Genomic DNA, 112,168 nt, shown 5'->3' on the forward strand with positions numbered 1-112,168 from the left:
TGCGCCAGTACCTGCCCAAGGGAGGCGACCTGAGCATTTACAGCCAAGAGCAGCTTGATGCGATTGCTGATGAAATCAACCACCGCCCCAGAAAGGGGCTGGGGGTACGATCGCCGCTGGCCGTGTACCGTGAGTTACTGATCAACAGTCCGCAGCACTCCACCCTCATTCACTGAAATCCTGGGTGTTGCACTTCACTTTTGAATCCGCCGAGTCATGATGGCTATCGAGAGCAATCGGAACAACTCACTGGGGCGAAGCGGGGAGGGCGTCAGCCAATCCACGTCTCGAAAATGGCTGGAAACAGCGCAACAGAAAGATCAAGCTCTGGTCGCCAGTATTTTGGCAGCGGACTGCCTGACAGGCAGGTCTCGGCCAATGGTAGTCTAGTACTACAGCCGTAGATTTTGCTCAGGTGGAATGCACCCCCGACGCCGGTAATGGCACAGCTGTGCCCGGCGCTGATGGCGCCTGCGCCAAGCAGACCAGCGCAGGATATGGGCTGCCCCCTGAGATGTGCACCACAGCAGCCTTGACAGCAGGCGCCTGAGTTCGGGCACGCTCAGCGCTATCAGCTCTGGGGGCGCTTTTTTTTGGCCTGTACCCGCAGCGCCACCAGCACTGCGTGTGCCAGCAGCGAGAGCGTAATGTGTCGGTACCAGCCCTGCCAGCGGCGCACCTCGTAGTGATCGAGCCCGCACTCGCCCTTGGTGGCTTCAAAGCCCACCTCGATCTCCCAGCGCCGTCCTGCAACCGGCGCAAGGTTTGTGGTGCTGGCCTTATCGCGGGGGAGGCATACACGACCTAGTACGCATGCTCGCTCTTCTCGCCCAGGGATCTGCGCACCAGCAGGTAGTGCCCCCAGCGGCGCTCCTGCTCATCAAGCTGCAAGCGCCACAGCGCCACAGCGCCACAGCGGCACCAGCGCCCAGTCATACAGCCGCTCGCCCTTGGCACCCGCGCCTGCCGACAGTCGCTGCCAAGCGCTCGCCGGTTGCGCCTGTGCGATGGCCTGGGCGCTGGTGTAGTGCGGCCCTTGCCACCTGAGCAAAATCTACGGCTGTAGTACTAGGCGCACTACCGCGCGGCAGCCGATGGCTTGGGCATAGCGCTGCACGCTGCGCAGTGACGGCGTGGCCTTGCCGCCTTCCAAACGGGCTACAACACTTTGCGTCGTGCCCATGCGCTGCGCCACTTCACCTTGGGTTAAGCCGGCACGGGCGCGGGCGGACACCAGCTCATGGCCCATCTCGAATTCGTCGGCCAGCGCGTCATATTCAGCGCGTACAGCCGGGTCCGCCAGCAGGTTTTGTTTGAGCGCTTTCAGTGTTTTCATGTCGTGGCCTCCAATCGTTTCAGGGCGGTTGTTATCGCACTTCGGGGCGTGGTCTGCGTCTTTTTGATGAACACATGCAGCACCAGCAAGCGGCGGTCTTGCACGGCGGCATACACGGCGCGGGCGATTCCATCACGGCCCTGCATTCGCATCTCCCACAGCTTGCTCTCCAGCGGGCGGGCGTGCGGCAGTCCAACACGCTGCGGGCCGAACTCCTCCAGCATCTCCGCAATACGCAAAAAATGCGCTTGCATATCGGCTGGCAGCGCCAGCAATTCAGGCTCTGCTAGCGGGTGCTAGTGTCACTGTCCAAGTTTGCATATGATAGCTATTTTGCGATATTCAACGGACTGCATGGCTTGCTGCATTACTGACCACACGGTCAGCAGCGCCAGCAATTGCTACTTATTTAATAGCTGCTAGCGCTTTCATCTAAAGGGCTATAGGCCGATTTGGCTTGTATTTGCGCCACCTTGGTGACCAACGGGATGACCTCCGCACCGACACGCAGGCGGTCGAGGTAGTCGGCCCATGTCTGCATCATGGCGCGGCGCTGCTCCATGTATTCGGCGCGGTCGTAAGCACCACCCAGTGCGCCCTTCTTGCCGTGGCCAAGCTGCGCCTCCACCATATCGGCGTCTATGCCCGTCATTCTTTCGGCAATCATGGTTCTGGCCATTGCCCGAAAACCGTGGCCTACATGGTCATCACTGCCAAAGTCCATACGCTTTAAGGCGGCGTTGATGGTGTTGTCGGACATAGGACGCAAACTGGAGCGAGCACCGGGGAATACATAGCGCCCGCTGCCGGTCAGTGGTTGCAACTCTTTCAAGGCGGCAATCGCTTGCTTGGCCAGCGGAACATGGTGCTGCCTGCCGTTGACCTTCTCATTCAAGGTGCGCTTCATGCTGGCGGGCGGTATGGTCAGCATGGCTTTGTCGAGGTCAATCCATGTCCATTCCATCGCTCGGATATTGCCGGGACGCTGAAAGAAAAGCGCGGCCAGCCGTAGCGCTATCTTGGTGGTCGGACTGCCGTTGTAGCTATCCATGGCACGCAGCAGTGCCGCCACTTTTTCCGGCTCCAGCACAGCAGCAAAGTGTTTCGCTATATGAGGTCTCAATGCCCCTCTCAGGTCGGGCGCAGGGTTCTGTTCTATCCGACCCGTCTGCACGGCATACCGCAATACCTGCCCCGCCATCTGCTGCAAGTCGTGCGCCGTGCTCAATGTGCCCTTGGCTTCCACCTTCTGCAAGGCTGCCAACACGTCCTTTGTCTTGATTTCCTCCAATGGCTTGCGCCTGAGTTCGGGGAACAGATATAGCTCGTTCATGCGCAGCCATTTGCGGGCGTGACCTTCACTCCAGCCAGAGGCTTTGTTCTGATGGAACTCACGCGCCACAGCTTCGTAGGTATTGGTGGATGCCACTTTGGCGGCGTGCTTGTCATCTTGCTTGGCGGTGCTGGGGTCAACGCCTTGGGCCAGTTGCTCTTTGGCGCGCTTGCGGGCTTCGCGGGCCTGCGCCAGCGACACGGCGGGATAGACGCCGATGGATAGCGTCTTCTGCTTGTCGTGCATCCGGTAAGCCATGCGCCAATATTTACCCGCTGCCTTGATGTGCAGATACAGCCCTTGGCCATCGCTGTGCTTGTCGCCAACAGATTTGCCGCTGTGCTTGGCGCTCTTGATAAAGGTGTCGCTCAGTGCCACGGTGCGCCCCTGGGTAGATTTGTTGGTATCTGGTTTGTTGGTATCTGCCAACTACCAACAAAAGTACCAACAAAATGATGGGCTTCCATGAAGCCCCGTGACATTGCGTGAGGCAACAAAAAAGCCCCGCTCCTATGAAAGAGGGGGCTTTTGATGCGGTATGACGCGGCCTGAAATGACGATTTGGAGCGAGTAGTGGGAATCGAACCCACGTTATTTGCTTGGGAAGCAAGAGTCCTACCATTGAACGACACCCGCGAAGCTCCAAATTATAGGGCTGATTACTTCTGAATATCACCCAAGCACAGGTACTTGATCTCGACATAGTCGTCCATGCCGTAGTGCGAGCCTTCGCGGCCTAGGCCGGACTGTTTGACGCCGCCAAAAGGCACATGCTCGGTCGCCAGAATGCCGACGTTGATGCCAACCATGCCGTATTCCAGTGCTTCGCCAACGCGGAAAATACGGCCAACGTCGCGGCTGTAGAAGTAGCTGGCCAAGCCAAACTCAGTGTCGTTGGCGGCGGCGACCACTTCTTGCTCGGTCTTGAACTTGAACACCGGCGCGAACGGGCCGAAAGTTTCTTCGCGCGCGCACAGCATATCGGCGGTGGCATTGGCAATCACCGTGGGCTCAAAGAACTGGCCTGATCCCAAGCTGGACAGGCGTTTGCCGCCGACCAGCACTTGACCGCCTTTGGCGATGGCGTCTTCAACGTGGCGCTGCACTTTGTCCAGCGCAGCCTCTTCGATCAGCGGGCCTTGGTTGACGCCGTCTTCAAAGCCGTTACCGACTTTGGCGGTTTTGACCTTGGCGGCAAACTTGGTGACGAACTCGTCGTACACGCCCTCTTGCACGTAAAAGCGGTTGGTGCAGACGCAGGTTTGGCCGGCGTTGCGGTACTTGCTGGCAAAGGCGCCTTCCACCGCGCTGTCGATGTCGGCATCGTCAAAGACGATAAATGGGGCGTTGCCACCGAGTTCAAGCGACATTTTTTTGATGGATGGCGCCGATTGCGCCATCAGGATGCGACCGACTTCTGTCGAGCCGGTAAAGCTGATGTGGCGCACCACTGGGCTGGTGCACAGCACCTTGCCAATGGCAATCGAGTTGTCAGCATCGGCGCTCAAGATGTTCAGTACACCGGCCGGAATGCCAGCGCGCATCGCCAATTCGCACGCAGCCAAGGCGGTCAGCGGCGTCAGTTCGGCCGGCTTGATGACCACGGTGCAACCTGCCGCCAGCGCTGGCGCCACTTTGCGCGTGATCATCGCTAGTGGGAAATTCCAGGGTGTGATGGCGGCGCAGACGCCAATCGGCTGCTTGAGCACCATCAGGCGGCGGTTGTTGTCGAACTGTGGCAGCGTTTCGCCGTTGACGCGCTTGGCTTCTTCGGCAAACCACTCGACAAAACTGGCACCGTAGGCGACTTCGCCCTTGGCCTCGGCAAACGGCTTGCCCTGCTCGCTGGTCATGATGCGTGCCAAGTCGTCAGCGTTCGCCATCAGCAGCTCGTACCACTGGCGTAGTAGGGTGCTGCGCTCTTTGGCGGTTTTGCTGCGCCAAGCCGGCCAAGCAGCGTTGGCGGCGGCAATCGCGGCTTCTGCGTCTGATCCGCCTAGGTTGGCCACGTCGGCCAAGTGTGCGCCGGTGGCTGGGTCGTTCACGGCAAAGCGGCTGCTGCCGGGCAACCAGGCGCCATTGATCAGGGCGTCGGTCTTGAGCAGACTGGGGTCTTTGAGCTGGGTAAGGGGAGAGGAAGGAGATCTGGTCATATGGGGGAGTCCTCGGGGCGGATGGAACAGAGAAGCCGCTTCAGGCTGCGCCGACGGCTACTAGAGTTTATTGCGGGGCGTACAGCTTCGGATCCAGCTTGTCGGCCCGAGCTGGTGGTGAAGCCGGTGCGGCAGAGGCGGGCGACGGGGGCGTTTTGTGCGCTGGGGACGGCGCTGCGCGCACCTCCTCGGGTGCGGGCCGGGTTGCTGCGCCGGCGGGACCTGCCTTCACGGCGGCGGTGGCCCGTGCCATCAGCCGGGCGCAGTGCGCGTCGTCGTCAGCGGCTGGCACGGTGATGGGCACCAGCGCCAGCGCAGCCGGCGCTACCGCTGCCGCGACCACGGCGGCACCGGCGCGCAGTAGCAGCTGGCCAGGTTCGATACCCACTTGGGGGTTGGCAAAAGATCCGCGCACATACAGCGGCGTGCGCAGTGACAGAAATTTCCACTGCAGCGATTCGGGCTTGATGCGCAGGTCGATGTATTCATGGTGCATGTCGATGGTACCTACTGCTTCGACAATGGTTTCGTTGGTGCTGAGCTTGGCGCTGCGCGTTTGCGCGATACCGTTCTTGACCGACAGGTCAGCCACCGCGCAGCGCAGATGCACTTCGTGGTTTTGACCAAACAGTTTGGCAACGATGACACTGCCCAAGTTGAGTGCTGCCAAGTCCAGCAACTGCTTGCTCAGCGTGCCGTCGCGCACATACAGCCGCGCTTCGCCGGTGGCCGTGCCCAGCATGTCGGCTACCGAAGCGCCTTGGCCGTTCAGGGCTAGGGCGCCGTCCATACGGCCCAAGCTTTTTTTCGTCAATTCCACTTTGGGAAACAGCGCTGAGAGCTTGAGCCCCTCGACCGTGCTGCGCACCTGCGTCTGCAAGGGATCGGTGCGGCTGTCGAGCAGCACCTGCGCATTGATTGCGCCCTGTGCCACGCCAAAACGCAACGGGTCCAGCTTCAGTCTGGCGTTGTCAAGCACGGCATGCATGCTGAGGTTTTCCAGTGGCAGATTGCTGGTGTCAATGATCTTTTCGCCCTTGAAAACGATGTCGAGGTCCATGGCGTTCCAGCGCTCCGTGTCGAACTTTTGGTGGGGCAGCACTTTGCCTGGGGGCGGCGGCGGGGTGTCCTTGGCTGGTGCGCCAGCGGGTGTGCCCAACGTTGGCCCGAGGTCGGCCAGACGCAGGGTGTTGGAGTGCATCTTGCCAGTGAGCTTGGGGCGTGGTTTGCCTGAGGTATAGGTCAACTCCCCGTGTAGATCGCTTTTGCCGAGCGTGCCATGGAAGTCTTGGTAATGCCAAGTGGCATGCTGTGGTGTGAGGTCGCCCACCACTCGGCCTTTGGTGGTGTAGGGCGGAGTATGGGGTAGCACCAGACCGCTGAGCGCATACAGGTCGGCCATGCTGGCCCCCGACAGTGCCACCTGCAAGTCCATGCCTGCCAAGGCCGTGGGGTTGGCCAGTGTGCCTTGCACTTGCACCCGCGTGTCGCCGGCATGTGCATTGAACTGCAGTGGGTAGTCCAGCACCTTGCGGCGCAAGCTCAGCAAGTGGCCGGCCTGCCCTTCTCCGGCCACAGCGGCCTTGACAAAACGCCCCTGGAATTTGAACTGCACCCCATAACGCGGGGCTGTACCTGGGTCCGCTGTGTCCGCTGGGGGGGCGGCGGCAGAGCCAGATTGGGCTGGCGCTGTGTCATCCAGGGTGTCCACCTGGGCGCGCAGCGCCAGATCCTTGATGCCATCGGCATAGGCCGCCTGACCTTCGTGTACTTGCAGCTGATCGACGGTGACGTTCCAAGGATTGGAACTTTCAGGTGCGGCTTGGCGTGGCGTGAAAGTCCAATTGTTGCGGCCATCGGCCAGACGTGCCAGTGCTACGTCCGGGGCGCGCAGCACCACCGTGCCCAAGGACAGCGTGCGCTTGAGCAGGGGCAGCAGATGCAGCGAAACGTTGGCTTCTGCAGCCCTGGCCATCGGTAATGCACTGTCTGTTGGCGTGTCGCTGGGGGCCGGCAGGAGGGCTGCGTTTTGATTGTCTGTTTTTTTCCTCTCGGTGGTAGCTGTGGGTGTGGCAGGAGCCAGAGCGGGCGGTGTGTCGCGTGCATCGGGGTCGTCCAGGGCGCCCTGTGCGCCAAAGTCGGCGCGGTTGCCCAGCACCAGCTGCTGCGCATGCACCGTGACGCCGGGTACCCAGCGCTGCCAGCCGGTCCCCAGGGGCTGGGGCCATTGCCAGTCGGCGCTCAGATTGCCTTCGATGGCAAAGTGGCGGCCGGTGATGTCGCTGACTTTGGCGTTGATCCAGGGGCGCGATCGGTTCCAGTCCCATTGCGACACCACCAGCAGCACCGTGAGCAGCAGTACCAGTACGGTCACCAGCACACCCGCTGCCCACCGTCCTGCGCGATGGGCAGCGGGTGCAGAACCGGTGTTCGGTGGCGCTGGAGTTGTCTGCAGGATGGAAGGCATAAGCAAGGCAGCGGTGACGCAGGTGGGGCAGGATGGGCCATGCTAGTCCGCGACAAGTGCTTGCAACAGGCTTGTGGCCGCAGTTGTGCTGGATTGGCGCGGTTGTCCTACAGTGCCAGCGTGCTGCTCAGGGCTTTTTAGAATCGGTGATCCATGCAGGCCGCCCTGTCTTGGCCTGTTGCAGTCCTGCGCGATGGCGTATCCCAATGGCATGGCCGTTTGTCCTACAAAAGAGCCGTTTTTTTAGCGTCAAGATGGCAAACTTATCGCCATGCGCTGCTGCGTGGCTTGTTCAATGCACCCGAGAAATGACACCTTGCGTATCCTGTACGTCGAAGACAACGAAGAATTGAGAGAAACCATCGCCATGCTGATGGAGGAGGAAGGGCGCTACATCACGAAATGTGCCACGGCCGAGGCTGCTCTGCAGCTGGATGCGCAACAGCCTTTCGATGTGTTGTTCACGGATGTCAGCCTGCCCGGACTCTCAGGCACGGAGCTGGCACGTCGCGTGCTGGCCAAGAACCCGCAGCGCTGGGTGGTGCTGTGCACGGGCTACCAGTTTGGCAGTGCCATTTCTGCCCTGGGACCGCATGTGCGTTGCCTGGTCAAGCCGTTTGAACTGGAAGAGCTGGAGGACTTGCTGGTGGAAATCCAGACTGCCCTAAAAACGTCCCCGGCCCTCTGAGCGTTGCGAAATACGCGGCAGCTCTACACGAAAGGTGGTGCGTGCGTTGTCTGACAGCGCCTCAATCGTTCCCCCGTGCGCCAGTACGATCTGCTGGGCAATATACAGCCCCAGCCCCAGGCCTTGGTGGCGCCCCGGATGGTGGATGCGCTCGCGAAAGGGGTTGAAGAGATGCGTTTTGAGGCCCTCGGCCAGAGCGCCGTTGTTGGAAACACTCAGCACCACCGATGCGGCTGCCGTGCCGTCCACCGTGACCTGCACCGTCCCGCCGGACTCGCCGTGCTGCAATGCATTGCCAATGAGGTTGGAGGCGACCTGCAACAGGCGCTCGCTGTCCCATACGCCGTCCAGATCGCCGTGTTTGCCCACATGGATACAGCGCCCACTGGCACCTTCGCGCAGTTCCTGGGTAGCGCGCTCGACCACTCTTTCCATGGACGCAGTGTCCAAGCTGAGCGGCATGCTGCCGGCTTGGCGTATCCGGGCTACATCCAACAGGTCTTCGATCATCTTGGCCATGCGCCGACCACTGTTCTGGATCTGCTGGGCTAGCACTTGGGCCTTGGCGGGGTCGGTCAGTGGGCGTTGCAGTGCCATAGCACCGGTCAGGATGGCGGTCAAAGGGTTGCGCAGATCATGGCTGAGTACGGCCATGTACATCTCGTTCAGGCGCAGGCTTTCGGTGCGTTCCTGCAGTTCGTGCGCTAGTGCGCGCTTTTGCCGGTGCAGTTCGAAAAAAATGTGGGCCTTGTTGACCAGCGCATGCGTGTCGATGGGCTTGTAGAGAAAATCAACTGCCCCAGTCTCATAGCCCTTGAACTGCCAGTTCTGGTCGCGTGAGCCGGCGGTCATGAAGATCAGCGGCACATGGCGCGTGCGTTCACTGCCACGGATCAGCTCGGCCAATTCAAAGCCGTTCATTTCAGGCATTTGTACATCGAGCAGGGCCAATGCCACGTCGTTGTGCTGCAGCAGCAGCTCCAGTGCTTCGTGTCCCGAGCTGGCTTTGAGGATGTCGATGTCGTCGTGCTGCAGCAGGGCTTCGAGCGCAATCAGGTTTTCTTCGATGTCATCGACCACCAGGCATTTGACGCGGGTGGAAAAAGGCAGAGCGTTGGGCAGACTGCTGTAAGTCACAAAGATCCTTGCGCATGTAAAGAAACCAACAAGGCGGCAATGCCTTGCGGGGACAGCACTTGGCTGTCTGCCGTGCGCTGCAGCGCTGCCTTGGGCATGGTGCTGACGGGTGCGCTGGCAGGGTCCTGCACGATGCTGAGGCCACCGCCCGCATGCATGGCCGCCAAGCCGCTGGCACCGTCCTGGTTGGCGCCCGACAAGACGATGCCGATGAGCTGGGCGCCATAGGCGTCGGCTGCCGACTCGAACAGCACGTCAATACAGGGACGTGAGTAGTGCACCGGGGGGTCCACCGACAGCGCCAACGTCGGACCGGCATCCACCAGCAAGTGGTAATCCGGCGGTGCAAAGTACACCGTGCCGGGCGCAATGGGCTCCTTGTCCTGTGCCTCGCGCAGAGGCAGGGCGCAGCGTTTTTGAAAAATGTGACACAACAGACTGGGTCGGTTGCGCGGCAAGTGCAGCACCACCAGCACCGAGGCGCGCAAACTGGCCGGCAGGGCGGACAGCAGCACGGCCAGTGCATCGATGCTGCCGGCCGAGCCGCCGATGACAATGGTTTGGTAGTGGGGTTTGGGTAGCTGTCGCACCATCACAAGACAGCCTTTTTTTGATAGATACAGTCTTTCAGTACAAAGTCGTCGAAAGATGCCGCATGCGAGGAGAACAAGAGCGATTCCTTGGCGCCCAGGCCCAGAAACCCCTTGCGGCACAGCGCCTCCTTGAACAGGCCCAGCGCACGGTCTTGCAGTTCGCGGTCAAAGTAGATCAGGACATTGCGGCAGGACACCAGTTGCACCTCCGAAAAAACGCTGTCTGTGGCCAGACTGTGGTCGGAAAAAACCATGTGCTTGCGCAGCGACTTGTCAAAGACCACCCGGCCATAGGCAGCGCTGTAATGCTCTGACAGCGAGGAGCGGGCGCCTGATTGCGCATGGTTTTCCGTGCTGGCAGGCATGCGTGCGATGTCATAGACGCCGGCTTCGCCTTTTTTGAGCGCGGCAGGATTGATGTCGGTGGCGTAGATCAGCGAACGCTCGAGCAGGCCTTCTTCGCGCAGCAGGATGGCCAGCGAATACACCTCTTCACCGGCGCTGCAACCGGCCACCCAGATCTTGAGCGAGGGGTAGGTGCGCAACAGTGGCACCACCTGCTCGCGCAGGGCGCGGAAATAACTTGGATCGCGAAACATTTCGCTGACCTGCACTGTGAGGTATTCCAGCAGCGCGGGAAAGGTTTCGCGCTCGTGCAGCACCCGGTCTTGCAGTTGGGAGATGGTCTTGCAACCGAAATGGATCAGCGCCGCCTGCAGGCGCCTCTTGAGCGACGCCTGCGCGTAGCCGCGAAAGTCGAAGTGGTACTTGTAGTAAATCGCATCGATCAGCAGGCGCTGCTCGATGTCCAGGGTGGTATTTTTGCGATTAGGCAACGCAGCGTCCTGTTATTTGGGCATCCACACGCGCACCAGCGACAGCAATTTTTCTACGTCCAGGGGCTTGGCGATGTAGTCGTTGGCACCGGCGGCCAGACATTTTTCCTGGTCGTCCTTCATGGCTTTGGCAGTCAGGGCAATGATCGGCAGCTTGCGCCACTCCGGTTTCTTGCGAATCTCGCGCATGGCGGTAAAACCGTCCATCTCCGGCATCATGATGTCCATCAGCACCAAATCGACCGGGGTGCCCTGCGGCGCCTGCGCGCGCTCCAGTGCGGCCAGTGCCTCAATGCCATTGCGGGCAATCTCCACCCGAATGCCGGTGGGTTCCAATACGCTGGAAAGCGCAAAGACGTTGCGCACATCGTCTTCCACCACCAGCACGGTGCGCCCCTCCAGCGAGGCATCGCGGTCGCGCGCCACCTGCAGCATGCGGCGGTGGTCATCGGGCAGGGTGGCTTCGACCTGGTGCAGGAACAGCGTGACTTCATCCAGCAGGCGCTCGGGCGAACGGGCGTCCTTGATGATGATGGACTTGGAAAAGCGCCGCAGCTGCTGTTCCTGCTCGTGCGTGAGCGAGCGGCCGGTATAGACGATCACTGGTGGGAATGCCACATCCTCCTGCTCGGCCATCTGTTCCAGTAGCTCGTAGCCGCTCATGTCCGGCAAGCTCAGGTCCATCACCATGCAGTCAAAAGTGGTGCTGCGCAGCAGCTCCAGCGCGCGCTGCGCGTTTTCTGCGCCGACGATCTGTACATCGCCATTGCTGAGCAGCTCACGCATGCTCTCGCGCTGGTTTTCATCGTCTTCCACCACCAGCACGCGGCGCAGCACCTGCGTGAACTTGGCTTCTAACCGCTGGAAGGCCTCCACCAGTTCCTCGCGCTTGACCGGCTTGAGGGCGTAGCCCACGGCGCCGCGCCCCAGCGCTTCCTGCGCATAGTCGGCCACCGACACCATGTGCACCGGAATGTGCCGCGTGAGCGGGTTGCGCTTGAGTTGGTCGAGTACGCCCAGGCCGGAAAAATCGGGCAGGTTCACGTCCAGCACCACGGCGTCTGGCAGGTACTGCAGGGCCGCTGCCAAGCCATCGCTGCCGCTGGCCGCCATCAGGCACTGGAAGCCCATCTCCTGCGCCAGCTCGTGCAGGATGCGCGCAAACCGTACATCGTCTTCCACCACCAGAATGGTGCGGGCGCGTGGGTCGGTCGTGTCGCGGTCATCGACCACGCCACTGCCCACGGTCGGCACGGTCGCTGGGGCTGCCAAAGCCGCCGCCAGCGCTACTGCGGCAGCAGGCGCGCGTGCTGTCTGCACGGATATCAATGGGGTATGGGAAGCAGATTCGGACGCTGGAGCCGGTGCCTCTTTTGGCGTGACCAGGGTGGCGGGAATGGTCAGCGTGAAGGTGCTGCCCGCACCGGGCGTGCTGTGCACGGTCAGCTCGCCGCCTAGTAGATGTGCCAAGTCGCGCGAAATCGACAGGCCCAGCCCAGTGCCGCCGTACTTGCGGTGGGTGCTGCCATCGGCTTGGCGGAAGGCGTCGAAGATCAATTGTTGCTGGTGCGCCGGGATGCCGATGCCGGTATCGCTGACGGCAAAAGCCACTTGGCCGCTGGCTGGTGTGCTCACGCGCAGCGTGACATCGCCCTGGCTGGTGAACTTGATGGCGTTGGAAAGCAGGTTTTTCAGCACCTGGCCCAGGCGCTGGGGGTCGGTGTGCAGGTTTTCGGGCACGCCTGGCTCCACTACGCAGTGCAGGGCCAGGTTTTTTTCTTCTGTCAGCGGCCGCATCGGTTCGATCAGCGCCTGCAAGGTGCGCGCCAGTGCCACCGGCTCAGCGATTACGGTGGCTTGGCCGGCCTCGATCTTGGCCAAATCCAGGATGTCGTTGATCAGCCGCAGCAGGTCGTTGCCGGCTGCCGAAATAGTTTGGGCGTACTTCACCTGCTTGTCGGTCAGGTTGCCAGTCTTGTTGTCTGCCAGCAGCTTGGACAGGATCAGACTGGAGTTGAGGGGGGTGCGCAGCTCGTGGCTCATGTTGGCCAAAAACTCGCTTTTGTACTGGCTGGCTGCTTCCAGGTCGCGGGCTTTTTCGGACAGTGCATCCTGTGCCATCAGCAGTTCGGTGGTCTGGCGCTCCAGTTGCCGGGTCTGCTTTTCCAGAAAATGATTGCTTTGCTGTAGTTCTTTTTGCTGTGTCTCCATTTGCGCCTGCGAGTCCTGCAGGATGCGGCTTTGCTGCTCCAGTTCTTCGTTGCTAACGCGCAGCTCTTCCTGCTGCGCCTGCAACTCCTCCGACTGGCGCTGCGTTTCTTCCAGCAGTTCTTCCAGTTTCGAGCGGTCGGACGCTGAACGGATAGACGAGGCCAGCAGCTCGGCTGCACGCAGCATAAATTCCAGATCAGTGGCATCCAGCTTGCGAAAGAAGCCCATCTCCAGCACGGCATGCAATTGGTTGAGTAGCACCGCTGGCACCACCGCCAGTTCGGTGGCTGCGCCGCGCCCGGTGCTCGATGAAACCGCCAGATACCCGGCTGGCACGTCACGCACATGCAGCAAGGTGTGCGACTGTGCCACTTGGCCCGTCATTCCCTGACCGGGTGCAATGCGCGTGGGAGCATCGCCATCGGCCACCGCATAGCGGCCGAAACGCTGCAGTTCCAGCACTTCGTTGGCCGTATAGGCCGTACCCACCTTGGCATCCATGAAACGCGCCAGATAATCCAGCGCCCCTTGGCCCAGATCGCTCAGCCGCAGGTCGCCCTGCAGGCGCGCGCTCAGACCCATCAGGCCGCTCTTGATCCAGCTTTGCTGCATTTTGATGCGGTAGTCGCGTGCATTCATCACTGCCGAAACCAAGATCAGCACCAGCAGTACCAAGGCCCCCAGCCAAGTGGCATTGGTAGAAAAGCTTGAAGCATCTTCCCAGACCTGGCGGCGCCGCTCCCATTCACTGCGCTCACCCGCCAGCATCTCGTGTACCAGTGCGCGGATCGCATTCATGGTCATGCGGCCCACATCCGTATTAATGATCTCCATGGCCTCGCTGCGCTTGCCATCGCGTTGCAGTCCGATGGTTTGAGCCATTTCAGCCATTTTTTGCTGGGACAACGCCTGCAGTTGCTGCAACTGCTCTTTTTGCGCAGGAGGCCATTCGAGTGCTTTCAGGCCGTCAAAAGTCTGCTGCAACTTTGCCTGTGTCGCCATGTAGGGCTCCAGGTAGCGCGTGTCGTTGGTCAGCAGATAGCCGCGCTGCGCTGTTTCTGCGTCGCGCAGCGACAGCAGGACCAACTGCGTCAGGTCGATGGCACTGACCGACATGTTCATCTGCTGCACCGCTTGTGTGCGGTAGTCAGAGGCGCGGTAGGTCACCAATGCCATCAGCACAGTGGCCATCGCTGCCAGCATGAACCAGATCAGCAGGCGGTAGGGAAGGGTATTGCGGTCGCGCCAACTCGGCTCTGCCACAGGAGAAGAAGAATTCATGCAATCAGGAGACAAAGGTGGATCGGATGCCATGGCAAGCGGCCGATTCTGTCAGGGTGCGTGTGCCGCCAAGCCGGGGGTGTCTTGGCATGGAACGCTACTTTTAATGGTATTTTAGGCCTCAAACGCATACTGCATAAGCGCTTGCAGCTATGAAAAATAACTTTTACGCCCTGTGCCTAGGCGGGTGATGGGGCGTCTCTTGGCGCCAGGCGAGCCTCTGGGTGCCGCCCCCGCAGCGCGACCAGCCTGTTTTGGGCGCTGTGCCAGTCAGCGTGGGCAGCGCCACAGGGCAAAACCTATAATTGCCGGTTGCTTCCCGAGGGCCTGGCGCCCGTCTGCCGCCCCCTGCACACACACCTACACACCATGAGCCAACCCACCTTCACCGTCGCTGACATCCGTAAGACCTTTCTGGACTTTTTTGCCTCCAAGGGCCACACCATCGTGCCGTCCAGCCCGCTGGTGCCGGGCAACGACCCGACGCTGATGTTCGTCAACTCGGGCATGGTGCAGTTCAAGGACGTGTTTTTGGGCACCGACAAGCGTCCCTACGTGCGCGCCACCTCGGTGCAAGCCTGCCTGCGTGCTGGCGGCAAGCACAACGACTTGGAAAACGTCGGTTACACCGCGCGCCACCACACCTTTTTTGAAATGCTGGGCAACTGGAGCTTTGGCGACTACTTCAAGCGCGAGTCGCTGCACTGGGCCTGGGAGCTGCTGACCGAAGTCTATAAATTGCCGGCCGACCGCCTGCTGGCCACGGTGTACCAAGAGGATGATGAGGCCTATGACATCTGGACGAAAGAAATCGGCCTGCCACCCGAGCGCGTGATTCGCATTGGCGACAACAAGGGCGGGCGCTACAAATCCGACAACTTTTGGATGATGGCCGACACCGGCCCGTGTGGCCCATGCAGTGAAATTTTCTACGACCATGGCGAGCACATCCCCGGCGGCCCGCCCGGCAGCCCGGATGAAGACGGCGACCGTTTCATCGAAATTTGGAACAACGTGTTCATGCAGTTCGACATGGCCGAAGACGGCTCGGTCACACCGCTGCCGGCGCCCTGCGTCGATACCGGCATGGGCCTGGAGCGCCTGGCTGCCATCTTGCAGCATGTGCACAGCAACTACGAAATCGACATTTTTGACCAGCTGATCCAAGCCGCCGCCCGCGAAACCGGCATGACCGACCTGAACCACAAGAGCCTGCGCGTGATTGCCGACCACATCCGCGCCACCGCTTTCTTGGTCAGCGACGGCGTCATCCCCAGCAATGAAGGCCGCGGCTATGTGCAGCGTCGCATCGTGCGCCGGGCCATCCGCCACGGTTACAAGCTGGGGCAAAAAACGCCGTTTTTCCACAAGCTGGTCGCCGATTTGGTGCGCTTGATGGGCGACGCGTACCCGCAATTGCGCGCGCAAGAGCAACGCATCACCGACATTCTGAAAGCCGAGGAAGAGCGCTTCTTTGAGACGCTGGCCAACGGCATGGAGATTTTGGACAGCGCGCTGGCCGGTGGCGCCAAGCTGCTGCCGGGCGATGTCGCTTTCAAACTGCACGACACCTACGGCTTTCCGCTGGATTTGACCAATGACGTCTGCCGCGAAAACGGCATCGAAGTGGATGAGGCCGGCTTCAGGGTGGCGATGGAAAAGCAGAAGGCCCAGGCGCGTGCGGCGGGCAAGTTCAAGATGGACAAGGCGCTGGATTACAGCGGCGATGGCAACGAATTTGTCGGCTATGAACTGCTTGAATCCACTGCAAAAATCGTAGCTATTTACGCAGATGGTGTCAGCGTTGCAGCCCTGAAACAGGGTCAAAACGGCATCGTGGTGCTGGACAGCACGCCGTTCTATGCCGAAAGCGGCGGCCAGGTCGGCGACGAAGGGACTATCACCAGCGGCTCGGCCCGTTTTGCGGTGGACGACACGCTAAAGATCAAGGCCGACGTGTTTGGCCACCACGGCACGCTGGCCGAGGGCACTTTGAATGTCGGCGACACGGTGCAGGCGCAGGTGAACACGGCTGTGCGCGCTGCCACGGTGCGCAATCACTCGGCCACGCACCTGATGCACAAGGCGCTGCGTGAGGTGCTGGGTGAACATGTGCAGCAAAAGGGCAGCCTAGTCAACGCCGAGCGCACGCGCTTTGACTTTGCGCATGGCGCGCCGGTCAGCGCTACTGAGATCCGCGAGATTGAGCGCCGCGTAAACGAAGAAGTGTTAGCCAACCGCGCCACACAAGCGCGCGTGATGGACATCGAGTCAGCCCAAAAAACTGGCGCCATGATGCTGTTTGGCGAGAAATACGGCGAAACCGTGCGCGTGCTCGACATTGGCAGCAGCCGCGAGCTGTGCGGCGGCACGCACGTACAGCGGACGGGCGACATTGGTTTGTTCAAGGTGGTGGGCGAGGGTGGCGTGGCCGCCGGCGTGCGCCGCATCGAGGCTGTCACTGGCCTGAACGCGCTGGCCTATTTGCAGTCGCTCGAAGGCACCGTGTCGCAAGTTGCGGGTGTGCTGAAAGCACCGGCAGCCGAGATCACTGGCCGCGTCGGCCAAGTGCTGGAGCAAGTCAAAGCGCTGGAAAAAGACGTGGCCGCGCTCAAGGGCAAGCTGGCCTCATCGCAAGGCGATGGGCTGCTGGATCAGGCGGTGGATGTGAACGGCCTGAAGGTGCTGGCGGTGCGCCTGGACGGGGCCGATGCCAAGACTTTGCGCGACACCATGGACAAGCTGAAAGACAAGCTGAAAAGCGCCGCCATCGTGCTGGCCACGGTCGATGGCGATAAGGTGCAAATTGCAGCCGGTGTGACGGCTGACGCGATGGGCAAGATCAAGGCCGGTGAGCTGGTCAACTTTGTCGCGCAACAAGTCGGCGGCAAGGGCGGCGGCAAGGCCGATATGGCGATGGCTGGCGGTACCAATCCGGCAGGCCTGCCGGCCGCGTTGGCTTCGGTTGCTGGCTGGGTCGCGCAGAAAATGTGATGTAGGGCATCGCTGAAGAAACAAAAGGCGCTGGATGCGCCTTTTGTTTTTTCTAGCCTTGTAGGTCGGGTTGGTACAGCTACCCGAGGGCCCCGTCCTAAAACAGCTCGATATCTTCGTTGCTGATGCGTGCCTGCAAGTCGCCGCTGGCGACCAGTTCATCGTAGAAGCGCACTTGATTGCGGCCGTTTTCTTTAGCGAAATACAGCGCTTGGTCGGCCTGGCCGAGGATTTCGACGGGTGTGTTGGAGGCGGAGGAAACAAAGCCCACGCTCACCGTGATGCGGCCGACCTGCGGGAAGCTGTACTCTTCGACCGCCTGGCGAAAACGGTTGAAGACTTTGTGCGCCGTGGCCAACGAGGTGGAGCGCAGCAGCACCACGAATTCTTCGCCACCAAAACGAAAAATCCGGTCGTGGCTGCGAAAGGAGCTGCGCAAGACGTTGGCCATCAGGATCAGCACTTCATCGCCGTAGAGGTGGCCAAAGCGGTCGTTGACCTGTTTGAAGTGGTCGATGTCGATGACGGCCAGCCATTGCTGCAATTCTCCGCCGGGAAGGCGGGCGTCGTTGGGCGCTGTGGCTGCGCGATTTTCAGTGCCTGAGTGGCGGGCAAACTGTTCGTCAAAGGTCTTGCGGTTGAACAAGCCGGTGAGGGCGTCGCGCTCGCTGTAGTCAAGCAGACTTTGGTAGTTCTGGTAGACATTGAAAATGGCGGTGAGCACTTCGAGGCGGTGCACTGAAAACGGGCGCGATTGGGTCACTTCCAGGCAGGTGCTGACTTGGTCGTGCATCCACACCGGTAGCCACAGCGTATGGCGGCCTTTGCCCAGGTTGGCACGGGCATGGCTGCCGCGTTCCTGGATGCAGGTCTGCAACGCGGGCAGTTGATCCAGGGGGCGGCGCTGGGGATCGGTGCCAGCCTCGGACTCGGTCGATGTCCATTGTCCGCTGAGCATCCAAGTACGGGGCCGTATGTAGCGCACGCCGTTGAGTAAAAACACCTCCAGGGCGCGCACTTCCAAAATACCCGAGAGCTGCTGCAGCGTGGACAGTACGGAGACTTCAAGCCGCAAATAATCGCGGTGACCGGTCATTTCGACCAGGTTTTGCAGAAGGGGTTTCATGGCAGTGTGGCTTGGCGTCCGGTGCGGGTGTGCTGCGTGTCAGGCCACGCGTACAAATACGACATCCCAGACGCCGTGGCCCAAACGCAGACCTCGGTTTTCAAACTTGGTCAGGGGGCGGTAGTCGGGCTGCGGGGCATAGCCGCTGGCGCTGTCAGTGCTGTTGCGCAGCAGGGGCTGCTCAGACAGCACTTGCAAAATTTGTTCGGCGTAGGGCTGCCAGTCGGTAGCGCAGTGCAGGTAGCCGCCGGGCTTGAGACGGGTGGCCAGCTTGGCAATCAAAGGCGCCTGGATCAGGCGGCGTTTGTTGTGCTTTTTCTTGTGCCAGGGGTCGGGAAAGAAGATGTGTACGCCATCCAGGCTGGTCGGCGTGAGCATGTGGTCTATCACTTCAACCGCATCGTGGGCCAGGATGCGTACATTGGTCTGGCCTTGTTCGCCCAGGCGCTTGAGCAGGGCGCCAACGCCGGGTTCATGCACTTCGCAGCACAAAAAATTGTCTTCGGGGCGCACGCGCGCAATGTGCGCCGTGGCCTCGCCCATGCCAAAGCCAATTTCCAGCACCAGGGGTGCTGTGCGGCCAAAGGCGGCCGGAGCGTCGAGTCGTTGGCCGGTGTAGGGCAGGATGAAGCGCGGCCCCAGTTCTTCAAAGGCCTTGGCTTGGCCGCTGGTGGTGCGGCCGGTGCGGCGGACAAAGCTTTTGATGGTTTTGGGATAAGCGACGCCAGCCGGCGCCGTGCCGACCACGGGAGCGGCAGGGGATTCGGGGGGGGAAGGGGGGAGGGCGGATTCAGTCACAGTGCGCGATTGTAGAGATGCCTCCAGGCGTTGACCCACAGTGCCAGGGCATCAGACAGCGAATTGTTCGCTATCGATAGTAAAGGTGGCAGGCCCAATGTGGTGGCCGCATCGTTCAAACTGACGAGGGGTTGTTGTAGATCAAGGGCCGGTGCGCCATGCTGTTTGGACAGCTTCTCGCCATCGGTGCCGCGCACCAAAGGGGTGTGCAAATAGTACGGTGGGGCTACGCCCAGTGCGTGCTGCAGCAGGATCTGGCGCGGCGTGTTGTCGGCCAGGTCGGCACCGCGCACTACATGCGTGATGCCCTGCGCGGCGTCGTCCACCACCACGGCCAATTGGTAGGCCCACAGGCCATCGGCGCGGCGCAGCACAAAGTCGCCGACGGTATGCAGTACGTCTTGCTGCTGCGCTCCCAGGCGCCGGTCGTACCAGTGCAGTACCTGCGATGCTCCTTTATTAATAGCTAGTTGCGCTTGCTGCGCAAGCGCTTGAGCCTGTTTTGACTCAAATTGAGGCCAAAAATCAGTGGTGTTGAAACGCCAGGCGCGTGCACTGCGTCCTTGCAGTCCGCTGCGACAGGTGCCGGGGTAGGGTTGCTCGATATGGCGCTGGTGCGCATGGCCCTGCACGGCGTGGGCCGCGGCGATGTCTTTGCGCGAGCAGGCGCAGGGGTAGGCCAGTCCCGCGGCCTGCAATTGCGCTAACGCAGTTTGGTAGGTGGGGCTGCGGGTGGATTGCCACAGCGGTGTGTCGTCGGGCCGCAGGCCGCAACTGGCCAGCTGCGCCAAGATGTGCTCGCCCGCGCCGGGCATGCAACGCGGGGTATCGACATCTTCGATGCGTACCAGCCAGCGACCGCCCTGGCCGCCTGGGTTGCAGGCGCGGGCGTCGAGCCAGCTGGCCAGTGCTGCCACCAGCGAGCCGGCGTGCAGCGGCCCGGTGGGGGAGGGAGCAAAACGGCCGACGTAGCCGGCGCTTGCGCCCTTCACGTTCGTCATGCCACGGCGAGTGCCATTTCCAGTCCGGAGAGGAAGGCGTCTTCCAGTCGGTGACCCAGGCACCAGTCGCCGCAGGCGCCCAGGTTGGCGTCGCCATCCCACAGGTGGCTTTGACCCAGCGGCTGCAAGGTTTGCGCATAGCGCCAGCGGCGCACCTGGGCATAGCTGGGCGTGGCGCGGATGCCGGTGACTTCAGCGAAGGCCTTGAGTAGCTTGTCCTGCACGCGCGTGGGGTTGTCTTCCAGGTGCTCTTCCGACCAGGCGGGGCTAGCTTGCACCGTCCAGCGCTCCAGGCTGTTGCGCTGGGGCTTGGACGACTCGCGTGCCAGCCAGGCAATGCGGTGGTGCGTGCTGCGCGCGGCATTCCACTGTGGGCCCAGCGTCGTCAGGCCCGGGCCGATGGCCTGTGGAAAGGCCAGCATCAGCGACCAGCAGGCCGCCATGGTGGCGCTGGCCATGGTGTCGATGATGGGGGTGTGCAGGTCGGACGACACCAGCAGGGCGCGCGCGGCCGGGCCGGGCAGGGCGAGCAGCACGGCATCAAAGCCGGCGTGTACTTGTTGCTCGCCGTTGGTGTTTTCAATGCTCAGCTGCCAGCCGCTGGGCTGCAACCGGTCGCGCTCGATGCAGACCACGCGGGCGTCGGTGTGCAGTTGCCCCGCTTGTTGCAGCGGCTGTGCCCAAGCTTGGGCCAGGGCGTCCATACCGGGGCAGGCGACCCAGTGCGCTTCATGCGGTGGCTGGCTGGCCGAGGCGACGCGGCCGGCGGCATCGAGCACGCGCACGGCGTTGGCGCTCCAGGGGCGGCACACGCCGGGCACGGTGGCCAGGGCCAGCGCGAAACGGTCGTCGCGCACCGTGAAGTATTGGGTGCCGGCATCAAAGCTGCCGTGCGGGGTGTCGCAAGTGGCAGTGCGGCCGCCGACCTGATCGGCTTTTTCAAAGACGGTGACCTGGTGGCCGGCTTGCACCAGCGTGCGGGCGCAGGCAATGCCGGCCACGCCGGCACCGATGATGGCAAAGTGGCGCGGTGCACGAGAGGTGCTGGAAGTACTGGGAGCGATGGAGGCGCTGGAAGTGCGGGCGCTTCGGGGACGGGGTGCTGGAGCAGGTGAGCGCGGGGGCATGGGAGGCCTTTCGGGGATGTCTCTGTGTAGGAAAGTAAACAGGGCCACTCTACACGCCTGGCGCTGGGCGCCAGGAAGAAATTGCCCCGTTATCTGGCACTGCCTGCCAAGGGGAGCCGTGGTGCTAAAAATGGTGGTTGCTCAGCAGAGCGGCGCGGGTGCTGGGGCTGTGCAACTGTGCCAGCCACCACTGCAGGGCGCGGCCGCCCTGGGCCAGAGGGGTGGCGTTCCAGGCGTAGTGCAGGCGAAAGCTGCGCGTCGGACGGGCCAGTTGGCGACTGACCAAGTGACCCGCTGCAAGGTAAGGACGTGCCATCGGTTCGGGCAGGAAGCCGCAGCCCAGCCCGCGCAACTGCGCCTGCAGCTTGGCCTGCATGGAGCCTACCGTGAAGACATCCTGGCCTGGGAGCAGGCCCATGCTGACGCCTTGTCCTTGGGCGGAATCGGCCACGGCAATGGCGCGGTGCAGCAGCAAGGTGGCGTCGGAGAGAGGTTCGGGCACGTGGGCCAGCGGGTGGTGCGGTGCCACGGCAAAGACAAAAGAGGTCTCGCCGAGCACGTCCTGCTGCAGGCCGGCCACGCGGGAGGTGTTGACCACCACACCGATGGCCAGATCGGCTTGCCCGCTGGTCAGCGCCTCCAGCGTTCCGGTCAAGATTTCGTCGCGCAATTTGAGCTGGGTGGGCGGTGCTTGGCTATAGAACGCTTCCACCAGTTCCAGCATGGTGTGCGGCGAAACGGCGCCATCCACGGCAATGGTGAACTGCGGCTCCCAGCCCGTAGCGACGCGCTGGATGCGGTGCGCCACCGCGCTGATGTCGGTCAGCAATCGCGCGCCCTCGCGCAGCAATTCGGCTCCGGCCTGCGTCGCCCGGGCTTGGCGCGCGCTGCGGTCAAACAGCAGCACATCCAGCGCATCTTCGATCTGGCGCACGCGGTAAGTCAGGGCACTGGGCACCAAGCCCAGGTGGCGTGCCGCGGCGGCAAAACTGCCCTTATCAGCAATGCATTGCAGCAGAGCCAGATTGTCAGGCGTCAGACAGTTGCGCGAATTTTGTATGGTTGTCATTATTTCATTGAAATTATTTGAATTATTCCGTCAAGATGGCTGTATCTTTTTTAAAATTGCCGGACATAAAGTCAAGCCATTACAGGAGATTTTTATGTTGACCCTTCGCAAATCGCAAGACCGAGGCCATGCCGACCATGGCTGGCTGAATTCGTTTCACAGCTTTTCTTTTGCCGGCTATCACGATCCTCTGCACATGGGGTTTGGCAATCTGCGCGTTATTAATGAAGACCGCATTGCCCCGGGTACCGGATTTGGCGCACACCGCCACCAGGACATGGAAATCATCAGTTACGTGCTCTCGGGCGAATTGGCACACCAGGACAGTCTGGGCAACATCAAGGGCATCCCGCCAGGCGATGTGCAGCGCATGAGTGCCGGAAGCGGCGTGGTGCACAGTGAGTTCAACCATGCGGCCGGCCAGACCACGCATTTTCTGCAGATCTGGATCGAGCCCCAGGTGAAGGGCATCGCGCCGAGCTATGAGCAAAAAAGTTTTACACAGGCTGAAAAACGTGGTGTCCTGCGTTTGGTCGCGTCGCCCGACGGCGCACAAGGCTCTGTGCGCGTGCACGCGGATGCGTCCATGTACGCCGGTCTGTTTGACGGCGCCGAGGCCACTGCCCTGGTGCTTCACCCCGCGCGCAAAGCCTATGTGCATCTGATACGTGGAGCACTGGAGGTCAACGGCCAGGCGCTGGTGGGTGGCGATGCCGCGCTGCTGCAGGGTGAGTCCCTTTTGCGCTTGGGCAGTGCCAAAGACGCCGAAGTGCTAGTGTTTGACTTGGCAGCCTGATAGCACCGATTTGAAGGGAAATTGGCCTGAAGCCCTTGCCAGAAAAGCGCTGTTAGCTCATTTATTGATAGTGTTTGACGGGCTGACAGACAAGCTGGGCTCCAGCACCCGGCGCGCATCAAAGACAAAACAGCCGTTGTGGTAGTAGTTGCCGTCGGTCTGCTCGAAGTATTTGAGGATGCCGCCTTCCAGCTGGTAGACGTGCTCGACACCTTCTTCACGCATCAGGAGGGCGGCTTTTTCGCAGCGGATGCCGCCGGTGCAAAAGCTCACTACGGTCTTGCCGGCCAGTTCGGTCTTGTGCGCGCGCAGGGCCGGCGGAAATTCGGTGAACTTGCTGATGCGCCAGTCGATGGCGCCATCAAACGTGCCGGCATCGACCTCGAAGTCGTTGCGCGTGTCCAGCATCGCCACTGCACGGCCGGTATCGTCGTGGCCCTGGGCCAGCCAGCGGCGCAGCGTCGGCGCATCGACCGAGGGCGCGCGCCCTTGGCTGGGCACGATGGCCGGGTGGTCCATGCGGATGATCTCGCGCTTGACCTTGACCAGCATTTTGCGAAATGGCACCTGCGCCGACCAGCTCTCCTTGGGCTGCAGATCGGCAAAGCGTGCGTCTTGCCGCAAGGTGTCGATAAAAGCGCGCACAGGTTCGGCATGTCCGGCGAGAAAGAAGTTGATGCCTTCCTCGGCCAGCAAGATGGTGCCCAGCAGTTGCGCTGCGCTGGCGCGCGCTTGCAGCGTGTTGCGCAGTACTGCCGCATCGGGCAGGGGCACAAACTTGTAGCAGGAAATATTCAGGATGGGGAGCATGGTTGCAATGCTATGCGCAGGCGGTACTGCGCGTCAGGAAGGCACCAAGAAGGCACCAGGAAGGCACCAATGCTCAGGGGGCGCGCACCAGTAGCGATTCTTCGATCTTGTTGGCCAGTTGTGAAATCGCCAGCGCTGCAGGGCAGCCGGGGGTGTGCAGCAGCAGCAGTTGGCGGCGCATGATGGCGTCGCGCACGGCCGGATCGGCAGGGATGTCGCCCATGTGGATCAGGCGCATCGGCCGACCCGATTCGGTGGCGACAAAGCGGTCGAGCACCTGCTGCAACTGGCCAGTGATGGCCCGGCCATCGCCCGGGCGTACCGCCTGGTTGACCACCATGCGCACATGTTGTCGTTTTTGTTGCACCGTGAGCACCTTGATGGCGGCGTAGGCGTCGGTCAGCGAGGTCGGCTCGGGGGTGGCAACGATCAGCACTTCAGAGGCCAGCGAGATGGAGAACAGCACCACATCCGAGATGCCGGCGCCGGTGTCCAGCAAGATGACGTCGTAGCGCGGTGTCAGCAGCTGGATGATGTTCAGGAATTCGTTGCGTACTTCCGGCGTCAGGCGAGAATATTCGACCATGCCCGAGCCGGCCAGTAGTACGGAGAAGCCACCGGGTGCGGCCACGATGGCGTCGTTGAGTTTGGCTTTACCGGTAAAGACATCGTGCAGCGTGATCTTGGGGTGCAAGTTCAGGATCACGTCGAGGTTGGCCAGCCCCAGATCGGCGTCCAGCACCAGTACGCGCTGGCCACGGCGTGTCAATGCGGCTGCCAGATTGGCAGAGATAAAGGTCTTGCCGACGCCGCCTTTGCCGCTGGTGACGGCAATGATGCGGGCGCTGCGGCCTGTGGGGGCAGGCGCTGTCGGGACCACCGGGGCCACCGGGGTCGCCGCAGTAGCTGCCGTAGTGGCAGGGAGGGTAATCGGCAGGGACGACGCGTCGCTCATGTCATCGCTTTCAGTAGGCGCCATCGGGGCTAGGTAAAGGCGGCAAGTCGCCCCAGTCTGAGGGGGAGTAGAGCGGACCAAACAGCAGGCTCTTTTCTTCGGCACTGACGGTGCTGTTGGGCTGCGCCTCAATGCACACACGGTTGCGGCCGGTGGTCTTTGCTTGGTAGAGCTGGTGGTCGGCGCGGTCCGTCCAGAGCGTGGTGGTCGAGCGCACCCATTGCAGCGCAAACGCGCCGCCAATGCTGACAGTGACGCACAATTTTTTGTGGGGGGCCACTTGCACTACGGTGGTTTCGATGGCGCGCCGGATACGTTCCGCCACGGCTTGGCCAAAAGGTCCTTGGCAGGCGGGCAGGACGACGGCAAATTCTTCGCCGCCGTAGCGCGCCAGGGTGTCCATGGGGCGCACGCAGGCGTTCAGGGTTTGTGCCACGGCCTGCAAGACGAGGTCGCCGGCGGGATGGCCGTAGGTGTCGTTGACGTGCTTGAAATGGTCAATGTCCAACATCAATAGCAGTGCTGCTTCGCCGGAGCGTGTGACGCGATCGATTTCGCGTTCCAGCACCGAGCGAAAGTGGCGCCGGTTGGCCAACCCCGTCAGGGGATCACGCAACGACAACTCGCACAAGCCATCGATCAGGCTTTGCAGATAGACCGTGGGTGAAGCCTGCGCAGGAGGGGCAGCAATGCCGTCGGCCTGCTCTACCAACGCGATAGCTGTTTCCAGACGCAAATCGTGCAGATAAAGGGGTTTGGAGGACGCAGAGTTGGACACAGATAAAGCAAAAGAAGTTGGAGTAAGTGTAACCTTGCGGTTGGCTTTTATTTGTCCCTGGGCAGGCTTTACGTCTTCGGTACAACGCCTATTTCACCGCTCTTTTCGGGGGATGGTTGTTGCAGTGCGTGTATAGCTGCAGCGTCAGAGCGATAGATGCGCAAATGCTGATCTGGCCGTAGAACCTGGGCACGCAGCAATACTTCTTCTACAGGCAGCTTCAAGCCGCTGACATGCAGTGTGCTGCCATGGAATCGCACTAGCGCTTCGATGCGGACAAAGCTTTCCACCCCAGTGACGTCAATGCGGTTGATGGACTGGGCAAACAGGCAGACATGGCGTACTTGCGGCTGTGCATCCAGGCGCTCGGCCAGAGCGCGCTCCAGTGCACTGGCCGAGGCAAAGTCCAGTGCTGCGTCCATGCGCAGCGCCAGCACGTCGGGTGCCAGCGCCGGTAGGTGCCACAAGTGGCGATCGCGCAGGCTGCCATCGGGATGCAGCCCGACTTCAATGATGCGCGGATGCAGGCGTTGGTACAAAAAATGGCTCAAGTTGATCAGCAAACCCACCAACACGCCCCAATACAGGCGCGGCGCCGTGGCCAAGGTCACGGCGAAGGTGGTGGCGCTGATGGACGCCTCGATGCGCGAGATGCGCCACAGCTGGGCAAACATGCTGGGTTTGATGAGTCCGGTGATGGCCGTGACCACCACGGCGGCCAGCACCGCCTGCGGTACGTGGTAGAGCGCCGGCATCAGCCACAGCAGCGCCACCAGCACCAGCGCCGTGGCAAAAATGCTGGCCCAGCCGGTGCGTGCACCGGCATACAGGTTGATAGCCGAGCGGGAGAACGAAGCGCTGGTAGCAAAACTGCCGCACAAGCCCGAGCTGATTTTGGCCATACCGTGGGCGATCAAATCCTGGTTTTCATTCCAGCGCGTGCCCCCGCTTTGGTGATCGACCTTGGCGCTGGACGCCGTCTCCAGAAAACTCACCAGCGTGACCACCAGCACCGGCATGATGAGCGCGCTCAGGTGGTCCCAGGACAGAATGCCGGGCCAGTAAAAATGCGGTAAACCGGCTGGCAGGGTGCCCACCACTTTGCCACCTCCCTCGGCATAGCCCAGCGCCCAACTTAAGGCGCCGGCGGCCCCCATGATGACAATCACCGCTGGAAACTGTGGCCACTGGCGCTTGGACAGGACCAGCGCCGCCACGCTGCCCAGGCCAAAGCCGGCGGCGCCCGCATCAAAGTGGGACCATTGCGGTGTGGTGAGTAAGCTTTCCAGCGGCACGTTCAGGCCGGTCAGGGCGGGCAATTGCGATGCCAGGATCAGCCAGGCTGCTGCCTGGGTGAAGCCGCCCAGCACCGGCGAGGTGACCAGCTGCAGCAGCCAGCCAAAGCGCACCACGCCCAGCACGAGTTGCAATGCGCCCGACAGCAGAGCCATCCAAACCGCCAAGGCCACCCACTGCGCACTGCCGGGTTCGGCTAGACCGGTAAGCGAGGTGCCGATGAGCAGACTGGTCAGAGCCGTCGGGCCGACGCCCAGCCGGGTCGAAGAACTCCACAGCACGGCCACGATAGCCGGCAGCAGCGAGGCATAAATGCCGGTCACCAAAGGCATTCCGGCCAGGGCGGCATAAGCCACGCCTTGCGGTACCAGCATCAGCCCCACCGTCATGCCGGCCCAGAATTCGCCACGCAGTAAGGGGCCGTTAGGCCGGGGCCAAATCAGAAAAGGAAACCAGCGTTGAAAATGGGACGGGGTGGACATACAAGGGATGGTCGTATCGGACGCAAAGCGGGCAGGTTGTCGTTACCGTCCTACAAGGGGTTGGGTGGTTTCTGACCCGTCATGGGGGTACCAGCCCCCTAGAGTGCAGTGTATTCACACGTTCAAGGAGCTGCATGATGCTAAAAAAAACCGTTCTCCATCGTCCCAATGTCCGTATCGTCGGTTGGCTGGCCGTCAGCGCCCTGGCTTTGGGGCTGGCCGCTTGCGACAAGATGAAAGAGCCTACGGCAGGCGAAAGGCTTGATTCCGCAGTCGATAAAACGCAACGTGCCGCAGAAAATGCCAAAGTGGATGCGGAAAGAGCCCTGTCGTCGGCACAGACCAAAACCGAGGCAGTAGCGCACGATGCGGCGCAAGCTGCACGCGAGGCCGGCAACTCGAGTATGGAGCTGATGGACGATGTATCGATCACGGCACGCGTCTCGGCTGGACTGGCGCAAGACTCGGCCCTCAGCGCCTTAAGGATTGATGTTGATACCAGCAACGGCGTTGTGACACTGAAAGGTCCCGCTCCTACGCAAGAAGCCAAAGACCGCGCCAGCAGCATTGCCCAAGGCGTCAAGGGCGTCAGTTCGGTCGTCAACCAACTTACCGTGCAAGCGAGCTGAGCGGGCAGTGTGGTGGCTGTTGTCAGTGTCTGCTGACGCTACCATCACGGCATGAAAGATCTTGCCCAGCACCTGTCCACCCGTATCATTCACCACGATTACGTCGCCCCCGAAGGCTTTGTGGCACCGGCCATCGCCGTGCACAAAGCCTCAACGGTGATTTTTCCGAGCATTGCCGCTCTGCGCTCGCGCCAGTGGAAAGACAAAAGCGGCTACACCTACGGCTTGCATGGCACGCCCACCACCTTCACCTTGGAAGAGCGCTTGTGTGCGCTGGAAGGCGGTTTGCAATGCGTGCTGGTACCCAGCGGTCTGGCGGCCATTGCCAATGTGTCGCTGGCGCTGCTCAAAACCGGTGACGAGGTGCTCATCCCCGACAACGCCTACGGCCCGAACAAGTCGATGGCCGAGGCGACCCTGGCGCAGTTTGGCATTCGCCATGTGTTGTACGACGCGCTCGATGTGGCTGATCTGGCTGCCAAAATCACGCCAGCCACGCGCCTGGTGTGGCTTGAATCGCCTGGCTCTGTCACGCTTGAATTCCCTGATCTGCCCGAAATGGTGCGCCTGTGCCGCGCGCGCGGCGTCATTACGGCGCTGGACAACACCTGGGGGGCCGGGCTGGCATTTGCACCCTTTGACCTGAGCGGCGATGGCAGCCACGATCTGGGCGTAGATATTTCCATCCATGCCTTGACCAAATACCCCAGCGGTGGCGGTGATGTGCTGATGGGCAGTGTCATGACGCGCAGCGCTGCACTGCACTGCCGCATTCAGGAGTTGCATATGCATCTGGGCTTGGGAGTAGGCGCCAACGATGCCGAGGCGGTGCTGCGCTCCCTGCCCACCATTGAACTGCGTTACCGCGCCCATGACGCAGCGGCGCGCACGCTGGCGCGTTGGCTGCAGCAGCAAAGACCGGTGGTGCAGGTGCTGCATCCTGCCCTGCTCGGGTCGCCCGGCCATGCCCATTGGCAGGCACTGTGCGGCGCAGCGCAGGGCGGTGAGGGCGCGGCGGCGGGTTTGTTCAGTGTGGTGATCGATACGCGCTACAGCCAGGCGCAGGTCGATGCGTTTTGCGATGCATTGCAACTGTTCAAAATTGGCTACAGCTGGGGTGGGCCCATCAGTCTGGTGGTACCGTACGCGCTTGATTCCATGCGCCAGCGGCCTTCGCCGCAGCTGCAACCGGGCACCGTGGTGCGCTTTTCCATTGGTCTGGAGGCGGTGCAGGATCTGCAGCGTGACTTGACGCAGGCACTCGAACAGGCGTTTGGGCCGCTTTGAACTTTACCCCCGGTTCTGACTGCGCAGCGGGAGGCAGGATAAGGTGGATACGCTTTTTGCGGCGACACCTGCAGACCAAGCTGTTACAGTGCCCGATAACTTTGGAGACCTTACACCTTGGCTACACCTAATTACGGCTACGAAAAGCGCCAGCGCGAGCTGGCCAAAAAGAAGAAAAAAGAAGAAAAAGTGCGGGCTAAAACTGCTCCGCAGCGGCCTGATGGCTATTCTCCCCAGCCACAAGATGGCGATTTCCAGAGCGCGGAAATCGTCCCGTCTGCTCCAGACGGTGAAGGCAGTCAACCCGGCTGATCAGCCCTGGTTTTGCTTAGCGCAATAGCTTGCGCAGCGCTGGCCATACGTTATCCAGCATTTGCGGATGTGCTTGTGCCAAGGGGTGGATCCGGTCGGGCTGAAACAGCGCCATAGCGTCGATCTTGTCCGCAATCCCCTTGAGCAAGAACGGCACTAGTGCCGTTTTGTTTTTTTGCGCGACCGAGTCAAAAATATGCACGAACCGGCTGGCGTAATCGCTGCCGTAGTTGGGAGGCAATTGCATGCCGATCAGCAACACTTTGGCGCCCGTTTTTTGTGCTGCTTGCACCATTGCCGATAAATTTTCTTCTGTATTTTTTAGCGGCAGACCGCGCAAGGCGTCGTTGCCGCCCAGTTCGATGACCACGACGCTTGGCTGGTGCAGCGCCAGTAGGGCGCCCAGGCGCGAACGTCCCCCTGAAGTGGTGTCGCCGCTCACACTGGCGTTGACCACGGTGGCGGCGATTTTTTCTGCCTGCAGGCGTTTTTCCAGCAAAGCCACCCAGCCTGCGCCGCGTGCCAAGCCATATTCGGCGCTCAGCGAATCGCCCAGCACCAAAATGGTTTGCGTAGTGGCCGCTGGCTTGCTGCCTGTCTTGGCCGTGGGGGCCGTCTGCGATTTTTGGGCCCAAGCTGGCATAGGGCACACCACAGCGGCGGCACTGGACAGCCAAACGATAAAGTCACGTCGATATACGTTTTCGGCGCTTTCGGCGCTTTGAGCGTTTTGAGTGTTTTGATTCAAAGTACAAGGCCTTTCATGAGCGAATCCTCTGCGATACCTGCCACGCCCCTGATCGCGGTAGAGCATGTGTACAAATCCGTCACCGATTCCACCGGTACGCTCGATATTTTGCGGGATATCGACTTCCAGCTGGCGCCCAGGGAGACTGTCGCTATTGTGGGCGCGTCCGGCTCGGGCAAAAGCACCTTGCTGTCGATCATTGCCGGGCTGGACACGCCTACGCGCGGCACGGTGCGGTTGGCGGGCCAAGACCTGTTTGTGCTGGACGAAGACGGTCGGGCGGCGCTGCGGGCACAAAAAATCGGTTTTGTGTTTCAGAGCTTCCAGCTCATGGGCAACCTGACAGCGTTAGAGAACGTCATGCTGCCGCTGGAACTGGCCGACCGGCGCGATGCGCGTAAAGCCGCGACTGAGATGCTGACCCATGTTGGTCTCAGTCAGCGCCTGGGCCATTACCCCAAGGTGCTCAGCGGCGGCGAGCAGCAGCGCGTGGCGCTGGCGCGGGCCTTTGTCATGCAGCCGGCGGTACTGCTGGCCGATGAACCTACCGGTAGTTTGGACTTCGCCACCGGTGAAACCATCATGCAGCTGATGTTTGATCTGAACCGCGAGCAGGGCACTACGCTGGTACTGGTGACCCACGACCGCGCCATTGCGCAGCGCTGCGAGCGTGTCATCACTATCGAGGCCGGCCAGGCCACGGGCTGACAAGAGCTGACCGCAGCTCAGCGGCCAGCGTGGCTGTCAGCGCGCCAGTGGGCGCTCTGCCGCGCGGCAGGCCACGGCGGTGAACAGCACATCAGTGGATGAATTGAGCGCCGTCTCGGCTGAATCTTGCAAGATGCCGATGATGAAACCAATTGCCACGACCTGCATGGCGACATCGTTGGAAATGCCAAACAGGCTGCACGCCAAGGGAATCAGCAGCAGCGAGCCACCGGCCACGCCTGATGCGCCGCAGGCGCACACCGCTGCCACCACGCACAGCAGCAGCGCCGTCGGCACATCCACGGCAATGCCCAGGGTGTGCACGGCGGCCAGCGACAGCACGCTGATGGTGATGGCGGCGCCGGCCATATTGATGGTGGCACCCAGCGGAATGGCGATGCTGTAGGTGTCCTCGTTCAGATTTAGGCGCTTGGCCAGTGCCAGGTTGATGGGAATATTGGCGGCCGAACTGCGCGTGAAGAACGCCGTCACGCCGCTCTCGCGCAGGCAGGTGAACACCAGCGGATAGGGGTTGTTGCGCAGCACGGCAAAGACAATCAGGGGATTGACCACCAGGGCGACAAACACCATGCAGCCCATCAGCACACCCAGCAGGTGCGCGTAGCCCCATAGCGCCTGCTCGCCAGCTTCGGAAAAAGTGCTGGCCACCAGACCCAGAATACCCAGCGGGGCAAAGCGGATCACCAATTGAATGATGAGCGTGATGCCAGCCGACAGATCGGCCATGACAGCGCGGGTGCCGGCGCTGGCGTGGCGCAGGGCCATGCCAAACGCTACGGCCCAGGCCAGAATGCCGATGTAGTTGGCATTCATCAGGGCGCGCACCGGGTTGTCCACCACATTCATCAGCAAGGTCAGCATGACGTCTTGGATGCGCGTCGGGCCATTGGCTGCCTCGGCGGCGCCTTGCAGTACCAGCGTGGACGGAAACCACATGCTGGCCGTGACGCCGACGATGGCCGCTGACAGCGTGCCCACCAGATACAGCGCCAGCACCGGCCGCAGATGCGTGGCCTGGCCGGGTCTGTGGTTGCTGATGGCCGCAACCACCAGAATGAACACCAGTACCGGTGCCACTGCCTTGAGTGCCGATATGAACAGCGTGCCCAGAATGGCCACTTTGGGCGTGGCATTTGGAAATAGCACGGCCAGGGCGACGCCGGCCAATAGGGCGATCACAATTTGTGTGACCAGACTGGTGCGCTGGGCCCAGCGCAGCAGAGGATTGGAAGTCATGGGGTGAAAACTCAGGTAAGGCCGGCGTATGGCAGGGCCACGCTGTGCACCCCACCGCCGCCGGCAGCCATGGAAAAAGCCGACGAATCATTCGCCAAGCCCCACAAACCACGCGTCACGGCGCTGTCAGCGGCGCCCCGCAAGGCGCAGCAAAAGGCGTAAAAAAAGGCGTAGGCAAAGCGCCGTGTCAACGCGGGATTCGTGAAAGAGCGCGATTCTAGGCGGTGTTTGCACCCTGCCAAGCGCAAACCCTTGTACCCCCAAGGGCGGGTGTATGGCGGGGACAGTAGGACAATGCCCGGATAATCGCGCCCCATGTCCTCCCCCAAAGTCCTTTTCGGCTTCCATGCCGTGGGCGTGCGTCTCAAGACCGCCCCCAAATCCATCATCGAGATCTACTACGAAGTGACGCGCCGCGATGCGCGGATGCGCCAGTTTCTCGACCGTGCCAACGAAGCCGGTGCCCGCCTGATCGAAGCCGACAGCGTGCGCATTGCCAAACTGGCTGGCAGCCACGGCCACCAGGGTGTGGCGGCACGCGTTGAAGCGGTAGCGCAGGTCACCTCGCTGGACGAACTGCTTGAAGACCTCGAAGCCGCTGGCATTGATCAGCCACTGTTGCTGGTGCTGGATGGCGTGACCGATCCGCACAATCTGGGCGCCTGCCTGCGCGTGGCCGACGGTGCCGGTGCCCATGCTGTGATTGCCCCTAAAGACCACGCCGTGGGCGTCAACGCCACCGTGGCCAAGGTGGCCAGCGGTGCAGCTGAAACCGTGCCGTATTTCATGGTGACCAATTTGGCGCGCACGCTGAAAGAACTCAAGGAGCGCAACATCTGGATCATTGGTACCAGCGACGATGCGCCACAAACCATCTACCAGGCTGACCTGAAAGGCCCGGTGGCGCTGGTGCTGGGTGCCGAAGGCGACGGTATGCGCCAGCTGACGCGCAAAACCTGCGACGCGTTGGTCAGCATCCCGATGAAGGGCGCTGTCGAGAGCCTGAACGTCTCGGTCGCCAGCGGCGTGTGTTTGTATGAAGCACTGCGCCAGCGCGGCGGATAAAGCGCAACCTCAGGGCAGTTGCCCCAAGTAGCTCGTTACGGCCTGGGTTTCCATTTCCGTCAGGCGCGAGGCCACCAGATGCATGGCCTCGTTGTCGTTGGTGCGGGTGCGCTGGTTGAAGTCTTTCAGCTGCGACAGCAGATAGCGCGTGTTTTGCCCAGCCAGACGCGGCAAGGTGGCAGTGCCATAGGCGTTCTCGCCATGGCAACTGGTGCACGCGGGTACGCCAGACCAGGTATTGCCCTTGGTGTAGATGTAACGTCCCACCGCCACCAAGTCGGTGTCTGACACCCGCTGGATTTTGGCCGGCTGGTTGGCAAAAAATGCCGCCAAGCCGGCAATGTTCTTGTCCGACAAGTCTGCCGCCTGGGGTGCCATGGTTTCGCTGACACGCTTTTTCGAGCGGAAGTCTTGCAATTGCTTGACCAGGTATTCCTGGTTCTGCCCGGCCAGCGAGGGAAAGATGGGTGAGGTTGAATGTCCTTTGGCGCCATGGCAGGTGGAGCAGCGCCCGCTGACGAGCGCCTCCACCTCCGCGTCAGCCGCCATGGCTGAGGTGGCAAACAGGGCGCCAAGGAGGGCTACATACAGTTTTGTCATGGGGAAAGCCCAGGTGAGGTGAAATGGAGCAGCAGATTAGCGGATCAGCCAGCGAAGCGCCATTGTCCCGTTTTTACCGTTACACCCAGCCCAGGGCGCCCAACAGGGCGCCCGCGCCCAGCAGCCACAGGATGTGCAGCCGGGTGCGCCACACCAGCAGCATCACGCCGACCGTCAGCAGCCACAGCGGCCAGTCGGTAGTCGGTGCGCCCTGGGCGCGGCCTAGGACCCAGGCGGTGGACAGGACCAGCCCGATGACGATCGGCGCCATGCCTTGCTTGAAGGCGCGTACGCTGCGCCGGTCACGGTGGCGGTGTGCCCAGCGCGTGGCCATCCAGGTCAGGGTAGAACTGGGTAGCATGATGCCGACCATGGTCAGCGCCGCGCCCAGCAACCCATAGGCCCAGCCGCTGACGCCGGGGCCGCCGGCGTTCAGGCCGACGTTCCAGCCCAGCAGTGCGATGAACAGCACATTCGGCCCGGGTGCGGCCTGTGCCAGGGCAATGCTGGCGTTGAACTGCACATCGGTTATCCAGTCTTGTTGGCTGACCAGAAAACGGTGCATATCAGGCGCTGTGGCAATGGCACCGCCGACGGCCAGCAGCGACAGCGACAGATAGTAAAAAAATAGCTGAACCCAGTCCGCCGTGTGCAGTGACAGGTTCATGGCGCGATCTTTCGCCACGTCAGCACGCAGGCCGAGCCGCCCAGCACCAGCAGCATCCATGGCAGCGGCACACGCAGCCAAGCCATGGCGACAAAGGTGGCGAGGGCAAATGCTGCACTGGACAGCCGCCCCAGCGGGTGCTTTTGCAGTGCCATCGCCAGCTTCAGACCGGTGCCACCAATCAAACCCGCCGCCACCGCGCCCATGCCGCGCAGCGCGCCGGCCACGGCGGGGTGCGCCGCCCAATGCGCATACACCAGTGCTAAGCCCAGCACCAGTACCAGCGGCAGCGTCAGCATCCCCGCCAATGCGGCAAAAGCGCCGCGCCAGCCAAAATAGCGATCGCCGATCATGATCGACAGATTGACCACATTCGGCCCCGGCATCACCTGGGCTACAGCCCAGTCCTCGACGAATGCCTCATTTGTCATCCAGCGCTTTTTCTCGACCAGTTCGCGCTGCACCACGGCCAAAACCCCGCCAAAACCCTGCAGTGCCAGCCAGGTGAAAGACCAGAACAGATCTGAAGGATTGGCCGGACGGGGTGCAGCCAGGGTGTCGGTGAGGGAGGCGGACTGGGGGGAAAGCATGGTGAATTTAAATGAAATCGGCTCACAGCCCATATACATCAAGCGCTTTAAGCTATCAAAATTAAAGCAATTCGGTGGACTGCAGCAGGCGGAAAAAGCGCTTGATGGTACGCCTGCATCGGACGATTTTCAGTGCGTCAGCGCAAAATCCAAACCCCAAGCAAAATTCCAAAAAACCCAAGGAGACACCCATGAAACTGGTTCGTTATGGCCCCGCTGGCGCAGAGCGCGCGGGACTGGTGGATACGCAAGGCGTGCTACGTGATCTGTCGATGTTGTTGCCCGATATTGGTCCGGCCCAACTCAGCCCGCGCACCCTGGCCGCGCTGACCACCATCGATGCCAGTCGCCTGCCTGCGGTCGATGGCCAGCCGCGTCTGGGCTGCCCGGTGGGCAGCGTCGGCAAGATCGTTTGCGTCGGCCTGAACTACGCCGACCACGCGCTCGAAGCCGGTTTGCAAGCGCCCACCGAGCCGGTGCTGTTCATGAAGGCGACCACTGCACTGAACGGCCCGAATGACTCGGTGCGCCTTCCCCCCGGCGCACAAAAGACCGACTGGGAGGTGGAATTGGGCATCGTCATTGGCACCCGTGCCAGCCACATCACCGAGGCCGACGCCTTGCAGCATGTCGCTGGCTATGTGCTGGCCAACGATGTTTCCGAGCGCAGCTACCAGACCGAGCGCGGTGGCCAATGGGACAAGGGCAAGGGATGCGACACCTTCGCCCCGATCGGCCCGTGGCTGGTGACAGCCGACGAAGTGCCCGACCCTCACGCCATCGCTCTGTGGTTGGAAGTCAACGGCCAGCGCGTACAGGACGGCCATACGCGCAACTTCATTTTTGGCGTGCCCACGGTGCTGGCCTACATCAGCCAGTTCATGACGCTGGAGCCCGGCGACATCGTGCTGACTGGCACCCCTGCCGGCGTCGGCCTGGGCCAGAAGCCCGTGCCATGGTTCTTGAAGCCTGGTGACGTGGTGCGGCTGGGTGCCAGCGGCCTGGGTGAGCAGGTGCAAACCTGCACCGGCAGTTAGGCGATCCAAGCCCACTAGGGCGCCACGGCCACGAAAAAGCGCACAGGACATCATGTCCTGTGCGCTGTTGGTCTTGAAACGTGCAGCGTTAAAAAACGCCAAAAAGCATCAGCAAAATAATGACGGTAATTGGAACACCGAGAAGCCAGGCAATGACAGGCATGTGAATCTCCTAAAAAAGTTATGTCAGTGCCTTCACTGTAAGAGCGGCACCGACGCGTCTGCGTGAGTACAGGTCACGTCTTGGCGTAGCCCGCTGCCTACACACAAAGGCCGGCCTTAGCGCAGCGCGCCGACAGCAACACAGCTTGCTAGCTGACACCCCACAGCGCCAAGCTGCTGCACCATCGCGCAAAGGTGTATTCCCTATTTTCATGAGGCTCCTATGACCTGTTTGCCTATTTTTTTGCGTTGCAGTGCACTCGCTGCCGCCGTGTTTTCTTTCGGTTGTTCCATGGCAGGCCCGGCACAGGCGCCTGGGGTCCCGGTCGGCGTCGGCCCTGCGCCCGTGCTGCCAGCGCCAGAAAAAAACCTCATTCCCACGGTCAACATTGCCCCGGCGGTGGGCTGGTCCCAAAGCCAGGGTCCGCGCGCCATGGCGGGGCTGACAGTCACCGCCTTTGCCAGCGGCCTGGACCACCCGCGCTGGGTGTATGTGTTGCCCAACGGGGATGTGCTGGTGGCCGAGAGCAACAAACCCGATAAGCAAGGCCAAGACGCCGACAAGGACAACAAAGGCATCAAGGGCTGGGTGATGGGCAAAGTGATGCAGCGCGCTGGTGCTGGTGTGGCCTCGGCGGACCGTATCACGCTGCTGCGCGACACCAACGGCGACGGCGTGGCCGATGTGCGCAGCGTCTTTGTGCAAAACCTGCACTCGCCCTTTGGCATGGTGCTGGTGGGTAATGATTTTTACGTCGCCAACACCGATGGTGTGCTGCGCTTTGCGTACACCGAGGGTCAGACGACCCTCACCGGCGCGCCTACCCCACTGACCGACCTGCCTGCTGGCAACATCAATCACCACTGGACTAAAAGTCTGATCGCCAGCCCCGATGGCAAAAAACTCTATGCCACCGTCGGCTCGAACAGCAACATTGCCGAAAACGGCATCGCCGCCGAAGCAGGGCGCGCCGCCATTTGGGAGATCGACCGCGCCAGCGGGAAAAAACGCCTGTTTGCCAGCGGCCTGCGCAACCCCAACGGCATGGGCTGGGCACCCGGCACCGGCGCCCTGTGGACGGTGGTCAACGAGCGCGATGAGCTGGGCAACGACCTGGTGCCCGACTACCTCACTTCAGTGCAGGACGGCGCCTTTTACGGCTGGCCTTACAGCTATTACGGTCAGCATGTAGATGTACGCGTCCAGCCCCAGCGTCCCGACTTGGTGGCCAAGGCAATAGCACCTGACTACGCTCTGGGTAGCCATGTGGCACCGCTGGGTATGGCGTTTGCACAGGGCCAGGCGCTGGCACCCCAGCTCGCCAATGGTGCCTTTGTGGGCGAGCATGGCTCTTGGAATCGCAAGGAATTGAATGGCTACAAGGTGGTGTTCGTGCCGTTCGACAAGGGTCAGCCCGTCGGCCTGCCGTTGGACGTGCTGACCGGCTTTTTGAGCGAAGACGGCAAAGCCTTTGGCCGTCCAGTGGGCGTGGCCATCGACCCGCGCGGTGCGCTGCTCGTGGCGGATGACGTAGGCAACGGGGTGTGGCGTGTCACGGGGCCAGGTGTCGCTTCCGCCCGGTGAGTTGAAAATCTTCTTTCAGTACCTCAAAAGGCGTTCAAAAGCCCTATGGCTGGAACTGGGGTGCTGTGCGCAATCCTCCTCATGAGCTATCAAAAAAATAGCTTCTACCGCTTAATTGATAAGCGTTTCGGGGTGATTTGACATGAGAAATGAAAGTCTGACCTCTCTTGATTTCAGTGTCCATTTGGTGATTGACGAATAGCTGTTCTGGCCTGTACCCTGACAGCCTTCAAGACGCTGACCCAAACCCGCCATGACCTCTGCCACGCGCCGTCTGCACCAGGAACACCACCGCAGCGCCCGCATCGGCTGGCTGCGCGCCGCCGTGCTGGGTGCCAATGACGGCATTGTCTCCACTGCCAGCTTGGTGGTGGGCGTGGCGGCAGCGCAGGCCACTCCCTCTGCCATCGTCATGACAGCGGTGGCCGGGCTGGTGGCTGGTGCCATGTCGATGGCGGCAGGTGAATATGTGTCAGTGCATTCGCAGGCCGACACTGAAAAAGCCGACCTTGACCGGGAGCGCCGCGAATTGGCCACCGACCCGCAGGCCGAACAGCGTGAGCTGGCCACCATCTACGAGCGCCGGGGTCTGGCCCCTGCGCTGGCGCAGCAGGTGGCCCAGCAGCTCATGGCGCACGACGCGCTGGCTGCGCACGCGCGCGACGAGCTCGAAGTCTCGGAAACCATGGCTGCACGCCCGGTGCAGGCCGCGCTCACATCCGCCGCCAGTTTTGCTGCCGGCGCTGCCTTGCCGCTGCTGGTGGTGGTCGTGGCGCCAGCAGGTGGCCTGCTGGCCTGGGTATCGGGCACGGCACTGGTCTTTCTGGCCCTGTTGGGTGCCCTGGCTGCGCACACCGGCGGTGCGGGCATCTGGCTGGGCGCCGGGCGCGTTACCTTCTGGGGCGCGCTGGCCATGGCCACTACGGCAGGTGTGGGGGCGTTGTTTGGGGCGCCGGTGGGCTGATCTGCCCACTTCAGTTCGCTGGCAGCGTTGTGTTCCCAGCGCCAGATGAGGGCGTGTGCCGCTGGTGCGGTGCGGTCGGTGTCTGCAGTGCTGAGACTGCGGAAAGCGCGGCAGCAACAAGCCCTCTTCTGTGCGGAAGAGGGCTACAGGGCGCAGCGCGTTCAGCGCAAGGAAGGTTTAGGCGGACAGGCCCAGGCTGTCCATGGCCGGGACCGCTGTGCTGTGGTCAGGCTGCACGACCAGCACGGCGTGCAGCTCCATGTCCAGCACGCGGGCCAGTTCCTGCAGGGTAGACAGGCGCGGGTCGAGATTGCCGCCTTCGAGGCGCTGCACCGTCATGCGGCTCAGGCCCGCGCGCTCGGCCAGTTCGGCTTGCGTTAGACGGGCTGTTTTGCGGGCCTGGGTAAGGCGGGCGACGAGATCGTGGCCCATGGTGTCAGGCGAAGGTATTGAGTTTCGTACCCACGCTGCCGGAGCTGGCCAGCGCAGGGGGCTGGGGCAGGGCTTGCAGCAGGGTGGCGGCCGCGTTAGCCTGGATATCGAGGGCTTTTTTCAGCACACGGACGTTGAGGGCGTCGGAATTGGTTTGGCTCGCCATGGCGGTGGCGGTGCTGACGATGCTGTTGGTGAGGGCGATGTCCATGGTGCTTCCTTGGTGGTTATTTTTTTGGGTATGCCAGTGTTATCGGCATTTTGAGGGGGGAGCTGAATGGCTCTGTCGAGTGCGTCAATCCAGGGCTTCGGCGCCAATGGCGTCGCAGGTGGCGAGGTCGGAGGCTTGGACAGAGGTGCGGGCAGGGTCGAGTTGGCGTGCCGCATCACGCAGGGCGGTGCGCAGGCCTTCTTCGAGGACCGGGTGATAGAACGGCATGCCCAGCAGTTGCCCGACGGTGAGTTGTTGGTCGATGGCCAGGGCCAGCAGGTGGGCCAAGTGTTCGCCGGCGGGGGCGCACAGTTCGGCGCCCAGCAGGCGGCCACTGGTCTGGTCGGCGTAGACGTTCAGGCGTCCGTGGTGGTGCTGGCTGGCGCGTGCGCGGCCTTGGCGGGCAAAGTCGATGCTGCCGGTGACCAGCACGAGATCGCTTTGCGCTTGCAGGGCGCGCAGGCTTTGGCCGATGACGGCGGCGTTGGGGTCAGAAAACACGATGGCCAGCGGCGTGCGGCGCTGGTAGCAGCGCGTTGCGGGCGCCAGGGCATTCATGCCGGCAATGTGGCCTTCGTCGGCGGCTTCGTGCAGCAGCGGACGGTGGTTGTGTGCGTCGCCTGCCAAGTACACCGGCAGGTTGGCAATTTGCATGGTTTGCGGGTTGACCGGCGGCATGCCTTTATCGTCCAGCGCTACACCCAGGGTGTCCAGCCCGAGGCAGGCCAGCTGTGGGCGGCGGCCGATGGCGACCAGTACGTGGTCCACCACGCTGCGGTGTTCGCCGCTGCGCACTTCAATGCCGCTGATGCCGCCGCTGCCATCGGGAATGGTGTGCAGCGTGGCAGCAGGTCCGGTGTGCAGGCTGAAATCGCGTGCCAGTGCCTCGTGCAGGCTGGTGTTGACGGCGGGGTCGCTGAGGCCGCCGAGCCATTCGCTGGTGGCGTAGCCGGTGACTTGCAGGCCCAGACGGGCCAGCGCTTGTGCCAGTTCGACGCCGACCGGCCCCAGGCCGATGACGGCGATGCGTGGGCCCAAAGTGGCTTGTTCAAACAGGGTGTCGGTGGTGAGGATGCGATCGCCCAGGGCCCGCCATTCGGGTGGCAGCACCGGCTTGGAGCCGGGAGCCAAGATGATGCTTTTGGCGTGGTAGATGGTGCCGCTGGTACCGTTGACCTGCACTTGCTGCGGCCCGAGCAGGCGCGCGCGCCCGGCGATGCTGCGTGCGCCCAGGGCGTCGGTGATCTGGCGTGCGCCGGCGACAAAGTCGTCACGCAGGCGGCGCAGGCGGCGCAGCACGGCGGGCAGATCGGCCGCCAGGCCGTCGGCGCCGGTGATGCCGAATTCGCCCAGGGTGTGGCGTTGGTGGTAGGCGTTGGCGGCCTCGATCAGCAGTTTGGAGGGCATGCAGCCAACGCGCGCGCAGGTGGTGCCGTAGGGTCCGTCGTTGATGAGGACAAAGCGCTCGGTGCGCTTGCGTACTTCACGCAGCGCGGCGAGACCGGCCGAGCCGGCGCCAATGATCAGGGTGTCAAGAGAAGGGGTGTCCATGGGCGATCTCCAGGTCAAGGTTTTTCAATGGCCGCTCTTGGCACCATAGCATGTCATCCTGGGTTCTTGTTTTTGCATTGAAATGCCTTGTATCGCTGGCTGGTTAAGCGGTATTAGCTATCTTTTGAATAGTAAATTCATCGGCCATGGGGTGGGAAGAGAAGGTCTGCTCGGGGTCGCCTTGTTCGGCGTGGGCACTCAGGTTGTCGCGGAAAAATTGCTCGAACACTTGGGGTAGCAGGGGGCGGCTGAAGTGGTAGCCCTGTATCTGATCGCAACCGCGTGCGCGCAAAAATTCAAGTTGTTCGATGGTTTCGACGCCTTCGGCGATGGTGCTCATGCCCAGGCTGTGTGCCATCTGGACGATGGCCGTGGCGATGGCCTGGTCGTCGTGGTCGGTACTGATGTCGCGCACAAAGGATTGGTCGATTTTGAGCTTGTGGATGTTGAAGCGCTTCAGGTAGCTCAGGGACGAGTAGCCGGTACCAAAGTCGTCAATCGACAGGCGGATGCCTTGCTGGCCCAGCTCCTTCATGGTCTGGGCAGCGATTTCCGGGGCTTTCATGGCAACGGCTTCGGTCAGTTCCAGTTCCAGGCATTCGGGGGCGATGCCGGTGTGTTGCAGCATCTGGCGTACCAGGTCGGCTAGTCCGGCCTGGCTGAATTGCACGGCCGAGATGTTCACTGCCATGGTCATTCTGGGCAGGCCTTGGTCGAGCCAGTTGCGCAGTTGGCGCAGGGCGGTTTCCAGTACCCATTCACCGATCGGCACGATGAGGCCGTTGGCTTCCGCCAGGGGGATGAATTCGCCCGGCGAGATGAAGCCTAGTTGCGGATGGGTCCAGCGCAGGAGCGCTTCGGCGCCGATGATGCGGCCATCGGCCAGCGCCATTTGTGGCTGGTACACCAGGTGCAGTTCGTTGCGGTGCAGGGCTTGCTTGAGGGCGTTGCCCAACTCCAGCGCGCGCGCCGAGTGCGCTTGCATCTCGGCGGTGAAAAAGCGGTAGCTGTTGCGCCCTTCGTCCTTGACGCGGTACATGGCGTTTTCGGCGTTTTTTAGCAGGGTTTCGAGATCGTCGCCGTCGCCGGGGGTGATGGCAATTCCGATGGACGCAGTCAGAAAGACTTCCTGTCCTGCCACCATGATGGGCTGGGCCAGGTTCTCCAGCAGGCTGATGCAGCGCTGCGCGGCTTCGCTTTGGCTGGTATGGGCCAGCAGGGCGACAAAGTCGTCGCCGGAATGGCGTGACAGGGTATCTTCGTCGTGCAGATGCGTGCGCAGGCGCAGCGAGACTTCCAGCAGCAGCAGGTCACCAGCGCTGTGGCCGAGCGAGTCGTTGACGTCCTTGAAGCGGTCCAGGTCGATCCACAGCACGGCCAGGGTCTGGCTCTGGCTGATGGCGTATTGGAAACGCTCGCGCAGCAGAGCGCGGTTAGGCAGGTTGGTGAGTTGGTCGTAGTGCGAGAGCTGGCGGATGTGCGCGGCGGCCTGTTTGCGCTCGGTCATGTCCTCTTTGTGGGCCAAGTAGCTGGTGACCACGCCTTCGGTGTTGCGCACCGGATAGATCAGTACCGATTCGATGTATTCACGGCCGCTTTTGCTGCGGTTGATCAGTTCGCCCTGCCAGGATTTGCCTTGTTGCAGGTGCTCCCACATGTTGCGGTAGGTCGCTGCTGGGGTTTTGCCGGACTGCAGCATGCGCGGGTTTTGTCCCAGCAATTCGGCCAAGGTGTATTCGCTGGCAAGGAGGAAGGCATCGTTGACAAATTCGATGTGTGCCTGCAGATCGGTAATGACCAGGGGATGTGGGCTCTGTGACACGGCCTGGGAGAGTTTGCGCATGGACTCTTCCTGGCGGCGACGCTGGGTGATGTCGCGTGAAATGACGACAAAGCGCTGGCGCTTCCCCGGTGGCGGTGGCGCCTGGCGCGTGATCGACAGTTCAAACCAGTGTTCGTTATGGCGTGTTTTTACCGAGATAGTGTGCCCGCGGGAGAAGCCTTTTTCTTGGGCTTCAGCCAATGCTGCGTAGGCCGTCTGGGCGCTTTGCGGGGAGAGCATCTGGCGCATGGTTTTGCCCAGCAATTTTTCTGGCGGGGCAGCCGGGCTGCCGGAGTGGCCGACGTGGGCTTGCAGATAGCGTCCCTCATCGTCCATTTCCAGCAAGACGTCGGGCAGTGCATCCAGCATCGCCTGCAGTTGCATTTTGGAGGTGCGCAACTGCGCATAGGGCGATTGGACCGTGGCAACGAAGGCGGCGCGGTACAAAAAGCAGTAGGCCAGTATTTTGTAGACATGCCCCGCTAGGTTGTAGGTGTCGGTGACGTTGCCGTAGCGTGTGAAGAAAAATTCACCCAGGCCCATGATGGCGGCGGCTGCAAACAGACCGCTGGCGTTAAAGCTGTGCGGTTGGTACATCTGCCGTAGCAGCAGGACGGCAGCCACCAGGTTGAGCGCGATCAGGATGTATTCAAAGGCGATCTTGAAGGGGGGCAGTCCCTGGCCTGCAATAAAGGTGGTCGGCAGGAACTGTGGATAAAACAGCAGCAGCGCGTACAGGGCTGCCACTGTTGCCAATACCAGTAGCAGCATGGGCAGTGGACGCAGGCGAGCGCTGTCGTTGCTGGTGCTCCAAGGCAGGATGGCGACGGCGAGCAAGGCCAGTGCGCTCAGCAGCCGCGCCGCTAGCCAGAAGTTGATGGCCTTGGACGGGGAGCTGGGGGTGATGAAGTCCGGCATTCCCTGGTAGGAAAGCATGTGGCCAAAATCGAGCAGACTGACGCCCAGAAAGGCACAGGCCAATAGCAGGGCGTTGCGCGGTAACTGCTCATGCCGCGCGCTCCAGACGACGCTAAAAATGAATCCGGCGACAACAATGGCCAGCGTTTCCAGTGCTAAGTGCAGGGGCAAAAAATGCGTTGCGCCCCCGCCCTTCGCAGGCGAGAGCGGCCACCAGAGCAGCAGCAGCACTACCGATAGTGCCCCTACGGTGCGAATGGCTCGACGGGCTTCAGGCTGGTGGCTGGGGTGAATCGGCATGGCAGACTGTTTCGGTATCCGTACCGTGGAAAAGGAAGAATGTACGCAAGTGTAGTGTGTGTAAAGACACGCTACGAGCAGCGATATCAGTCTGCTGGTTCTGTCCAGCCCACACGGCCTTGGCCGTGGTCGTTGATGCGCTGTACAAAGGTACTGGACTGGGTTTCTGGCAGGCGCAGTTGCAGCGTGACCAGGGAACCGTGCTGCACGGCCAGCAGCTGTGCGCCAGCAGCGTCGATTTCGCGGCGCAGCAGGCCTTCGAGGGCATAGGGCACGATGCATTGCAGGGTGGTCATGCGCAGTAACGGCACTTTGATCGCTGTCAGCAAGGCCTGGGCGATGCAGTCGGTGTAGGCGCGCAACAGGCCGCCGGCGCCGAGCTTGACGCCACCAAAATAGCGCACCACGGTGGCCTGCACGCCTTCCAAGGCTTGGTGGCGCAGCACGTCGAGCATCGGTCGCCCAGCGGTGCCGCCGGGCTCGCCATCGTCCACCGCCGCCGATTGGCCACCGGCCAGCAGCGCCCAGCAGATGTGCGCGGCGCCGGGGTGCTGTTGCCACAGCGTATCCACATGTGCCTGTGCGCTGGCGCGGTCAGGCATGGGTTGCACGCAGCCGATAAAACGGCTTTTTTTAATGGTGAGGTCGCTGTGCGCGGGTTCGGACAAGGTGAATGGCATATGGGCGCATGAGCTTACTGCAGGGGGCGGCCACAAAAGATGGCAATGCTTGTGCAGTTCTTACAACCTGCAAAAACCTTGTCAGTGAGGGGGCGCAGTATGTGTAGTTCTTGATTTTTACAAGGAGGTCATGATGACCCAGTATTTGAAACCGCTCGCCCTGGCCCTGGTATTGGTGGCATCGTCGTCCGTCTGGGCAGCAGAGTGCAAGACCGAGATCGACGGCAACGATGCCATGCAGTTCAATAAAGCCACCCTGACGGTGCCTCAGAGCTGCAAGCAATTCACGGTGACGCTCAAGCACGTGGGCAAATTGCCCAAGGCGCAAATGGGGCACAACTGGGTGCTGACCAAGCCGGCTGCCATGGCCGGTGTGGTCACCGATGGAGCAGCTGCGGGTCTAGACAAAAATTATCTGAAAACCGGTGACACCCGTGTGATGGCACATACCAAGGTGGTGGGCGGCGGCGAGTCCGACTCGGTCACCTTTGCCACCAGCGCACTCAAGATGGGAGAGACCTATGACTATTTTTGTTCGTTCCCGGGCCACTCCGCCATCATGAAGGGCACGCTGATGCTGACTAAATAGGCAGCACTGTAGGGCGCTGCCTCTGACTCAGGCGCCCAGGTAGGCCTTGCGCACATCCGGGTTGACCAGCAGGTTGGCGCCACTGTCTTCCAGCACCACGCGGCCGTTTTCTAGCACGTAGCCGCGGTCGGCAATCGCCAGCGCCTTGTTGGCGTTTTGTTCCACCAGAAACACCGTCACGCCGGCGCTGCGGATGGTTTTGATGATCTCAAAAATCTGCGCAATGATCAGCGGTGCCAAGCCCAGCGTGGGTTCGTCCAGCAACAGCAGGCGCGGCTTGCTCATCAGAGCGCGACCAATGGCCAGCATTTGCTGTTCGCCGCCCGACATCAGGCCGGCGCGCTGACTGGCGCGCTCCCGCAGGCGCGGAAACAGGCCAAAGACATGCTCCATGCCGGCCTCGATCTCGGCCTTGTCGAGAAAGAAGCCGCCCATCTTGAGGTTTTCCGCTACCGTGAGATCGGGAAACACGCGCCGCCCTTCGGGCGAGATGGCAATGCCTTTGCGCATGATCAGGTGCGAGGGCAAGTTGGTGATGTTCTCACCCTCAAACCACACCGAGCCGTTGCTGGCGCGCGGGTTGCCGCACACCGTCATCAGCAGGGTGGTCTTGCCGGCGCCGTTGGAGCCGATGAGCGAGACGATTTCGCCAGGGTTGACGTGCAGGCTGACGTCGTTGACGGCGCAGATGGCGCCGTAATTGGTGGTGATTTTGCGCAGTTCCAGCATCGGTTGTGTGGTGGGCATCACTCGTCTCCCAAGTAGGCTTTGATGACGCGTTCGTCGTTGCGGATGGCTTCGGGTGTACCCAGGGCAATCGGTTTGCCGTGTTCCATCACCAGAATGCGCTCGGACACACCCATTACCAGGCTCATGTCGTGCTCGATCAGCAGCACGGTGACCTTGTGTTCTTGGCGCAGGCGCTGAATCAGGCCTTGCAGATCGAGTTTTTCTTGCGGGTTCAGGCCGGCGGCGGGCTCGTCGAGCATCAGCAGGCGCGGGCGCGTGATCATACAGCGGGCGATTTCCAAGCGGCGCTGGTGGCCATAGGCCAGGTTGCCGGCGGCGCGGTTGGCGAACTCGCGCAAGCCCATGTAGTCGAGCCATTGCATGGCAGTGTCGATGGCGTCCTGCTCGGACTTTTGGTAGGCGCGGGTCTTGAACAGACCGGCCAGCAGCGAGGTGCGCAGGTGGCGGTGCTGGGCGACGAGCAGGTTCTCAAGGGCCGTCATGTTCTTGAACAGGCGCACGTTCTGGAAGGTGCGCACCAGCCCGTGCGTGGCCACGGTGTGGCTGCCCAGGCCGGCAATGCTCTGTCCTTCCAGATCAATGCGGCCGCTGCTGGGTCGGTAAAAACCGCTGATGCAGTTGAACACCGTGGTCTTGCCGGCGCCGTTGGGGCCGATGATGGCGAAAATTTCGCCTTCTTGCAGGGTGAAGGCGACGTTATCGACCGCCAGCAGGCCGCCAAAGCGCATGCACAGGGCATCAATGTGAAGCAACGGGGCGCTCATGGCTTGACCTCCACATGGTGGCGCTGCATCGGCAGCAGGCCTTGCGGGCGCCAGACCATCATCAAAATCATCACCAGGCCAAACATCAGCATTCGGTACTCAGAGAATTCGCGCGCCAGCTCGGGCAGCACGGTGATTAAGATGGCGGCGACGATGACGCCGATCTGCGAGCCCATGCCACCGAGCACGACGATGGCCAAAATCAGTGCGGATTCGATGAAAGTGAACGATTCGGGGTTGACGATACCCTGGCGTGCAGCAAAAAACGCTCCGCCTAGCCCGGCGAACATGGCGCCCAGCGTGAACGCCGAGAGCTTGATCTTCATCGGGTTCAGGCCGAGCGAGCGGCAGGCAATTTCATCTTCACGCAGTGCTTCCCAGGCCCGCCCGATGGGCATCCGGATCAGCCGGTTGGAAATGGTGAGGGTGACCACCGCCAGCATCAGCGCCATCAGGTACAGAAAGATCACCAGATGCAGCGAGTTGAACTCGAGGCCCAGCACCTGGTGCAAGGTCTGCGCGCCTTCGACGCTGGCGCTGCGCGTCATCTCAAAACCGAACAGTGTTGGTTTAGGGATGCCCGAGATGCCATCCGGGCCGCCGGTCCAGTCGGTCAGGTTGACCAGCAGCAGGCGGATAATTTCACCAAAACCCAGCGTGACGATAGCCAGATAGTCACCGCGCAGGCGCAGCACCGGGAAGCCCAGCACAAAACCAAACAGCGCGGCAAAGGCCCCCGCCAGCGGCAGCGCTTCCCAGAAGCTCCAGCCCAGCCAGTGGAACAGCAGGCCGTAGGTGTAGGCGCCGACAGCGTAGAAGCCGACAAAACCCAGGTCCAGCAGGCCAGCAAAGCCGACAACGATGTTCAAGCCTAAGCCAAGCATGACGTAAATCATCGCCAGTGTGGCGATATCGACGGCATTGCGTCCGGCAAAGAAGGGCCAGCTGATGGCGACCATCAGGGCGATCAGCATCAGCACATTGCGCTGGCGCCCTGAGGTGGCGGGCAATTGCGGCCAGGGCAGGCGCGGCATCAGCTTGCCCAGCCAGGGGCGCAGCATCTGCACCACAAACACCAGGGCGCAGGCCCACAGCACGGTGGTCCATTGCGGCACGATGACGGTGCGCATGCCGGAGCGCTCCAGGTGCAGGCTGAAAATGGGAATGACCACCAGCGCGGTCAGCACGGTGGAGATCAGAGCATGGCGTATGGTTTGGCGCAGCATCACACCTTCTCCACTTCAGGTTTGCCCAGCAGGCCAGTCGGGCGGAACAGCAAGATCAGCACCAGCAGGCCAAAGGCGACGATGTCCTTGTATTCGGACGAAATATAGGCCGCAGCAAAAGTTTCGGCCACGCCGAGCAGAATGCCGCCGAGCATGGCGCCGGGGATACTGCCAATGCCGCCGAGCACGGCGGCGGTGAAGGCTTTGATACCGACCAGAAAACCAATGAACGGATTGAGCTTGCCCACTGCCACGGCAATCAGCACGCCGCCCACGGCGGCCAGCATGGCGCCCAGGATGAAGGTGAAGGAAATCACGCGGTTGGTGTCGATGCCCAGCAGATTGGCCATGTGCATGTCCTGCGAGCAGGCCCGCGAGGCGCGGCCCATGCGCGAGTGCTTGATGTACAGCGTCAGCGCAATCATCAGCGCCACGGCGACGACGATGATCATCACGCGGGTGTAGGGGATGTAGATTTCAAAGGCGCTGTCGGAGCCAAAGCGCAAGGCACCGGGCATCAGCGAGGGCACGGCCATATCGCGCGCACCTTGGCCCAGAGCGACCCAGTTTTGCAAAAAGATGGACATGCCGATGGCGGAAATCAGGGCTACCAGGCGCGGGCCGTGGCGCACCGGCTTGTAGGCCACCTGTTCCACCACAAAACCATAGACGCCAGTAATGACCACGGCCACCAGCAGCATCAGGCCGATGATGACGTAGACCGGCAGGCCACTTTGCGTGCCGATGGCCGAGAGGGTGATCAGGCCAACGTAAGCACCGATCATGTAGATTTCGCCGTGCGCAAAGTTGATCATGCCGATGATGCCGTAGACCATCGTGTAGCCAATGGCAATCAGCGCATAGATCGCACCCAGCGAGAGGCCGTTGAATAGCTGTTGTATCAGCTGCGGCAAAAATTCAGGCATTGGGTTATCCGAAAAAAGACGAGAGCGGTGCGTGCCGCCGCGCTTTCAGGATCTGACTGGTGCGCGGGCCGGAACGCCCCACCCCCGACGGGGTGAAACGACAAGGCATGGCCACCGCCAGTGCAGTGCCATGCCTTGCAATAAAAAGTGCGAGATTTTATTGGTTTATTTGTTGGCGATAGATTTGGTGCCGTCCTTGTGCCACTGGAAGATCTGGAAGTCGAACGACTTCAGGTCGCCCTTTTTGTCCCAGCCGATATTGCCGATGGCGGTATCAAAGCTGGTCTTGTGCATGTGGTCGGCGACTTTGGCTGGGTTGTCGCCCACGGCCTTGATGCTGTCGAGCAGCACTTGCGTGGCAGCGTACGAGGACAACTGGAAGGCGCCGGAGGGGTCACGCTTGTTGTCCTTGAAGGCCTTGACGATGGCAGCGTTCTTGGGGTTAGAGGCAAAATCGGCTGGCAGCGTCAGCAACATACCTTCGACGGCGGGGCCGGCAATGGCGTTGACTTCAGGATTGCCCACGCCCTCGGGGCCCATGAAGCGGGCCTTGAAGCCTTGCTCGGCTGCCTGGCGCAGCAGCAGACCCATTTCAGGGTGGTAGCCACCGTAATAGACAAAATCGATACCGGCGCTTTTCAGCTTGGTGATAACGGCGGAGTAGTCGCTGTCACCGGCATTGATGCCTTCAAACAGTGCGACGTTGACGTTGGATTTTTTCAGGTCATCGCGCACCGACGAGGCAATGCCCTGGCCATACGACTGCTTGTCGTGCAGCACGGCCACTTTCTTGGGCTTGATTTTTTCGGCGATGAACTTGGCTGCGGCAGGGCCTTGCTGGTCATCACGGCCAATGGTGCGGAAGATGAAATGGTAATTTTTGCCTTCGGTCAGGCCGGGTGAAGTGGCTGATGGCGTCACTACCACCACGCCTTCATTGTTGTAGATGGGGGCAGCGGCAATGGCGGCGCCTGAGCACACTGGGCCGATGACGTAACCGATTTTCGAGTTCACCACCCGATTGGCCGCAACCGGGCCTTGTTTGGGTTCGCAGGCATCATCGACGGCGACCAGTTCGATCTTCTTGCCGTTCACGCCGCCAGCGGCGTTGGCCATTTCGACGGCGGTGGTGGCGCCTTCCTTGACCATGTCACCGTATTGGGTGAGGGCGCCGGTGGTCGGGATCACCATGGCGATCTTGATGTTCTGCGCGTGTGCGGTCGAGAAAAGGAGGGTGCCGGCCAGGCCCAATGCGGTAACCACGGTGTGCATACGAAATGGAGTGTTCACAAGAATTCCTTCAAGGAAAGGGGTCTGTCTGAAAGCCAGGACGCACCCGCAGGCCGCGTGCTGGACGAAGCATTGCAGTTTAGAGCGATTTTTTGTGACTTTTCCCAAGGGATTGCCGGCTGGCGACAAGGCTTGATTTTTGTTAAAGAGGGCATCTGCTAGCGCATAAACCGGGTGTGGCTCTAAGGGCAAGCGAAAAACGTACACTGCAATGTTGCCCCCCGGATAGACCAGACCATGAACGCCCCTGTTGACGTTTCTTTCTTTGCGCGCGCCGCAAAACCCATCACCAGCTACCGCCCTTACTGGGCCAAGCGCTTTGGTACGGCACCGTTTTTGCCGATGAGCCGCGCCGAGATGGAGCAGCTGGGCTGGGACAGTTGCGACATCGTGCTGGTCACCGGCGATGCCTACATTGACCACCCGAGCTTTGGCATGGCCATCATTGGCCGGGTGTTAGAGGCGCAAGGCTTTCGCGTCGGCATCATTGCCCAGCCGGATTGGCAGAGCGCCGAGGCGTTCAAGGCGCTGGGCAAGCCCAATTTGTTTTGGGGCGTGACGGCGGGGAACATGGATTCGATGATCAACCGCTATACGGCAGATCGCAAAATTCGCTCGGACGACGCTTACACCGCCGGTGACATTGCCGGCAAGCGCCCCGACCGCGCGGCCATCGTCTATAGCCAGCGCTGCCGCGAAGCCTACAAAGAGGTGCCGATCATTCTGGGCGGCATCGAAGGCAGCCTGCGCCGCATTGCCCACTACGACTACTGGAGCGACAAAGTGCGCCGCTCCATCGTCGTCGATAGCAAGTGCGATTTGCTGCTGTACGGCAACGCCGAGCGGGCGTTGGTCGAGGTGGCGCACCGCATCGCCGCGCGCGAGCCCTTGGAGAGCATCACCGATGTGCGCGGCACCGCTTTTGTGCGCCGCACCACGCCCGAGGGATGGTTTGAGATTGACTCGTCCAGCGTCGATCAGCCGGGCCGGGTCGAAGACCACATCAATCCCTACCAAACCACCAGCGAGCAAGCGGCGGCGCAGGGCAGCAGTTGCAGTAAAGAAGATGGCGCGGCAGCCGCCGCTGCGGGCACGTCAAATACTACTGATTTAATAGCTGGTAGCGCAGGCGCAGTAAGCGCTACAGGCCAAAAAGACCAAAAAATTGGCGCTACCACGCACGCGCTGAACTTTGTGCCCAATCCGGCCCTGCAAGGCAAGCAAAAAGGCCCACCGCGCGACCGCACGGTGATCCGCCTGCCCAGCTACGAGCAGGTCAAAAGCGACCCAGTGCTGTATGCCCACGCCAGCCGCGTGCTGCACTTGGAGACCAACCCCGGTAACGCCCGCGCACTGGTGCAGGCGCATGGTGAAGGCACCACGGCGCGCGATGTCTGGCTGAATGCGTCGCCGATTCCGCTGACCACGGCGGAGATGGACGCCATCTTTGACCTGCCGTATGCGCGCAATCCGCACCCGCGCTATGCCGATGAGCATGGCCGTTTTGACGGTGCCACCAAGATTCCGGCGTGGGAGGTGATTCGCTTTTCGATCAACATCATGCGCGGCTGTTTTGGCGGCTGCACCTTTTGCTCGATCACCGAGCACGAGGGCCGCATCATCCAGAGCCGCTCTGAAGACTCCATCGTGCGCGAGATGGAAGACGTGCGCGACAAGGTGCAGGGCTTTACCGGCACCATTTCTGACTTGGGTGGCCCGACGGCGAATATGTACCGCCTGGGTTGCCGCACGCCGGAGATTGAAGCCGCTTGCCGCAAACCCAGCTGCGTTTACCCCGGCATTTGCCAAAACCTGACCACCAACCACGACCCGCTGATCAAAATCTATAAGCGCGGCCGGGAGTTGAAAGGCATCAAAAAAATCTTGATCAGCTCGGGCGTGCGCTACGATCTGGCGCTGGAGTCGCCCGAGTACGTCAAAGAGCTGGTGCAGCACCACGTCGGCGGCTACTTGAAGATTGCTCCCGAGCACACCGAGTCCGGCCCGCTGACCAAGATGATGAAGCCGACCATCGGCAACTACGACAAGTTCAAGGCGCTGTTTGAAAAGTACACGCTAGAGGCCGGCAAAAAGCAGTTTTTGATTCCGTACTTCATCGCGGCCCACCCTGGCACCAGCGACGAAGACATGATGAATCTGGCCATCTGGCTGAAGAAAAACGCCTTCCGCGCCGACCAGGTGCAGGCCTTCTACCCCAGCCCGATGGCGACGGCGACGGCGATGTACCACACCGGCAAAAACCCGCTGCGCAAGATCACCCGCGACAGCGAAGAAGTCGCCATCGTGCGCGGCGAGAAACGCCGGCGTCTGCACAAAGCCTTTTTGCGCTACCACGACCCGAACAACTGGCCGCTGCTGCGCGAGGCGCTCAAAGCCATGGGGCGCGCCGATTTGATTGGCAACGGCAAGCACCACCTGATTCCGACCTTCCAGCCGGCAGTGACCGCCTGCGGTGCGCCGCGCAAGCCGATGACGCAGGCCGAGGCTAAAGCCGCCCCGCGCGTGCCACGGGCGCAGCCGCAAAAGGGCAATCTGCAAACCCAGCACACCGGTCTGCCGCCGCGTGTGACGGGCTCAGGCAAACCGCCTGCCGCGCGCAAAGGGCGTTAAACGGTCAATTTGCTATTGAATAAATAGCTGCTAGCGCACGTGTTTAAAGGGCTAGATGCTGTTTTGACTGATATTTAGTTGCTGCATCAGCCAAAAAAGTGGTAGCAGACGGCAATCGCTGCCACCACGCCGGCCAGTTCCGCCAGCAGCGCGCAAGCCACGGCGTGGCGGGCGCGCTGGATGCCCACCGCGCCAAAGTACACCGCCAGCACGTAAAACGTCGTCTCGGTACTGCCCTGCACGGTGGCGGCGACCAGTGCGGCAAAACTGTCTACGCCTTGGGATTGCATGGTTTCAATCAGCATGGCGCGCGCCGCGCTGCCCGAGAACGGTTTGACCAGCGCGGTCGGCAGCGCATCAACAAAGCGCGCGTCCATGCCCGTCCACTCGACGCACCAGCGGATAGCGTCCAGCACATAGCCCAGCGCGCCCGACGCCCGGAACACGCCGACGGCGCACAACATCGCCACCAAATACGGCAGCAGACCCTTGGCGACGTCAAAGCCTTCTTTGGCCCCTTCGACAAACGCCTCGTACACCGGCACGCGCCGCCACGCGCCAACGCTGACAAACAGCAGCACCAGCGCAAATAGCGTCAAATTGCCCAGCAGCGACGACAACTGCGCCAGCGCTGCCGCGCTGAAGGTGGTCAGCAGCGCCATAAAACCGGCCAGCAGCAAGCCGACTGGCAGCAGATAGGCCAGCACCACCGGGCTGAACAGCGGCAGCCGCTGCACCACGGCGACACTCAGCAGCCCGACCAGCGTGGAAGCCGACGTGGCCAGCAGAATCGGCAAAAACACCAGCGTCGGGTCGGGCGCGCCTTGTTGCAGGCGGTACATGAAGATGGTCACCGGCAGCAGCGTCAGCGACGAGGCGTTGAGCACCAGAAACAAAATCTGCGCGTTGCTGGCGCTGTCGGGCTCGGGGTTGAGCGTTTGCAGTGCGCGCATGGCTTTTAGGCCCATCGGCGTGGCGGCGTTGTCCAGCCCCAGCGCGTTGGCGGCAAAGTTCAGCGTCATCAGGCCGAGCGCCGCGTGACCGCGCGGCACGCCGGGCATCAGTTGGGCAAACAGCGGTGCCAGCCAGCGCGCCAGCGTATCGACAATGCCGGCGCGCTCGGCAATGCGCAAAAAGCCCAGCCACAGCGTTAGCGTGCCAAACAGCAGCACCATTACCTCGACCGACAGCCGCGCCATGGCAAACAGCGCTTCGACCATCGCGGCAAACACCTGCGGCTGACCGCCAACGAGCCATTGCGCCAGCGCGGCGACAGCGGCAGACAGGAAAAATCCCAGCCAGAGGGTGTTGAGCATGGAGAGCGATAGCGTAGTGAAGGAGGGACGCGCGCAAAGCCATTGCGGCGGCGGTGAGATTACCGCAGCCGGGCGGTGTATAACCTACACCCCCTTGGATAGAGTCGCGCGCGTTGTTATCGACGTGCGCGCTGTGTCCACACCTCCCCAAACTTCAGGCGCGCCAGTCGCGCCGCAACACCAAGGAAAACTCCCCATGGGCGCGCAGTGGAAAGCAAAAGGCAAGGCACAGGCAGCAGACGCCAGAGGCAAGCTGTTTGGCAAGCTGGCCAAAGAAATCATGGTCGCGGCGCGCGGTGGCGCTGACCCGGCGGGAAATTCCAAGCTGCGGCTGGTGGTGGAGCAGGCGCGCAAAGTCTCGATGCCCAAAGAGACGCTCGACCGCGCCATTAAAAAAGGCGCTGGTATTGGCACCGAGGCCGTGAACTTTGAGCACGTCATCTATGAAGGCTTTGCGCCGCACCAAGTGGCGGTGATGGTCGAGTGCCTGACCGACAACGTCAAACGCACCGCGCCCGAGATGCGCGTGCTGTTTCGCAAAGGCCAGATGGGCACTTCCGGCTCGGTGGCGTGGGACTTTGACCATGTCGGCATGATTGAAGCCGAGCCGGCCGTGGCCGGTGTGGACCCGGAAGAAGCCGCCATCGAAGCCGGCGCGCAAGACTGCGAGCCGGGCGATGAAGACGGTCACACCACTTTTTGGACCGACCCGGCGGAACTCGACTTGGTCAGCCGCGCGTTGCCAGCGCATGGCTTTACGGTGCTGTCGGCCAAGCTGGGCTACAAGCCAAAGAACCCGGTCAATCCTGCCAACTTGACCGCCGAGCAGTTGGAAGAAGTCGAAGCCTTCTTAGCGGCGATTGACGGCAACGACGACGTGCAAAACGTCTACGTCAGCTTGGGCGGCTAAACCGCCACGCGCCGCTGAATGTCTGACCACTACACCGCTCTAGGCCTCGGGGCGCACGCCTCACTGGCCGAGATTAAAAAAGCCTTTCGCCAAAAGGCCGCTTTTTATCACCCCGACCGCAACCCGGCGGCTGACGCTACCGAGCGCTTTCGTGCGGTCCAAAAGGCCTACGAGGTGCTGTCGGACTTTGACGCGCGCCAAGCCTACGACGACAACCGCCGCCGCAATCTGCTGGACGACCCGCTGGAGACAGCGCAGGAAATCTGGCGCGCTTATTTCAAGAATTTGAAGGATGTATCTCTCGCATGAAAATTTCCCGCTACTTCCGTGACCTGCGCAAAGCCTACGAGGCTGAGTTGGACGACCTGACCTCCGACTCAGGCGGCAAAGACGTGCTGCGCAAGCGCTTGGACGCCAAGCGCAAAGAGATGGGCTTTTTGGTGCAGATGATGGAAGCCGCGCCCGAAATGGTCGCCGTGGTGTTTCACCGAGCGTTTCGCTTTGTGAAGCACGCACCGCTGCAAGCGCTGGTTGGCCAAGGCGAAGAGCAGTTGCCCGAATGGGACAGCTTGACCAGCGCCGGCGCCGTCACGCTGGAGCCGTGGGCGGAGAATCTGGTGGACCAAGTGTTGCAAGACCCGTTTGGCGCGCGCTTTTTATCGTTGGCAGCGGGTTTGGAATACCTGCAACACCACGCCAACGCCGCGCCGGTGCAGTCCAGTAGCGCTGATTCGGATGACGAAGAAGTTGAAGATGATTACGGCCATGAGATGAACGATGGCGAGCACCTCAGCGCCGACGACGCACGCGGCCCGGTGACAGACCGCTCGCGCGAAGAAGCCAGCGACCACTGGTTGTCGGACATCGGTTTTGAACCCAAGAAATAAAAGAAAGCACACGCATCCATGACCCAGCACTTGGCCCTGATTACCAAAACCACCGCCCTGATTGAAGCCGGCGACATCGTCGGCGCTGACGCCGCCTTGACCGAATTGGCCGATGCCGAGGGCGATGGCGCGTTGATGGTGGTGCTTGAGCAATTGCAGCCCAAAGACATCTTGGCGGTGATGCGCGAATACGATGATTCCAAAGCTTCGGTGGTGAACTTGCTGGTGACGCCCGAGCAGTTTGCCCGGGCGATGGTGCTGGAGAAAAAATACAAAGACCTGGCCCACACCCACCTGCGCAGCATGGTGAACTCGGTGATTTTTCGCGACGACGGCGACCCGCTGGCGTTTTTGACCGCCATTGGCGACCTCGAAGGCGGCAGCGAAGCGCTGGCCAATTACTTTGAAGAAAAGTGGAGCCGCATCGAGGCCTTTGCCCGCACCGGGCACTTTGACACCTCGGAAGACGACGGTGCGCTGCTGTCGGACGACGCGCTGCTGGCCTCGTTGCACGTACGTCCGCACATCGACCAAGACGAAGTGGCCGACCGCGACTGGATGCAATTAGCGTGGCTGCTGCGCTACGAATGCCGTGATTTGTTTGTTGAAATGCTGCTGGTGCTGCGTGCCAAAGCCCGGGCGCATGACTTGGGTCAGACCGAGAGTGACGAGCTGGACGATGGCGAGAGCGACGAGGACGTGAAGTTTGACCTGCGCGACACCGATCGGGGCAAAGCCACGCCCGTGGCGCGCGACTCGGACGAAGAATCTGCCATTTAAGGGTTGGGACACCATGCCAAAACAGGCTCCAAAGAGCGCAGAGATTGCAGCCACTGCGCTGGCGCTGCACGACACACGGGTATTTTTTGAGAAGGCGCTGGCCTACGGCGTGCAGCACGGCATCATCGACACTGCCACGCTGGATGCCATCCATGCCGAGGCGCCCAAGGGCATGGTGCAAATTGCGCGCTACTTTGGGAACGAGTTTTTGCGCCCCGAGCTAGAAAAAGCGCGCGAGCGCATGGTCAATCTCATCAGCCTGTATTTGCAGGAAAGCTGCGACAACGACTTGCGGGCGGCTGCGCAGTCATTACGCCAAAACTCGCTGCTGTCGCGCTCCAAAGGCGGCTCCGATATGCTGCGCCGTCTGATTGGCCTGCCCGAAAGCAGTCACTTCGGCATGGCCGGCAGCGACGAGGCGCAAACGCCGCTGCTGGCGCTGTGGGCGCTGCGCAGCCACGCTGAATACCGCAGCGAGCTGGCGCGGCGCAGCCATATCGCCGAAGCGATTAAAGCGGCGCTGTGGCTGGTGGCGCCGTACCACCTTGACATCGATGATTTGGAGGAGGCTGGCACCGACGCCGAAGCCGTCATCCGCGCCGCCCTGCTGTGGCGCGCGCTGGTGCCGCGCGCGCGCGCATGGCCGACGACGCCGGCACTACAGAAGGTGCTGACCGAACTGCGCAAAAATCGTGGCACTGGCCCGCTGCCGGCGCTGGAGCTGCACTTGCCCAACAGCCTGCCGACGCACTTGCACGCGGTGGTGCACACTGAATTTGCCGCCGTCCAGGCCGACTGGCCGCGCTGGATGGACAGAGCCCAGCCACTGAGCGCGCTGCTGAGTCCCTTGGGACGAATGCGGGCGCGCTATTTTTTATCGGATGACCCGCTGGCCGAAATGGAAGAGTACGAGCAGCAGCTGTCGGTGCTCACCGTGCTGGACGCCGGCGAGGCCGCGCCGCAACCGGCCAGCAAAACTTGGCTGCGCCTGACGCAAGGCCAGACTGACGAGCACGCGCTGCTGACTTTGTTCTTGTGCGTCGCAGTCGGCACGCCGAAGAAAACACTGCTGACCGAGAAAACCGCCGCCAGTCTGGTGCGCAAAATTCGCAAACACAGCTGGCAGCCAGCGTTGGCCACGGCGTTCATCAGCGAACACGCGCCGGGTGCATTCCAGCAGGACTACGTCGCGCTATGGGACAGTTTTGTGCAGGAGTCGCAGCGCACGCTGTTCGATGACCACGACATCACCCTGAGTGACGCGCTGGCGCTGCTGCGCCGCGAGTGCCATGTGCAAGGCTGACTGAAATGTAGATCGGGTTAGCCCAAAGGGCGTAACCCGACAGGTGTTAGACAGGGGTTAACAAGATGGCAGCGCCAATTAAAAAGTGAGCTGGTAGCGCACGTATTGCTTAAGTTTCAGATGCTTTTATGCCTGAATCTCTTTAGATAAGTGCGCTAGCAGCTATCATTTTTAAATCAATAGGCGCATTAGAAATCTATCACCAGCGACACATGGGCGCTGCGGCCCGGTTTGCGGGTCGCAGACGCCGTAGCGCTTCAAGGCTGGACGCGCGCAGGGACGGCGTTTTTGGCTTGGGTCCGGGCCTCGTCAATGTTGGCTTGGGTGGTTTCGGCATCGGCTGAGCCGGGCTCCAGCACGGTCAACAGCTTTTCCCATTGCTCTGCGGCGCCGGCAAAGTCTGAGCGCTGGTAAGCCTCAACGCCGGACATCATCAGGGCGCTGGGGTGGAGCGGATCGATGGCCAGCGCCTGTTCGATCAGCTGCATCGGCCGGCCGGCCATGCGGTTGTCAGCACGTTGCGCCAGCACTTCGGCAAAGTCGGTCAGCAGATCGGGATTCTGGTTGATCACGTCGCCGGCTTTGTTGAAGGCGTCTGCGGCTTCTTCCAAGCGCCCCATCACGCTGTAGGAGCGCGCCAGCATGGCCCAGCCTTCGCGGTTTTCTGGGTTGGCCTGCAAACGCGCAGCCAGTGCCTTGACCATTTCTTCGACCTTTTGCTGGTTTACGGTCTGGGCCTTGACCGGGTCCAGGGCCGCCGGGTTGCCCAGCGCCCAGTAGGTGGCGGCGGACAGCAGCGGCAGCAGGACGATCAGTGCACCGGCGGTGCGTCGCGGGCTCCACAGAGATGCAGGGCTGGCAGAAACAGCCGCCTGCGGCTCGGCGGTGTCGTCGAGCAGGCGCAGCTGCAATTCGTCGCGCGTCGCTTCATGGTCGGCCGGGCTGATGGCACCGTGCGCCAAGTCTTTGTCCAGGGCCTCGAGTTGTTCGCGGTAAATGGCAGCATTCAGGCGCTGGCTGGAGACACCCTGGCGGGTGTGGCTACGCAACAGCGGACGCACCACCCAGGCGGTGACAAGCAGCGTCAGAAGGGCGGCAAGGGCAATGAAAACGCTCATAAGGGCTCTTCCGGGTCATCAAGAAGGGAGCGCGCCTTGGCGCGCTGGGCGTCGTTCAGCACCGGTGCTGCGGTGTTGCGGCTGTGGCGGGCCATGCGTACTAGCGTCACCAGAGCGCCAATCAGCAAGACGAACGGGCCCAGCCAGAGCAGCCAGGTGACGGGGTTGAAGGGCGGTCGGTAGCGCACATAGTCGCCATAGCGGCTGACCATGAAGTCCATGATTTCGGCGTCGGTCTTGTCGGCTTTGATCAGGGTACGGATTTCGCGGCGCAAGTCCAGTGCCAAGTCGGCGCGCGAGGCGGCCAAAGATTCGTTCTGGCAAACCAGACAACGCAGTTCTTCGGAGATGCCGATCAGGCGTTTTTCAACCACCGGGTCTTCGGCCAGAAGCGGTGCTTCGGCCGCGTAGGCGGTCAGGGCGCATTGCAGCGCCAGCAGCAGTGCCAGCCAGAATTTCATTTTTGCAGCTCTTTGATCAAGGGCAGGATGTGATCGCGCAGGGCTTCTTCGGTAATGGGGCCGATCTGCTTGAAGCGGATCTTTCCTGCCTTGTCGATGAGGAAGGTTTCAGGGACGCCATAGACGCCAAAATCAATGCCGATGCGCCCATCGCGGTCGATAACGGCCAGTTGGTAGGGGTTGCCGTGGCGTGCCAGCCACTTCAGACCGTCTTCGGGGACGTCTTTGTAGTCCAGGCCGATGAGGGGTACGGCGTTGGTCTTGGCCAAGTCCATCAGTACCGGGTGTTCCTGGCGGCAGGCGGTGCACCATGAAGCCCAGACGTTCAGCAGCCAGACTTGGCCCAGCATGTCTTTGCCAGAAAACTGTTTATCGGGTTGGGCCAAAACGGGACCAGAAAAGGTGGGCGCCGGTTTGTCGATCAAGGGCGATGGCACGACACGGGGGTCGCGCGTCAGGCCAATCGCCAAAAACACCACCAGCACCAAAAACAGGCCGAGTGGAATCAGCGCTTTCTTCATGCGGTCACTCCCTCCGCCAACGGTGTCAAGGGTGCTTGGTGGGCAGTCGCGGCAGCGATAGCCGTGCGTTTTTTGCGATAGCGGCGATCCAGTGCCGCCATGCCGCCGCCCAAGGCCATCATCAGCGCGCCGCCCCAAATCCAATTGATAAACGGCTTGTGGTAGACGCGCATCGCCCAGGCCGGGTTGTCGCCACCTTCCAAGCGCTCGCCCAGCGAGACGTAGACGTCGCGCGTCAGGCCGCTGTCGATGGCGGCTTCGGTCATCGGCATGGTCGAGGAGAAGTAGGTGCGCTTTTCGGGGCGCAGCACTTTGAGTACCTTGTCGCCTTGGATCAGCTCGACGTCACCAATATCGGCTTGGTAGTTGGGGCCTGGCGCTTGGCGAATGCCGGTCAGGCGGAAGGTGTAGCCACCGACTTCGACGGTATCGCCGATCACCATGCGCACGTCTTTTTCCGTCTGGTAGCCGGTCACCATGGTGATGCCAACGGCGGTCACGGCAATGCCGATATGCGCCAAGTGCATGCCCCAGAATGACACTGGGGTGGATTGCCAGCGCACGGTGTCACGCACTTGCTGGTATATCTGCAAGAAGGACGAGAGCACGATCCACAAGCCCAAGCTCAGGCCCATGGCGGTCAGGGCCGACCAGCTGCCGGCCAGCAACGGCAGGCAGCAACCCAGCAGCACCGACAAGGCGGCGACAAAACGCAATTTCTTTAGAAGCTCCGGTATGCTGTCGTTCTTCCAGCGGGCAAAAGAGCCCACCACCATGAACACCAGCACCGGCACCATGATGGGCACGAAGACCGCGTTGAAGTAGGGCGGCCCGACGGACAGCTTGCCTAGGTTGAGCGCATCGATCAGCAGCGGATACACCGTACCCAACAGCACGGTGGCCGCAGCAGTGGCCAGCAGGACGTTGTTGGCCAGCAAAAATGATTCACGCGAAACCAGGGCAAAGGCGCCGCTAGAGCGCACTTTGCTGGCGCGCAGGGCAAACAGCGTCAGCGAGCCACCCACCACGGCGAACAAGAACAACAAGATGAAAATGCCGCGCTTGGGATCAACCGCAAAGGCGTGCACCGAGGTCAGGACGCCTGAGCGCACCAGGAAGGTGCCCAGCAGGCTGAGCGAAAACGCGGTGATCGCCAGCACGATGGTCCAGTTGCGAAATAACCCGCGTTTTTCGGTCACCGCCAGCGAGTGGATCAGCGCCGTGCCCACCAGCCAGGGCAGGAAGGACGCATTTTCGACTGGATCCCAAAACCACCAGCCGCCCCAGCCCAGTTCGTAGTAAGCCCACCAGGAGCCCAGGGCAATGCCAAGGGTCAAAAATATCCAGGCGGCGGTCGCCCAGGGACGCGACCAGCGTGCCCACGCGGCATCCAGCCGGCCATTGAGCAAGGCGGCAATGGCAAAGGCAAAAGGCACGGCAAAACCGACATAGCCCATATAGAGCATGGGCGGGTGAAACACCAGCCCCGGATCTTGCAGCAGAGGGTTCAAGTCTTTGCCGTCGGCCGGGATGTCGCCCAGGCGCAGGAACGGGTTGGAGGTAACCAGCATGAACAGCAAAAAGCCGGCGGCGATCAGGCTCAGAATGCCGAGCACGCGCGACACCATGGCGTCGGGCAGCTGGCGCGAGAAGAACGACACGCCCACCATCCAGCAAGTCAGCATGAAATGCCACAGCAACAGCGAGCCTTCGTGTCCGCCCCAGACGCCGGCAATGCGGTAGATACCGGGCAGCTTGGAATTGGAGTGCTGCGCGACGTAAGCGACAGAAAAATCGTTGGTATAGAAAGCGTAGGTCAGGCACCCAAAGGCCAGCGCCGTGAGCAACCACAGCGCCTGGGTGCCAGGCCGGGTGAAGGCCATCCAGTCGCTGCGCCCGGTTTGGCCGCCAATGATGCTCAGGGTGCCCAGCGCCAGCGCGACGAAGAGCGACAGGATCAGGGAGAAATGTCCAATTTCGGGAATCATGGCTACTTCAAGGTTTTGATGGTCTGTTGGGCCTGATCGACCGCATGTTGCGCTTCGGGCGGCATGTAGTTTTCATCGTGTTTGGCCAGCACTTCAGTGGCCATGAAGTGGCCGTCGTCCCCCAGCTTGCCCTGGGCCACCACACCTTTGCCTTCGCGAAACAGGTCGGGCAAGATGCCGGTGTAGCTCACGCGCACGTCTTGCGCGGTATCGGTCACCAGAAAGGTGACGGTCAGGTCCTTGCGCTGCACCGAGCCGTCTTTGACCATGCCGCCAACCCGGAAGGTACGGTTTTTCGGCGCTTCCCCTGAAGTGACCTGGCTTGGGCTAAAGAAAAAAACCAGGTTGCTCTGAAAGGCGTTGAGCACTAGGTAGGCAGACAAGGACACGGCGGCAATGCCACCCAAAATGATGGCGGCGCGTTTGTGGCGGGGTTTCATGTGCAAAGACCTTTAAAGACTGCGCGGGGGAAGTTCGCTGCGCAACTCACTCAGCACTTCCTTGCGGCGGCTGCGGATCAGCAGTGACTCGACCAGCATCACAAGGGCGGTGGCGCCAAAGCTGCCCCAGACATACAGGGCGTAGCCGCCCATGGCAAAAAACTCGGAAGCACTATTCCACTGCATTTTTGACCCACTCGGTATGGCGTTCACGGTCCAGGATGATGTTGCGCACCCGTGCCAGCACGGCAGCGATGGCGTACATCCAGAAAGCGGCCACCATGAGCAACATGCCCCACAACATGGGCGCCGCCATCGAGGGTGCGCTGTTCAAAGAGACAGAGGCGCCTTGGTGCAAAGTGTTCCACCAGATCACAGAAAAATAGATGATGGGGACGTTCACCACACCGACCAGCGCCAGCACGGCACCGGCTTTGTCGGCGCGGCGCGGATCGTCAATGCTCGATTGCAGCGCAAGAAAACCCAGGTAGAGGAACAGCAAGATCAGTTCAGAGGTGAGCCGTGCATCCCACACCCACCAGGTGCCCCACATCGGCTTGCCCCATAAGGCGCCGGTGATCAACGATAAAAAAGCAAACAGGGCGCCGGTTGGCGCCAGTGCCGAGGCCAACATGCCCGACAAGCGGGTATTGAAAGCCAGCCCGATGCCGGCCCAGGCGGCCATCACGATATAGATGAACATCGATATCTGTGATGCCGGAACATGCACAAAAATGATGCGATAGCCTTGGCCCTGCTGCGCATCCACTGGAGCGACAAAGAAGGAAATCCACAATCCGATGGCCATCAGCAAAGCTGCGAGGGCGGCAAACCAGGGCCACAAGCGCCCCGCCAGAAAGTAGAAGTTTTGCGGAGACGAGTATTTGAACCAGTGAACGGCGCGCGTTTTCATTCCAGGGAGATTTTCAAGGCTGCCGTGGTGGCAAAGGGAGCAAAAAACAAGGAGAGTACGAGCAGTGCCGCCAGCAGGGAGAGGTGTCCGCCAGCGCCGAGACCGGCGGCATCGGCTTCCACCGCGCCAGCACCAAAAATGAGTACCGGAATGTAGAGCGGCAATATTAGCAACGATAGCAATACCCCCGCTCCACGCACGCCTAGGGTCAGGGCCGCGCCGATGCCGCCAATCAGGCTCAGTGTCGGCGTGCCCAGAAGCAAGGACAGCATTAAAATGCCGAGCGCGCGAGCATCCAAGCCAAATTGCAATCCTAAAATCGGTGCCATCAGCACCAGCGGCAGACCCGACAAGAGGAAATGGGACAGCGCCTTGGCGGCGGCCAGTATCGGTAACGGCGTGGCAGAAAGCACCATTTGTTCCAGTGAGCCATCGGCATAGTCGGTGGCAAACAGACGCTGCAGCGAGAGCATGGCCGCCAGCAAGGCGCTAACCCACAACACGCCCGGTGCCATCCGTAGCAACAGTGCCGATTCGGGTCCCACCCCCAGCGGAAAAAGGCTGGCGATGACGACGAAAAAAACCAGCGGTGTCAGAACCTCTCCTTTTTGACGCAGCGCCAGCGAAACCTCGCGCCGCAGAACCGCGAGCATGACGGCACCGGCGTTTATCGACTTGACTTGAATCAATTTCACGCTGTCAGCTCCAGGATTTGTGCGGGCACGCCACCGATGTCCACGTCTTGGTGGCTGGTCAAGACAGCCATCCCACCCGTGGACAAATGCTGTGCAATCAGCTCGGCCAAGAACCGAATGCCAGCGTGGTCCATAGCCACAAAGGGTTCATCCAGCACCCACAGCCGGGCAGGGCTCAAGGCCAGCCGCGACAATGCGACACGTCGTTTTTGACCTTGCGAGAGGTAGCGCACCAATTGATGACCACGGCCGCCCACGCCAAACCGCTGCAAAAGTTCGATGACGTGTGCCTCTTGTGGCATGAAGCCTCCCAGCGCCGAGGAGAACGCCAGGTTTTCCTGGATAGTCATGGACTCTTGCAGGGCATTCAGATGCCCCAGATAGCACAAATCACGGCGAAAGGCCTCAGGGGCGCTGTGGATGGATGCGCCATTCCAGAGAATCTCGCCCGACTCGACCGGTGCTAAGCCACAGACCATGCGCAAAAGACTGGTTTTACCAACACCATTAGCACCCACGATGTGGAGCCAGCTTCCGGACTGCACTGTGCAATCAACCCCCTGAAAGAGCGGGCGGCCTCCTTTACTGCAACCGAGATCGTGGAAGGCCAGTGTCGGTTTAACGTTCAATTCTTGGTGTCCTGAGGGAAAGGGGGCCATCTTAAGGCGAGTACCCCTCGCTGGAGGAGATGGAGTGAAAGGTTGTTGTGGTGTTTTATACGTTTGAAAGTGTGTTGTTGTTTTTTATAGTCATATGGAATGATCATTTAACTTGGATCAAGGACTACACGGATCAGCCCCACTGACAATGGGCCTACTCGAAACGATCTGTTGCAGCCGTCGCCGAGTTTGATCTCCGCCGTTGATGGCGGGTTGGTTGCAAAAAACTATGGAGTAAACACGATGACATTTCCCCGCCTTTCCGCCATCGCAGCAGTTGTGATGCTGACGGGTCTTGCCGGCCACGTCGTGGCACAAGAACAGAATTCCCAAGCGCCTGCAATGACGGTGACTGAAAAGGAAGCCGCGAAGAAGATTTATTTTGAGCGTTGTGCCGGTTGCCACGGCGTGTTGCGCAAGGGCGCCACGGGCAAGAATTTGGAACCCCATTGGACGAAGACCGATAAGGACGGCAAGACCACTGAAGGCGGCACGCTCGCTTTAGGTCAGTCGCGCCTGGAAAAAATCATCGGCTACGGTACCGATGGCGGTATGGTCAACTTTGACGACATTTTGACCAAAGAAGAATTGTCCTTAATGGCCAAGTACATCCAGAACACACCGGATGTGCCACCAGAGTTCGGCCTTAAGGATCAGCTGGCTTCCTGGAAGGTCTTGGTTGAGGTGAAGGATCGCCCGACCAAGCAGATGAACAAGTACAACCTGAATAACATGTTCTCGGTCACCCTGCGTGACACCGGTGAAGTCGCCCTGATCGACGGTGATACCAAGGAAATCCGCAGCATCGTCAAGACCGGCTATGCAGTGCATATTTCCCGCATGTCCGCTTCGGGCCGTTACGTTTACGTGATCGGTCGCGATGGTCGGGTGTCGTTGATCGACCTGTGGATGGAAAAGCCAGCCGTCGTGGCTGAAGTCAAGATCGCGTTCGATGCGCGCTCAATTGATACCTCCAAGTTCAAGGGCTTTGAAGACAAGTACGCCATTGCTGGCGGCTACTGGCCACCGCAGTACACCATCATGGAAGGCGATACGCTGAAGCCGCTGAAGGTGGTTTCTACCCGTGGCGTTACCGTTGACGGCGACTACCATCCTGAGCCACGTGTGGCATCCATCGTTTCTTCGTTCATCAAGCCTGAGTGGGTTGTTAACGTGAAGGAAACCGGCCAAATCTTGATGGTCGATTATTCCGACATCGAAAACCTGAAGACGACCACCATCGGATCGGCCAAGTTCCTGCACGACGGCGGCTGGGATGCTTCCAAGCGCTACTTCTTGGTGGCGGCCAACGCTTCCAACAAGATCGCTGCGGTCGATACCAAGACCGGCAAATTGGCCGCGCTGGTAGATGTTGCCAAGCTCCCGCACCCCGGTCGCGGCGCCAACTTCACGCACCCCACTTTTGGTCCCGTCTGGGCAACAGGCCACTTGGGCGCCGACGTGCTGACCCTGATCAGCACGGCATCGGACGAAGCCAAGAACGCGAAGTACAAGAAGTACAACTGGACTGTGGTTCAGGAAGTCAAGCACGTCCCCGGCAACTTGTTCGTCAAGACGCACCCCAAATCGCAGAACTTGTGGGCTGACTCGGCACAGAACCCAGACAAGGACACCGCAGAGTCGGTATCGGTCTGGAAGCTGAGCGATCTGTCCAAGCCATACAAGATTCTCCACGTCGCCAAAGACTCGGGCCTGCCTGAGACCAAGGCAGTGCGCCGCGCAGTACACCCTGAATACAGCGCTGACGGCACCGAAGTGTGGATCTCGCTGTGGGGCGGCAAGACCGACCAGTCCGCTATCGTGGTGTATGACGACAAGACTCTGACACTGAAGAAAGTGATCACCGATCCGAAGATGATTACGCCTACCGGCAAATTCAACGTGTACAACACGCAACACGACATTTATTGATTAGTAGCGTTGAGGTGAGATAAGAGATGAAGAGGCCTTGGCCTCTTCATCTTGTGTATCTCCAATACGGTTTGAATGAAGTTCGGAGAACACGATGGCTGGAAAACTGGCAACTTTGTGGGCAAAATTGAAAAAACCGAGTATTAAATACTCGTTGATCAGTCTTTTGACTATTGGTTTTTTCTCAGGAATATTTTTCTGGGGCGGGTTCAATACCGCCATGGAAGCAACCAATACGATGTCTTTTTGCATTTCTTGTCATGAAATGGAAGACAACGTTTATCAAGAATACAAACAGACAATCCACTACACCAACCGCACCGGTGTTCGGGCTGTTTGCTCAGACTGCCATGTGCCCAAGGACTGGACACACAAAATGATCCGCAAGGTTCAGGCCAGTCGTGAGGTATGGGGCAAAATCACTGGAACCATCGATACCAAAGAAAAATTCGAAGCCAAACGCCTGGTTCTGGCTGAACGCGAGTGGGCACGCATGAAGGCGGCAGATTCACGTGAATGTCGCAATTGCCACAGCTTTGACAGCATGGACCCGGAAAGGCAAAAACTGCGTGGTGCCAAAATGCACAAAATTGCACAGGCAGAAAAGCAGACTTGTATTGATTGCCATAAGGGTATTGCACACCACAAGCCTAAGGGCATGAAAGAAGAAGAAGACGAAGACCTGTAAATTCGCCAGACCTGTCAGAAATGCCTGACAGGTCTTTTTTAAATAGAAATAAGGAGAGCACGATGAAAAAAAATATGATTTCCATGCTGTTCATGGGATCGCTGATGGCACTGGGCACGCAAGTTGCCTTTGCCGCGCCTGACTGGAGCAAAGTTCCCAAACGCGAAGTCAGTGTGTTTCACCCCGGTGTGACACCCATGGAGTGGGTCGGTAAAAAATCGGCGCACAGCGGTACCGCTGGCCTGAAAAAGGGTGAGACCTGCGTCGGTTGCCACGAAGAAAAAGGCGGCTTGAACTTCAACTTCAAGCGATTGGCTGACAAGGAACTCGAACCTAAGGGCGCTCCTGCCACTATGGTGTATCCCGTCGCTGTCCAGGCCGCTTACGACGCCAGCAGCCTCTACATTCGCTTGACGTTCAAAGCCCCTCCTTCGGGCGGTGCTGACCACAGCGACAAAGATAACGAACTCAAGGCCACGGTGATGTTCCCCGATTCCAAGGTGCCATTGGCGTCTCAGGTCGGCTGCTGGGCTTCTTGCCACGGCGATGCACGCACCATGCCCGGAGCGGATGACAAAAAGACCAAGTACGTCAAAGAAGGCAAGTACGAGCTGATGCAGTGGCGCAGCGCCAAGGGCGCCAAGGTGGCTGACGGTACCGTGACTACCGAGCGCAAAATGGAAGGCGGCAGCCTGGGTGCCAAGGCTGAAGGTACGAAGGCGGGTGACACTTACACCATTACCTTCACCCGCAATAACCCCGGTGAAGGCAAAACGATTCCTTTCGGTTTCGCTATCCATGACGACCACGCTAGCGGTCGTTTCCACCATGTGTCGCTCGGCTATACCTTGGGTATTGGCGCTGAGGGCGACATCAAGGCGACCAAGCAATAAGCTGTTAGCCACTGAACGCTGCGCCAGCGCAGTGTTCAGCTACACAGCAAAATGCCGGTCTGCCCAGTGCGTTCAATTGAACGCAATGGGCAGACCGGCATTTTTTGTTCGAAGTGGCTATTTATTTAGTGCCAAAAATACGGTCGCCCGCATCCCCCAGGCCAGGCAAGATATAGCCATGGCTGTCCAAGCCACGGTCGATGGCGGCAGTGTAAATGGGCACGTCAGGGTGTGCTGCTTGCATCGTGGCAATGCCTTCAGGCGCGGCCAGCAGGCAGACGAATTTGATGGATTTGGGATGGGTTTGCTTAAGTCGCGCTACGGCAGCGGCTGCTGAGTTACCGGTGGCCAGCATCGGATCGACAACAATGATGTCGCGTTCGTTCATTTCCGACGGCATCTTGAAGTAGTACTCCACCGGTTGCAGCGTCGCCGGGTCGCGGTACAGACCGATGTGACCAACGCGCGCGCAGGGAATCACGTTCAACATGCCATCTAAAAAACCGTTGCCAGCGCGCAGGATGGATACCAGCACCTGTTTTTTGCCATCGATGACCTGGCCGGTGGTGGTTTCCATCGGCGTTTCGATCTCGATCTGCTGCAACGGCATGTCACGTGTGACCTCGTAGGCCATCAAGGTGCTCAGTTCGCCCAGCAGGCGGCGAAAGCTGTTGGTGCTGGCATCTTTGCAGCGCATCAGGGTGAGTTTGTGCTGCACCAGCGGATGGGTAATGACGTGAACATTGCTCATGGAAGTCAGAATTTTTTGAAGGGTCGAGAACTGTAAATCAGTCGGCCAGAAAGCGCGCATAGCGGGCCAAATCGACATTACCGCCGCTGATGATGATGCCGACGCGGGCGCCGCCTATGTCAATGCCGCCGTGGCGGGCGCCGGCCAACGCCAGTGCGCCGGTGGGCTCGACCACGCTTTTCATGCGCTCGGCAAAAAAGCGCAGCGATTGCATCAGTTGGAGGTCGCTGACGGTGACAATTTTTTGTCCGGGCTGGTTGACGATGTCAAACACCAGCGGTCCCAGGCTTTGTGCTTGCGCGCCGTCGGCAATGGTGTGGGGCAGGGGGATATGCACGATCTGGCCGCTTTGCAGCGATTGCTGGGCGTCGTTGGCCGTTTCGGGTTCGACGCCGATCACGGTGCAGTCGGATGCCAGGGCCTGGGCAGCCAGCAGGCTGCCGGCCAGCAGGCCACCGCCGCCCACGGGCACAAACAGGTAGTCCAGCCGCGGCACTTCTTCGAACAGTTCCAGCGCCGCTGTACCCTGGCCGGCGATGACGTGCGGGTGCTCGGAGGGAGGCACCAGCGTCATGCCGCGCTCTTGGGCAATGCGCTGGCTGATGGCCTCGCGGTCTTCGGTGTAGCGGTTGTAGGTGACGACTTGAGCACCGTATTCGCGCGTGGCGGCCATTTTGGAGGCCAGTGCATCTTCAGGCATGACGATCAGCGCCGGGATGTCAAGCAAGCGTGCAGACAGGGCGATGGCTTGCGCGTGGTTGCCGGCGGAGAAAGCCAGCACACCGTGTTTGCGCTGCTCGTCGGTGAACTGCTCCAGGGTATTGAAGGCGCCGCGCAGCTTGAAGGAGCCGGTGCGTTGGAAGTTCTCGCACTTGAAAAACAATTGCGCCCCCAGCCGCACGTCGGCGGTGCCTGAGCGCAGCACGGGAGTGCGGTGTGTCAGGCCTTTGAGCCGGGCAGCAGCGGCAACCACATCTTGGGCGGTGGGCGGAGTCAGAGGGGGCAAATTCATGGCGGCATTGTCGAACGCTGAGGTGCAGTGGCACGGGTGCCGAATCATACGCCGGGATCGAACAATTTGGCACAAAAAGAGTCGCCAGCGCTTGTGTGGCAAGCGCTGTTAGCTATTGATTTTGATGATTTGCGTCTTCTCACGCGTGCGGCTGGTGCGCTCAGTCCAATGTACTGAACGCTTGCAGCGGTGCCAAAGGAGGAAATTCGCCTGCTCGCCGCTGTTGCATGGCGGTGACCGATTCGCGCACATGCTGGTTGCTCCAGATGGCGCTTTGCAGCCAGCCCATCTGGCGCAGGCTGTCCTCGACCGCATGGTCGCGTGCGTAATGAATGGCCTGTTTGCTGCCCCAGATAGCCACGGGGGGTTTGGCCGCAATCTCTTGTGCGCACTGCAATGCGGCGGCGAGCAGGGCCTCGGGTGTGTCGAACACGGCGTTGATCAGGCCATAGTTCAGCGCTTGCGCCGCCGGCAGGCGCCGACCGGTATAGGCCAACTCTTTGACCACACCCAGTGGTATCAGTTTCGGCAGGCGCTGCAGCGTGCCGACATCGGCCACCATGCCGATGTTGATTTCCTGGATGCAAAAGAACGCATCCTGCGTGGCGTAGCGGATGCACGCCGCTGTCACCATATCCACCGCGCCGCCAATGCAGCCGCCCTGGATAGCGACGATCACGGGCATGCGCAGGTTCTCCAGCCGTGTGAAAGTGGCTTGCATGTCGGTCAGCAGGTCAAAAATGGCAGCACGCCCTTCAGGGCTTTGATCGTCCATGGCGACAGCGCCGGCAAATAATTCCAGTGCCATGCCCGCAGAAAAATGCTTGCCGGTGCTGCTGATGACCAGCGCGCGTGCCTGGCCGCTCTGATGCAGTCGCGTTAGCACTGCGTCCAGTTCGCGCCAGAACGTCGGGTGCATGGTGTTCATGCTCTCGGGGCGGTTGAGCACCAAGTGGACCACATGGTCGGTGGTGGTGAGGGTGAAGCAGGTGAGGGAGGTCATGGCCGCACTGTAGGCGCGCGGCCCCGGTAGCGGAAGTCGCCTAGGCGACGCAGACAAGGTGTCAAAATAAGGGCTGGATAGACCTGAAGCGCTTGCAGAGTAAGCACTTTAAGCTATGTTAAATATAGCAATATTTCTGTGTTGGTAGAGCCGGTAAGCCCAGCGTCACCCGATATCTTGCAGGCCATGCATCGGTACTTCAGCGCTTGCGTCCGCCAAAGATGCTGCCCAGCACACCGCGCAAAATTTCGCGTCCGAGCGAAGTGCCCATGGTGCGTACGGCCGACTTGGCCATGGTTTGTGCCAGCCCGTCGCGCTGCCCGCCGCGCGGACCGGTGCTGCCAAACAGCACGTCGTTCAGGCCGCCCAGCAGGCCACCGTTGTTGTTTTCAGCTGGGGCGCCGTTTTTGCCCGTACTTTTGCCATTGGCCGGTAGGGTGCTGGCGGTCCGGGCCTGCAGAATTTCGTAGGCCGATTCCCGGTCCACGCTTTTTTCGTAAACCCCCGCCACCAACGAATTTTGCAGCAGCGCCTGGCGCTGCGGCGGCGTGATCGGGCCGATCTGGCTGCCGGGCGGCAGTACAAACACGCGCTCGGTCACGCTGGGGCGGCCCTTGGCGTCGAGAAAACTGACCAGCGCCTCACCCACGGCCAGCTCGGTGATGGCCCGTTCAATGTCGAGTCCCGGATTTTGCCGCATGGTGGTGGCCGTCGCTTTGACAGCTTTCTGGTCGCGCGGGGTGAAGGCGCGCAGCGCGTGTTGCACGCGGTTGCCCAGCTGCGCCAGCACGCTATCAGGAATATCCAGCGGATTTTGCGTGACAAAGTACACGCCCACGCCCTTGGAGCGCACCAAGCGCACCACCAGTTCAATGCGCTCGACCAGTACCTTGGGCGCATCGTTGAACAGCAGGTGGGCTTCGTCAAAAAAGAACACCAGTTTGGGCTGATCCGGATCGCCAATCTCGGGCAACTGTTCAAACAGTTCGGATAGCAGCCACAACAGAAAGGTGGCGTACAGGCGCGGCGCATTCATCAACTTGTCTGCGGCCAAGATGTTGACCATGCCGTGACCATTGCCGTCGATCTGCATCAAATCCTGGATGTTGAGCATCGGCTCGCCAAAGAACTGCTCGCCTCCCTGCGTCTGGATTTGCATCAGCGCGCGCTGGATGGCGCCGATGCTGGCGGCGCTGATGTTGCCGTAGGCGGTGGTGAATTGGCTGGCGTTGTCGCCGACATGCGCCAGCATGGCGCGCAGGTCTTTCAGGTCGAGCAGCAGCAGGCCCTGGTCGTCCGCTACTTTGAATACCACGTTCAGCACGCCCATTTGAATCTCGTTCAAATTGAGCATCCGCCCCAGCAGCAGCGGCCCCATGTCGGAGATGGTGGCGCGCACCGGGTGGCCTTGCTCGCCAAACACGTCCCACAGCGTGGTTGGGCAAGCCTGCGCCGTAGGCAGCGCAATGTCGCGCTCTTGCAGCACGGCGGCCATCTTCGGGCCGATCTGGCCGGCTTGGCTGATGCCAGTCAGGTCGCCTTTGACGTCGGCCATGAACACCGGCACGCCCCATCGCGAGAAGCCCTCGGCCAAAGTTTGCAGTGTCACTGTCTTGCCGGTGCCGGTGGCCCCGGTGATCAGGCCGTGGCGATTGGCCAAAGCGGGCAGCAAAAAGCATTGGGTAGCAGCATTCTGGGCAATCAGCAGGGGTTCGGCCATGGCAGTGGGTCCAGAAAAGTAGAATCGAAGCTGTAGATTAAATCAGGATAAAAAGGACTTCCCGTGGCCGGACACAGCAAATGGGCGAACATTCAACACCGCAAGGGTCGCCAAGACGAAAAGCGCGGAAAAATCTGGACGCGCATCATCCGCGAAATCACCGTGGCCGCGCGGGCTGGTGGTGGTGATCTGGGCGCCAATCCGCGTCTGCGCTTGGCCGTGGAGCGGGCCAAGGCGGCTAATTTGCCGGCTGATCGCGTCAAATACAACATCGACAAGGCCACCGGCAACGCCGAAGGTGTCAACTACGAAGAAATTCGCTACGAAGGCTATGGCATTGGCGGCGCAGCCATCATTGTGGACACCATGACCGACAACCACGTGCGCACCGTGGCCGAAGTGCGCCACGCCTTTAGCAAGCACGGCGGGAACATGGGTACCACCGGCTCGGTGTCGTTCCAGTTCAAGCATGTCGGTCAGTTGATTTTTGCTCCGGGCACCAGCGAAGAGCAAGTGATGGAAGTGGCGCTGGAGGCGGGGGCGGAAGATGTCGTCGTGGACGAGGACGGCGCGATTGAGGTGCTGACAGCAGCGACAGAATTTGAAGCCGTCAAAAACGCGCTGGAGGCCGCAGGTCTCTTGCCCGCCGAGGCCGACATCACCATGCGTCCCGACCTGACCATCGAGCTGGCCGGCGAGGATGCTGCGCGGATGCAAAAGCTGCTGGATGTGCTGGAAGACCTGGACGACGTGCAGGCGATTTTTCACAACGCCGCGCTGTAGCCCCGCTCCAGCGCGGTTCGTTTCATATTTTTATTGCCCCATTGGGGTGTCAGTGGCCGCTGCACAGCGGCCTTTTGGAGTGAGTAATGAAGGTTTTGGTCATTGGTGGTGGCGGGCGTGAGCACGCGATGGCGTGGAAACTCAGTCAGTCACCCAAGGTCACGCGCGTGTATGTCGCGCCCGGCAACGGTGGCACGGCGCTGTCGCGCAATATGGACAACATTGCCATTACCGACGTACGTGCCCTGCGCGAGTGGGCGCAGGCAGAAAAAATCGGCTTGACCGTGGTTGGTCCCGAGGCACCGCTGGCAGCGGGCGTGGTCGATGAGTTTCGCGCCCACGGCCTGCGCATTTTTGGTCCGAGCAAAGCGGCTGCGCAGTTGGAGAGTTCCAAGGCCTTTTCCAAGGCCTTCATGCGCCGCCACGGCATCCCTACGGCCGATTACGACACCTTCACCGACCCGGTAGCAGCGCACGCCTTTGTCGAGCGCCTGGGTGCACCCATCGTCATCAAGGCTGATGGCTTGGCGGCGGGCAAGGGCGTGGTCGTGGCCATGACGCTGCAGGAAGCACATGACGCCGTGGACTTCATGCTGATTGACAATAAATACGGCGTAACCCACAACGATGGTGGCGCGCGCGTGGTGATTGAAGAGTTTCTGGAAGGCGAAGAGGCCAGCTTCATCGTGCTGTGCGATGGCAAGAATGTCACCGCTCTGGCGACCAGCCAAGACCACAAGCGCCTCCTTGACGGCGACGAAGGCCCCAATACCGGCGGCATGGGCGCGTATTCGCCCGCCCCGGTGGTCACCGCCGATGTGCACGCCCGCGCCATGCGCGAGATCATCTTGCCGACAGTGCGTGGTATGGAAAAGGACGGCATTCCGTTCACCGGCTTTTTGTATGCCGGCTTGATGATCGACCCCAAGGGCCACATCAAGACGCTCGAATTCAACTGCCGCATGGGCGATCCGGAAACCCAGCCCATCCTGATGCGCCTGAAAAGTGATTTTCTCGATTTGCTGTGCGCTGGTGCCGACGGCAAACTCAGTCAGGTCGAATTGCAGTGGGATCGGCGCACCGCGCTGGGCGTGGTCATGGCGGCGCACGGCTACCCCGACAACCCGCGCAAGGGTGACACCATCAGCGGCCTGCCGGCCGACACCGACGACGCAGTCGTGTTCCATGCCGGCTCGGTGATGGGCGACGACGGCCTGGTACGCACCAGCGGCGGGCGCGTGCTGTGCGTCACGGTGCTGGCTGAAAGCGTCAAGCAGGCGCAACAGCGCGCCTATGACGTGGCGCGTGGCATTTATTTTGACGGTGCGCAATACCGCCGCGACATCGGCCATCGTGCCGTGAAAAACGCATAAAACGCATGAACCAGCATTTCAATACCGAGCACACCGTGGCCCAGGTGCGCGCGTATTTGGTCGGCTTGCAGGCATGCATCATCGGCGCGTTGGAAGCGGTGGAAGCGCAAGCGGCTGCGGCAGAAGATGACGGCCAAGCAGCCGTGCATGCTCTCATTGATCCGTGGCGCAAAGAGCCAGGCACGCCATTACAAGGTGACGGCAGTACACAAATCATCGAGGGTGGGCGCGTGTTCGAGCGCGCCGGCTGTGGCTTCTCGCATGTGCGCGGGCCGCAGCTGCCGCCGTCGGCTACACAGCACCGCCCCGAACTGGCCGGTGCGCCGTTTGAGGCCATGGGCGTATCGCTGGTGTTCCATCCGCGCAACCCGTACGTGCCAACAGTACACATGAACGTGCGCATGATCGCCGCGGGCCACCCTGGCCAAGAGCCGGTGTGCTGGTTTGGTGGCGGTATGGACTTGACGCCGTATTACGGCTTTGACGAGGATGCGCAGCACTTTCACCGCAGCTGCCGTGATGCGCTGGCGCCGTTTGGCGATGACAAGTACCCGCGCTTCAAGCAATGGTGCGACGAGTATTTTTATTTGAAGCACCGCAACGAGCAGCGCGGCGTAGGCGGTATCTTTTTTGACGATTTCTCCGAACGGGGCTTTGCGCACAGCCTGGCCATGACGCAGTCGGTGGGCGATGCCTTTTTGGGCGCTTATTTGCCCATCCTCGAGCGCCGCCAGGGCATGGCGTATGGCGAGCGCGAGCGCGACTTTCAGCTGTACCGGCGTGGCCGCTACGTCGAGTTCAACCTGGTCTGGGATCGGGGCACGCACTTTGGTCTGCAATCGGGCGGGCGTACCGAGTCGATCCTGCTGTCCATGCCGCCGCTGGCCAGTTGGGCCTACCAGCGCGTGCCAGCCGAAGGCACACCAGAAGCAGCGCTGACGCAACACTATCTGCAACGGCACGATTGGGTTTAACACCTATCGTGCGACCTTAAGTCCGCCGACTTCAGAACCGGGATAGATAATTGAAACACCTCGCCACTACCTGGTTCAGCGGCCTGCGGGCCAAGTCCATGCTGGCTTTGGCGCTGGCATGTTTGCTGGCGCTGCTGCCGGCGGTTTTGATCGGCTGGCAGGTGCTCGATGGCGTGCGCAACTACTTTGGCGAGAGTTACGCGCGCAACTACACCCAGCTCAAGCGGCAAAGCATCTTGGCGCCGGTGGCGCGGGAGTTGGCGCTGTCTTTGCGTCTGGCCGATTCGGTCGTGACCCGGCAATGGCTGCTGGACGAGGGCAATCCCGCCAAAAAAGCGCTGTTTTTTGAAGAGGCCGAGGGCTATCGCAAAGACTTTCGTGACCACGCCTATTTTTTGGTCAGCGCTGGCAGTCAGTATTTTTATTTCAATGACAACGCCAAGCCGTTCAGCAGTGAACCCCGCTACACGCTGAACCTGAGCCAGGAAAAAGACGCATGGTTTGCCAGCACCTTGAACCAAACCGAGAGCGACCACAACATCAATGTGAACCATGACGTGGAGCTGCAAACCACCAAGGTCTGGTTCAACGTCATCGTCCGCAGTGGCGAGCGCAAGATCGGCGTGGCCGGTGCCGGGCTAGATTTAAGTGGCTTCCTCAAAGACTTCATCACCACCAGCGACCCGGGTGTCACCCCCCTCATCCTGACCGCTGCCGGGGCCATTCAGGCCCACCCCAATCGCCAACTGATTGCCACCAACACGGCCGTCCAGCGGGCCGACTTGGCGCAAACCCTGGCCGGACAATTGCCGGCGGGCGTGCAGCGCGATGCACTGGCTGCTGCCATGGCACAGGCAGTGGCCCAACCGGGCGAGGTCAGCAGCTTCCAGGCCACGCTGGATGGCAAAGCGCAGTTGCTGGCCCTGTCCTATATCCCGCAACTCCAATGGCACATTGTTACCGCTGTGGACCTGAAAGCAGCCCAAGTGATCGACCAAGGCTGGCTGCGCACCGTCATTGCCGCTTTGGTGGTGGTGCTGGGCGTGCTGCTGCTGGTGTTTGGTTACGCGGTCGAAAAACTAGTGCTCAACCCGGTTCGCAAGCTGCAGCGCTCGGCATCGGCCATGGCGCAAGGGGACTTCAGCGTGTCCTTACCACCCGCCAGTCAGGATGAACTGGGCGACTTGAGTCGGGCTTTTGGCATCATGGCCAGCCAGATCCGCAGCAACACCGAACAGCTGGAGCATAAGGTGCAAGCTCGCACGCTTGACTTGGAAGAGGCCAACCGGGACATGCAGCGCGCGCACCAGCAAATCAACGACTCGATTGACTACGCCAGCCTGATCCAGCAAGCCACCTTACCGAGCCAGCAGCTGATGCAGGTGTTGGGCGCGCAGCAATTTGTGCTGTGGCGGCCACGCGATGTGGTCGGCGGTGATTTTTATGTGTTTCGTACAGAAGGACCGCGCTATCTATTGGGCGTGGTGGACTGCGCTGGGCACGGCGTTCCGGGGGCGCTGATGACGATGCTGGCGCGTTCGGCTTTGGACCATGCTATGGCGCATATCGGCATCACCGCGCCTGCTGCCCTCCTGAGCCACACCGATGCCACCATGCGCGCCATGTTGCAGCACAGCGAGTTGCCGCGCGCCATTGCTACCAGCATGGATGTCGGCTTGGCCTGCGTGGACCGCGAGGCCCGTACCCTGTGCTATGCCGGGGCCAAAATCAGTCTTTATTGGAGCGACGGCCAGACGGTGCACGAGGTCAAAGGTGGCCGCCGTGCGCTGGGTGATCGGCGCCAAGGCAACTACACCGATACGCAAGTGGAGATCCTGTCCGGCGCCACCTATTACCTGACGACCGATGGTTTCTTGGACCAAGCCGGTGGTGAGCAGGGCTACGGCTTTGGTGACACCCGCTTCGCCCAGTTGCTGCTACAGCACGCCCGCTTACCGATGGAGCAACAGGCCAGCGCACTTGACCAAGTGCTAGAAACTTACCGCGGCGACTATCCCCAGCGGGACGACATCACACTGCTATCCTTTCGCATAGCGTAAAAATTGCCGCATCCTCCACAACAGGACTCCCATGCAAGACATCAACTTATTTGAGCTCCGGGCCCACTTCAACCGCAGCAATATCCTGCTGTGTTTTAACGGTCCGATCTCGCGCAGTCTGATTGAGGAAATCGGCAACGCCCTGAAAAATTACCTGCAGGCCGATCAAGCCCAGCCCAACGCGGCGATGGATGTATTTGCCGTGTATATCGAGATGACGCAAAACATCCGCCACTACGCCGTCGCCCATCACTACGACGAGCTCGATAGCTCAGCTACCGTGGTGGTGGCACGTGATGATGAACAGCATTACGTGGTGCAAGCAGGTAATTTGGTCGAACAAGTCGATGGCCAAGCCCTGATAGCACATGTCAACGCCCTCGCCAGCATGGACAAAACAGCGCTCAAAGCCGCCTATAAAACCCAGCTGCGCCAGCCGCGCAGCGAGTCCGCCCTCAGTGGTGCTGGCCTGGGCCTGATTGATATTGCGCGCAAATCGGTGCAACCCCTGAGCGCGACGCTGACCGCTGTGGGCGGTGGCCGCTGTTTTTTCAGTGTGCGCGCCGTAATTCAAAAAATACCTTCCTGAGCCCTCCATGAGCGACACGAACCACACGAACAACCTCACCATCGCGGGCAGCCAGTCCACGCCCAGCATCGCTGGCGACTGGGCGCTGGGCTTGCTGCGCATGCAGGGTGACTCTTACCCCGAGAATTCCTTTGAGTTTTTTGGCCCTATCATCGATTGGCTAGAGCGCTTTTTGCAGAAAACTTCCGCCCCTTTGCGCTTGGAGCTGCGGCTGGTGTATATGAACACCAGCTCCGTCAAGGCCATGATGGATATTTTTGACCTGCTCGAAGAGGCCCATCAACAGCACCGTCAGGTCTGCGTGGATTGGTATTACGACTCGCGCAATGAGCGGGTGATGAGTCTGGCGGACGAGTTCCGGGAGGATTGCAGCTTCTCGTTCCAGATTGCCGCCGATGCTTGAGCGCCCGCGCCTGGCGCAGGATGAGGAAGAGCTGATCGGCCAAATTCAGGCGCTGCTGGCCGACCCGGCGCACCAGGGCAACCCGCTGCGCGAGCCCTTGGCGTATTTGCTCGGCTGCAACCAGGTGCACCAGGCGCAACTGCGCCGCTTGATCCGCATTTCTGACGGCTACCAGTGCCTTTCGCGCCGCCACCACGAGAGCTTGGAGAGCCAGTACGACCGGCAATTGCACCGTCTGGAAAAACTGGCGCGTATCTCTGACCGCTACCAGAACAGCCTGCGTGAGTTGAGTGAAACACTGAAACAAGCCTCGCTGCACGATCCCTTGACCGGCTTGGGCAATCGCCGCTTTCTGATGGACCAGTTGACGCAGGAAACCGAGCGTGCCAACCGCAAAGGGGCGCCGTACACGCTGGGGATTTTGGATGTAGATTGGTTCAAAACCATCAATGACCGGTTCGGCCATGAAGCGGGCGATATTGCCTTGTGCGCCATTGCCCGCGCCATGGCCAATGCACTGCGGGAATACGATGTGTGTGGCCGCTGGGGCGGCGAAGAATTCTTGATCGTGCTGCCAGAAACGCCGATGGATTTCGCGCTCCAGATCGCGCAGCGGGTCTGCCAGGACATCAAAGCCATTCGCCTGGACTTCCTGGAGGCCAGCATCTCGGCCAGCCTGGGCTTGAGCATTTACCGCCTCGGCGAACATTTTTCAGAAACCTTGAACCGGGCCGATGCGGCCTTGCTGCAGGCCAAAGCCAATGGCCGGGACCGAATTGAAGGGCCGCTGGGGGCGTAATGGGCCGCTGCATACCCTGGCACTGGCCATGCGCCGGCAGAGGTGCAGCCGCTAAAAGCTATAATTTCAATAGCTAAAAGCGCTTGTTGCCTGTGCGCTACGGCACTAAAACACCTCTATTGCTGTGAGCGCCTGCGCGCAACACCCTTTCGCGCCCTGCACACCGTTACGCACCGTGATCCGTATTGCGCGCTATATTGACTCTTATTACTTTCCATACCACTGCCTGATGACCACCAACTCCAAAACGGAATCCACCGCTAAAAAAGACGTCTCTAAACTCCAGCGCGCCATCGTCGATGGCCTGGAAGACATCAAGGCCCAAGACATTCAGGTCTTTGATACCGAGCACCTGACTGCCCTGTTTGAGCGCGTCATTGTGGCCTCGGGTACCTCCAATCGCCAGACCAAGGCCATCGCCGCCAGCGTGCGCGACAAGGTGCGCGAAGCGGGCTTTCCCAAGCCCCGCATCGAGGGTGAAGAAAACGGCGAATGGATCATCGTCGACTGCGGTGCCGCTGTGGCGCACATCATGCAGCCCACCATCCGCCAGTACTACCGCTTGGAAGAGCTGTGGGGCGACACGCCGGTGCGCATGAAAATTGGTGCCCCCAAGCCCGCAGCGCCCGCTGCCGCCAAGGTGCCGGTCAAAACCGCTGCCCGCCGCGCCGCCAAGGCTGAGGCTGAATCTGCTGCGATGTCGGATACGCCAACCGCACCGAAAAAAGCCGCAGCCGCGCAGAAGACCGTTGCCGCCAAGAAGCCGGCCGCCCGCAAGACCACCAGCCGCGCGCCGGTCGATGTGGCGCCTACCACTGCACCGGCCGCTAAAAAATCGGCCGCGCGCAAGACCCCTAGCGCTGTGCCTGCAGCCAAAACTGCAGCTAAGGCACCGGCCAAAACAGCTGCAAAAACTGCAGTGAAAACGCCCAGCAAAACGCCTATCAAGACCGTTGTCGTCAAGCCGCGTGCTGAAAAAGTGCCTGCTAAAAAGACCACAGTGCGCGCACCCGCCAAGACGGGCGCCAAAGCTGCTCCGGCTAAAACGACGGCGCGCAAGCCTGCCGCTGGGCGCAAACCTTAAAGGACGGCGGCGATGCGTTTGTGGATCGTCGCCGTCGGTCAGCGCGTGCCGGACTGGGCGCAAACTGCCTATGACGACTACGCCAAGCGCTTTCCGCACGAAATCAAGGTCGAGCTGAAAGCTGTTAAAACCGAGCCGCGTGGCTCTAAAACGGTAGAGACGCTTTACGCTGCCGAGCGCGAGCGCATTGAAGCCGCCATTCCCCGCGGCACGCGCGTGGTGGTGCTCGACGAGCGGGGCACCAGTCTGACCACCAAGGCGCTGGCCCAGCGGCTGCAAGGCTGGCAGCTCAGTGGTGACGACGTAGCGCTGGTGATTGGCGGGCCCGATGGGCTTGATCCGGCTTTTCGCCAGGCGGCGCACGAGCGCATTCGCCTGTCAGACCTGACTCTGCCGCACGCCATGGTGCGCGTGCTGCTGATCGAGCAGCTCTACCGCGCCTGGTCGGTCAACGCCGGCCACCCGTACCACCGCGAATAGGAGATGGGGCACTGTGCTCCATCTGTAGGTCGGGTTAGCCCAACGGGCGTAACCCGACATCTTTTGGATGGATGCACGGGGAAATATCGGGTTACGCTGCGCTAACCCGACCTACAGGTTTGTATTCACCCTTATTTGCCCATGCCTGAATTGATCTACCTCGCCTCGCAAAGCCCACGCCGCAGCCAGTTGCTCGACCAACTCGGCGTGCGCCATGAAATTTTGGTGCCCGATGCGGACGAGGCCGAAGAAGTCGAAGCACTAGAAGCCCTGCTGCCAGGCGAGTCGCCCAGTGCTTATGTGCAGCGCGTTACCGGCCTGAAGCTCGACGCCGCAGTGCTGCGCCGTGCGCGCCGAGGCTTGCCCGAAGCACCGATTTTGTGCGCTGACACCACGGTGGCGCGTGGGCGGGTGATTTACGGCAAGCCGCTGGATGCGCAAGATGCCGTGCGCCTGTTGTCTGAGCTTGGCGGTCAAACGCACCGCGTGCTGACGGCGCTGGCGCTGCAGGTGCCGGTGGCTGGATCGGACTCTGGCGTCTGTGGCACGCGCCGACTCACCGCGCTGTCGGTGTCACGAGTCACTTTTGCCGACGTGTCACCAGCGCAGATTGACGCCTACGTCGCTACCGGCGAGCCGATGGGCAAGGCCGGGGCTTATGGCATCCAGGGACAGGCGGCGGCGCATATCCGTCAGATCAGTGGCAGCTATTCGGCCATCATGGGCCTGCCTTTGTACGAGGCCGCGCAACTGCTGCGTGCTGCCGGCTTTGCCGTTTGACAGTGCCTCATTTCCGTTTTCTGCTTTGACTGCCTGCCCCATGCAACAAGACATTCTGATCAATTGGTCACCCCAAGAAACCCGCGTCGCGGTGGTCGAAAACGGCGCAGTGCAAGAGATGCACATTGAGCGCACCCTGGAGCGTGGGCTGGTGGGCAACGTCTATCTGGGCAAGGTGGTGCGCGTGCTGCCGGGCATGCAATCGGCCTTCATTGACATTGGCCTGGAGCGCGCCGCCTTTTTGCACGTCGCTGACGTGTGGCAGCGCCAAGAAGGGGGTGAGGCGCCAATGTTTGCGCGCAAGGGCGAGCCGCAGGTGCCGATTGAAAAACAGGTGTTTGAAGGCCAGGCGCTGATGGTGCAGGTCATCAAGGACCCAATGGGCAGCAAAGGCGCGCGCCTATCGACGCAAATCAGTATTGCTGGGCGGCTACTGGTGTTTTTGCCGCAGGACGACCACGTGGGTGTGTCGCAAAAAATTCCGCTGGCCGAGCGCGATGCGTTGCGCGCCCGCTTGCAGGCGCTGGTGGGTACGAAACAATCGGGCGGCGGTGGCGGCTTTATTTTGCGCACCAATGGCGAAGAATCGACCGACGCCGAGTTGGCCGAGGACATTGCCTACCTGCGCAAAGCCTGGGCGCGCACCAAGGAGGCGTCGCTGCGTTTGCCACCGACCTCGCTGCTGCACCAAGACTTGAGCTTACTGCAACGCGTGCTGCGCGATCTGGTGGGGGAGCAGACCAGCAGTATCCGCATCGATTCGCACGAGCAATTTGCCGTACTCCGGGCGTTTGGACGCGAATTCATGCCGGCTGCCGAGGCGCGCTTGCAGCACTACAAAGGCGAGCGGCCGATTTTTGACCTGTATTCCATCGACGAGGACATTGCCCGCGCGTTGGGCCGGCGGGTGGATTTGAAGTCCGGTGGCTACGTCATCATCGACCAGACCGAAGCCCTGACCACGGTGGACGTGAACACCGGCGGCTTTGTCGGCGCGCGCAATTTTAACGAGACCATCTTCAAGACCAATCTGGAAGCGGCTGGTGCCATTGCACGCCAGCTGCGCCTACGCAACCTGGGCGGCATCATCATTGCCGACTTCATCGACATGGCGCAGGCAGAGCACCAAGAGGCGGTGCTGGCCGAGTTTCGCAAGCAACTAGCGCGCGACCGGGTGAAAACCACTTCGGGCGGGTTCTCGCCACTGGGCTTGGTGGAGATGACGCGCAAGCGCACGCGCGAATCGCTGGCGCACATGCTGTGCGAGCCGTGCAGCGCCTGCCAGGGGCGCGGTGCGCTGAAAACGGCGCGCAGCGTGGCCTACGACATCCTGCGCGAAATTTTGCGCGAGGCGCGCCAGTTCCACCCGCGCGAGTTCCGTGTCGTTGCTGCACCGCAGGTGGTTGAGCTGCTGCTGGACGAAGAAAGCCCGCACCTGGCCGGCCTGAGCGACTTCATCGGCAAGCCGATTTCATTGCAGGCCGAGAGTGCCATGGGGCAGGAGCAGTACGACATCGTGCTGCTGTAAGTGCTCCATGGGGTCAGCACAGGTCATCAAAAAAGTGAGCTGCTAGCGCAGGTTCTTCAAGGCTTTCAAGCTTTAAACAAACGCAAGTCCATTGATTGCGTGCGCTGATAGCTATTATTTTTGATATGCAGAGAACCGCAGACGCCTAGAACAGGCGTCCGATCTCAGAGCTTGCGCAGCCGCGCCAGGGCAGCGAGCAAGGTCTCATCCTTTTTGGCAAAGCAAAAGCGCACCACGCGCTGGTCAAAGCCATCGCCGTAAAAGGCTGATAGCGGAATGGCCGCTACGCCCACTTCACGGGTCAACCATTGGCAGAAATCGGCTTCGTTCAGATCGCTGACAGCGGAGATATCAGCGCACTGGAAGTAGGTGCCGCTGCTGGGCAGCAAGCGCAGGCGCGAGCCCTCCAAGCCGCTGCGGAACAGGTCGCGCTTAGCTTGGTAGAAGGCCGGCAATTGCAGATACGGCGCCGGGTCGGCCAGGTACTGCGCCAAGCCGTACTGCATCGGCGTGTTGACGCTGAAGACGTTGAACTGGTGCACTTTGCGAAATTCCGCCGTCAACGGCGCGGGCGCGGCCACGGTGCCCATCTTCCAGCCGGTGACGTGGAAGGTTTTGCCAAAGCTGGACACGATGAAAGCGCGTGCTGCCAAGCCGGGGTAGCGCGCGGCGCTGTGGTGCGGCTGGCCGTCAAACACCATGTGCTCATAGACCTCATCGCTGATCAGCAGTACGTCGGTCGGTGCCAGTAGTTCTTGCAGCGTCAGCATGTCGGCTGCGCTCCAGACGCTGGCGCTGGGGTTGTGCGGGCTGTTGACGAGGATGGCGCGGGTGCGCGGTGACAGGGCGGCGGCGATTTTGTCGAAGTCGGGGCGGAACGTGCCGGGCGTGAGCGGCACGCGCACTGCAATGCCGCCGGCCAGCACGATGTTGGGCACGTAGCTGTCGTAGCACGGGTCGAGCACGATGACTTCGTCGCCCGGATGGACGATGGCCAGGATGGCGGTCAGGATCGCCTGGGTGGCGCCAGCGGTGATGGTGATTTCGCTGTCAGGGCAATAGGCACGGGCGTGAAGTGCTTCCATTTTTGCAGCAACGGCACGGCGCAGTGCTGGCACGCCGGGCATCGGTGCGTATTGGTTGTGGCCGGCGCGCATGGCGTCGTTGACGGCGTCCAGCAGGCGGCTGTCGCAGTCAAAGTCCGGGAACCCTTGGCCCAGATTGACGGCACTGCATTCGGCGGCCAGCGCCGACATGACGGTGAAGATGGTGGTGCCGACCTGGGGCAGGCGGCTGCGCAGGCTGGGAGAGCGTTCGGTCGCAGAGGTGGTAGAGGTGAATGTCATGGCGCGCTGGCAAAGTGGCGAAGGGAATAAAAATTACAGTTCGTAATCGTTCACTTGACCGGTCATGGCGCGTGCCACCAGGTCGCGGCTGAGGCGGTCGCTGATCAGTTCGGCAAATTTATAGACGAAGTTGCGCAGGTAAGCACCCCGCTTGAAGGCGACGCGTGCCACGTTTTGGCCGAATAAATGGCCCATCGGGCGCACCACCAGGTCGCCCACCGGGTCGTCGCGCATGGCCATTTCAGCGACGATGCCGATGCCCAGCCCCAGGCGCACATAGGTCTTGATGACGTCGGAGTCGATGGCTTCCAGGGCAATGCGCGGCTGCAGGCGGCGCGCGGTAAAAGCGGTATCGATCTTGCCGCGCCCGGTAAACGAGGGGTGGTAGGTGATCAGGGGCTCGTGCGCAATGTCCTCCAGCCCGATGCGCTCTTTTTGCACCAGCGGATGGCCCGGTGGCAGCACCAGTACATGCTCCCATTCGTAGCAAGGCAGGGTGACCAGTTCGGGGTAAGCGGCCAGCGATTCGGTGGCCATGCCGATTTCTGCGACTTCGTCGATCACCATGCGCGCCACCTGGTCGGGGGTGGTCTGGTGCAGGCTGACGTTGACTTTGGGGTACGCCTCGCGCAAGCGTGCCACCGGCAGCGGCAGCACGTAGCGCGCCTGGGTGTGGGTGGTGGCGATGCTCAGGGTGCCGCTGTCCTGGGCGCTGTATTGCTCGCCAATGCGCTTGAGGTTGCTGACCTCGCGCATGATGAGTTCGATGCTTTTGAGCACGTGCTGGCCGGGCTCGGTGACGCGTTTGAGGCGTTTGCCATGGCGCGCAAAGATCTCTATGCCCAGCTCGCCCTCCAACTCAATGATGGCCTTGGAGACCCCCGGCTGCGAGGTGTGCAGGGCTTTGGCCGCCTCCGTCAGGTTGAGGTTGCGGCGCACGGCCTCTTGAACAAAACGAAATTGGTGCAGATTCATATCTGATGTGAGCTAAAAAGTCGCATCATTATGCTGCATGTGTCTAAGCGGGCAGAAGCGCTGCGCAGGGTGCAGCCGTTGTGCTGCGGACAGAGGCGGGCATCGCGGCTGTCAGGTGGACCGGCTGCAGGCGATCTCGGCCATCAGGGCGGTCATGCGAGGGTCTTCGCCGATGGCCGGCTGGACATGGAATTGCACGCCGGGGTGGGTGTTGCGCAGCGCTTGTACCAATACCGGCAGGTCTTCGCGTGCGTGCTTGCCGGTGCCGAGGAACATCGGCACTACGGTGATGCGTGTGGCGCCCTGGGTGGTCAGTTCCTGCACCGCATCGGGCAGGCTGGGGGCGCACAGCTCCAGGTAACTGCAGCGCACTGCTGTGTGCTGGTGCTGCGTTTCAAGCTGTTGGCGCACCGCCTCAATCGGCGCACGCCAGAGTGGGTCGCGTGAACCATGGGCGAACAGGACGATGCCGTGGCTGTTGTCGTGGGGGGCTTGTTGGGTTTTCATAAAGGAGAGGGAAGGGGGTGAGGTCAGCGCCGCAGCACCAGCCAGCCAAAGGCGGCCAGTGAGAGCAGTGAATAAATCATGCCGGGTGCAGCGGCAGTGAGCCAGGGCGACCAGTTTTGCAAGTTGCCAGCGTAGCCAAAGACGTTGTTGAGCAAGAAGAAGCTGATGCCGGCCATCACGCCGCCAAACACGTAGCCGGTGACACTGCCGGAGCGAAAATGCAGGTAGGCAAAGGGCAGGGCCAGCACCACCATGACTAGGCAACTGAGCGGGTAGAACACTTTGCGCCAGAACTCGATTTCATAGCGCTGGGCGGCTTGGCCGTTGGCTTGCAGGTGGCTGATGTACTGGAACAGATCGATGGTGGCCATGCGGTCGGGCTTGAGCACGGCGGCGGACACCATGTCGTTGGTGATCTGTGTTGGCCAAGCCAGCGTGGGGAGTTGCCGGTGCTCGACATAGGCTTCGTCAGCGCCGCGGCTGTGAAAGCTGCTGCGCCGTACTTGCTCCAGCGTCCAGACGTCACCGGGCCCAAAATGGGCGCTTTGCGCCTGGGTCTGCTCGGTGAGGTGGCCAGCGGCGTCAAATTCAAAGATGCGCACGTTTTGCATGGCTCCGTCGGGACCGATGGCGCGCACGTTGACGGCGTAGGAGTGTGCGTCCCGGTGCTCTTTCAGCCAAGCTCCGGTAGCGCCGGTGGTGATCTTGCCCAGGTAGCGCGCTTTGACCAGTTGGGCTGCCCGGTCACTCCACGGGGCGACGTAGTCACCCACAGCGAAGGTCACCAGCACAAACGCAGCGCCCAGCGTGAGCAACATGCCCAGCGCCTGCCTCGGCCCCAGCCCGCTGGTGCGCAAAATGGTGAATTCAGAGCTTTGCGCCAGCCGCGCCATGACGTAGATGGTGCCGATCAGCACGGTGATCGGCAGCAGCTCATACAAATGGCTTGGAATGGCCAGCGCCACGAACAGCAGAGCTTGCGAGATCTGGTAGCCGCCTCCGCTGCGTCCTACCCAGCGCAATTCATCGATCAGGTCGAAGAAAAAAAACAGCGCCAGAAACCCCAGCGTGACGAACAGTACTGCAGCGATCACTTCCTTGTAGATGAAACGGCGAATGGTGCTCATGCGGCTCTCCGGCGTTGCCGCCATGTGCGCAGCGACCAATGGTTGTGCCGCGCGGTCAGCAGCAGGACAGAAAAGGCCAGAATACCGCCGTGCAGCAGGGCCATGAAGGGAAGTAACCTGACCTTGCCGGTGCCGATCCAGCTTTGCCCCAGCACCATGAAGTTGTAATAGACGATGAAGGCAAACAGGGCAAACACCAGATTGGCGCTGCGGCTGGCGCGCGGATTGACGCTCGACAGCGCCAGTGCCAGCACGACAAAGTTGAAGGCGGCCAGCGCCAATCCCAAGCGCCAGCCCAGTTCGGCCAGCTGCATCGCATCGGGCTGTGCCAGCAATTGCGCGGTGCTGCGTGTCTTGACGTTGGCGGCTTCGATGCTGACGTTGGAGGCTTGCTGCAGGCGCGTGCCATATTCGACAAATTCGCTGATCTTCAACCCCGGTTTGGTGGTAGAGGATTCGACGCGTTCGCCGTTGCTCAGCAGCACAAAACGCTCACCGGAGCGCACTTCCAGGCGTGCACTGCGCGCTGAGGTGACCGATTCGCCGGTAGGCAGCGTCGCGGCAATAAAGACGTTGTTGGCGGCCTGTGGATCGGGGCTATCTTTGTCGATGAAAAACACCCGGCTGCCGTTGGCCGACTCTTGAAACTCGCCCGGGGCAATGCGTTCGATGTCATTGCGCTGCTCGTATTGGGTCCGCAATTCCTGGATCTGCTGGTTGGCCCAGGGCCACACCAGCAGGGCCAACGTCGCCACCACCACCACCACCGGCCAGGCAAAGCGCAGCAGTGGCTTGAGCAGGCTGCTCAAGCCTTGGCCGCTGGCAAACCAGATTACCATTTCGCTGTCGCGGTACATGCGCGACAGCGCGGCGACGATGGCAACAAACAGGCTCAGGCACAAGATGGTCGGCAGCTGGCCGAGCACAGTGAAGCCCATCACCAGAATGATGTCGGAAGGGTTGACGCTGCCACGGGCTGCCTGCCCCAGTGTGCGGATCAGCATCATGGTCATGACCACGGTGACCAGCACCACCAGGGTGGCACCAAAGCCGCGCGCCAGCTCTTTGCGGATGGATGAATCGAATAACATGGGCGCGAAAGAAAAGGGCCAATTATGAACTTTGATCTGAAGACGCTGGGGCTGCCAGAGGCTGCGGCAGAAAAATGTGACCTGCTGGTGCTCCTGGTGCCCGATGGCTTCAAGCCCGGCACTGACGTTTTGTCCGCCGTGGTGGCGCAGGCGCTCAAAAACGCCGACCTGAGCACCAAAGTCGGCCAGAACCTGTCGCTGTACCAAGTGCCTGGCGTCGCTGCACGCCGGGTGGCGTTGCTGGGCGTGGGCGCGGGCGACGCACGTGGTGTGCGCCTGGGCGTGCAAGCGGCAGCCGGTCTGCTGCGGGCCGTATCGGTCAAGCGCGCGGTGCTGTGTTTTGCCAGCCCGGCGTCGGCCGATGCAGTCGCTGCTGCGGTGCAGGGCGTGGCCCAGGCCAGCTATGTCTACACCACCACCAAATCCAAAGCCGAGGCGCGCACGCTCAGCCGCGTGATCATCGGCGTGGCGGATACCGCTGCAGTGACGCAGGCCTTTGAGCACAGCGTGGCTGTCACCGTCGGCGTTGAATTTGCGCGTGAATGGGGCAACCGCCCGGCCAATTACGCTACGCCGACGCTGCTGGCCGATGCCGCCAAGGGGCTGGCCCAACACACCGGCATCCAGTGCAAAGTGATGGGCCCCACCGATGTCGCCAAGCTGGGCATGGGCGCGTTCATGGCGGTGGCGCAGGGCACGCAGGAGCCGCTGCGCTTTATCGAGCTGCGCTATACCGGCGCTGCCAAAACGCAGGCACCCATCGTGCTGGTGGGTAAGGGCATCACCTTTGACTCGGGCGGTATCTCCCTCAAGCCGGGTGCCGAGATGGATGAGATGAAGTTCGACATGTGCGGCGCCGCCAGCGTGCTGGGCGTGTTTCGGGCGCTGGCCGAATTGCAGCCGACGATCAATGTCGTCGGTCTGATTCCGGCCTGCGAAAACATGCCCGATGGCCGTGCCCTCAAGCCCGGTGATGTGGTGACCAGCATGAGCGGTCAAACCATTGAAATTTTGAACACCGATGCCGAAGGCCGGCTGGTGTTGTGTGATGCCTTGACCTACGCCGCCCGCTTCAAGCCCGCTGCCGTGGTGGACATTGCCACGTTGACCGGCGCCTGCGTGATTGCCCTGGGCGGCGTGCGCAGCGGTTTGTTTGCGACTGACGACGCTCTGGCCCAGGCGCTGCTGGCGGCGGGCGAGAGCGCACAAGATCTGTGCTGGCGCCTGCCACTGGACGATGACTATGCTGAGGGCCTGAAGACCAATTTTGCCGATGTGGCCAATGTGGGCGGCCGACCTGCCGGCTCCATCACGGCAGCCAAGTTCTTGCAGCGTTTTGTTGGCGAGTTCCCGTGGGCGCACCTGGATATTGCCGGCACAGCCTGGAAAGGTGGCGCTGCCAAGGGGGCCACCGGCCGCCCGGTTGGACTGCTGGTGCATTACCTGTTGCAGGCCAGTGCTCGGGCTGAGGCTGATACGCCCCCCCCGAAGGCGCCAACGGCCAAGACTGCAGCCAAAAATCCCGTGGCGAAGAGCGCTGTGGCGCGCGAACCGCGTGCCACACCGGCTGCGCCTGGCAAGTAATCCCCGGCTGGCATGACCGAGGTCGCTTTTCACTTCAATGCGCCGGACAAACTGGCTTACGCCTGTCGGTTTGCCCGAAAAATGCTGCGTAGCGAGCACCGCCTCGTCATTACGGCGCCACAGCCGGTGCTGGATCAACTCGATGGGCTGCTGTGGAATATGGCGCCGCAAGAGTTTGTTGCCCATGGCCGGGCCGACAGTGCGCCGCAGGTGTGGGACGCGTCGCCGGTGCTGTTGCTGGCCGATCCTCAGCAGTCCTCACACCACGAAGTCTTGCTCAATCTGGGAGCCGAGGTGCCTAGAGGGTTTGCCAGCTTTGCGCGCCTGATCGAGGTGGTCAGCGCCGGTGATGAGTTGGACCGCCAGCAGGCCAGAACCCGTTGGCGCGACTACACCCAACGCGGCTATTTCATCGTGCGCCATGATCTGGTATTGAAAAGCTGAAGGCCGACCCATGTCCAAGCCCCCTAGAAGTCCGCCCCGCTTTGTGCCTACCCTGACCGAGGTGGTGCTTGATACCCGACCAGCGCCGCTGCTGGAGCCTTTGCCGCCCCCGGTGCCAGAGCAGCCCCAGCCAGCTGCACATCTCGCTGAGTTAGCCCCGCAGATGCCTGATGGTTTTGAAGAGCTGTTGGTACACCGCGTGATGCAGCGCGTCGATGTAGGGCTGGATCGGCGCTTACGCGACGCCATCGCTACGGTGGTGCAGGAGCAGACCCGATCGGTGCTGCCGCGGCTGCGCGAAGAAGTCGAATCCGTCGTGCGCCAAGTGGTGTATGAAGCCGTGGCGGAAGAGCTGGCCAGCAAAAATCAGGCGCCAGCTTCCAAGAAAATTGAGTGAACGATACGTTTTAAAAGATTGCTGTTTTTATAGTCAACTAGGTATTTGCAATACTTCAGGATTGACGATGTTTGTTGGTGATCCATTGATGAAGTTGATCACATTATCAAACGCAGAGCCGAAATAGAGCTCATAACTGTCTTGCTCTACATAACCGATATGGGGCGTGCAAATGCAGTTTTCGAGGCGCAGCAAGGCATGGCCTTGCAAAATCGGTTCTGTTTCAAATACATCGATGGCTGCCATGCCGGGACGGCCTCGGTTCAGTGCCGCAATCAAGGCGTCGGGCTCAATCAGTTCGGCCCGTGAGGTGTTGACCAGCAGCGACGTCGGTTTCATGCGCGACAGATCTGCCAGCGTGATGATGCCGCGCGCGTCTTCATGCAGTCGCAAGTGCAGCGAAAGAATGTCGCTCTGCGAGAAAAAATCTTCGCGCGTGGTGGCTACCTGAAAGCCGTCTCTCAGTGCCTGTGCGCGTGATGCCTCGCGCCCCCAGATGCGCACATCCATGCCAAAAGCACGACCATAGCCAGCCACAATTTGCCCTACGCGACCATAACCCCAGATGCCGAGCGTTTTGCCGTGCAGCGCGCTGCCCAGCCCGAAATTGGGTGGCATGGAGACGGCTTTCAGTCCCGATTGCTGCCATGCACCATGCTTGAGATTGGCAATGTATTGCGGCAGGCGCCGCATGGCGGCCATGATCAGTGCCCAGGTCAACTCGGCCGGTGCGATGGGCGAGCCAGCACCTTCAGATACTGCAATACCGCGCTGGGTGCACGCAGCCATATCGATATGGCTGCCGACCTTGCCGGTTTGCGCGATGTATCTCAGGCGGGGCAATTTGTCGATCAGTTGGCGTGTGATGTGCGTGCGCTCGCGCGTCAGCACAATGATGTCGGCATCCTTGAGACGCACCGACAACTGTCCCACGCCTTTGACGGTGTTGGTATAGACCTTGGCGTTATAGGCATCCAGGCGGGCGGCGCAGTGCAGTTTGCGTACGGCGTCCTGGTAGTCGTCCAAGATCACGATATTCATCATCGAATCGGCCTTCATTGGTTTTTGAATTCAAATAGGTAACTGTTGCAACTCATTAATTCTGCGTCGTTTTTTGTGTTGCAACAGCCATTGCGTCATTCGAGAAGAATAATGAGTTTTTCAGGATGTCGAAATGTATCCGGTGGCTGGTGCTGGGGAAGTCAGCAATTTTTTGCTTCGGTCGCCGCCTAGGGAGGGGCGAAAATGGTGGTTGCTGCCAGTCCAGTTACAAGGGCCTGGCCCAAGCTTGTATTGTCGTTGATGGCGGCTGTTCAAAGGAACGCCATCTTGTTGGGTGTGCGCGCAGGCAGCAAGGTATGCAGGGCGTCTTGCGTGCCTTGCGATGGGCAGATGAATGCCGGTGGGATGCTGTGTTTTCGTGGTGACGGATGGGCTGGTGCTGGGCAGGGACATCAATGCAGGCACAAAATGGCTGTCTCCAGACGATGCCAATGACCCTCCTGCGGTGCAAAACATAATCCCCTGATGCATTTTTCATTTTCCCGTGCTCGGGCATGGGCCTGGATTGTCGGGCAACGGGCTGTCTGGTCGCCGTTATTACTGCCATTTTTGCAACGTCTGCGCAGCCGCGCCACGTGGCGCATATTGCTGTTGTGCGCGGCGGTGTTGCCGGTGTTACTGCTGTTGTACGCCTTGGTGCTGATACCGTTTACACCGGCCATCAGCGACATCCGCAAGGCTCGCCTAGAGCAGCCAGCGCAGGTGCTGTCGCGGGATGGCATTTTGCTGGCGCAGTACCAGTGGGTGCACCGTGACTGGGTACCACTGCAACGCATCGCAGCGCCGGTAACCGCTGCCCTGATTGCCACCGAAGACCATCGCTTCTACCAGCACTGGGGCATGGATTGGCGGCGTACCGCCGGGGCCGCACTGGCGACATTTTCAGGTCAGCGCCAGGGCGGCTCGACCCTGACGCAGCAATTGGCGCGCAACTTGTTTCCGGAAGATATTGGGCGTGCCCCGACGCTCACACGCAAACTCAAGGAGGCCATCACGGCTTTCAAGATCGAGTGGCTCTACTCCAAGGACGACATTCTGGAGACGTACCTCAATACCGTCCCTTTTCTCTATAACGCCTATGGTATCGAGATGGCAGCGCGCACCTATTTCGGCACCTCGGCAGACAAGCTCACGCTGCTGCAAAGCGCCACCCTGATCGGTATGCTCAAGGGCACCAGTTACTACAACCCGGTGCTTAATCCAGAGCGTGCGCTGCAGCGGCGCAACACGGTGCTGGCGCAAATGGTCCGGCGCAGTGCACTGGAGGCGGCACAGTTTGAGCGCTTGAAAAAAAAAACCCTGCGCATCGACTTCGAACGCCAGATCGAGCCCCCTGGCCCCGCGCCGCACTTTGCCCAGCAACTGCGCAAATGGCTGATCGCCTGGGCTGATCGCAACGACTACAACATCTACACCGATGGTCTGGTAGTGCGCACCACCATCGATGCACGCCTGCAGGCGCTGGCCAATCAGGCGGTGGCACACCAAGGGCGCCAGTTGCAAGGCGTGGCAGACGCTGCTTGGCACCAGCGTGGCAGCTGGAGTGCCGGTAATGCGCTGGTGAAAACCCTGGTGCGTGAAACCCCCGCCTACCGCGCTGCGCGCCAAAAGGGAGTCTCCGACGACGACGCAGCCAGTCTGTTGCTGGCGGATGCCGTTTTTTTGAATGCCTTGCGCCAGGAGAAAACGCGTGTGCAAGCGGGCTTTCTGGCGCTCGACCCGCAAACGGGCCAGGTGCGTGCCTGGGTCGGCAGTCGCGATTTTGCGCAAGATCCGTTTGACCATGTGCAACAGGCGCAGCGCCAGCCCGGTTCTACCTTCAAGCCTTTTGTCTATGGTGCTGCCTTTGCCGCGGGAGCCCAGCCGACAGATACGCTGGTGGATGAAGTGGTTGACATTGCGCTGCCCGGCAGCAACGAGGTCTGGCGCCCGAAGGACGGTAGTGCCCCCAGTGGCTTGCCGCTCGGCCTCAGCGACGGTCTGGCTTATTCCAAGAACACCATTACTGCGCAGTTGATGCAGCAAGTGGGCCCTGCCAAGGTGGCGCAACTGGCCCGTGCCATGGGGGTGCGCCACAGCCGGCTGGACGTGGTGCCGTCGCTGGCGTTGGGTACCAGCCCGGTCACCTTGCTGGAAATGGTCTCGGCCTACGGCACCATTGCCCAGGCTGGTGGCTACATTGCGCCGGTGCTGGTGACGCGGATTGAAGACCGCCATGGCAAGGTGTTGCAGGAATTTTCGCCGATTGCAGCGCAACAGACGCTGCCGGTGCCAGCGGCCCAGACGTTGCGCGCCGCCCTGCGCGGCGTGATTGACAAAGGCACGGGCCGTGCGATTCGTACCCGCTATGGCATTCGCGCGGATGTCGCTGGCAAAACTGGCACCACACAAGACAATGCCGATGGCTGGTTCATCCTGCTGCACCCGCAGTTGGTTGCGGGTGCCTGGGTGGGCTTTAACGACAGCCGCATCACCTTGCGCAGCGATTACTGGGGGCAGGGCGCACACAGCGCTTTGCCGATGGTGGGCGGGTTTTTTCAGCAGGCCCTGCGCAGCCAAGCCATTGACGCGCGCGTGCGCTTTGTGGATGCGCGCGATGACAGTTGGTGGAGCCAATTCACGCGGCACTTGCGTGACTGGCGGCAACGCTTTTTTGCTGCTGCGCAGGTGCCTCCCGACGAGGCTGCTGTGAAAACCCCTGTTCTACCCAGACCTCCCGTAGCGGCTGCGGCCCGTGCTGCACCGCCTGCATTGCCTCAGCCGCGTGCGCAGATCACTGAATCGGCCGAGCTGCTGCCCCTGCCTGATGCCAGTCCTGCCGCACCTGCGGTGCTGGCGGTGCCAGTGCTGATACCTGAGTCGGTGCCTGAGCGCGGCGATACCGATGCCTTCCAAGCTGCGCCAGAGCCGGGTGTGCCAACGCAGTAGCGCAGCAAGGCCATCCACGTTTTCTGGGGCTTTGGCTCAGGGGCCGTCCTGGTGGCGCCAAGCGGCAGGGGCTTGCCACTGTCCGGCCCACTCCTGAAAGGCCGCCAGTGCCATGGGGCGTGCTACGCAATAACCCTGCGCCAGCGGGCACCCCATCTGCAACAGCAGCTGCCCTTGCTCAATGGTCTCGACCCCTTCAGCGATCACGTCGTAGCCAAAAGAGGTCGCCAGGCCGACGACGCCTTGCACGATAGCGCGGTCGCCGGTGTCGTTCATCATGCCCTGGACAAAGCTCTGGTCGATTTTCAAAGTGCTCAAGGGCAGGCGGCGCAGGTAGGTCAGAGAGGAGTAGCCGGTACCAAAGTCATCCAGTGAGGTCTTGATGCCCAGTGTGCCCAGTTCGCGCAAGGTGTCGGCTACGGGATCGATGTTGTAGAGCGCGGCGGTCTCGGTGATTTCGATTTCCAGCAGGGTTGCCGGAACGCGGGGGTGGCGCGCCAGTTGCTGCGCCATCCAGGCGGCAAATTGCGGCTGCTGCAGGTGGGGGGCGGCAATGTTGACGCTGACGGGCAAGTACAGGCCGCTGTCCATCAGTGCCTCGATAAGGTCCAGTGCGGCATTCACGGCCCAGGCACCAAAAGAAAATTCCAGATCGGTGTTCTCCAGCAACGGTAAAAAGGCTGCGGGCGAGAGGATGCCTTTTTCCGGGTGTTGCCAGCGCGCCAGTGCCTCGGCGCCGACCACGGTGCCCAGGCGCATATCCACCTTGGGCTGCAGAAACAGCACGAACTGCCCGTTGGCCAGGGCGGTGCGCAGGTAGACCAATTGTTCGCGTGTCTGTTGCGTGGCGCGTTCGGAGGCCGCATCAAACTGGTGAAAGCGGTTGCGCCCGGCCTGTTTGGCAGCGTACATGGCCTGGTCGGCATGGCGCAGCAGGGTGTCGGCATCGGCCGCGTCCTGGGGGTAGAGCGTGTAGCCGATGCTGGCGGTGACGGTGACGCGTTCGGTTCCGAGCGTGTAAGGGGCGGCAATGCGTTGCATGACGGTGTGCAGTGCCTGTTCGCCATCGCTCACATTGGCCAAGTCGGGCAGGAGAATGACAAATTCGTCGCCGCCCAGGCGTGCCACGCAGTCGCAGGAGCGCAGCGCGCGCGTCAGGCGGGTGGCCACCATGACCAGCAACTGGTCGCCAGTGTCGTGGCCAAAACGGTCGTTCACGGGTTTGAAACCATCCAGATCGAGGTAGGCCACGCCCAGCAGTTTGCTGCTGTGCTGGACGTTGGCCATGGCTTCTTCCAGCTGCTGCGCCAGCAGCACCCGGTTGGGCAGACCGGTCAAGGCGTCGTAATGCGCCATTTTTTGCAGGCGTTCTTCTTGTTCGCGCTGGGTCGTGACGTCGATGCAGGCGCCCACCATGCGCAGCGGCTGGCCGTGGGCATCCCGACTGACGATCTTGCCCAGGTTGTGTATCCAGCGGTCGCCGTGGTGTGGGTGTGTGATGCGCCAAGTGGCATCAAAGGGGGTTTCGGGGTGGGCGCCATGGCGTGCCACTTCGGCCGTGATGAGGGCAATGTCGGTGGAGCCCATGGCTGCCGTCCAGGACAGGGCCGTGGAGGGCTGGATGCCATCGGGGCGGCTGCCGCGCATCTCATGCCAGCGGTGGTCCCCCGTCACCATGCCGGTTTGCAGGTTCCAGTCCCACAAACCCAGTGAGGCGGCCGAGATGGTGAGCGAGAGCAACTCCTCGCGCTCGCGCACACGCTCTTCGGCGCGTTTGCGGTTGGTGATGTCGTGCATGGCAAACAGCCAGCAGGCTTCGCCGTCGAGTGTGGCCGCGCGCATGGACTGCAGCACGGTGCGCTTTTCGCCGCTGCGCACCGTCATCACGGCCTCGTAGCTGTTCAACTGGCCGTCGGGCGGCACTGTCGCTATCAGCGTCGCGCGCTGTGCCGCCGTATAAATGCCCAGGGAGATGGACGACTGGCCTAGCGCTTCGGCACGGCTAAAACCCAGTGCCTGCTCCCATGCCGTATTGACTTCGATGTAGGAGCCGTCGCTGCGCCGTGTCAGTCCCATGGGGTAGGGCAGCAACTGGAAGATGCGTAAAAAACGCTCTTCGGACTGGCGCAGGCGCTGTTCGGTGCGCTTGGCCTGGTCGATGTCCAGCATCACGCCGCGAATGCGCGTTACGCGGCCGTTTTCGACCACCGGCTCGCCGCGCACGCGCACCCACGTCAGGGCGCCGTCGGCGCGCACGATTTCTATCTCGGCACTCCATTCGGTTTGCTGCAGGATGCACTGGCGCGCCTGTTCGCGCATCGCCTCTTGCCAAGCCGGCGCCACGTGTTCGCTGATGTAGTTGCGCGGTAGCGGCGCGTCTGGCGTCAATCCATGGATGTCATAGCAGACGTCCGACCAATACGCGATTCCCTGGCCACGCACGTCTTCCCAGGCGCCCAAACGGGCCAGGCGCCCGGCTTGCTGCAGCAGGCTGTTGCGGGCCACCAGCTCGGTGTTGGTTCGTGTCTCCTGGGTGATATCGCGAAACACGAAGACCAGACAGGCTTCGCCGTCAATCTGCACGGGTCGCGCTGACATCAGGCCGGGAATGCGTCTGTTTTTGCCCTGGGCCAGCATCGCCAAGCGATCGACCTTGCCATCGCGCTGCAGCGCTTGCACCAACTTGGGTCGTTCGTGCTCGGTGGCCCAGACGCCCGCTTCTTGCGCTGTGCGGCCGATGACTTCTTCACGCGTCAGGCCCAACAGCTGGCAAAACGCCGCATTGACCTCCAGGAAGCGGCCATCGGTGAGGCTGCTGATGCCTGCCGCGTCGGGCATGGTGTCGTAGATGGCGGTGTATTTGGTCTGCGCCGTGCGCAGCGCTTCTTCTATCTCGCGCGAGGCCGTCACGTCCAGGTGCAGGCCGGTCAGGCGAGTGGTGAGTCCCTGTGCATTGCGCGACGCGACGATGCCGCGTGAGACCAGCCAGCGCCAATGCCCGTGGATATCGCGCATACGGTATTCGGCATGGAATATTTCTTCCAGACCCAGGGCGCTGCGCTGCAGATGCGGCGTAATGCGTGCTGCGTCCTCGGGGTGGCGCAGGGCATTCCAGCGCTCCTGTAGCGTGGCGGAGTCGTATCCCAGCACGCCAAACGCATCATAAAAATGGCCGCTGCAGGTGAATACGTTGTTTTCAATGTCCCATCCCCAGCGCCCCCCATGCGCAGACTCCAGTGCCAGCAACAGTTCTTGTTCGCGCCGCTGCAGGGTCTCATGCGCCTGTTCCAACGCCTGCACTGACCGCGCCCGGGCCATGACCAGTTCGATACCGCCGCCCAGCAACAGTGCGCCCATGCCAAAGCGCCAGGTGAGGGGACTCAGCCAGTCTGAGGCAGGTGTGCTGCCCCACCACTGCAGACACAGGTGCAGCACCAGCGGCAGCGTCAGCGACAGGGCGGCCAGTGCCACCAGCGGATGGCTGCGGCTGCGTATCCGGTGCCAGCCATACGCCAGGGCGGACGTGGTGACCATGCAGGCAATGCCGAGTATCTCGCCTGCGGGGTGCAGCATGAAGTGAAACAGCAGCACTGTCGCGGCGCTCACCAGACCGGCGACTGGACCAAATACCAGCATGGCGATGGCACTGCTCACCGGCGGTGTGTGGATCGCGCCGAGCATGTTTTGCAAGGCCGGTAGTGCCATGTTGGCTGTGGCCGACAGTCCGGCGGCCAGACCAATGGCCACGCGCAAGCGCAGGGAATTGCGCAAAATGGTGTGGACTGGAATGGTGGCCATGGCCAGTATCAACAGGGCCAGCAGGCCGAGGACCAAAACTAAATCACGCAGCATGGAGCGCCTTGTGGGAGAAAGGGGGGGGGCGAATTTTTGCTGCAGCAGCACCGCAAGGCGCTGCCGGCGGCTGGGCGCCAAGAAAAAGAAGCGGAATGGGCGCTAGAACCATGGGCGCAGTTTAGGGTGTATTTTTATGTGTCCCGCCGATGCAGGGAGGTGACGGGTCGATTTTGGCGTTCGCTCCTTGCGCTGTCTTGGGTGCATGCTGATCGGCGGGCGGTGGAGGGGCGTAGCGACGTGGCTGTGTGCAGTGCTCGGGGAAGGTTGCAGGCAGAAGCATATTAAATGCCAAATAAGCCTTTAGCGCTTTTAGGATATGCGCTGATAGCTATGAATTTGATAGCTAGATTAGTGGTTGTGAAGAGCGGCCGGATCGTCAACACGTCGCCGGACATGCCTACAATGCAGCCGGATTTCCGCTCCCCCTCTGCGGGCCCAGCCGCCCCTCGCTTTCAGAAAGAACGTCCGTGCAGCTCTCCCCCTCGATTTTCAAGGCCTACGACATCCGTGGCATCGTGCCCGCGACCGTGAACGAAGCCATCGCCCGTGGCCTGGGCCGTGCCTTTGGTTGCGCCGCCCGTGCTGAAGGCGAAACCATGGTCGCCGTCGGCCGTGACGGGCGCTTGTCCGGCGCTAAATTGGCCTCGGCCCTGATGCTGGGCTTGGCCGAAGCCGGGTTGGAGGTGATTGATGTCGGCCTGTGCACTACGCCGATGCTGTACTTTGCCGCCAATACGCTGTGCCGTAGCGGCATTCAAGTCACGGGTAGCCACAACCCCAAGGACTACAACGGCTTCAAGATGGTGCTCAATGGCCGTGCCATCTTTGGCGACGAGATCCAGGCACTACGGCAAACCATGCAAGACGAAAGCTGGCAACTGGCCCCCGGTGGCAACCTGCGCGAGGCCCATGTGTTGCCGGCTTACCGCGAGCGCATCGTTGGCGACATCACCTTGGCGCGCCCGATGAAAATCGTCATCGACAGCGGCAACGGTATTGCCGGCGCCTCGGCTCCGGGCATCTTTCGCGCGCTGGGCTGCGAAGTCATCGAGCTGTTTTCCGAGGTCGATGGCAACTTCCCGAATCACCATCCCGACCCGAGCAAGCCCGAGAACCTGCGCGACCTGATCGCCGCTTTGAAGGACAGCGACGCCGAGCTGGGCTTGGCCTTTGATGGCGACGGCGACCGTTTGGGCATCGTCACCAAAGAAGGCCACAACATCTTCCCCGACCGGCAAATGATGCTGTTTGCGCAAGACGTGCTGAGTCGCGCGCCCGGCGGCAAAATTTTGTTTGACGTGAAATGTACGCAGCGCTTGGCGCCGGCCATCACCGCGGCCGGCGGCGAGCCAGTGATGTACAAAACCGGCCACTCACTGATTAAGGCGCGCATGAAAGAGCTGGACTCGCCCCTGGGCGGTGAGATGAGCGGCCACATCTTCTTCAAAGAGCGCTGGTACGGCTTTGACGACGGCACCTACGCTGGCGCCCGTTTGCTCGAAATTTTGAGCCGCTCCAGCGACCCCAGCGCCGTGCTCAATGCCTTGCCGACCAGCTACAGCACGCCCGAACTGAACGTCGCTTGTGCCGAAGGAGAACCGCACCAGCTGACGGCCCAATTGCAGGCCCTGGCCGCCAGCAGCTTTGCTGCGCCGGCACACATCACCACCATTGACGGCTTGCGCGTGGATTGGGCCGATGGTTTTGGCCTGATCCGTGCCAGCAACACCACGCCGGTGCTGGTGCTGCGCTTTGAAGGCCACAGCCCCGAAGCGCTGGCGCGCATTACGCAAGACATGCTGGCGCTGCTGCACCGCGTCAAGCCCGATGCAGTCGTCGGTGATGCGGCGCATTAACGCACCTTGGTGCACGCCATGGCCCACGCTGCACTGTGGCTGTATTCGGCCCTGACTTGGGTCGCGCAGCCGCTGCTGCTGCGCAAACTGCGTCGCCGTGCCGTGGCCGAGCCGGGTTATGGCCAGCATGTGGGCGAGCGTTTTGGCCACTACGCAGCATCGCTGGACAGTTTGGCGCCGAGCGACAGCCGCTACGGCGCTGATCCGGCTTCCCCCCTGGTCTGGGTCCATGCCGTGTCGCTGGGCGAAACCCGCGCCGCCGCCATCTTGCTGGACGCCCTGCGCCAGCAGCTACCGGGGATGCGCCTGCTGCTGACCCACGGCACCGCCACAGGGCGCTGTGAGGGTGAAAAACTGCTGCAGCCTGGCGACGTGCAAGTTTGGCAGCCCTGGGACACGCGCGCCGCTGTGGCGCGGTTTTTGCGCCGCTTTCGGCCGGCCATAGGCATCCTGATCGAAACCGAACTCTGGCCTAACCTGGCTGCGGCCTGCCGCGCCCAAGGGGTGCCGCTGGTGCTGGCCAATGCCCGGTTGAGCGATAAATCGCAGCGCCAGGCACAGCGCCTGGCCTGGCTGGCCCGTCCGGCTTATGCCGGACTGACAGCGGTATGGGCGCAAACCGAGGCGGATGCTGAGCGCCTGCGCAACCTGGGCGCGCCAGTGCAAGGCGTGTTCGGTAACCTGAAATTTGATGTCGTGCCGGATGCAGCACAACTGGCCCAGGGCCGCGCCGGGCGCGCCCGCAGCGCGCGCCCGGTGGTGCTGCTGGCCAGCAGCCGCGAAGGGGAAGAGGCCTTGTGGTTGGAGAGTTTCAGGTCAAATAGGCCTCTAGCCCAATCGCTACAAGCGCCAACAGCTATTAAAAATGAAGTGACTGACGGCGCTGGTGCCGACCTGCTCCACCGCGTGCAGTGGCTCATCGTGCCGCGCCACCCACAGCGTTTTGAAGAGGTGGCACAGCTGCTGCAGCGCGCCGGCCTGCGCGTGGTGCGGCGCAGCCAGGGGACAGCGGCGCAGCCCGCACCAGCCGATGTCTGGCTGGGGGACTCATTGGGCGAGATGGCGCGGTACTACGGCTTGGCCGATGTAGCGCTGCTGGGCGGCAGCTTTGCTCCGCTGGGAGGACAAAACCTGATCGAGGCGGCGGCCTGTGGTTGCCCGGTGGTGCTGGGGCCGCACACTTTCAACTTTGCCGAGGCGGCCGCATTGGCCTGCACTGCCGGCGCTGCACAGCGTGTAGATGACATGGCGCAGGGCATGGCGACTGCCTGTGCGCTGGCGCAAGACGGCCCCTCTTTAGCACAGGCGCGCGTTGCTGCCGTGCAATTTGCCCAGGCACACCAGGGTGCAGCCCATGCCACGGCGCTGGCGGTGGCAGCCCTGCTGCAGGGTGCGTAACCGACATGCTGCGCCGCGAAGGCTATGCCGGCCCGATCACGCTGATTAGCGCGGAGGCGGCATTGCCCGTGGACCGCGGCCCAATCTCTCCAAGGATTATTTGGCTGGCAAGGCACCAGCCGATTGGCTGGCGCTGCGCTCGTCGGCGTTTTATCAGCAGCAGCGCATTGACCTGCGTTTGGCGACACAGGTGACCCATATCGACACCGCACAGCGCCAGCTGCAGTTGGACGATGGCAGCCAGCTGTCCTATGGTGCCTTGTTGCTGGCCACTGGCGCTGAGCCGATTCGGCTGGATATTCCCGGTGCCGATCTGCCCCATGGGCACTGCCTGCGCACGCAGGCCGACAGTCAGGCGCTGGTGGATGCCGCACCAACCTGCCGCAATGCCGCAATGCCGTAGTGATCGGTGCCAGTTTCATCGGCTTGGAAGTGGCCGCTTCGCTGCGCGCGCGCCACATCCAGGTGCAGGTGGTGGGCCGCGAAGCCACGCTGATGGAAAAAGTGCTGGGGCTGCAGGTGGGCGCATTCTTGCGCGATTTGCATGAAAAAACGGCGTCGTCTTTCACCTGGGCACCGAGGCGACACGCATCGATGCACATGAGGTCACGCTGCGCAGTGGCGAGAAGCTGCCAGCGGATCTGGTGGTCGTCGGCATTGGCGTGCGCCCGGCCACAGCACTGGCCGAGCAGGCGTGCCTGAGCATGGACCGGGATGTAGTGGTGGATGCTTATTTGCAAACCAGTGCGGTGGGCGTTTTTGCCGCCGGTGACATCGCACGCTGGCCCGACCGGTACGCGATCCGATGCGGGGGCATAAACCCGGCGCATCTTTCTATTTTTTATTTGGCCAGCAAGGCGTCAATGGCCTGCACGTCAGCCTCTGACAGCGTGCCTGCCGCTTGGCGCAGCTTGAGCGTGCCCAGCAGTACGTTGTAGCGCGCCTGGGCCAGGTCGCGCTTGGTTTGGTAGAGCTGGCTTTGGGCATTGAGCACGTCGATGTTGATGCGCACGCCGACTTGGTAGCCGAGCTTGTTGGCGTCGAGGGCGCTTTGGCTGGACAGTTCGGCCGCTTCCAGTGCCTTGACCTGGCCCTGGCCCGATTGCACGCCATAAAAGGCGGCGCGGGTGTTTTGCGCCACGGTGCGGCGCAGGTTGTCGAGGTCGGCGCGGGCTTTATCTTCCAGTGCCAGCGTTTCTTTCACGCGGTTTTGCACGGCGAAGCCGGCAAACAGCGGCAGGTTCAGCGCCACACCAATGCTGGCGCTGGTGACGCGACTGTTGATGCCGGGCAGGGTCATGGTGCCGTTGGGTGAGCGCTGCACGTTGTAGCCCGCCTGCAGATCCACCGTCGGCAGGTGGCCGGTTTGTGCTTTTTGTGTTTCCAACTGGGCCACGTCCAGCGCAATGGCGGCCTGGCGCACCAGCGGCTGGCCGTCTTGTGACTGTTGCACCCAGACGGAGACATCCGCTGGCTCCAGCGCCGGCAAAGGCAGCGGAATGGCCAAAGGCAGCGGTTGGGTGCCATTTCTGCCGACCAGCTGGTCGAGGGCCAGCTTTTTGACGCGCAGATCGTTTTCTGCGGCCACTTCCTGGGCTGTCACCAGGTCGTAGCGCGCTTGGGCTTCGCGCGTGTCGGTGATGGTGCTGGTGCCAACTTCAAAATTGCGTTTGGCAGCAGCCAGTTGCTCAGAGACCGCAGCTTTTTGCGCCTGGACGAAGGCGAGCGTGTCTTGCGCCGCCAACACATCAAAGTAGCCTTGGCTGACGCGCACCAGCAGGTCTTGCGTGGCAGCATCCAGCTGTGCCTGCGCTACGTCGATGCCGCGCAAGCCTTGCTGCAGCGTGATGCGGTTAGCGGGTCGGTACAAGGGCTGCGCCGCGTTGATGCCCAGGGTGTGCGTGGTCATGCTGGCCGATATCGGTGGCATGGTGACGTCCGTTTTGGCGCGTGCTATTTCACCCGACAGTGCTGCGCTGGGCAGCAGGCCGGCGCGGGCCTGGTCAGCGCGCGCGATGGATGCATCGAGTTGGGCCTTGGCGGACTGCCAGGGCGCGTCGTAACTGCGTGCGGCGTTCAACAGCTCTACCAGGCTTTGGGCCTGGGCGGGTGCCACCAGCGCAGTGCCCAACGCCAAAGACAAGGAGAGCGATCGAAACAGGTACATGGCAAAGTCTTTCAAGGAAGCGGCGCAGTGGGCCGCTTAATACAGCGGCACGGAGGAATCGAGCTCGCGCGACCAGGCATCGATACCGCCGGTGATGTTGGCTACCTGGGCAAAACCGTGGTGCGCCAGAAAGGCCGCCACCCGCTGGCTGCGCATGCCGTGGTGGCACAGGCAGGCGATGGGGCGTGCCTTGTCCAGCATGGCGAGTTGGTCAGGGATGCTGCCCATGGGGATGGCCAGTGTTTCCAAAGTTTCAAAGCCTTGCGGTGCCCGGATGCTGGCGGTTTGCAACTCCCAGGGTTCGCGCACGTCTAGCACCAGGGGCGCCAGGCCGGGGTCAGCAGCGAGTTGCTCAAACCAGGCCTGCAATTGCGCTGGACGGACTTGGACGATCATGGGAGTGGCTCCGGCGTGCTCAGAACTTGAAGGGCTGTGGCTCCGGGAAGTTCAGCAGGCGGGGGGAATTCATGTCCCAGGGCTCGGTGGTGACAAAACGGTCGCCAGTGCGCTGCACAAAGGTGGCGCGCATGACCGGGTCTTGCCCGGTGAAGGCGGCCAGGCGGCCACCATCGCGCAGTTGTGCTAGCAATTCTTGCGGCACGGTCGCGACCGAGCCGCTGAGCACGATGACGTCAAACGGGCCGTCGGGCACCGTGCCAGGCTGTGCGCCGTCGGCCAGGCGCACGGTGACGTTGGTGACGCCCGCGCTGTCGAGATTCTCACGCGCCATTTCAGCCAGCTCAGGGTTGATTTCCAAGGTGACGACGTGGTGCGCGCGGTAGGCCAGTAAGGCGGCCATATAGCCCGAGCCGGCGCCGATTTCCAGTACGCGCTCGTTTTTCTGCACTTTCAGGTCTTGCAGCATGCGTGCTTCCACTTTGGGGTTGAGCATGCATTGGCCAGTACGCGCGATGTCCTCGGGGGCGCCGTGCAGCGGAATTTCCAGGTCCATGAAGGCCATGGCGCTGCAAGCGGGTGGCACGAATTGTTCGCGGCGCACTTGGGCCAGCGTGTCCAGAACGTCTGCGTCGTGTACCAGCCAAGTCCTGATTTGCTGCTCAATCATGTTGTAGCGGGCCTGCTCGATCGGGTCGCTAGCGAGGGCAAAAGGCGTGTTCAGGGGCATGTTCATGAAAAATCTCCGAAGAAAGCAAAAAATGGCAAAAGCAAATGGCGGATGGCAGCAGTCAGGGCAAACCGTCAATTCTAGGGCGGCCCTGCGCCTTGCCCGTCAGAACGCGGCGTGCCCATTGCGCCAGATCGTCCATATAGCAATACATCACTGGCACCACCACCAGCGTTAAGAGCGACGAGGTGATGACCCCGCCAATCACGGCCTGGCCCATCGGGGCACGCTGCTCGGAGCCTTCCGAGAGCGCAAAGGCCAGCGGCGCCATGCCGAAGATCATCGCCAGCGTGGTCATCAAAATCGGGCGCAGGCGCACGCGCGCGGCCAGCAGCAGCGCTTCGGCACGGCCCAGTCCGGGGTGCATGTGTCCATCGTCGTCCCTGTACTCAGTGCGTGCGCGGATGGCAAAGTCCACCAGCAGGATGGCGTTTTTGGTCACCAAGCCCATCAGCATCACCACGCCGATGATGGAAAACATTGACAGCGCCGAGCCAAATAGCAACAGCGCCAGCACCACGCCAATCAGCGTCAGCGGCAGTGCCGTCATCAGGGCCAGCGGCTGGACAAAGCTCTTGAACTGGCTGGCCAGAATCATGTAGATGAAAACAATCGCCAGCACCAGCGCCGAGATGGCGTAGCCAAAGGCCTCGCTCATGTTTTTTGTCGAGCCACCAAACTGGTAGCGGTAGCCGGGCGGAAATGTCACCGTCGCCAGCGCCGCTTTGATGTCATTGGAGACTTCGCCGGTAGAGCGCTGATAGACGTTGGCGTTGATGGCCACTTCGCGTGTCAGGTCGCGCCGGTTGATCTGGTTCGGGCCGGTCGATTCGCGCACGCTGGCCACCTGGTTCAGGCGCACGATGCGGTTGCTGCCATCGGCACTTGTCACCGCAAACGGCAGGCGCTCCAGGTCTTGCGGCGTGCTGCGCACTTCGGGCGCCAAGCGCACATTGACGTCGTAGGTCTGGTCGTCCGGCGCGCGCCAGGTGCCCACGGTCTGGCCGGCCACCAGCGTGCGCAGGGCGTTGGCTATGGACGCCACGTTCAAGCCCAAATCCGAGGCCGCATCGCGGTGGACGTGGACGTCGATGACCGGTTTGTCACTTTTCAGGCTGGAGTCCAGATCCACCAGACCAGGAATACTGCTGATTTTTTCATTCACGGTGCGGGTCAGGCGGGCCAGCTCTTGCAGGTCCGGGCCTTGCAGCGAGAACTCGATCTGCTTTTGCCCGCCGACGGGGTCGAGCAAGCCGACGTGCGTCACCGTGATGCCAGGAATCTGGCGCAGGTGTTCACGCAGTACGCTGGACATCTCATCCACACTGCGCTGGCGCTGTTGGCGATCCACCAGGCGGATGTAGACATTGGCGTACATCTTGCCCTGCGCACTGCCGGTGTTGAGCGTGGACAGGGTGTAGCGCACCTCGGGCAGCTGGCGCACCAGCGCCTCGACTTGGCGCGTTTTGGCCTCGGTGGCCTCGATGGACGAGCCGACCGGGGTGTAGAAGTTGATCGAGGTCTCAGAAAAATCGGCCTTGGGTACGAACTCGGTGCCCAGCAGCGGCACCATGAAGATGCTGGCGACAAAAATGGCCAGGGCCAGCGCCAGGGTGCTGAGCTTGTGCAGCAGCGCCCAGCCCAGAATGCGCTGGTAGCCTTGGGCCAGCGCTTCGGTGGTGCGCTCAAACCAGGCGGTGACGCGGCCAATGGTCTTGTCGTACAGGGTGTGGGGTTGGCCCTCAGCATCGGCACCAGCGGCATGTCGGTGGATGCTCGGGTCGTGCCAGACGCTCGACAGCATCGGGTCGAGGGTGAAGCTGACAAACATCGAAATCAGCACTGCCACAGCGATGGTCAGGCCAAATTCATGAAAAAACTTGCCGATGATGCCGCCCATAAAGCCAATCGGCAAAAACACCGCGACGATGGACAGCGTGGTCGCCAGCACCGCCAAGCCAATTTCTTGTGTGCCGTCGAGCGAGGCCGTGAAATTGTCTTTGCCCATTTGCACATGGCGCACGATGTTCTCGCGTACCACAATAGCGTCGTCGATCAGCAGGCCGACGCACAGGCTCAGCGCCATCAGCGTGATCATGTTGATGGTGAAACCAAACAAATGCATGAACAAAAACGTGCCAATGATGGAAATGGGCAGCGTCAGTCCGGTAATCACCGTCGAGCGCCACGAGTTCAAGAAGAGAAACACGATCAGCACCGTCAGCAACGCGCCTTCGATGAGTGTCTGGCGCACGTTCTCGACCGCGACGCGGATCGGCCGGGCACTGTCGCCAATGACTTCCAGGCGCACGCCCGGTGGCAGCTCAGGGCGCAGGGCCTCCACCGCCTTGGCCAAGCCATCCACCACGTCGATGGTGTTTTCATCCTGCGCCTTTTGCACTGACAGCAGCAGCGTGCGCTGGCCGTTGTAGAGCGCCAGACTTTCGACTTCTTGCGCGCCGTCCTGCACCCGGGCGAGTTGTTCGATGCGCACAGGCGCACCGTTCTTGCGCGCCACGATGATGCGGGCGAAGTCCTCGGGGCGCTGCATACGCGCATCAATCTGCACCACGCGCTCTTGCGCCAGCGAGCGGATGGCGCCCAGCGGCAGGTCCTGGTTTTCGGCGCGCACCGCGTTGGCGACTTGCTCGGGCGTGATGCCAAACGCTTCCAAGGCCAGTGGATTGAGGTAGATGTTGATTTCGCGCTTGGTGCCGCCGACCAAGTTGACCGCGCCGACGCCGCGCACGTTTTGCAGGCGTTTTTTCAGCGTTTGCTCGGCCCAGTTGCTCAGTTCGACAGCACTGCGTGGTGTGCTGCTGGCACCCTTGGCGGTGGTGTCTGGCAACACCGCCAGCGACCACACCGGGCGGCTGGCCGGGTCAAAGCGCAGCACGCGCGGCTCTTTCACTTCGTCGCGTAGCAGCGGGCGCACGCCAGCGACCTTTTCGCGCACGTCTTCCGCGGCCTTGCGTCCGTCAATGTGCAACTGGAATTCGATGATGATCAGCGCGCTGCCCTCCAGGCTGCGCGAGGTCAGGGCATTGATGCCTGCAATTGAGTTGACGGCTTCCTCGATTTTTTTCGTCACCTCGCTCTCGACGATTTCCGGCGAGGCACCCGGGTAATCCGCCGCCACCACCACAATGGGGAAATCAATGTTGGGAAATTGATCGACCTTCAGGCGCTGGTACGAAAAAATGCCCAGCACCACAAAGGCGAGCATCACCATGGTGGCAAAAACCGGGTTGCCAAGACTGACGCGGGTAAACCACATACGGGGTTGCAGTGCTTAGCGTGGTGGTGTGGCGGTGGCCGGCGCAGGGGCTGCGGCAGGCAGGCGCAGCACCGTGCCTTCGGGCAGGACACCGACACGTCCGGTCAGCACCAGCGCACCTTCAGCCACGCCGCCGCCCTCGATAGCGATCAGCGTCTGGCCATCCTGGCTGGAGCGGGCGCCAGTCTGCACGGTGCGGTGCACCACGCGGCCGTTCTCAACCACTTGCACATAGGGCGCAGGCTGGTCGGTATGCACCGCCTCCAGTGGCACGGCCAACAGCCTGGCCTGGCCGGTTTCCAGCGTGCCTTGTACAAACAACCCCTGGCGCAAGGCGCTGTGGTCTTCTTTCGGGTCGGTGCTGGGGGCGATTGTCAGGTACACCGGTACGGCGCGGCTGCCGGTCTGGGCGCTGGGGCTGATGCGCGCCACGGTGGCGGTAATGGGGCTGTTTTGGCTGTCCATGCTGCCCTCGACGTGCAGGCGCGCCGTCTGTCCGACACGCACCTGCACTGAATCGGCCGGACTGAGCAGCGCTTCCACTTCCATGCGCGACAAGTCCACGATTTCCAGAATGTGCATATCGACGCCGACGCGCTCACCGTTCTGCGCCAAACGCTGCGCTATTTGCCCGTTCAGCGGGCTGAGCAAGACGGTGTCGAGTACGGCCTTGCGGGCAATATCGGCAGCAGCCACGGCCGCTTGGTATGACGACTGCGCTGCTTGCAGGCTGGCCTGCGAGGTATCCAGCGCTGTGCGCGAGATAAATCCTTGTTCCACCAGCGCGCGGTTGTTGTTGAACTGGCGCTGGTTGATGTCTATCTGCGTGCGTGCGGCTTGGGCCTGTTGCTGTGCCTGGCGCAGTCGGGCTTGCATCTCCACGGCATCGATGTGCGCCACCTCCTGACCGGCGCGCACGCTGTCGCCTTCACGCAGCGTCAAGCCTTGCAGCTCACCAGCGACCCGCGCCTTGATGCTGGCGGAATGCACGGCGCGCAGCGTGCCTGATACCGGTACGCCCAGCACCAGCGTCTGGCGGCGCAGCGTCCAGAGCTCATCCGCGGCAATGTCCATCGCCACCGGCGCAGGGACCGCCGCGGGCGCCTGCTGCGCTGCCCGGCGGGCGAGCACGGTGCGCACGATGGCTGTGCCCAGCAGAGCCACCACCAGAGCGCCCACGAGCCATGCGGCCCAGCGTGTTTTGTGTGTCATCAAATATCAGGAACAGAGGAGGGGCGTGGCAGGTAACGCCGCCGAGTGTGCTGGGAGTGCGCGCAGCCCTTGCAGCAGGATGTCCAGCTGCGCGTCCAGATAGGTCTGGGGTGAAAATACCAGCGCCGCCGGCAGGCAGGCGCCGGGCGAATGTTTGCAAAAAGTCAGAAACACGATGGGCGCCAGCACGGCATACACCGCGTAATCCAGGTCGAGTGGTCGAAATTCGCCGCAGTCCATGCCGCGCTGCAATACGCGGCGAATCAGCTCTTGGCCCGGTGCGGTCACTTCGTGCTGATAGAACTGCGTGATTTCAGGAAAATTACCGGCCTCGCTGAGCACCAGCTTGATGATGCCCGAGGCGCGTGTGGCGCCAATGTGCTCCCACCATGAGCTGTAGCAGTAGCGCAGCATGTCGGTGGTGCTGCCCTGAAATTGTTCGAATTCCTCGTTCCAGACAGCAAAGCGCGCAATGATGTCGGTGCGTACCACCGCCTTGAAAAGCGCCTCTTTGCTCGGAAAATACAAAAACAAGGTGCCTTTGGAGACGCCTGCGCGTGCTGCGACTTGTTCCACCTTGGTGGCGGCGTAACCTTTTTCGACAAACAGTGACAGCGCTGCATCCAGCAACTCGCCTGGACGCGCCTCTTTACGCCGCACGCGCCGGTGGGCGGTGTAGGCAGAGGAGGGGGGCGAAACAGTGGGCATGTTTTTACTGACCGATGGGTTAGTTGCTGGCTAATGTAACGAGCCACTTTTACTCCGTCAATCCTTGACATCCTCCCCTTGCAAATCGCCTAAGCGACTTGGAAGGGGATGCCTCCATCCAGAGGGCTATGTCCAGCCCCGGTGATCGAGCTTGCACCCACCACCTCATTCATTGCAGCTTCAACGGCTCTCGCCTCCCCTGCAATGGAAATTTGGCAAAACCCCAAGTCAGCCATGAGAGCCAGACCCCTTGCCAAGATATTCTTGGCCGCATTTGTGTCCCGGTCATGCTGCGCACCACAGGCACTGCACGACCACTCGCGCACTGCCAAATCGGCCAAGCCCTTGGGGCCGGTACGCGCATGGCACACACAACACTCTTGCGTGCAATAGCTTTCATTGATTTCATCGAACCATACAGCCGCGTTATCGCATTTGTACTTCAGCATGGTTCTGAATGCGCACCAGCCTGCATCCAAAACGCTTTTGGCCATCTTGGTTTTTGCCAGCCCAGCAGCATTCACGTCACCGACAAATATCGCTCCATTCTCTTTAGCCAGACGGGTACTGAGTTTGTGCAGAAAGTCTTTTCTACGGTTAGCAATTTGCGCGTGGATCGCCTGGACCCGCTTTTTGTCATTTGCCCGCTGTGCAGTCGCCAATTGAACTTCAGCACCCTGATAGATTTGTCGTGCTTCAATCTTCTCGCCATCTGAGAAACTCGCAAAATTTTTTAGCCCCAGGTCGATGCCGACCGAGCTGGTGCCCGTTGATGCTGCAGGCTTTTTCACGTCCACAGTGATGTTCATATACCAGCGGCCCCGCGCGCCCTCACAGAAGCTACCCGAGCGCAAGCTGTAGTCTTTGAGGCCATAGCTGTCCCACAAAGACAAAGCCACACCCTGATAGTGAACTTGGCCATTTTTGTAGCGCAGGGCGACTGCCTTGAGGTGTATTGGGCCATGTCGTAGGCCGACATGAATTTGCCTGTGCGATGAAGCACCTGCAAGGCCAAGTCTTGCGAATAGTTCCAGACCATGTTCACTTCCCGGCTTTGCGCCAGAAGGAGGTAGGCGTGTTTGTCTTTGATCCGCAGCCACAACACTTTGGTCGTCACGCCCAATGCGGCTTGGCGCTGGGCGGACTTGGATAGACGTGTTTTGACGGACTGCATGGCATGAAGTGTAGAAAAAAACAGACCGCTGTAGCAGCGGCCACGCCTTATATCCCCGCGCAAGTGCGTCGGCTTCGCCTTTGGGCCGTTGCGGCCAGCGCACTTGGACGGGGTTTTACGGCG

Annotated in this window: 100 protein-coding genes, 1 tRNA gene and 4 pseudogenes; 41 read left to right on the plus strand and 64 right to left on the minus strand. The window is 61.3% G+C overall.

The features are described 5' to 3' along the window. Positions 1 to 176, plus strand: a pseudogene (locus Q390_RS19955) (IS30 family transposase); the annotation flags it as partial. Positions 177 to 571: 395 nt separating this feature from the next. Here Q390_RS19955 and Q390_RS18335 read toward each other — a convergent pair. The 7 genes and pseudogenes from Q390_RS18335 to Q390_RS18345 form a co-directional block, all read right to left on the minus strand. Next, a pseudogene (locus Q390_RS18335) lies at positions 572 to 1,048 on the minus strand (transposase); the annotation flags it as partial. Positions 1,049 to 1,054: 6 nt separating this feature from the next. After that, positions 1,055 to 1,336, minus strand: a complete 282-nt coding sequence (locus tag Q390_RS0111755; RefSeq protein ID WP_027996233.1) for a helix-turn-helix domain-containing protein — start codon at positions 1,334 to 1,336, stop codon at positions 1,055 to 1,057. Further along, positions 1,333 to 1,611, minus strand: a complete 279-nt coding sequence (locus Q390_RS0111760) for a type II toxin-antitoxin system RelE/ParE family toxin (RefSeq protein WP_027996234.1) — start codon at positions 1,609 to 1,611, stop codon at positions 1,333 to 1,335. Before Q390_RS0111760 ends, Q390_RS0111755 begins: the two co-directional genes overlap by 4 nt. 134 nt (positions 1,612 to 1,745) lie before the next feature. Continuing rightward, positions 1,746 to 3,047 carry a tyrosine-type recombinase/integrase gene (locus tag Q390_RS18340; protein WP_051603211.1) on the minus strand — a complete coding sequence of 434 codons (1,302 nt, stop codon included), beginning with the start codon at positions 3,045 to 3,047 and terminating at the stop codon, positions 1,746 to 1,748. Positions 3,048 to 3,231: 184 nt separating this feature from the next. Then, positions 3,232 to 3,305: transfer RNA gene (locus tag Q390_RS0111770), tRNA-Gly, on the minus strand. A 23-nt stretch (positions 3,306 to 3,328) separates the two neighbouring features. After that, positions 3,329 to 4,822, minus strand: a complete 1,494-nt coding sequence (locus Q390_RS0111775) for an NAD-dependent succinate-semialdehyde dehydrogenase (protein WP_027996235.1) — start codon at positions 4,820 to 4,822, stop codon at positions 3,329 to 3,331. Positions 4,823 to 4,889: 67 nt separating this feature from the next. After that, positions 4,890 to 7,289: an AsmA family protein gene (locus Q390_RS18345; RefSeq protein ID WP_084153888.1), complete on the minus strand. Its 2,400-nt coding sequence runs from the start codon at positions 7,287 to 7,289 to the stop codon at positions 4,890 to 4,892. A 316-nt stretch (positions 7,290 to 7,605) separates the two neighbouring features. Here Q390_RS18345 and Q390_RS0111785 point away from each other — a divergent pair, with 316 nt between their 5' ends. Further along, on the plus strand, positions 7,606 to 7,977 hold the full coding sequence (locus Q390_RS0111785; RefSeq protein WP_027996236.1) for a response regulator transcription factor: 372 nt from the start codon (positions 7,606 to 7,608) through the stop codon (positions 7,975 to 7,977). Here the strand turns inward: Q390_RS0111785 and Q390_RS0111790 are convergent. Genes Q390_RS0111790 through Q390_RS0111805 form a run of 4 tightly spaced genes read right to left on the minus strand, consistent with a single transcriptional unit; the run spans position 7,954 to position 14,035 of the window. Then, positions 7,954 to 9,114, minus strand: coding sequence for a hybrid sensor histidine kinase/response regulator (locus tag Q390_RS0111790; protein ID WP_245606911.1), 1,161 nt, complete (start codon positions 9,112 to 9,114; stop codon positions 7,954 to 7,956). The two genes, Q390_RS0111785 and Q390_RS0111790, sit on opposite strands and share 24 nt — an antisense overlap. Beyond that, a complete protein-coding gene (locus Q390_RS0111795; protein ID WP_037472879.1) occupies positions 9,111 to 9,707 on the minus strand; it encodes a chemotaxis protein CheB in 597 nt (198 codons plus the stop codon). The genes Q390_RS0111790 and Q390_RS0111795 overlap by 4 nt, the downstream gene beginning before the upstream one ends. Next, on the minus strand, positions 9,707 to 10,543 hold the full coding sequence (locus Q390_RS0111800; RefSeq protein ID WP_027996239.1) for a CheR family methyltransferase: 837 nt from the start codon (positions 10,541 to 10,543) through the stop codon (positions 9,707 to 9,709). The genes Q390_RS0111795 and Q390_RS0111800 overlap by 1 nt, the downstream gene beginning before the upstream one ends. A 12-nt stretch (positions 10,544 to 10,555) precedes the next feature. Then, on the minus strand, positions 10,556 to 14,035 hold the full coding sequence (locus Q390_RS0111805; RefSeq protein ID WP_037472882.1) for a response regulator: 3,480 nt from the start codon (positions 14,033 to 14,035) through the stop codon (positions 10,556 to 10,558). A gap of 369 nt (positions 14,036 to 14,404) precedes the next feature. On the opposite strand from Q390_RS0111805, the gene alaS reads away from it, so the two are divergent. Beyond that, positions 14,405 to 17,029 (plus strand): alanine--tRNA ligase, encoded by a 2,625-nt coding sequence (gene alaS / locus Q390_RS0111810; protein ID WP_027996241.1) that lies wholly within the window; start codon positions 14,405 to 14,407, stop codon positions 17,027 to 17,029. Between the two features lie 97 nt (positions 17,030 to 17,126). Here alaS and Q390_RS0111815 read toward each other — a convergent pair whose 3' ends face one another. The 5 genes from Q390_RS0111815 to Q390_RS0111835 all read right to left on the minus strand — a co-directional run bounded on the left by Q390_RS0111815 (position 17,127) and on the right by Q390_RS0111835 (position 22,141). Continuing rightward, positions 17,127 to 18,155 carry a GGDEF domain-containing protein gene (locus Q390_RS0111815; protein ID WP_027996242.1) on the minus strand — a complete coding sequence of 343 codons (1,029 nt, stop codon included), beginning with the start codon at positions 18,153 to 18,155 and terminating at the stop codon, positions 17,127 to 17,129. A gap of 39 nt (positions 18,156 to 18,194) precedes the next feature. Beyond that, positions 18,195 to 18,953, minus strand: coding sequence for a tRNA (guanosine(46)-N7)-methyltransferase TrmB (trmB, locus tag Q390_RS0111820; RefSeq protein ID WP_027996243.1), 759 nt, complete (start codon positions 18,951 to 18,953; stop codon positions 18,195 to 18,197). Next, a complete protein-coding gene (gluQRS, locus tag Q390_RS0111825) occupies positions 18,950 to 19,954 on the minus strand; it encodes a tRNA glutamyl-Q(34) synthetase GluQRS (RefSeq protein ID WP_027996244.1) in 1,005 nt (334 codons plus the stop codon). Before gluQRS ends, trmB begins: the two co-directional genes overlap by 4 nt. Then, complete coding sequence (locus Q390_RS0111830; protein WP_156949894.1) at positions 19,951 to 21,081, minus strand: NAD(P)/FAD-dependent oxidoreductase; 1,131 nt, start codon at positions 21,079 to 21,081, stop codon at positions 19,951 to 19,953. Before Q390_RS0111830 ends, gluQRS begins: the two co-directional genes overlap by 4 nt. 124 nt (positions 21,082 to 21,205) lie before the next feature. Then, on the minus strand, positions 21,206 to 22,141 hold the full coding sequence (locus Q390_RS0111835) for a LysR family transcriptional regulator (RefSeq protein ID WP_027996246.1): 936 nt from the start codon (positions 22,139 to 22,141) through the stop codon (positions 21,206 to 21,208). A gap of 103 nt (positions 22,142 to 22,244) precedes the next feature. Between Q390_RS0111835 and Q390_RS0111840 the strand changes: the two genes are divergently transcribed. Next, positions 22,245 to 22,946, plus strand: a complete 702-nt coding sequence (locus Q390_RS0111840) for a pirin family protein (protein WP_027996247.1) — start codon at positions 22,245 to 22,247, stop codon at positions 22,944 to 22,946. A gap of 57 nt (positions 22,947 to 23,003) precedes the next feature. Here Q390_RS0111840 and Q390_RS0111845 read toward each other — a convergent pair whose 3' ends face one another. The 4 genes from Q390_RS0111845 to Q390_RS0111860 form a co-directional block, all read right to left on the minus strand. Continuing rightward, on the minus strand, positions 23,004 to 23,756 hold the full coding sequence (locus Q390_RS0111845; RefSeq protein WP_027996248.1) for a sulfurtransferase: 753 nt from the start codon (positions 23,754 to 23,756) through the stop codon (positions 23,004 to 23,006). Between the two features lie 73 nt (positions 23,757 to 23,829). Continuing rightward, entirely contained in the window at positions 23,830 to 24,711 is an 882-nt protein-coding gene (locus Q390_RS0111850) for a MinD/ParA family protein (protein ID WP_027996249.1), read from the minus strand. A 10-nt stretch (positions 24,712 to 24,721) separates the two neighbouring features. Next, positions 24,722 to 25,489, minus strand: a complete 768-nt coding sequence (locus Q390_RS0111855; RefSeq protein WP_027996250.1) for a GGDEF domain-containing protein — start codon at positions 25,487 to 25,489, stop codon at positions 24,722 to 24,724. A gap of 68 nt (positions 25,490 to 25,557) precedes the next feature. Next, the gene (locus Q390_RS0111860) at positions 25,558 to 27,267 is read right to left on the minus strand and encodes a SulP family inorganic anion transporter (protein ID WP_027996251.1); all 1,710 of its coding nucleotides are present in this window, start codon (positions 27,265 to 27,267) and stop codon (positions 25,558 to 25,560) included. A 137-nt stretch (positions 27,268 to 27,404) separates the two neighbouring features. On the opposite strand from Q390_RS0111860, the gene Q390_RS0111865 reads away from it, so the two are divergent. From Q390_RS0111865 to Q390_RS0111875, 3 genes are all read left to right on the plus strand, one after another. Further along, positions 27,405 to 27,896, plus strand: a complete 492-nt coding sequence (locus Q390_RS0111865; protein WP_027996252.1) for a BON domain-containing protein — start codon at positions 27,405 to 27,407, stop codon at positions 27,894 to 27,896. Between the two features lie 51 nt (positions 27,897 to 27,947). After that, complete coding sequence (locus tag Q390_RS0111870) at positions 27,948 to 29,183, plus strand: PLP-dependent transferase (RefSeq protein ID WP_027996253.1); 1,236 nt, start codon at positions 27,948 to 27,950, stop codon at positions 29,181 to 29,183. A 117-nt stretch (positions 29,184 to 29,300) separates the two neighbouring features. Then, positions 29,301 to 29,495, plus strand: a complete 195-nt coding sequence (locus Q390_RS0111875) for a hypothetical protein (protein WP_027996254.1) — start codon at positions 29,301 to 29,303, stop codon at positions 29,493 to 29,495. Between the two features lie 16 nt (positions 29,496 to 29,511). Here Q390_RS0111875 and Q390_RS0111880 read toward each other — a convergent pair whose 3' ends face one another. Beyond that, on the minus strand, positions 29,512 to 30,138 hold the full coding sequence (locus tag Q390_RS0111880; protein ID WP_211250458.1) for an arylesterase: 627 nt from the start codon (positions 30,136 to 30,138) through the stop codon (positions 29,512 to 29,514). Between the two features lie 120 nt (positions 30,139 to 30,258). Between Q390_RS0111880 and Q390_RS0111885 the strand changes: the two genes are divergently transcribed. Further along, a complete protein-coding gene (locus Q390_RS0111885) occupies positions 30,259 to 30,951 on the plus strand; it encodes an ABC transporter ATP-binding protein (protein ID WP_027996256.1) in 693 nt (230 codons plus the stop codon). A 36-nt stretch (positions 30,952 to 30,987) separates the two neighbouring features. Here the strand turns inward: Q390_RS0111885 and sstT are convergent, their stop codons facing one another. Beyond that, complete coding sequence (gene sstT, locus Q390_RS0111890; protein WP_027996257.1) at positions 30,988 to 32,208, minus strand: serine/threonine transporter SstT; 1,221 nt, start codon at positions 32,206 to 32,208, stop codon at positions 30,988 to 30,990. 315 nt (positions 32,209 to 32,523) lie between these two features. Between sstT and rlmB the strand changes: the two genes are divergently transcribed. Beyond that, the gene (rlmB, locus tag Q390_RS0111900; RefSeq protein WP_027996259.1) at positions 32,524 to 33,273 is read left to right on the plus strand and encodes a 23S rRNA (guanosine(2251)-2'-O)-methyltransferase RlmB; all 750 of its coding nucleotides are present in this window, start codon (positions 32,524 to 32,526) and stop codon (positions 33,271 to 33,273) included. A gap of 9 nt (positions 33,274 to 33,282) precedes the next feature. On the opposite strand, the gene Q390_RS18350 is transcribed toward rlmB, so the two are convergent. From Q390_RS18350 to Q390_RS0111915, 3 genes are all read right to left on the minus strand, one after another. Next, complete coding sequence (locus Q390_RS18350) at positions 33,283 to 33,873, minus strand: c-type cytochrome (RefSeq protein WP_037472891.1); 591 nt, start codon at positions 33,871 to 33,873, stop codon at positions 33,283 to 33,285. A 79-nt stretch (positions 33,874 to 33,952) separates the two neighbouring features. Then, entirely contained in the window at positions 33,953 to 34,540 is a 588-nt protein-coding gene (locus Q390_RS0111910) for a chromate transporter (protein ID WP_027996260.1), read from the minus strand. Continuing rightward, a complete protein-coding gene (locus Q390_RS0111915) occupies positions 34,537 to 35,130 on the minus strand; it encodes a chromate transporter (protein WP_027996261.1) in 594 nt (197 codons plus the stop codon). Before Q390_RS0111915 ends, Q390_RS0111910 begins: the two co-directional genes overlap by 4 nt. A 191-nt stretch (positions 35,131 to 35,321) precedes the next feature. Here Q390_RS0111915 and Q390_RS0111920 point away from each other — a divergent pair, with 191 nt between their 5' ends. From Q390_RS0111920 to Q390_RS0111930, 3 genes are all read left to right on the plus strand, one after another. After that, the gene (locus Q390_RS0111920) at positions 35,322 to 36,167 is read left to right on the plus strand and encodes a fumarylacetoacetate hydrolase family protein (protein ID WP_027996262.1); all 846 of its coding nucleotides are present in this window, start codon (positions 35,322 to 35,324) and stop codon (positions 36,165 to 36,167) included. A gap of 385 nt (positions 36,168 to 36,552) precedes the next feature. Further along, positions 36,553 to 37,914 (plus strand): PQQ-dependent sugar dehydrogenase, encoded by a 1,362-nt coding sequence (locus tag Q390_RS0111925; protein WP_084153892.1) that lies wholly within the window; start codon positions 36,553 to 36,555, stop codon positions 37,912 to 37,914. Positions 37,915 to 38,167: 253 nt separating this feature from the next. Continuing rightward, positions 38,168 to 38,878, plus strand: coding sequence for a VIT1/CCC1 transporter family protein (locus tag Q390_RS0111930; RefSeq protein WP_027996264.1), 711 nt, complete (start codon positions 38,168 to 38,170; stop codon positions 38,876 to 38,878). Between the two features lie 177 nt (positions 38,879 to 39,055). Here Q390_RS0111930 and Q390_RS18355 read toward each other — a convergent pair whose 3' ends face one another. From Q390_RS18355 to Q390_RS0111955, 5 genes are all read right to left on the minus strand, one after another. Beyond that, the gene (locus Q390_RS18355; protein ID WP_084153893.1) at positions 39,056 to 39,310 is read right to left on the minus strand and encodes a helix-turn-helix transcriptional regulator; all 255 of its coding nucleotides are present in this window, start codon (positions 39,308 to 39,310) and stop codon (positions 39,056 to 39,058) included. 4 nt (positions 39,311 to 39,314) lie between these two features. After that, positions 39,315 to 39,521, minus strand: a complete 207-nt coding sequence (locus Q390_RS0111940) for a YjfB family protein (protein ID WP_027996265.1) — start codon at positions 39,519 to 39,521, stop codon at positions 39,315 to 39,317. Positions 39,522 to 39,605: 84 nt separating this feature from the next. Further along, the gene (locus Q390_RS0111945) at positions 39,606 to 41,072 is read right to left on the minus strand and encodes a dihydrolipoyl dehydrogenase (RefSeq protein ID WP_027996266.1); all 1,467 of its coding nucleotides are present in this window, start codon (positions 41,070 to 41,072) and stop codon (positions 39,606 to 39,608) included. Positions 41,073 to 41,175: 103 nt separating this feature from the next. Continuing rightward, positions 41,176 to 44,112 (minus strand): EAL domain-containing protein, encoded by a 2,937-nt coding sequence (locus tag Q390_RS18360; protein ID WP_084153894.1) that lies wholly within the window; start codon positions 44,110 to 44,112, stop codon positions 41,176 to 41,178. 86 nt (positions 44,113 to 44,198) lie between these two features. Further along, positions 44,199 to 44,792 (minus strand): IMPACT family protein, encoded by a 594-nt coding sequence (locus Q390_RS0111955; protein ID WP_027996267.1) that lies wholly within the window; start codon positions 44,790 to 44,792, stop codon positions 44,199 to 44,201. A 133-nt stretch (positions 44,793 to 44,925) separates the two neighbouring features. Here Q390_RS0111955 and azu point away from each other — a divergent pair, with 133 nt between their 5' ends. Continuing rightward, positions 44,926 to 45,381: an azurin gene (azu, locus tag Q390_RS0111960; RefSeq protein WP_027996268.1), complete on the plus strand. Its 456-nt coding sequence runs from the start codon at positions 44,926 to 44,928 to the stop codon at positions 45,379 to 45,381. 27 nt (positions 45,382 to 45,408) lie between these two features. On the opposite strand, the gene Q390_RS0111965 is transcribed toward azu, so the two are convergent. The 5 genes from Q390_RS0111965 to Q390_RS0111985 form a co-directional block, all read right to left on the minus strand. Next, positions 45,409 to 46,110 (minus strand): ABC transporter ATP-binding protein, encoded by a 702-nt coding sequence (locus Q390_RS0111965; RefSeq protein WP_027996269.1) that lies wholly within the window; start codon positions 46,108 to 46,110, stop codon positions 45,409 to 45,411. A 17-nt stretch (positions 46,111 to 46,127) separates the two neighbouring features. Next, entirely contained in the window at positions 46,128 to 46,895 is a 768-nt protein-coding gene (gene livG / locus Q390_RS0111970; protein ID WP_027996270.1) for a high-affinity branched-chain amino acid ABC transporter ATP-binding protein LivG, read from the minus strand. Beyond that, positions 46,892 to 48,121 (minus strand): high-affinity branched-chain amino acid ABC transporter permease LivM, encoded by a 1,230-nt coding sequence (locus Q390_RS0111975; RefSeq protein ID WP_027996271.1) that lies wholly within the window; start codon positions 48,119 to 48,121, stop codon positions 46,892 to 46,894. Before Q390_RS0111975 ends, livG begins: the two co-directional genes overlap by 4 nt. After that, the gene (livH, locus tag Q390_RS0111980; RefSeq protein ID WP_027996272.1) at positions 48,121 to 49,047 is read right to left on the minus strand and encodes a high-affinity branched-chain amino acid ABC transporter permease LivH; all 927 of its coding nucleotides are present in this window, start codon (positions 49,045 to 49,047) and stop codon (positions 48,121 to 48,123) included. The genes Q390_RS0111975 and livH overlap by 1 nt, the downstream gene beginning before the upstream one ends. A gap of 165 nt (positions 49,048 to 49,212) precedes the next feature. Then, on the minus strand, positions 49,213 to 50,337 hold the full coding sequence (locus tag Q390_RS0111985) for a branched-chain amino acid ABC transporter substrate-binding protein (protein WP_027996273.1): 1,125 nt from the start codon (positions 50,335 to 50,337) through the stop codon (positions 49,213 to 49,215). A 237-nt stretch (positions 50,338 to 50,574) separates the two neighbouring features. On the opposite strand from Q390_RS0111985, the gene Q390_RS0111990 reads away from it, so the two are divergent. After that, the gene (locus tag Q390_RS0111990; RefSeq protein WP_027996274.1) at positions 50,575 to 52,968 is read left to right on the plus strand and encodes a YgiQ family radical SAM protein; all 2,394 of its coding nucleotides are present in this window, start codon (positions 50,575 to 50,577) and stop codon (positions 52,966 to 52,968) included. A gap of 86 nt (positions 52,969 to 53,054) precedes the next feature. Here the strand turns inward: Q390_RS0111990 and Q390_RS0111995 are convergent, their stop codons facing one another. After that, positions 53,055 to 54,284 (minus strand): nucleoside recognition domain-containing protein, encoded by a 1,230-nt coding sequence (locus Q390_RS0111995; RefSeq protein WP_027996275.1) that lies wholly within the window; start codon positions 54,282 to 54,284, stop codon positions 53,055 to 53,057. Positions 54,285 to 54,480: 196 nt separating this feature from the next. Between Q390_RS0111995 and Q390_RS0112000 the strand changes: the two genes are divergently transcribed. From Q390_RS0112000 to Q390_RS0112020, 5 genes are read left to right on the plus strand one after another with little or no spacing between them, the layout of a single operon-like run. Next, positions 54,481 to 55,194 (plus strand): YebC/PmpR family DNA-binding transcriptional regulator, encoded by a 714-nt coding sequence (locus Q390_RS0112000; protein WP_027996276.1) that lies wholly within the window; start codon positions 54,481 to 54,483, stop codon positions 55,192 to 55,194. Positions 55,195 to 55,212: 18 nt separating this feature from the next. Then, on the plus strand, positions 55,213 to 55,503 hold the full coding sequence (locus Q390_RS0112005; RefSeq protein ID WP_027996277.1) for a DnaJ domain-containing protein: 291 nt from the start codon (positions 55,213 to 55,215) through the stop codon (positions 55,501 to 55,503). Continuing rightward, entirely contained in the window at positions 55,500 to 56,081 is a 582-nt protein-coding gene (locus Q390_RS0112010; protein ID WP_027996278.1) for a hypothetical protein, read from the plus strand. The genes Q390_RS0112005 and Q390_RS0112010 overlap by 4 nt, the downstream gene beginning before the upstream one ends. An 18-nt stretch (positions 56,082 to 56,099) precedes the next feature. Then, complete coding sequence (locus tag Q390_RS0112015) at positions 56,100 to 56,861, plus strand: hypothetical protein (RefSeq protein WP_027996279.1); 762 nt, start codon at positions 56,100 to 56,102, stop codon at positions 56,859 to 56,861. Between the two features lie 13 nt (positions 56,862 to 56,874). After that, positions 56,875 to 58,164: a hypothetical protein gene (locus tag Q390_RS0112020; RefSeq protein WP_027996280.1), complete on the plus strand. Its 1,290-nt coding sequence runs from the start codon at positions 56,875 to 56,877 to the stop codon at positions 58,162 to 58,164. 257 nt (positions 58,165 to 58,421) lie between these two features. Here Q390_RS0112020 and ccmI read toward each other — a convergent pair whose 3' ends face one another. From ccmI to ccmA, 9 genes are read right to left on the minus strand one after another with little or no spacing between them, the layout of a single operon-like run. After that, positions 58,422 to 59,282: a c-type cytochrome biogenesis protein CcmI gene (gene ccmI / locus Q390_RS0112025; protein WP_027996281.1), complete on the minus strand. Its 861-nt coding sequence runs from the start codon at positions 59,280 to 59,282 to the stop codon at positions 58,422 to 58,424. Beyond that, a complete protein-coding gene (locus tag Q390_RS0112030; protein WP_027996282.1) occupies positions 59,279 to 59,743 on the minus strand; it encodes a cytochrome c-type biogenesis protein in 465 nt (154 codons plus the stop codon). The genes ccmI and Q390_RS0112030 overlap by 4 nt, the downstream gene beginning before the upstream one ends. Continuing rightward, the gene (locus Q390_RS0112035) at positions 59,740 to 60,264 is read right to left on the minus strand and encodes a DsbE family thiol:disulfide interchange protein (RefSeq protein WP_027996283.1); all 525 of its coding nucleotides are present in this window, start codon (positions 60,262 to 60,264) and stop codon (positions 59,740 to 59,742) included. The genes Q390_RS0112030 and Q390_RS0112035 overlap by 4 nt, the downstream gene beginning before the upstream one ends. Further along, positions 60,261 to 62,252: a heme lyase CcmF/NrfE family subunit gene (locus Q390_RS18365; protein ID WP_051603207.1), complete on the minus strand. Its 1,992-nt coding sequence runs from the start codon at positions 62,250 to 62,252 to the stop codon at positions 60,261 to 60,263. The genes Q390_RS0112035 and Q390_RS18365 overlap by 4 nt, the downstream gene beginning before the upstream one ends. Positions 62,253 to 62,254: 2 nt before the next feature. Continuing rightward, complete coding sequence (ccmE, locus tag Q390_RS0112045) at positions 62,255 to 62,692, minus strand: cytochrome c maturation protein CcmE (protein WP_027996284.1); 438 nt, start codon at positions 62,690 to 62,692, stop codon at positions 62,255 to 62,257. 12 nt (positions 62,693 to 62,704) lie between these two features. Further along, on the minus strand, positions 62,705 to 62,878 hold the full coding sequence (gene ccmD, locus Q390_RS0112050) for a heme exporter protein CcmD (RefSeq protein ID WP_027996285.1): 174 nt from the start codon (positions 62,876 to 62,878) through the stop codon (positions 62,705 to 62,707). Beyond that, positions 62,865 to 63,605 carry a heme ABC transporter permease CcmC gene (ccmC, locus tag Q390_RS0112055; protein WP_027996286.1) on the minus strand — a complete coding sequence of 247 codons (741 nt, stop codon included), beginning with the start codon at positions 63,603 to 63,605 and terminating at the stop codon, positions 62,865 to 62,867. The genes ccmD and ccmC overlap by 14 nt, the downstream gene beginning before the upstream one ends. Further along, positions 63,602 to 64,258, minus strand: coding sequence for a heme exporter protein CcmB (ccmB, locus tag Q390_RS0112060; RefSeq protein ID WP_037472916.1), 657 nt, complete (start codon positions 64,256 to 64,258; stop codon positions 63,602 to 63,604). The genes ccmC and ccmB overlap by 4 nt, the downstream gene beginning before the upstream one ends. A gap of 38 nt (positions 64,259 to 64,296) precedes the next feature. After that, on the minus strand, positions 64,297 to 64,959 hold the full coding sequence (gene ccmA, locus Q390_RS0112065) for a cytochrome c biogenesis heme-transporting ATPase CcmA (protein WP_051603208.1): 663 nt from the start codon (positions 64,957 to 64,959) through the stop codon (positions 64,297 to 64,299). A 282-nt stretch (positions 64,960 to 65,241) separates the two neighbouring features. On the opposite strand from ccmA, the gene Q390_RS0112070 reads away from it, so the two are divergent. The 3 genes from Q390_RS0112070 (at position 65,242) to Q390_RS0112080 (ending at position 68,472) form a co-directional block, all read left to right on the plus strand. Further along, positions 65,242 to 66,891: a cytochrome D1 domain-containing protein gene (locus Q390_RS0112070; protein WP_051603209.1), complete on the plus strand. Its 1,650-nt coding sequence runs from the start codon at positions 65,242 to 65,244 to the stop codon at positions 66,889 to 66,891. Between the two features lie 94 nt (positions 66,892 to 66,985). After that, complete coding sequence (locus Q390_RS0112075) at positions 66,986 to 67,579, plus strand: NapC/NirT family cytochrome c (RefSeq protein ID WP_027996290.1); 594 nt, start codon at positions 66,986 to 66,988, stop codon at positions 67,577 to 67,579. A 62-nt stretch (positions 67,580 to 67,641) separates the two neighbouring features. Continuing rightward, positions 67,642 to 68,472, plus strand: a complete 831-nt coding sequence (locus tag Q390_RS0112080) for an ethylbenzene dehydrogenase-related protein (protein ID WP_027996291.1) — start codon at positions 67,642 to 67,644, stop codon at positions 68,470 to 68,472. Between the two features lie 121 nt (positions 68,473 to 68,593). Here Q390_RS0112080 and upp read toward each other — a convergent pair whose 3' ends face one another. From upp to Q390_RS0112100, 4 genes are all read right to left on the minus strand, one after another. Beyond that, the gene (gene upp / locus Q390_RS0112085) at positions 68,594 to 69,223 is read right to left on the minus strand and encodes a uracil phosphoribosyltransferase (protein WP_027996292.1); all 630 of its coding nucleotides are present in this window, start codon (positions 69,221 to 69,223) and stop codon (positions 68,594 to 68,596) included. A gap of 37 nt (positions 69,224 to 69,260) precedes the next feature. After that, the gene (locus tag Q390_RS0112090) at positions 69,261 to 70,235 is read right to left on the minus strand and encodes a threo-3-hydroxy-L-aspartate ammonia-lyase (RefSeq protein WP_027996293.1); all 975 of its coding nucleotides are present in this window, start codon (positions 70,233 to 70,235) and stop codon (positions 69,261 to 69,263) included. 160 nt (positions 70,236 to 70,395) lie between these two features. Continuing rightward, the gene (locus tag Q390_RS0112095) at positions 70,396 to 71,238 is read right to left on the minus strand and encodes an enoyl-CoA hydratase-related protein (protein WP_027996294.1); all 843 of its coding nucleotides are present in this window, start codon (positions 71,236 to 71,238) and stop codon (positions 70,396 to 70,398) included. A gap of 199 nt (positions 71,239 to 71,437) precedes the next feature. Next, on the minus strand, positions 71,438 to 72,958 hold the full coding sequence (locus Q390_RS0112100; protein WP_027996295.1) for a helicase HerA-like domain-containing protein: 1,521 nt from the start codon (positions 72,956 to 72,958) through the stop codon (positions 71,438 to 71,440). 63 nt (positions 72,959 to 73,021) lie between these two features. Here Q390_RS0112100 and Q390_RS0112105 point away from each other — a divergent pair, with 63 nt between their 5' ends. The 11 genes from Q390_RS0112105 (at position 73,022) to rng (ending at position 83,811) form a co-directional block, all read left to right on the plus strand. Next, the gene (locus Q390_RS0112105; RefSeq protein WP_027996296.1) at positions 73,022 to 73,741 is read left to right on the plus strand and encodes a YebC/PmpR family DNA-binding transcriptional regulator; all 720 of its coding nucleotides are present in this window, start codon (positions 73,022 to 73,024) and stop codon (positions 73,739 to 73,741) included. Between the two features lie 86 nt (positions 73,742 to 73,827). Then, positions 73,828 to 75,114, plus strand: a complete 1,287-nt coding sequence (gene purD, locus Q390_RS0112110) for a phosphoribosylamine--glycine ligase (RefSeq protein WP_027996297.1) — start codon at positions 73,828 to 73,830, stop codon at positions 75,112 to 75,114. Positions 75,115 to 75,119: 5 nt separating this feature from the next. Then, positions 75,120 to 76,088, plus strand: a complete 969-nt coding sequence (gene hemF / locus Q390_RS0112115) for an oxygen-dependent coproporphyrinogen oxidase (protein WP_037472894.1) — start codon at positions 75,120 to 75,122, stop codon at positions 76,086 to 76,088. Between the two features lie 50 nt (positions 76,089 to 76,138). Beyond that, a complete protein-coding gene (gene siaA, locus Q390_RS0112120; RefSeq protein ID WP_281174784.1) occupies positions 76,139 to 78,148 on the plus strand; it encodes a biofilm regulation protein phosphatase SiaA in 2,010 nt (669 codons plus the stop codon). Positions 78,149 to 78,179: 31 nt separating this feature from the next. Then, positions 78,180 to 78,737, plus strand: coding sequence for a biofilm regulation protein kinase SiaB (gene siaB, locus Q390_RS0112125; RefSeq protein ID WP_027996300.1), 558 nt, complete (start codon positions 78,180 to 78,182; stop codon positions 78,735 to 78,737). A 7-nt stretch (positions 78,738 to 78,744) separates the two neighbouring features. Then, positions 78,745 to 79,140 (plus strand): biofilm regulation phosphoprotein SiaC, encoded by a 396-nt coding sequence (gene siaC, locus Q390_RS0112130; RefSeq protein ID WP_027996301.1) that lies wholly within the window; start codon positions 78,745 to 78,747, stop codon positions 79,138 to 79,140. Beyond that, entirely contained in the window at positions 79,133 to 79,939 is an 807-nt protein-coding gene (siaD, locus tag Q390_RS0112135) for a biofilm regulation diguanylate cyclase SiaD (protein ID WP_027996302.1), read from the plus strand. The genes siaC and siaD overlap by 8 nt, the downstream gene beginning before the upstream one ends. A 229-nt stretch (positions 79,940 to 80,168) precedes the next feature. After that, the gene (gene rsfS, locus Q390_RS0112140; RefSeq protein ID WP_027996303.1) at positions 80,169 to 81,023 is read left to right on the plus strand and encodes a ribosome silencing factor; all 855 of its coding nucleotides are present in this window, start codon (positions 80,169 to 80,171) and stop codon (positions 81,021 to 81,023) included. Between the two features lie 12 nt (positions 81,024 to 81,035). Then, complete coding sequence (rlmH, locus tag Q390_RS0112145; RefSeq protein ID WP_027996304.1) at positions 81,036 to 81,503, plus strand: 23S rRNA (pseudouridine(1915)-N(3))-methyltransferase RlmH; 468 nt, start codon at positions 81,036 to 81,038, stop codon at positions 81,501 to 81,503. A 141-nt stretch (positions 81,504 to 81,644) separates the two neighbouring features. Continuing rightward, complete coding sequence (locus Q390_RS0112150; RefSeq protein WP_027996305.1) at positions 81,645 to 82,283, plus strand: Maf family protein; 639 nt, start codon at positions 81,645 to 81,647, stop codon at positions 82,281 to 82,283. A 40-nt stretch (positions 82,284 to 82,323) separates the two neighbouring features. Continuing rightward, positions 82,324 to 83,811 (plus strand): ribonuclease G, encoded by a 1,488-nt coding sequence (gene rng / locus Q390_RS0112155; protein WP_027996306.1) that lies wholly within the window; start codon positions 82,324 to 82,326, stop codon positions 83,809 to 83,811. A gap of 164 nt (positions 83,812 to 83,975) precedes the next feature. On the opposite strand, the gene Q390_RS0112160 is transcribed toward rng, so the two are convergent. From Q390_RS0112160 to lptF, 5 genes are all read right to left on the minus strand, one after another. Further along, the gene (locus Q390_RS0112160) at positions 83,976 to 85,157 is read right to left on the minus strand and encodes a pyridoxal phosphate-dependent aminotransferase (protein ID WP_027996307.1); all 1,182 of its coding nucleotides are present in this window, start codon (positions 85,155 to 85,157) and stop codon (positions 83,976 to 83,978) included. A gap of 33 nt (positions 85,158 to 85,190) precedes the next feature. Further along, positions 85,191 to 86,132 (minus strand): CysB family HTH-type transcriptional regulator, encoded by a 942-nt coding sequence (locus Q390_RS0112165; protein ID WP_027996308.1) that lies wholly within the window; start codon positions 86,130 to 86,132, stop codon positions 85,191 to 85,193. A gap of 111 nt (positions 86,133 to 86,243) precedes the next feature. Continuing rightward, complete coding sequence (locus Q390_RS0112170; protein ID WP_051603210.1) at positions 86,244 to 86,639, minus strand: sirohydrochlorin chelatase; 396 nt, start codon at positions 86,637 to 86,639, stop codon at positions 86,244 to 86,246. Between the two features lie 23 nt (positions 86,640 to 86,662). Continuing rightward, positions 86,663 to 87,766, minus strand: a complete 1,104-nt coding sequence (gene lptG, locus Q390_RS0112175; RefSeq protein ID WP_027996310.1) for an LPS export ABC transporter permease LptG — start codon at positions 87,764 to 87,766, stop codon at positions 86,663 to 86,665. Then, positions 87,763 to 88,857 (minus strand): LPS export ABC transporter permease LptF, encoded by a 1,095-nt coding sequence (gene lptF / locus Q390_RS0112180; RefSeq protein ID WP_027996311.1) that lies wholly within the window; start codon positions 88,855 to 88,857, stop codon positions 87,763 to 87,765. Before lptF ends, lptG begins: the two co-directional genes overlap by 4 nt. A 24-nt stretch (positions 88,858 to 88,881) precedes the next feature. On the opposite strand from lptF, the gene Q390_RS0112185 reads away from it, so the two are divergent. Genes Q390_RS0112185 through Q390_RS0112195 form a run of 3 tightly spaced genes read left to right on the plus strand, consistent with a single transcriptional unit; the run spans position 88,882 to position 91,282 of the window. Next, positions 88,882 to 90,441: a leucyl aminopeptidase gene (locus Q390_RS0112185; protein ID WP_027996312.1), complete on the plus strand. Its 1,560-nt coding sequence runs from the start codon at positions 88,882 to 88,884 to the stop codon at positions 90,439 to 90,441. A 12-nt stretch (positions 90,442 to 90,453) separates the two neighbouring features. After that, complete coding sequence (locus tag Q390_RS0112190; protein WP_027996313.1) at positions 90,454 to 90,885, plus strand: DNA polymerase III subunit chi; 432 nt, start codon at positions 90,454 to 90,456, stop codon at positions 90,883 to 90,885. A 10-nt stretch (positions 90,886 to 90,895) separates the two neighbouring features. Continuing rightward, complete coding sequence (locus tag Q390_RS0112195) at positions 90,896 to 91,282, plus strand: hypothetical protein (RefSeq protein WP_027996314.1); 387 nt, start codon at positions 90,896 to 90,898, stop codon at positions 91,280 to 91,282. Between the two features lie 33 nt (positions 91,283 to 91,315). On the opposite strand, the gene Q390_RS0112200 is transcribed toward Q390_RS0112195, so the two are convergent. Then, positions 91,316 to 92,323 carry a D-2-hydroxyacid dehydrogenase family protein gene (locus tag Q390_RS0112200; protein WP_027996315.1) on the minus strand — a complete coding sequence of 336 codons (1,008 nt, stop codon included), beginning with the start codon at positions 92,321 to 92,323 and terminating at the stop codon, positions 91,316 to 91,318. Between the two features lie 486 nt (positions 92,324 to 92,809). Here Q390_RS0112200 and Q390_RS18370 point away from each other — a divergent pair, with 486 nt between their 5' ends. Then, positions 92,810 to 95,272: a penicillin-binding protein 1A gene (locus Q390_RS18370; protein ID WP_084153896.1), complete on the plus strand. Its 2,463-nt coding sequence runs from the start codon at positions 92,810 to 92,812 to the stop codon at positions 95,270 to 95,272. A 36-nt stretch (positions 95,273 to 95,308) separates the two neighbouring features. On the opposite strand, the gene Q390_RS20530 is transcribed toward Q390_RS18370, so the two are convergent. Next, positions 95,309 to 99,124, minus strand: a complete 3,816-nt coding sequence (locus tag Q390_RS20530) for an EAL domain-containing protein (protein WP_027996316.1) — start codon at positions 99,122 to 99,124, stop codon at positions 95,309 to 95,311. Between the two features lie 470 nt (positions 99,125 to 99,594). On the opposite strand from Q390_RS20530, the gene Q390_RS0112215 reads away from it, so the two are divergent. From Q390_RS0112215 to Q390_RS20540, 4 genes and pseudogenes are all read left to right on the plus strand, one after another. Then, a complete protein-coding gene (locus Q390_RS0112215) occupies positions 99,595 to 100,983 on the plus strand; it encodes a phosphomannomutase/phosphoglucomutase (protein ID WP_027996317.1) in 1,389 nt (462 codons plus the stop codon). An 18-nt stretch (positions 100,984 to 101,001) separates the two neighbouring features. Next, complete coding sequence (locus Q390_RS0112220) at positions 101,002 to 102,381, plus strand: 3-deoxy-D-manno-octulosonic acid transferase (protein WP_027996318.1); 1,380 nt, start codon at positions 101,002 to 101,004, stop codon at positions 102,379 to 102,381. Between the two features lie 100 nt (positions 102,382 to 102,481). Then, the gene (locus Q390_RS20535; protein WP_027996319.1) at positions 102,482 to 102,784 is read left to right on the plus strand and encodes an FAD-dependent oxidoreductase; all 303 of its coding nucleotides are present in this window, start codon (positions 102,482 to 102,484) and stop codon (positions 102,782 to 102,784) included. 29 nt (positions 102,785 to 102,813) lie between these two features. Continuing rightward, positions 102,814 to 103,319 (plus strand): annotated as a pseudogene (locus Q390_RS20540) (FAD-dependent oxidoreductase). Here Q390_RS20540 and Q390_RS0112235 read toward each other — a convergent pair. From Q390_RS0112235 to Q390_RS20180, 8 genes and pseudogenes are all read right to left on the minus strand, one after another. Next, positions 103,223 to 104,548, minus strand: a complete 1,326-nt coding sequence (locus Q390_RS0112235; protein WP_027996321.1) for a TolC family outer membrane protein — start codon at positions 104,546 to 104,548, stop codon at positions 103,223 to 103,225. The pseudogene Q390_RS20540 and the gene Q390_RS0112235 sit on opposite strands and share 97 nt — an antisense overlap. Positions 104,549 to 104,584: 36 nt before the next feature. Then, entirely contained in the window at positions 104,585 to 104,944 is a 360-nt protein-coding gene (locus tag Q390_RS0112240) for a rhodanese-like domain-containing protein (protein WP_027996322.1), read from the minus strand. A 19-nt stretch (positions 104,945 to 104,963) separates the two neighbouring features. Next, positions 104,964 to 105,680, minus strand: a complete 717-nt coding sequence (locus Q390_RS0112245; protein ID WP_027996323.1) for a protein-L-isoaspartate O-methyltransferase family protein — start codon at positions 105,678 to 105,680, stop codon at positions 104,964 to 104,966. A 55-nt stretch (positions 105,681 to 105,735) separates the two neighbouring features. Beyond that, positions 105,736 to 108,951: an efflux RND transporter permease subunit gene (locus Q390_RS0112250; protein ID WP_027996324.1), complete on the minus strand. Its 3,216-nt coding sequence runs from the start codon at positions 108,949 to 108,951 to the stop codon at positions 105,736 to 105,738. Between the two features lie 15 nt (positions 108,952 to 108,966). Then, positions 108,967 to 110,163, minus strand: coding sequence for an efflux RND transporter periplasmic adaptor subunit (locus tag Q390_RS0112255; protein ID WP_037472896.1), 1,197 nt, complete (start codon positions 110,161 to 110,163; stop codon positions 108,967 to 108,969). A 6-nt stretch (positions 110,164 to 110,169) separates the two neighbouring features. Further along, positions 110,170 to 110,871: a TetR/AcrR family transcriptional regulator gene (locus Q390_RS0112260; protein WP_027996326.1), complete on the minus strand. Its 702-nt coding sequence runs from the start codon at positions 110,869 to 110,871 to the stop codon at positions 110,170 to 110,172. Between the two features lie 89 nt (positions 110,872 to 110,960). Beyond that, positions 110,961 to 111,680, minus strand: coding sequence for an RNA-guided endonuclease InsQ/TnpB family protein (locus Q390_RS20175; protein ID WP_211250457.1), 720 nt, complete (start codon positions 111,678 to 111,680; stop codon positions 110,961 to 110,963). Beyond that, positions 111,677 to 112,168, minus strand: a pseudogene (locus Q390_RS20180) (hypothetical protein); the annotation flags it as partial. The gene Q390_RS20175 and the pseudogene Q390_RS20180, both read right to left, overlap by 4 nt.

Origin of the sequence: Simplicispira psychrophila DSM 11588 (assembly GCF_000688255.1) — a bacterium.
In the GTDB taxonomy this organism is placed as follows: domain Bacteria; phylum Pseudomonadota; class Gammaproteobacteria; order Burkholderiales; family Burkholderiaceae_C; genus Simplicispira; species Simplicispira psychrophila.

Coding starts and splice junctions, on each gene's coding strand:
- Q390_RS0112190 (WP_027996313.1), top strand. CDS start 90,454: ATGACCGAGGTCGCTTTTCACTTCAATGCGCCGGACAAACTGGCTTAC.
- ccmA (WP_051603208.1), bottom strand. CDS start 64,959: ATGGCCCCCTTTCCCTCAGGACACCAAGAATTGAACGTTAAACCGACA.
- hemF (WP_037472894.1), top strand. CDS start 75,120: ATGAACCAGCATTTCAATACCGAGCACACCGTGGCCCAGGTGCGCGCG.
- siaB (WP_027996300.1), top strand. CDS start 78,180: ATGCAAGACATCAACTTATTTGAGCTCCGGGCCCACTTCAACCGCAGC.
- Q390_RS0111940 (WP_027996265.1), bottom strand. CDS start 39,521: ATGGACATCGCCCTCACCAACAGCATCGTCAGCACCGCCACCGCCATG.
- Q390_RS0111880 (WP_211250458.1), bottom strand. CDS start 30,138: ATGCCAGCTTGGGCCCAAAAATCGCAGACGGCCCCCACGGCCAAGACA.
- Q390_RS0111755 (WP_027996233.1), bottom strand. CDS start 1,336: ATGAAAACACTGAAAGCGCTCAAACAAAACCTGCTGGCGGACCCGGCT.
- Q390_RS0111965 (WP_027996269.1), bottom strand. CDS start 46,110: ATGCTGGAACTGCGCAAAATCACCACCAATTACGGCGCCATCTGCGCC.
- Q390_RS0112090 (WP_027996293.1), bottom strand. CDS start 70,235: ATGAATTTGCCCCCTCTGACTCCGCCCACCGCCCAAGATGTGGTTGCC.
- Q390_RS20175 (WP_211250457.1), bottom strand. CDS start 111,680: ATGAACATCACTGTGGACGTGAAAAAGCCTGCAGCATCAACGGGCACC.
- Q390_RS0112185 (WP_027996312.1), top strand. CDS start 88,882: ATGAACTTTGATCTGAAGACGCTGGGGCTGCCAGAGGCTGCGGCAGAA.
- Q390_RS0111870 (WP_027996253.1), top strand. CDS start 27,948: ATGAAAGATCTTGCCCAGCACCTGTCCACCCGTATCATTCACCACGAT.
- Q390_RS0111945 (WP_027996266.1), bottom strand. CDS start 41,072: ATGGACACCCCTTCTCTTGACACCCTGATCATTGGCGCCGGCTCGGCC.
- Q390_RS0111815 (WP_027996242.1), bottom strand. CDS start 18,155: ATGAAACCCCTTCTGCAAAACCTGGTCGAAATGACCGGTCACCGCGAT.
- Q390_RS18355 (WP_084153893.1), bottom strand. CDS start 39,310: ATGGGCCACGATCTCGTCGCCCGCCTTACCCAGGCCCGCAAAACAGCC.
- Q390_RS0111885 (WP_027996256.1), top strand. CDS start 30,259: ATGAGCGAATCCTCTGCGATACCTGCCACGCCCCTGATCGCGGTAGAG.
- Q390_RS0111925 (WP_084153892.1), top strand. CDS start 36,553: ATGACCTGTTTGCCTATTTTTTTGCGTTGCAGTGCACTCGCTGCCGCC.
- lptG (WP_027996310.1), bottom strand. CDS start 87,766: ATGAGCACCATTCGCCGTTTCATCTACAAGGAAGTGATCGCTGCAGTA.
- ccmD (WP_027996285.1), bottom strand. CDS start 62,878: ATGCAGTGGAATAGTGCTTCCGAGTTTTTTGCCATGGGCGGCTACGCC.
- Q390_RS0112080 (WP_027996291.1), top strand. CDS start 67,642: ATGAAAAAAAATATGATTTCCATGCTGTTCATGGGATCGCTGATGGCA.
- Q390_RS0111865 (WP_027996252.1), top strand. CDS start 27,405: ATGCTAAAAAAAACCGTTCTCCATCGTCCCAATGTCCGTATCGTCGGT.
- Q390_RS0111850 (WP_027996249.1), bottom strand. CDS start 24,711: ATGAGCGACGCGTCGTCCCTGCCGATTACCCTCCCTGCCACTACGGCA.
- Q390_RS0112165 (WP_027996308.1), bottom strand. CDS start 86,132: ATGAATCTGCACCAATTTCGTTTTGTTCAAGAGGCCGTGCGCCGCAAC.
- Q390_RS0112240 (WP_027996322.1), bottom strand. CDS start 104,944: ATGATCGTCCAAGTCCGTCCAGCGCAATTGCAGGCCTGGTTTGAGCAA.
- siaD (WP_027996302.1), top strand. CDS start 79,133: ATGCTTGAGCGCCCGCGCCTGGCGCAGGATGAGGAAGAGCTGATCGGC.
- Q390_RS18370 (WP_084153896.1), top strand. CDS start 92,810: ATGCATTTTTCATTTTCCCGTGCTCGGGCATGGGCCTGGATTGTCGGG.
- rlmH (WP_027996304.1), top strand. CDS start 81,036: ATGCGTTTGTGGATCGTCGCCGTCGGTCAGCGCGTGCCGGACTGGGCG.
- Q390_RS0112260 (WP_027996326.1), bottom strand. CDS start 110,871: ATGCCCACTGTTTCGCCCCCCTCCTCTGCCTACACCGCCCACCGGCGC.
- ccmC (WP_027996286.1), bottom strand. CDS start 63,605: ATGAAAACGCGCGCCGTTCACTGGTTCAAATACTCGTCTCCGCAAAAC.
- Q390_RS18360 (WP_084153894.1), bottom strand. CDS start 44,112: ATGCCGATTCACCCCAGCCACCAGCCTGAAGCCCGTCGAGCCATTCGC.
- Q390_RS0111805 (WP_037472882.1), bottom strand. CDS start 14,035: ATGAATTCTTCTTCTCCTGTGGCAGAGCCGAGTTGGCGCGACCGCAAT.
- Q390_RS0111775 (WP_027996235.1), bottom strand. CDS start 4,822: ATGACCAGATCTCCTTCCTCTCCCCTTACCCAGCTCAAAGACCCCAGT.
- Q390_RS0112160 (WP_027996307.1), bottom strand. CDS start 85,157: ATGACATTCACCTCTACCACCTCTGCGACCGAACGCTCTCCCAGCCTG.
- Q390_RS0112075 (WP_027996290.1), top strand. CDS start 66,986: ATGGCTGGAAAACTGGCAACTTTGTGGGCAAAATTGAAAAAACCGAGT.
- Q390_RS18350 (WP_037472891.1), bottom strand. CDS start 33,873: ATGACAAAACTGTATGTAGCCCTCCTTGGCGCCCTGTTTGCCACCTCA.
- ccmB (WP_037472916.1), bottom strand. CDS start 64,258: ATGCTCGCGGTTCTGCGGCGCGAGGTTTCGCTGGCGCTGCGTCAAAAA.
- Q390_RS0112150 (WP_027996305.1), top strand. CDS start 81,645: ATGCCTGAATTGATCTACCTCGCCTCGCAAAGCCCACGCCGCAGCCAG.
- Q390_RS0111990 (WP_027996274.1), top strand. CDS start 50,575: ATGAACGCCCCTGTTGACGTTTCTTTCTTTGCGCGCGCCGCAAAACCC.
- upp (WP_027996292.1), bottom strand. CDS start 69,223: ATGAGCAATGTTCACGTCATTACCCATCCGCTGGTGCAGCACAAACTC.
- Q390_RS0111845 (WP_027996248.1), bottom strand. CDS start 23,756: ATGCTCCCCATCCTGAATATTTCCTGCTACAAGTTTGTGCCCCTGCCC.
- Q390_RS0112070 (WP_051603209.1), top strand. CDS start 65,242: ATGCTGACGGGTCTTGCCGGCCACGTCGTGGCACAAGAACAGAATTCC.
- purD (WP_027996297.1), top strand. CDS start 73,828: ATGAAGGTTTTGGTCATTGGTGGTGGCGGGCGTGAGCACGCGATGGCG.
- Q390_RS20530 (WP_027996316.1), bottom strand. CDS start 99,124: ATGCTGCGTGATTTAGTTTTGGTCCTCGGCCTGCTGGCCCTGTTGATA.
- Q390_RS0111955 (WP_027996267.1), bottom strand. CDS start 44,792: ATGCCATTCACCTTGTCCGAACCCGCGCACAGCGACCTCACCATTAAA.
- Q390_RS0111975 (WP_027996271.1), bottom strand. CDS start 48,121: ATGCTGCGCCAAACCATACGCCATGCTCTGATCTCCACCGTGCTGACC.
- Q390_RS0112250 (WP_027996324.1), bottom strand. CDS start 108,951: ATGTGGTTTACCCGCGTCAGTCTTGGCAACCCGGTTTTTGCCACCATG.
- lptF (WP_027996311.1), bottom strand. CDS start 88,857: ATGTTATTCGATTCATCCATCCGCAAAGAGCTGGCGCGCGGCTTTGGT.
- Q390_RS0112035 (WP_027996283.1), bottom strand. CDS start 60,264: ATGAAGAAAGCGCTGATTCCACTCGGCCTGTTTTTGGTGCTGGTGGTG.
- siaC (WP_027996301.1), top strand. CDS start 78,745: ATGAGCGACACGAACCACACGAACAACCTCACCATCGCGGGCAGCCAG.
- sstT (WP_027996257.1), bottom strand. CDS start 32,208: ATGACTTCCAATCCTCTGCTGCGCTGGGCCCAGCGCACCAGTCTGGTC.
- Q390_RS0111910 (WP_027996260.1), bottom strand. CDS start 34,540: ATGAACCTGTCACTGCACACGGCGGACTGGGTTCAGCTATTTTTTTAC.
- gluQRS (WP_027996244.1), bottom strand. CDS start 19,954: ATGACGAACGTGAAGGGCGCAAGCGCCGGCTACGTCGGCCGTTTTGCT.
- Q390_RS0112100 (WP_027996295.1), bottom strand. CDS start 72,958: ATGGCCGAACCCCTGCTGATTGCCCAGAATGCTGCTACCCAATGCTTT.
- Q390_RS0112020 (WP_027996280.1), top strand. CDS start 56,875: ATGCCAAAACAGGCTCCAAAGAGCGCAGAGATTGCAGCCACTGCGCTG.
- Q390_RS0112200 (WP_027996315.1), bottom strand. CDS start 92,323: ATGAATATCGTGATCTTGGACGACTACCAGGACGCCGTACGCAAACTG.
- Q390_RS18365 (WP_051603207.1), bottom strand. CDS start 62,252: ATGATTCCCGAAATTGGACATTTCTCCCTGATCCTGTCGCTCTTCGTC.
- Q390_RS0111795 (WP_037472879.1), bottom strand. CDS start 9,707: ATGGTGCGACAGCTACCCAAACCCCACTACCAAACCATTGTCATCGGC.
- Q390_RS0111915 (WP_027996261.1), bottom strand. CDS start 35,130: ATGCTTTCCCCCCAGTCCGCCTCCCTCACCGACACCCTGGCTGCACCC.
- ccmE (WP_027996284.1), bottom strand. CDS start 62,692: ATGAAACCCCGCCACAAACGCGCCGCCATCATTTTGGGTGGCATTGCC.
- livG (WP_027996270.1), bottom strand. CDS start 46,895: ATGAGCGCCCCGTTGCTTCACATTGATGCCCTGTGCATGCGCTTTGGC.
- Q390_RS0111995 (WP_027996275.1), bottom strand. CDS start 54,284: ATGCTCAACACCCTCTGGCTGGGATTTTTCCTGTCTGCCGCTGTCGCC.
- Q390_RS0112235 (WP_027996321.1), bottom strand. CDS start 104,548: ATGTACCTGTTTCGATCGCTCTCCTTGTCTTTGGCGTTGGGCACTGCG.
- Q390_RS0111920 (WP_027996262.1), top strand. CDS start 35,322: ATGAAACTGGTTCGTTATGGCCCCGCTGGCGCAGAGCGCGCGGGACTG.
- azu (WP_027996268.1), top strand. CDS start 44,926: ATGACCCAGTATTTGAAACCGCTCGCCCTGGCCCTGGTATTGGTGGCA.
- Q390_RS0111830 (WP_156949894.1), bottom strand. CDS start 21,081: ATGCCCCCGCGCTCACCTGCTCCAGCACCCCGTCCCCGAAGCGCCCGC.
- Q390_RS0112010 (WP_027996278.1), top strand. CDS start 55,500: ATGAAAATTTCCCGCTACTTCCGTGACCTGCGCAAAGCCTACGAGGCT.
- Q390_RS0112005 (WP_027996277.1), top strand. CDS start 55,213: ATGTCTGACCACTACACCGCTCTAGGCCTCGGGGCGCACGCCTCACTG.
- Q390_RS0112255 (WP_037472896.1), bottom strand. CDS start 110,163: ATGACACACAAAACACGCTGGGCCGCATGGCTCGTGGGCGCTCTGGTG.
- rsfS (WP_027996303.1), top strand. CDS start 80,169: ATGACCACCAACTCCAAAACGGAATCCACCGCTAAAAAAGACGTCTCT.
- rng (WP_027996306.1), top strand. CDS start 82,324: ATGCAACAAGACATTCTGATCAATTGGTCACCCCAAGAAACCCGCGTC.
- Q390_RS0112220 (WP_027996318.1), top strand. CDS start 101,002: ATGGCCCACGCTGCACTGTGGCTGTATTCGGCCCTGACTTGGGTCGCG.
- Q390_RS0112095 (WP_027996294.1), bottom strand. CDS start 71,238: ATGACCTCCCTCACCTGCTTCACCCTCACCACCACCGACCATGTGGTC.
- Q390_RS0112030 (WP_027996282.1), bottom strand. CDS start 59,743: ATGAAATTCTGGCTGGCACTGCTGCTGGCGCTGCAATGCGCCCTGACC.
- Q390_RS0112015 (WP_027996279.1), top strand. CDS start 56,100: ATGACCCAGCACTTGGCCCTGATTACCAAAACCACCGCCCTGATTGAA.
- alaS (WP_027996241.1), top strand. CDS start 14,405: ATGAGCCAACCCACCTTCACCGTCGCTGACATCCGTAAGACCTTTCTG.
- Q390_RS0112170 (WP_051603210.1), bottom strand. CDS start 86,639: ATGAAAACCCAACAAGCCCCCCACGACAACAGCCACGGCATCGTCCTG.
- Q390_RS0111840 (WP_027996247.1), top strand. CDS start 22,245: ATGTTGACCCTTCGCAAATCGCAAGACCGAGGCCATGCCGACCATGGC.
- ccmI (WP_027996281.1), bottom strand. CDS start 59,282: ATGAGCGTTTTCATTGCCCTTGCCGCCCTTCTGACGCTGCTTGTCACC.
- rlmB (WP_027996259.1), top strand. CDS start 32,524: ATGTCCTCCCCCAAAGTCCTTTTCGGCTTCCATGCCGTGGGCGTGCGT.
- livH (WP_027996272.1), bottom strand. CDS start 49,047: ATGCCTGAATTTTTGCCGCAGCTGATACAACAGCTATTCAACGGCCTC.
- Q390_RS18345 (WP_084153888.1), bottom strand. CDS start 7,289: ATGCCTTCCATCCTGCAGACAACTCCAGCGCCACCGAACACCGGTTCT.
- Q390_RS0111860 (WP_027996251.1), bottom strand. CDS start 27,267: ATGTCCACCCCGTCCCATTTTCAACGCTGGTTTCCTTTTCTGATTTGG.
- Q390_RS0112195 (WP_027996314.1), top strand. CDS start 90,896: ATGTCCAAGCCCCCTAGAAGTCCGCCCCGCTTTGTGCCTACCCTGACC.
- Q390_RS0112245 (WP_027996323.1), bottom strand. CDS start 105,680: ATGAACATGCCCCTGAACACGCCTTTTGCCCTCGCTAGCGACCCGATC.
- Q390_RS0112000 (WP_027996276.1), top strand. CDS start 54,481: ATGGGCGCGCAGTGGAAAGCAAAAGGCAAGGCACAGGCAGCAGACGCC.
- Q390_RS0111930 (WP_027996264.1), top strand. CDS start 38,168: ATGACCTCTGCCACGCGCCGTCTGCACCAGGAACACCACCGCAGCGCC.